Source organism: Chondromyces crocatus (genome assembly GCF_001189295.1).
Lineage (GTDB): Bacteria > Myxococcota_A > Polyangia > Polyangiales > Polyangiaceae > Chondromyces > Chondromyces crocatus.
Window position 1 is genome coordinate 5,296,488 of record NZ_CP012159.1, and the last position, 115,343, is coordinate 5,411,830.

The window sequence follows — 115,343 nt, forward strand, 5'->3', positions numbered from 1 at the left end:
TCTTCTCCACGATCGCCTTGCGCTCCACGGCGTAGGGGATGGAGGTGATGATGATCTGGGGCGCGCCTCGCTTGTCCTCGGGCTCCTCCAGCTGCCACTCGCCGCGAAGCTTCAGCGAGCCCTGGCCGGCCGTGTAGACGGTCTCCAGCTCCTTCTTGGTCGCATGGAGCTGGCCACCCGTGGGGAAATCCGGCCCTTTGATGTTCGTGAGCAGTCGGAAGATGCTCAGATCGGGGGTGTCGATCAGGGCGACGCAGGCGTCGATGACCTCGCCGAGGTTGTGCGGCGGGATGCTGGTCGCCATGCCGACGGCGATCCCCTGGACGCCGTTCACGAGGAGGTTGGGGAACCGCGATGGCAGGACGATGGGCTCGGAGCGGGTCCCGTCGTAGTTCGGGCGCCAGTCGACCGTGCGCTGACCCAGCTCGGAGAGCAGCTCCATCGCCAGAGGTCGAAGCTTGGCCTCCGTGTAGCGCATGGCCGCAGGGGCATCGCCGTCGATGGAGCCGAAGTTGCCGTGTCCTGACACGAGCGGTGCGCGCATCACGAAGTCTTGTGCGAGGCGCACCATGGCCTCGTAGATCGAAGAGTCTCCGTGGGGGTGGTACTTACCCATCACGTCGCCCACGACCGCGGCGCTCTTCCGGAACTTCGCGTCCGGGGTGAGGCGCAGGTCGTGCTGCATGGCGTAGAGGATTCTCCGCTGTACGGGTTTCAGCCCGTCACGCACGTCGGGCAGCGCGCGCGACGTGATGACGCTCAAGGCGTAGTTCAGGTAACGTCGCTGCGCCTCGAGCGCGAGGGGGGTGGTCTCGGCCTCGGGCGGCTCGGGGGGACTGCCGCCAGGCGGGCGGGCACTCCGGCGTCCCCGGCGCGGGGCTTCATCGTCTTCGAGCGGCGGCTGAGTACGTGACACGCGTGGCTCCTTGGCCGCCGGTTGCGATGGTGCACCGGCGTTCAGGTGGAGGTGGCACGTGGGCATTACCCACGGAAGTCTGCCTGGTCAAGGATTGGAGAGGTGCATCTCGTGCGCCTGCAGGAGGAGCTGGTGCTCCTCCGACACGCAGGGTGACACGAGGGACGACGGCGTGACGGCCACGCCTGGCCGCTGGCGTGAGAACGCAGCAGAGGAGGGCGCTCCGCTCCGCGTGATGGCCAGGGAGAGACGGTCACGGCTGTCTTCCGCGCACGGACGCGGACAATGGCGGCATGTTCGGGGCGCTCTGGACCACCAGGACGGCGGATTGGTGCGTTTTTGCGAAGGGTTGAGCGACCGCCCCTTGAGACGGCTCCCGCGCTGGGCTACGCGGGGGCGCCTTGTACGAGACTGGTTTCCGTTCACAGATTCTCCTCCAACGCGCGTCGCGGCTCTTCGGGCTGTGGACCGCGCTGTGGGTCGCGCTGGCCCCGCTCCCCGTGGCGGCGCAGACCCCTGCTCAGCCGAATGCGGATGAGCAGGAAGGGGAGCCTGGTGACGCCGTTCCGCCCGCACAGCCGGCGGCGCCCGGCGCGCCGTCAGCTCCCACGACCAGCGCCCAGGACAGCGACGCGCCTGACCTCGTCCCCACGCTGCCGCCCACGGAAGCAGAGCAAGCGCGTGGTCAACCCGTTGCCAAGATCACAGTAGCCGGCAATCGGCGCATCTCGACCGACGACATCTCGGCGTATCTAGGCCAGACCCGCATCGGAAGGGCGTTCAGTCCCGAGGGGCTCTCACGGGACGTGCGTGAGCTGTGGGACTCGGGGCTGTTCGAGGACATCGAGATGGACCTCACACGCCGGGATGACGGCGTACACCTGCGTCTCCTGGTGCGCGAGCGGCCCAGCATCAAGGCCATCGAGTTCAAGGGGAACAATGAGGTCGACGACGAGGATCTCACCGAAGCGCTGTCTGCGGAGGTGAAGACCGGGACGATCCTGAGCTACGCGGCCATCCGCCGAGGCATCCAGAAGATCCGCGACAAGTATGCGGAGGAAGGCCACTTCCTCGCCGAGGTCGAGAACGAGGTCGTCCCGCAGAAGGACAACCAGGTCACGCTGCGGTTCACGATCAAAGAACACGAAGCGGTCACGGTCCGTCGGATCACGTTCATCGGGAACAACAGCATCCCTGATGCCGAGCTGCGTGAGGTGATGCTCACCGGGCAGGACAGCCTGTTCAACTTCGGGACCGGCGGGCCGTTCCGTCAAGATGCCTTCGAGCGCGACGTCCTCGTGCTCAACGCGCTCTACTACGACCGCGGGTTTCTCTCGGCGCAGATCGCGACCCCACGCGTGATGCTGACCCCCGACCGCACGGGCATCGAGGTCACGCTCTCGATCAACGAAGGTCCTCGGTATCGCATTCGCTCTCTGCGCATCCAGGAGCGTGACGCCGATGGTCGCGACGTCGAACCGCTCGGAGGTCGCAGGCGGATACGAGAGCTCGTGCGGGCCAAGCCGGGCGACTGGTTCAACCGCGCCGAGCTCGCCAAGGATCTCGCCGCGATTCAGACGCTGTACCGCGACGAAGGCTACGCCAACGTCGAGGCCCTCCCCGACACCAACCTGGATCCCGAACAGCGCGAGGTCGACATCGCGGTCGTGATCCGGCGCAACCAGCCCGTGTACTTTGGCCGCATCGAGATTCGCGGCAACACGAAGACCCGGGACAAGGTCATCCGTCGCGAGATGGAGATCTACGAGACCGGGCTGTTCAGCGAGAGCAAGCTGGAGAAGTCCAAGCGCAGGATCACCGCCCTCGGCTACTTCGAGCGCGTGGACATCTCCACCGAGCAAGGTGATGATCCACAGCACGTCAACGTCTACGTGGAGATTGGCGAGAAGCCGACGGGGACGTTCCAGATCGGCGCTGGCTTCTCCAGCATCGAGAACTTCATCGCCACCGCGCAGGTTCAGCAGGCCAACCTGTTCGGAAACGGCCAATCTCTGGCCATCCAGGCGCAGATCTCAGGGCTTCGTCAGCTCGTCGACATCCGCTTCATCGAGCCCTACCTGCTCGATACGAGGTTCTCGGGGTCGGTGAACGTTTACGATCAGCTGCGGATCTACAACCAGTTCTCTCAGACGTCGACGGGCGGCTCGCTCACCCTTGGCTATCCGATCATCGAACCCCATCTCCGGGCATCACTCGCCTACACGCTCGAGAACAACCGTATCTCCACGTCGACGACGTCGACGTTCCTTGGGACGGCGTCGGCTGTCTCCGTATTCCAGCGCCTGCCCCTCGCGAACCTGTTCAACGACGGCATCACGTCGAGCATCCGTCCTGCGATCACCTACGACACCCGAAACAACCAGCTCTTTCCGACGGCTGGCATGTTCCTGCAGGGATCTGCGGAGGTGGCCACGAAGTACCTGGGTAGTGACAACCAGTTCTGGCGCTACCGGACCACAGCGCGCTTCTACTACCCGATCACCGACAGCATCGTCATCAAGCTGAACTCCGAGGCAGGGCTGGTCACGAGTCCGGACCCGGCGGGTGTGCCGATCTTCGCGCGTTTCTTTCTCGGCGGCATCTTCGATGTCCGTGGCTTCTTCCTGCGCACCATCGGCCCGCGTCTGCCCCTCCGGGCCACGCTCGACGACCACGCTCCACCGATCGCCGAAGGCGCCAACATCGGTGGCAACCTGATGTACTACCAGAACCTCGAGTTCGAGTTTCCGATCATCGACGCCGTCCAGATTCGCGGCGTGGTGTTCACCGATCTCGGCAACGCATGGAACCTGGAGCAGCTTTACTGCAACGCGGCGCCAGCCTCTCCGTACGACGTCTCGAATCCCTGCTTCACGTTCAGCCGCCTGCTGAACGTGAGGACGTCTTGGGGTTTCGGAATCCGCTGGTTCTCGCCGCTCGGCCCGCTCCGTTTCGAGTGGGGCTTCCCGTTCTCTCCGCTGCCCTACGAAGAGAGCAGCCGTTTCGAGTTCACCATCGGGAACTTCTTCTGAGAGACACCTCGAGCGACCCCACCGGATACGCGCTGAGCGGCCGGACGAGGAGTTGCCAGAGTGCGTCGCGTCAGTACGCTTGAGACCCATGGACGAGCGAATGACGATGGGCTTTCCGCGACCGGGGAGAGCCCTCATCGGCGTGATGGTGGCCATCACGTGCATCTGGGTGATGTTCGCCGTCGGCCTGAACTTCGGTGACGTGAGCAACGCCGTGCTCGCTCCCTTCGTCGGAGACGTCGACAAAGTCCTGCACGGGCAGGTGTGGCGCCTGCTGACAGCTCCGCTGATCCACGACCCGCGCAACCCCTGGCATCTGCTGACGACGCTGATGGGGCTCTACTTCCTCGGCACACCCCTGGAGCAGCGGTGGGGCGCCAAGCGGACCCTGCTCTTCCTGGTGGGCTCCGCGGCCTTTGCCTATGCCGTTCAGGTGGCTGCCACGGTGCTCGTGCCCAGGGTCGGGCAAGCGGGCTTCTACGGTGGGCTAGGGATGGTCGAAGCAGTCGCGATTGCCTGGGCGCTCGCTTACCGAAATGCGACGGTCCGGCTCTTCTTCGTCCTGCCTGTGAGCGGGACGATGCTGCTCGTCTTCGTGGTCGCGATGTCGGTTCTGAACCTCATCTCCCTGCGTGCACCGCCCGAAGGTCTCATCACGCCCTTCGGCGGCATGCTGGCTGGATGGCTGTTCGGGGAGTTGTCCCCCCTGCGTCGCCTCCTCGTGCGCCTCCGCTTCAGGCAGCTGCAGGGGAAGTCAGATACCCTGCGCCGCATGCGGACATCCTCCCCGCGAAGCCGCTCAGGGCCTCCGCTGCGCGTCCTGCCTGGCGGGCAGAAGTCGAACCCCAAGGACAAGCGCTGGCTCAACTAGCCGCGCCAGCGCCGACCGTTCCTGTGAAAGCTCGAACAGGGAGCAGGGAAGGGGAGCCGCTCACGGTCTGGAGCACTGGTGGATCTGATCCAGTGACCTGGCAGCGAGCAGGCACTCCAGCTCCATCTGGCTGACCCGCTTCCCCGCGAGGTCTCGCTTGCACTCGGTCAACCAGTCGGAACCCAGGCGCTCGCCTTCGCTCAGCAGGACGCCGGACGCCTTCGTGGGCGCCTGTCCTCCTGGAGGTGCGGCCTTGCGGACCTCCTCGATCCACGTTCGCTGGAGGCTCTCGCCCACCCGACGGCAGTCCTCGTCCGTGATCGTCTGACCACAGGCGCACAGAGCAGGGAGGATGAGCAGGAGGGACGTCGCGCTCCGGAGAGAGGTGGAGCGCGACCGGTGGAGGAGCATCCTCACCACACTCAGCTGTCGATGAAGCTCTTGAGCTGCTTCGAGCGGCTCGGGTGACGCAGCTTCCGCAGCGCCTTCGCCTCTATCTGTCGGATACGCTCGCGCGTGACCTCGAAGTCTTGACCCACCTCTTCGAGCGTGTGGTCGCTCTTCTCGCCGATACCGAACCGCATCCGGAGCACCTTCTCCTCGCGCGGTGTGAGCGTCTTCAGCACCTTCCTCGTCTGCTCGGCGAGGTTCATGTTGATGACGGCGTCTGCCGGCGAAATGATGCTCTTGTCTTCGATGAAGTCGCCGAGATGTGAGTCTTCCTCTTCACCGATCGGTGTCTCGAGGGAGATGGGCTCCTTGGCGATCTTGAGGACCTTCCGCACCTTGTCGAGCGGAAGCTCCATCTTCTCTGCGATCTCTTCAGGCGTCGGCTCACGCCCGTATTCCTGCACGAGGTAGCGAGACGTTCGGATCAGCTTGTTGATCGTCTCGATCATGTGGACGGGGATACGGATCGTCCGCGCCTGGTCTGCGATCGCGCGTGTGATTGCTTGCCGGATCCACCAGGTCGCATACGTCGAGAACTTGTAGCCGCGCTTGTACTCGAACTTGTCCACGGCCTTCATCAGGCCGATGTTCCCCTCCTGGATCAGATCCAGGAACTGGAGCCCGCGGTTCGTGTACTTCTTCGCGATCGAGACCACGAGGCGGAGGTTCGCCTCGACCAGCTCGGCCTTCGCCTTCTCGGCCATCCGCTCGCCCTCGCGGATGTTCTCGTAGGTCCGCCGGATGGCCTCGACGTCGATGTTCAGCTCTTCCTCGACCTTCTTGAGACCCTTCTGGGCGTTCTTGATGGTCGCTTCCCACTCGAGGAGGTCCTCGCGTGTGACGTTGAGCTTCCGGGCGAGGCGCGCTTCCGCGATCCTGTTCCCCTTGACCTTCGCCAGCTCACGCTTGATCTCGCCCTTCGAGAGACCCGTGCGCTTCTCCAGCTCGGTGGCGCCCGCTTCCGCCTTCTCCACCTTGGAGATGAGGCCCTTGAGCTTCTGGACGATCTTGTCGATCGTCCGCTTGTTCAAGCGCATCTCTTCGAGCGTCGTGACCAGCTCACCGTTGACCTGAGCCACCTCTGCATCGAGCTGCTTGCGCCGGGTGTCCGTCTTGACACCCTCCTTGCGCTCGTCGATGAGTTCAGCCTTGCGCTTGTCGAGCCGCTTGACCTTGTCGATCAGGCGGATGATGCGGCGGTCGGCCTCCTCCTCGTCGAACTCCTGGTCGTCGTTCTCCGCGTCCTTGATGATCTCCTTGACGCGGATCTTGTGCTTCCGGAGCTTCTCACCGAGATCGATGATCTCGCGGACGGCGATCGGAGAATCGAGGATGGCGGCATTGACCTTCTGCTCGCCTGTCTCGATCCGCTTCGCGATCTCGACCTCGCCCTCGCGCGTGAGGAGCGAGACGCTCCCCATCTTGCGCAGGTACATCCGGACGGGATCGTTCGACTTGGAGTAGTAGTCGACGTCCTCTTCTTCGCGATCCGACGTGAGGAGGAGCTTCTTGTCGGACGCTTCCTCGTCGGCGATTCGCTTGGGAGCAATCTTGACCTGCGTCGCCCCGTCGACGATCTCGATGTCCTCGTCGCCAAGGGCACCGACGACATCGTCGATCTGGTCGGGGGAGACGTCCGCCGGGAGCGCGTCGTTCACCTCGTCGTAGGTGAGGAAGCCCTTGCTCTTGCCGGTCTCGACGAGCTTTTCCAGGGCCTTCCGGTCCTTCTCTGCCCGCTCCGTGCGCAATGCGCCATCGGGCTTGGAACCACTGCGGCCTCCAGAGGACGCCTCGCGCGTCGCTCCACCCTTCGCACCGTTTGCGGTCCCGCCCGCGCCCTTTGCGATGCCGCCCGCCCGACCAGAAGACTGCTTGGCCTTGCTCGCCATTACCTCATGCTCCATTGGTAGCGGCTCGGCCGCCCCACAGGGACTTCAGTTCCACCAGCTCTGAACTAACGAGAACATGGTTGGCGCCATTGGACTGCCCCGGGGTGAGAGGGCCAAGACGCGCGTCAAGAAAGCCCGAGCTTCTCGCGGGCCCTCCGTTGAACTTCACGCAGCATGGATTCCTCGGAAGCGACGTCCCCCATCGCCTCTCCCTTTTCGAGCTGGTGCACCACGGCGGCGTTCGCACGCTTCAACGTCAGCCGCCTCAACTTTCGTGCATTCTCAAGGAGTTCCGTCTTCGCCTCGGCCGCCCCCTCGAACCCCGGTGCGGCAAGACGTCCAGCCGCGAATGAATGGATCGCGCTTGAGATTTGCGCAAGAAATTCGTCGGCGGCAAGTCCCTTTTCGGGAATGAAGTACCGTCGTGCAGCGACGACTGCGAGCGCCACATCCCCCTCGAGGACCTCCAGCGCGGGAACTACCTCGGGATCTGCCAGGATTTCAGGGCAGTCGATGACGGCGCCGAGGATGGCGAGCCGGATCTGGTCTTCGCGCGAGAGATTCCGCCCGTGAGCTGAAGCAGGATCCGGGCCGTAGCTCTCGGGACCCTCCGAAAAGCCCCCTCCGTGGTCAGGGGGTCGGCGGCTGGCGGTCGCGGAACGGCGCGCTCCTGGTCCTTGGGATAGCGCCTCGTCGACGATCCGCTCGAGCTGGAGAAGGTCTGTGGGCGACCTGTCGCCGATGATCAGCTTCGAGGACACGCGATCCGCATAGAGCTTGCTCATCAAGCGGAGGTTGGGATCGTCTTCCTCGGCGAGCAGGGCCGCGACTGCCTTGATGCGTGCCATCTGGTCCGGAAGTGACGCGCCACTGAAGTCGTCCCCGTTGAGGGCGGCGTCGATGAGGTACTCGAGCAGCCCACGGGCATCCTTGACGAGCCGCTGGATGGCTTCAGGGCCCTTCTGGCGCGCGAGGTCGTCGGGGTCGAGCCCGGGCGCGAGCGCAGCGACCCGCGCCGTCAGTCCCGCCTCACGACACGGAACTCGGGCGGCCCGGGTCGCCTTCCGTCCCGCTGCATCTCCGTCGAACAGGAGCACCACGCTCGGGGCGAAGCGCTTGAGCAGACGGGCTTGCGCTGTGGTGTACGCCGTCCCGAGAGGTGCCACGGCATTGGTGATTCCGCGGGCGTGGAGCGCGACCACGTCGAAATTTCCCTCGACGAGGATGGCCTCTCCGCGCTGTCGGATCGTGTGACGCGCCTGGTGGAGTCCGAACAGGTGCTCGCCCTTGGTGTAGATGCGAGACTCGGGGCTGTTGATGTACTTGGCCGGTGCCCCATCCGTAGTGGCCGCCGGACCTGAGAGCCTGTGCGCGGTGAGCTCGGCGGGCGTGGGGTCGGGCAATGCTCTGCCGCTGAACGCGATCACCCTCCCCAGCACATCGGTGACCGCGAACATGAGGCGGTGACGAAAGCGGTCGTAATGCCCACTGCCGGAGGAGCGGGGGACGAGGAGACCCAGGCGCTCGGCTTGAATCGGTGAGATGCCCTGACGCTTCAGGTGTGAAGCCAGCCCATCCCACCCGTAGGGCGCATAGCCCACGCGAAACGCCTGGAGCGCGTCGGCAATGGAATCTGGCGCCTGTCCATCGCTGGACAGCGGAAGTCCGCGTCGAGCGAGTTCCTCGCTGGCGTAATGGGCGAGGGGATGGGCGGGGGTGGAAGGCCCTCCGCGGAGCTGATGCTCGAAGAAGGTCGCCGCGATCCGGTTGACGTCGTAGAGGTCTTCTTTTTCTCTACGGGCGCCCTGCGCTTCGCGTCGCTCTGCATCCGTGAAGGTGTCGACGATCTCGATGCCGGAGCGCTCTGCGAGCGAGCGCACGGCTTCGGCGAACGTCTGGCCTTCGATCTTCATCACGAAGTCGACGGCGCTGCCGCTCTCTTTGCAACCGAAGCAGTGATAGAAGCCGCGCTCTGCGTTGACGTGGAAGCTGGGACTCTTCTCCTTGTGAAAGGGACAGAGGCCGGTGAAGCTTCGACCCCGACGCGTGAGCCGCACCGTCTCGCCGATCAGGGCGACCAGATCGGTCCGCTCCTTGACGAGCGCAATCGTCTCCGGCGAGATCATCGTGGGTTGCGAGTTCTCCAGCGCAAGGCTCTGCGCTCCGTCGCGACATGTAGTCTTCTGCGGCGGAGCCTTACGCGCAAGGGGGGACGCCGAACTTTGGGAGCCCCGGAGGGCTCCCTCGATCCCGGAGCCGGCTACTTGGTGTCAGGGAAGGCGGATCCAGGACTCTTGTGATCGGTCAGGCTCTCATCGGGCTGGGACGAGGCTGCCAGTTCCTCCTCCGGCGGCGGCTCGGCATGGTTGACGAGGAACCGGGTGTCCTCACGGACCATGGGGGGCGGAGGATCACCGATCAGCTCAAGCTCGGTCGCCAGCCACTGCTCTTCCTCGATCAGCTCACGCCGTCGTGGATCCGTCAGCTCTCCGTGCCAGTGATCCAGCTCTTCATCCACCTCCTTGAGGCGCATGCGGGTCTTCACCACGTCCACGTCTTCCGCCCGGGCGAAACGCTCGGTGAGGAGGAGGGCGACATCCGCCGCGACCTCCACGAAGCCATGGTGCACGGCGAGCCGATGCTCACGACCTTCCTTGTGATAGGTCACGAGCCCCGTCCGCAGAGCCGCGAGCAGCGGCAGGTGGCCCGGCAACACGCCGAACTCACCCGCCACGCTCGGTGCGGTGACGTCGGTGACCTGCTCTCGCAGGGCCACGCCCGTCGGGGTCACGATCTCGAGCAAGATCGTCTCGGCCATGGCGCGCTCAGGCCGCCTTCCGTGAGGAACGGGCCTTCACTTCGTCGAGCCCGCCGGCCATGTAGAAATCCTGCTCGGAGATGTGGTCGAGCTTGCCGTCGAGGATCTCCTCGAAGCCCGAGATGGTCTCCTTGAGGGGGACGTACTTGCCGACGCGACCCGTGAACTGTGCTGCCACGAAGAAGGGCTGCGACAGGAACTGCTGGATGCGACGCGCACGGGAGACGACGAGCTTGTCGTCCTCGCTGAGCTCGTCCATGCCCAGGATGGCGATGATGTCCTGGAGGTCCTTGTACTTCTGGAGGGTCTGCTGCACGCGTCGAGCCACGGAGTAGTGGCGATCGCCCACGATCTGCGGGTCGAGCATCGTCGACGACGAGTCGAGCGGGTCGACGGCCGGGTAGATGCCCAGCTCGGAGATGGCGCGCGAGAGCACGGTGGTCGCATCGAGGTGGGCGAACGCCGTGGCCGGAGCGGGGTCGGTGAGGTCGTCTGCGGGCACGTAGATGGCTTGCACGCTCGTGACCGAGCCCTTGGTCGTCGAGGTGATGCGCTCCTGGAGCGCGCCCATCTCGGTCGACAGGGTGGGCTGGTAACCGACGGCGCTCGGGATACGGCCGAGAAGGGCGCTCACCTCGGAGCCGGCCTGGGTGAACCGGAAGATGTTGTCGACGAAGAGCAGCACGTCCTGCCCTTCCTCGTCGCGGAAGTACTCGGCGACGGTGAGCGCCGAGAGCGCCACGCGGGCGCGTGCGCCGGGGGGCTCGTTCATCTGGCCGTAGATGAGCGCCGCCTTCGAGATGACGGGCGCGCCGCTCTCCAGCTTCGACTCGCTCATCTCCAGGAAGAGATCGTTGCCCTCGCGGGTGCGCTCGCCGACGCCGGCGAACACGCTGACGCCGCCGTGCGCCTTGGCCACGTTGTTGATGAGCTCCTGGATGAACACGGTCTTGCCGACGCCGGCGCCGCCGAAGAGGCCGATCTTGCCTCCTTTGCGGTAGGGCGCGAGCAGGTCGATGACCTTGATGCCCGTCTCGAAGATCTCGACCTTCGTGGCCTGATCGACGAATGCCGGGGGATCCCTGTGGATGGGGGCGAATTTCTTCGCGTTGACCGGGCCGGCCTCGTCGACGGGATCGCCGACGACGTTGAGGATGCGCCCCAGGCACTCCTCGCCGATCGGCATCATGATCGGACTTCCCGTGTCCTTGACCTCCATGCCGCGGGTCAGACCCTCGGTGGACTCCATGGCGATGGTGCGCACGGCTGATTCGCCAAGGTGCTGGGCGACCTCGAGCGTCAGGTTGTCGGCCTCAGCGGAGATGCTGGGGTTCGAGACCTTGAGGGCGTTGAGGATCTTCGGGAGCTGACCCGGCGGAAATTCGACATCGACGACCGGGCCGATGACCTGCGTGATCTTACCGACGACCATGGAGCTGGAGCCTCCTGAGGAGATAGCCGCGGAGCGCGCGGCTCCGTACTTGGGGACGCTGAGCGTCGCGCGGGCCACTAGCACGGGCCTGCGCGCATGACTAGGGGGGGATGGTGTCGTCCGGGGACCGCTGCAGCCGGATGCTGTCGAAAGTCTCCTTCGACGCCCTGGTCACCCTGTTGCCCTCACCGATCACGGTAGGCCGCGATCCTGGCGAAGGCCTCGACGTCGAGCGTCTCCCCGCGAGCATCCAGGGAGATCTTCGCGTCCTGTGCATTCCGCTCGAGTTCTTCCAGGGTCCAGCCGTAGAGCCCCCGCCAGGCATTGCGGAGCGTCTTGCGTCGGGCACCGAAAGCTGCCCGAACGGCGAGCCGAAAGGCCTCGGTCTCCTCCGCACGTCGGGGTCGGATGGGGGTGAGGACCACCACCGCCGAGTCCACCTCGGGCCGAGGGTAGAAGGCGCCGGAGCGGGCGGTGAGCAGGCGTTTCACCTCGAAGGCGGCGCGCACGAAGACGGTGAGGGCGCCGTAGGCATGGCTGCCCGGTGAGGCGAGGAGGCGCTCGGCGACCTCGAGCTGCACCATGAACACGGCGCGGTCGATCTGATCGGCGACCTCCGTGGCCCGCTCGAGCAAGCGGCCGGTAATCTGGTAGGGCAGGTTGCCCGCGATGCTCCAGGGGCGGAGTGGCTCGACGCTGGACAGCGTCGCGATCCAGTCGAGCTGCGCCGCGTCGGCCTCGAAGATGGTCAGCCGGCCTTCGTCGATGACCGCAGCGAGTTCCTCGTGGAGGATGGGGACGAGGTCACGATCGCGCTCCACCGCGAGCACCCGGCCAGCGCGGTCCAGGAGCGGCCGCGTGAGCGCACCGAGGCCGGCACCGATCTCGAGCACCGTGCCGCCGGCAGGTGTCGTCGCAGCTTCTGCGATGCGGCGCGATGTCTCGTCGTCGACCAGGAAGTTCTGCCCGAACCGCTTCTTGGGGGCGAGCCCACGAGCGCGCAGGCGCCCCGCCGCCGAATTCTGTCCGCCGCTGGACATCCGTTGCTCCATTACTTGCCCGTGGCGCCATCCGGCGTCGGCTCGGGCGGGATGAGGTGCTCGGCACGCGCGTGCTGCGAGATCGGCCGGATGCGCGAGACGCGCACCCCGAGACGTCGGAGTGCGGCCTCGCGTCGTGCTTGAGCCACGCGCGTCCTCAGCAGGACGGCTTCCGCCGCGATGGGGGCGGCGTCCTGGAATGCATCGCGCGCAGGGACTGCCGTCTCCTGCTCGTCTGGGTCCCAGTCGTGATGGCGCGCTGGCGTCCACGGGGGGGTCAGCGCGGGCTCAGTGTCCGGCGTCGACCAGAACACCATGGCGCCTCGCCGCGTGAGCCTGCGCAGTGCTTCGGGGAGCGGGCCAGTCGTCACCTCCTGAGGAGGCGTGGCCATCACGTGGACGATGCTGGCGCGGGGCTTGGCGCGGGCGATCGTCGTGAACACCTCCCCCAGCATGACGGCGACATCCCGGTGATCCGGCTCGAGTCGGGGAGGGGACTCGATCCCGTAGCTCGCGAGGTAACGTCGGAGTGTGCGGTCCCGGGGCGAGCGCCCAGCAGGCGCTGCGGCCGCGAACGGCGCACGCGTGCGCATCGACTCTGCCCGCGCCGCCAGCCGATCGAGATCGCTGCGTCGGACGTCGGACAACCCTTGCGCGTCGAGCGGACGGAGGTGTTCCAGCACGCGGACGGCGACATCGGCTTCGTCGAGATCGCTGCGCTCGGCATCATAGGTGCTGCATCCGACGAGGAGGGCCTGGGCGAGCTTCTGACCGTGAACCGGCCCGTGATCGGGCGGCAGCAGGGTGCGGATCCCGTTTGCGAAGATGACGAGCCCCACCCGATCTCCGCGCCCCAGATGTCTCGTCGCCACCGTCGCGGCTTCGTCGATGGAGAAGTCGAGCGGAGCTCGTCCGACAGGGCCCGCCCACAACTCGACCGAGGCGTCGAGCACGACCCACACGACGTCTCGCTCTTCCCGTTCGAGTTCTCGAACGAGCAGGACCCCCCGTCGGGAGCTGGCCTTCCAGGCGATCTTGCGAAACGGATCCCCGTGCTGATGCTCGCGCAGCTCGCGCAGCTCATCCCCTTCTCCGCGCGCCCGCCCCGGCCTCCCGACGGCTGCGACGAGATGGCTGCGCCCTCCGCGCGGTTGCATGAGGTACGCCATGAAGGGTCGTGGAAGCACCTCGATCCCGTAAGGATTGGCGAAGGTGAGCGGGACCTCGAAGAGCCCGGGTGCCCCATGCACCTCCAGCGCGAGGCCATGCAAGCCGTGGTGACCGACCCTCGGTGCGCGCACGACCACCTTCACCTTGAGCCGCCCCGATGCCATGACTTCACCCCGATCGGGGTGAATGCTCACGTCGAGCTGGGATGAAGCGACCGCGCGCAGTCTCACGAAGCGCGCGGCGAGGGTGTCACGGTTCCGAACTTCGGCGTCGATCTCCACGACGCCACCCCGTGGTGTGCGGACGAGTCGACGCTGCCCCGTCCAGAGCATCTCGAAGCCCGCGGCACGGATCCGTGCGACGGAGACCAGCGTCACCGCGCGGGCCAGCGCGAGCGCGACGAGGATGGCCCCGCCCCATCCGACGATGGCGGGCTCACGTGCGACGAGCCCCACGCCCACCACCGCCGCTCCGGCGACGGCCAGGTGAGCCGCGGTGCGAGTGGGGTAGAGCTGCATGCGTGGCTCAGGCTGGGCGCACCGCGCGCCGGTAGCCGACACGCTGCACAGCGTCCTCCACGATGGCGTCGCGCGCACGCGGATCGCCCTCGGCCTCGGGTACGAGCACCAGCCGGTGAGCGAGGACGGCGCCCGTCATGCCACGCACGTCGTCCGGCGTGACGAATGGGCGCCCACCCAGCACGGCCGCCGCCTTGGCCGCCTGGATCAGCGCCAGCGAAGCCCTGGGAGACGCCCCCAGCAAGACGCGTGGATGCGTCCGCGTGAACGCCGTGAGGGCGACGGCGTACTCGTAGATGTCGTCCTCGACATGGATGCGCCGAGCGATGTTCTGCAGCGACAGCAGCTCCTGCACGTTCAGCACGGCCCGCCCCTTGGGCGGATCCACGTTGTGGGCGCGGAGCATGGCCACCTCGTCTTTGTGCAGCGGGTAGCCCAGGCTGACGCGGATGAGGAACCGATCGATCTGCGCCTCGGGCAGGGGATAGGTGCCCTCCAGGTCGATCGGGTTCTGGGTCGCCAGCACGATGAAGGGGGCAGGGAGCTCGAAGCGATCTCCTTCGATGGTGACCTGACGCTCCTGCATCGCCTCGAGCAGCGCGGACTGCGTCTTGGCAGGTGCGCGGTTGATCTCGTCGGCGAGCACCACGTTGGCGAAGATGGGCCCCGGTCGGAGCGCGAAGGTACCTTCCTTGGGCGACAGCACGTACGTGCCGGTGATGTCCGCGGGCAGCAGATCCGGGGTGAACTGGATCCTCCGTACGGTGGCTCCCAGTCCGGCGGCGAACGCTTTGACCAGCGTCGTCTTCGCGACGCCGGGCACGCCCTCGAGCAGAACGTGTCCCTGAGCCAGCAGCGCGGTCAGCAGCACATCGAGGGTCCGCGTCGACCCGATGTAGACGCGCAACACCTCTCTCCGGAGGGCATCGAGCCGCTCCTTCGCTGCCGTGATCTCATCGACGGCGACGGCCTGCGTCATGCGGCCCCCTTGCCAGGGGAGCTCTCGACCCCGAGTCGCAGCGTCCCGTCGGCGTGACAGGCGGCGAGGACGTCCCGCACCACCTTCGCCGCGTGAGAGAGCGCTGGACGGGAAACTGCCGTTGGCTTGCCGGCAACCACGGACGCTTCGACTCGCTGCATGTTGGACAATACTTCCTTGAAGTCCGAGAACGTTCGCTCGTCAAGGCCTCCCTCGCGCGCCACGAGCTGCGTCAGCGCGTCGACGGAGGGATCGGCGCCGAGGCCGAAGCGGAGCGCCATGGCCTCGAAGAGCGCGCTTTTGAGTTCGAGGAGCATCAGGCTTCTCGGCGACGTGGGGGCCGCGAGCACCGCGAAGCGCCCAGCGACGCCTCCCTGGGCGACCAGGGGCACGGGTCGAGCGTAACGCGGCAGGGGGCTCCGGTAGGGCCGCGCGGCCGTACGCGCCACCCAGACGGCCACGCCCAGCGCCGCCATCGCTGCGAGCGCGAGGAGCATGGCCGCCGGGAACCCCTCTTGCCGCGCCTCTTCGAGCATGCGCAGCAGCGCGGCGACCTGCGCATCGAGCTCCTTGCGCAAGGTCGTCTCTCCCCCGAACGTCCCTTCCTGGTCGAACCGGTTGGCCACGATGAACAAGCGCCCGCGCTGGGCCTGACTCCCGTCCTCGTCCACCAGGTAACGCACCAACCCGACCCCGAACGCTCGATTGCCCGGATAGCGGAGCATGAGGTTGATGAGGGCGGACGGGTCGCTCATCGCGAAGAGACGACCCTTCTCGACCTGACCTGCCACGGCGATGACCACGTCCGGCTCGTTGATCGCGCGGATGCGCAGCACGGGTGACAGGTTGGGATGACGAAGACCCGTGGGGTGATTGGTCACCAGCTTCTGGACGTTGCTCACCACCGGGTGGGGTCCCACGGCCTGGCCCCCCACAGCGTCGATGACGGGCTCTGCCAGCGCCAGGGCGGCGCGTCCTCGCAGCGACGCCACCGGACGGCTGGGCGTCGCCGTCCGCTCGATCTTGAACCGCTTCAGCGTGTCGTCGCCACGCCCGAAATCGTCGACGATGGCCAGACGTCCGCCGGCCTTCATGAACGCCGTGCTCTCTTCGGGATCGATGGGCTGAACGGGGTGCAGCACGAGCACCCCGTCTTCGGGCTGCACCCGACTCCAGTCGAGCACGGCCACGGCGCTGACCCGCGCGCTGCCGAGCTCTGCACGCGCGATCTCGAGGAACTCGGAGCATCCCTCCCAGGTGTTGTCGTTTACATCAAAGGCACCCGCCAGCGCCGTGAGGGGCGTGGCGAGCACGAGCAACGCCGCCAGCGCGATGCCCACGCTCGGGGATCGCGGCGCGCAGAGCCTTTGAAAACAGCCGTTCAAACACGCGCGAAGTCGATGGAGGACGGCAGAGCTCCTTCGCTGTGTGCGACCCATTCGACTGCCGTGCCGCGTCATGTGCGGTGCGAACATACCACTGTCGGCCAGAGCGATAACCTTGACCCGCCACCCTACATTGCTAGATTCGCTTTTAAGAGCGGGGTGCCTTTTCAAGAGGCCTCGTTCCTCCGACACCGAAGAGAGAACATCACCAGAGGTGGAGGGGCGCCGATGCTTCCCCCGTTCATCATCGAGCAAATAAGGCAACGCGAAGAAGAGAAGAACCGGGCCAGACGGGAAGACAATGAACGGCCCCGTCTCGAGCTACCGCTTGAACGCTATCCGTCCCCACGTCGGGCACCGGAGGACGAAGACGACCCGAATCGAGGCGTCATCATCCTCGACCTGGGCTGAGGCCACATCCGACAGACGCCCCGCAGACGAGGTGCTCATCTCCCCGCGCCTCGTGCTCATCTCTTCTTCAGTCCCCCTCCTCGTCCGAATCCTGTCTGGTCATCTCGCATCCAGCGAAGCTGGGAAAGATGGCCCACGCCGCGTCCCTCTTCCGTCCACAGCCCGAGATCGAACGGGCGCAACCCCTGAAATCCCGGAACGCAGGGTTGACGGACGATGCCGTTACGCCTACTTTGCGCGCCCCGCGCCTGACGTGATATTGCGCCCAGGCATGCACTCCGCCTTCACCTGTACTTCGTTCGAGGGTAGAGAGCAGGGATAGCGCAACCACCAAGGCGCCAGATCTGGGGCGCCTTCTCACTCACGCGCTCGTTCAGGAGAACCCGAGGTTTACCGATGGCCGTTCATATCCGCCTCGCCCGCGCGGGCACCAACAAGATGCCCTTCTACCGCATCGTCGTCGCCGACCAGCGCAGCCCGCGCAACGGCCGGTTCATCGAGCGGGTGGGCACTTACGACCCGCGCCGGCCCGAGATCCGGCTCGATTTGACCCGCGTCAATCACTGGCTCTCGAAGGGCGCCCAGCCCTCGCACACCGTCTCGTTGCTCCTGAAGCGGAGCAACAAGCAGGTCGAGCCGGCGGCTACCGAGAAGTGACCATGGCTTCCGCGTCCCCTCTTGTGGATCTCGTCACGCTCGTCGCCCGACAACTCGTCGATCGCCCCGAGCAGGTGGTGGTCCGTGAAGTGACCGGTGACCGTTTCCCGCGGATCGAACTCAGCGTCGCCCGTGAGGACATCGGCAAGGTGATTGGCAAGGACGGGCGGACGGCACAGTCCATCCGGACGTTGCTGAGCGCCGCCGCGAGCAAATCGGGCCGTCGCGCGCACCTCGACATCCTCGATTGAGAAACGCGGTCTCCCCCGTGGAGCGAAGGTTCGTCCCTGTCGCGGAGATCGCGAGGCCTCACGGCGTGCATGGCGAGATTCGCCTGCGCGTCTTCAATGAGACTTCCGATCTCCTGGTCCGGCGCCTACCCATCCGGCTTCGCTTGTCGGATGGGTCGGAGCGTGACGCCAAGCTGGAAGCGGTCCGTCCCACCAACAAGGCGCTTCTCGTGCGCATCGCAGGCGTCGACGACCGAGACGCGGCGGAAGCGCTGCGTGGCGCGTTCGTCTGCGTCTCTCGCGACCTCTTCCCTCCTGCCGAGGACGGAGAGTTTTACGCATGTGACATCGAGGGCGCAGAGGCCGTGACTGCCGAAGGGCAGGCGGTCGGTCGGGTGACGGGTCTCGTATCCTACCCGAGCTGCGACGTCCTGGTGATCGCCCTGGGTGATCCGCCCGAGGCCGGCAAGAAGCCCAAGGTGGTCGAGGTGCCTCTCATCGACGCCTACGTCTCGTCGGTCGACGTCGCGCGTCAGGTGGTCACCCTCGTCACGCTCGAAGGCTTGCTCTAGAGCGTCCGTCGCCCGACGGCGCTGCATTCTCATGCGTATCGACGTCATCACCCTATTTCCGGAGCTGTTCGAGCGGTTCCTTGCTGTAGGCATGGTCGGTCGGGCCTTCTCGACGGGGGCTGCGCAGGCGCGCCTGCGGAACCCCCGCGACTTTGGCCTCGGTCGTCACCGCAGCGTCGACGACACGCCCTACGGGGGTGGCTCGGGGATGGTGATCCGGGTCGACTGCGTCGTGAATTGCATGGAAGCGCTCGACGCAGAGGCCGTCACGCCTGGCGAGACCCCGGTCCGCGCTCACCGTCTGCTGCTCACCCCGCAGGGGCAGCCATTCACTCAGCAGAAGGCGCTCGACCTGGCGAGCCGGCCTGCCATCGCGCTCCTGTGTGGGCGCTACGAGGGCTTCGACGAGCGCGTCCGCAGCTTCGTGGACGAGGAGATCTCGCTCGGTGACTTCGTGCTGAGCGGAGGCGAGGTGGCCGCGATGGCGGTGATCGATGCCTGTGTCCGGCTCCTACCTGGGGTGCTGGGGAACGCCGGATCCATCGAGCACGAGTCTCACAGCCCCGCGCTGGGAGGGCTCCTCGAGTATCCGCACTACACGCGACCCGTCGAGTTTCGAGGCTTGCGGGTGCCCGAGGTGCTGCAACAAGGCAACCACGCCGCGATCGCGCGATGGCGGGGCCAGCAGGCCGAGATGAGGACCACCGAACGCCGCCCCGATCTCTGGGAGAAGGTGAAGAAGGAGAGATCGTGACGAGGATCGCGCTGGCGCTGGTTCATTACCCCGTTCTGGACAGGGCAGGGGAGCGGGTGACGACGGCCATCACCAACCTGGACCTGCACGACATGGCAAGGAGCGCTCGAACCTATGGTGCCGAGCGGCTCTTCGTCGTGCACCCGGTCGAGGCCCAGCGTGCCCTGGCGACGCGCATCCGAGAGCACTGGATCGAGGGCTCGGGGGGTCGTCGGATCCCCGACCGCGCCGTCGCCCTCGAGGTGCTCCAGGTGGTGCCGACGCTGGAGGACGCCTACCAGGCGCTGGCCACCCCCACGGAAGGACAGCCCGCGCGACGTGGCATCGAACTCTGGACCACTGCCGCTTCGAGCCGCTTCGGCGACGTGACGAGCATGGCGACCGCGAGGGCACGGATCGAGCAGACCGACCGGCCGATCCTCATCGTGTTCGGCACGGGGTGGGGCCTCGCGCCGGAGATCTTGAGTGACGCCGACGTCCGGCTCGAGCCCATCCGCGCCCGCGCGGACACGGGCTTCAACCATCTCAGCGTCCGCGCTGCGTGCGCCATCACGCTCGATCGGCTCCTCGGCTGACCCGAGGGGATGGGGGCGGGCGAGCGGGATGCAGCCGGAGCTCGATCGGCGCGTGAAGGCAGAAGCCCTGGCGCTGGGCTTCGACGTGGTGGGGGTGGCGCGCGCCGACGAACCCCTCGAGACCGAGCACACGCGCTACCGCGAGTTCATCGATCAGGGAATGCACGGCGAGATGACCTACCTCGCGCGCTACGTCGAGGAGCGGAGGCGGCTCGACACCACGGCCATCCTGGAAGGCGCGCGCTCGGTGATCTGTGTCGGGCGCCGCTATGCCCGGCCACGCTCGGACGAGTCGGAAGATCCCTCGCTCGCGCAGGGCGTCGCTCGCTATGCGCGCGGCCGCGACTACCACAACCACCTGAAAAAGAAGCTCCGGCAACTCGCGAAGTTCGTCGCGTCGCTCGCCGAAGGCGCTCGCGCGCGCGCCCTCTGTGACATCGAGCCCGTGCTCGAGCGCGCGTGGGCGGCGCGCTCCGGCATCGGCTTCGTCGGCAAGAATGGCCTGGTGATCACCCCGGGACAGGGCAGCTACCAGATGCTCGGAGAGGTCGTCACCACCCTCGACCTGCTCCCCGACGAGCCGATCCGCGAGCGCTGCGGCTCATGCACCCGCTGCCTCGACGCATGTCCCACCCAGGCGTTCGTCGCCCCGTTCGTGCTCGACCCGCGCCGGTGCGTCGCCTACCTGACCATCGAGCAGCGCACCGCCCCAGAGCCGGCGCTGAGAGAAGGCATGGGCGAGCACCTCTTCGGCTGCGATGTCTGTCAGGAGGTGTGCCCATTCAACCGGACCGCACCACCACCACCTGCGCGCACCGCTCCCTTTCATCCCCTCGCGCGCTGGGAAGGGCGCGCTCTCGACGAGCTCACCACACTCGACCAGGCTTCCTTCGAGGCGCTGACCGAAGGGTCCCCCGTGCGCCGCGCCCGCCGTGAAGGCCTCGCACGCAGTGCCACCATCGTCGCCGCGAACCGCCTTGCTCGCGGCGCCTGCTCCGACGACGAGACCGAGACGGCGCGCAGAGCGCTCCACGCCGCGCTCCAGCACGACGACCCCTCGGTGCGCGAGGTCGCTCGCTGGGGCCTCGAACACGCCCGAAAGGCGCCCACGGAATGAGCCATTCCTCACCTCACCCCCGAGCCGAACACCCGGAGCGCCTCCGAGGTGCACCGCAGAGCGAGCCCACCACGCCCCCTGCTCGGCCGCTGCATGCAGCGATCCCGGCCAGACTGCGCGCCCTGCTCCACGACCTGACCCAGCACGACTCCGTCATCTGGCGTCGCGCCATGCAGACCGGTGTCGAGCACGGCCCAGACGCCCTCGTACGGTACGGCCCCACGCTCTTCGGCGTCGCCTTCGCGGCCACCCTCCCTCGCCACCGCGCCGCGGTCCGCCGCAACCTGCGCCTCGCTCTGGGCCCTCTCGGCCCGATCCAGGAGGCACGCCTCATCGCCGAGGTCTTCTCCAACTTCGCGGCCTCCCTGACCGACGCCTTCGTGGCGGGCAGCGACCGTCGCGATCGACTCATCGGCGCCTGCGTCAACGAAGAGCACTACCAGGCCGCCGTCGCCCGCGGGAACGGCGTGATCTTCGTCACCGCACACACCGGCGGATGGCACGCTGCCGGACCTCTCCTCCAGTCGGTCTACGAAGCCGATGTCCTCCTCGTCATGCAGCAAGAGCGCGACGAACGCGCGCAGGCGATCCAGGACGGCGCCCGCGATCGCATCGGTGTTCGCGTCGTCCGTCCCGAGGACGACCCCCTCGCTGCGCTCCAGCTCGCCTCCCACCTCCGCCGACGCGGCGTCGTCGCCGTGCAGATCGATCGCCTGCCCCCTGGCATGCGGGGCCGCACCGTCGATCTCTTCGGAGCCCCCTGGCAGATGCCCGAGGGCCCCCTCCAGCTCGCCGCCGTGACCGGAGCCCCCATCCTTCCCATCTTCACACGCAGGGTGGGCTACATGAGGTACGAACTCCTCATCTCTCCCCCCATCGAGATCGGCCGCCGTCCCACCGAAGCGGCGCTTTCCGTGGCGGCGCGGCAGATCGCCGCAGAAATGGAGAGCTTCGTGCGCGCCCACCCGACCCAGTGGTTTCATTTTGCCTGACGTCACGCGGGCCGCTGCATCGGAGCCCGAGGTGGGCTAAGAGTCGCGCCGATGGCGCGTGTGCTCGTTGGGCTCCCTGAGTTTCAGGGAAAGATTGAGAAATACAAAGAGCGGTTCGACATGGTCGAGATCCGCCCCGTGGACACCTCCGTCCCGCGTCCACCGACGCTGCGTCGATGGAGGAAGGCTGCTTCACCCACCTTCGTGTTCAGCGTGATCTTGCCTCGCATCGTCGGCAGCCTCGAGACAGGCGAAGCCGTCGACACCGCGCTCGCCGACACGCTCCAGGTGGCATCGACCCTCGAAGCACGCTGCATCGTGCTCCAGACCCCGCCGGACGTCCGCCCCACCGCCGCCAACCGCAAGAAGATCGCCGCGCTCTTCGCGCGCATCCCCCCCGAGGGCGTGGTCCGCTGCTGGGAAGCTTCGGGCGTGTGGGAGCAGGACGACGTCATCGCCACGGCCCGCGCGGCGGGCGTTCTCCCCGTGTTCGACGCAGCCCGTGACGATCTGCCCTCTGGCCCCATCGTGTACACCCGCCTCCGCGCCCTCGGCAAATCGGCCTCCCTCAGCGAGACCTCGCTCCAGCGTGTCGCCGACGCCCTTCGTGGGCGCCGCGAGTCCTTCGTCATCGTCGAAGGCCGAGGTGGCGTCCGCACCCGTCAGGCGTTGCTCACTGCCACGGCGCGCTCCCGCGCCGAGCCGGGCGATGCGGCCACCGTGCGCCCCGTGATCATGCCGATGCCGCTCAAGGCCGAGGACGAAGAGCAGTGATCCGCGGAATCGCCGCCACCGCGAGCGATGGAACCGCGGCGGAGGCTGCGCAGAACGCGCTCACTGCAGGTGGCAGCGCCGCGGACGCGCTGATCGCAGGCTTCCTCGCCGCGGCCGGCGCGCGCCCTGGCGTCCTCCTCGCCCCTGCCATCGCCCTCGTCGCAGGTACCGGCGTCGGCGCGCGCGTATTCGACGGCCGCGCTGCCCAGCCTGGCCTGGGCGCCGCGCGACCCCGCGGCTTCGTCGACGCCGCGAGTGTCCCTCATGCAGCCCGCGTCGCCGCCCCGCGCACCCTCGGCATGCTCAGCCTCCTGCACGGCTACCTCGGCCGCACCCGCATGGGCGAGCTCGCGCGCAACGGCATCCTCGCGGCCACCCACGCTGGCGCCACCGAGCGTGCAGAACTCATCAAGCAGGTCGGCGCCTCCGGCGGCGCCACCCTCCAGCTCCGCGCCGTGAGCCGCGCGCTGCTCGCAGCGGGTGGCGTGATCGCGGGCGGCACGTTGACCGAAGACGACCTCCGCGAGAACCTCCCTGGCAGCGGCGACGCGCTCACCACCGAACTCCCGGGCGACCCCGAAGGCAGCGACCCCATCACCCTCGTGCGCTCACCCTTCCCCGCCGGCGCCGAAGCCAGACCTGCCGAGATCATCGTCGCCTGCGACGGCCGCGGCATGCTCGCCGCCCTCGCGTACGCGCCCGCCCGCCTCGGCGTCATCGTCGCCGAACTCGAGATCGAACTCGGCCACGACGCCGTCCCCGTCCGTCGCGGCGTCCCGCGCACCACCCCGGGCACCGTCCTCCCCATGGCCACCCCGATCGCCGTGCTCCAGCGAGGCCGCTTCGCCGCGGCCGTCGGCCTCGAGCGCCTCCCGGGCATCGACAACCGCACCCTGACCTCCCTCACCGAGCGCCTCACCTTCGAGACCGGCTGGGACGCCTCCTTGGAGACCCGCCTCTCCGAGCTCCGACTCCAGACGAACGCCCGCCGAGCCCTGGCCGCCGTGCGCGACGGCCAGAACGCCAAGGCCCTCATCCAGGGCAAGATCACCGACGACTGAAGAGGGAAGGGGAGGGAGGACGACCTTCCCCGCATCGCTTCCCAGGGAGAAGGATCACCTCCCTGGTGCCGCGTGGGCTCGCTCCAGGGAGGAGGACCCTCTCCCTGGCACCGCGTGGGCTCGCTCTGGCGCGGCGCTGACCCGCTCGTGCGCGATGCCCACACGCTCTGGATGGAAGCGAAAAAGCGGCGACTCCCCGAGGGGAACCGCCGCTCTCTTCAACACGCTCGTGCGCTATCACGCCCGAACGTCACGCACACCCTTCGGTGTACGCCGCGCCCCTCAGAGGGCGACGCCGTAACGCTGGGCGTACGCGAGCAGGCCGATCTTGTCGATCGTGCGGATGTCGCGCGTCGTCACCTTCAGCGTCACGAAGCGGTTCAGCTCAGGCACCCAGAGCCGGCGCGTCTGGATGTTCACGTGCTGCCAGCGCTTCGTCTTGATGTTGGAGTGAGACACGTTCTGCGCCAGCAGCTTGCGCTTCCCGGTGATATCGCTTCTCGCCATGGGGTCCTCGGGGTCCTCTTCGTTGGGGCGCGTCCTCCGCAACCCACGCTCGGGAGCGGCGCAAGGTGAAGGAAACGACCCTGCTTGTCAAGCGTTCATGTGAGCCAGTCGTTGCTCGACGGCTGCGTTGGCTTCTTGGCCTCTCGTGGCGGCCGGTGCAGGTTGATCCGCCGCGCGGCAGGGGCCAGACGCCACGCGAGGATCTGGAAGAGACCTATCGAGGTCAAGGCCGATGTGGCGGCGAACGCCACCCCTGACCCGATCACCGCCCCCACCTCTGCTGCCTGGAGCCCTTCGACCCCGGACAGCCCGTCGAACACCAGGTCTCCGGCGAGCGACAGGTTCACCGCGAGGGCCAGGTACGCCCCGGCGCTCGTCGTTTCCTCCCCCATGAAGCCGAGCAACCCGGCCGTCATCGCCAGGATCACCAGGATCGCTCCTGCCTCGCCGAGCCCGATCTGGTGCGTCGTCAACCGCAGGATCACGGACACCGTGAACGGCAACGCCGCCGCAAACGCTGCCCCCAGCAGCCAGCGAGCGCCCGCATACGCGCGGTAACGCGCCCGGAACGCGAGCGCCGCTGGCAGCGCCGCGGCGGCGATGGCGCGCGCCACCCCCCACGCGAACCCGCCCGCGTCGATGCCCACCGCCGGCCCGGAGCCCACCAGGCCGAGCAGGGTCGACGTCAGCCCGATCCCCAGCATCGCTGCCGCCCGCTGCCGGTACGTGATCCGCGTGAGCGCCAGGACCAGCGTGATGGCGCCCAGCACCACCCCCATGAATCCCGAAGCCACGCCTCCCGGACGGAGCGCCGTGACCTGCAGACCGCCCAGCACCACCAGCGTGAGCCCGACCGCCGCACACCACAACCGCGCCGCATCCCGGGCGGGCTCGATCGGCGCCAGGTCCTCCATCAGTGCCTCGGAGGCGAGCAACGGCGGCCGGTTCAGCGCCTCGCGACCGGCCTCCTCCTCGTCGAACGTCCCCTCGTCCGACGCGCGCTCTCCTGCGCGCTCGGGCGAGCCTGCCTCGTGACCCGCCTCCTTTTCGTCTGCCGTCTCCTCACCCGAAGCTCTCTCGCCCGAAGCGCCTTCGTCCGAAGCTCTCTCGCCCGAAGCGCCTTCGTCCGAAGCCCCTCGCGCGGCAGCAGCCTCGTCCAGCTCTCCCTCGCCCGCCGACCGAACCGCTGCTTCCCCGTCGCCCTCCTCGCCGGTGCCATCCACCGACGCCGCGCCCTTCACCGACGCCGCGCCCTCCCGGAGCAGCGCTCCTGCCGGCGCGGACGGCGGCGCTGACCCGGCGTGCTCCTCGGCCGCTGCGTCCTGCTCGGCCTCCGACGACCGACCATCCTCCCCGAGGCCACCCTCCAGCGGCGTCTCTCGCTCCGTCTCCTGCGCGTCACCCTCCTCGGGCGGCAGGGCCGGGGCAGGGAAGCTGCTCCCGCCGCTCCCTCTCTTCTCGACGTCTCCACTCGGCGTAGGCATGGACGACCGGGGCGGGCTCAGGCGGTCACGTCGAGCTGCCGCAGGCGCTCGAGGAACTCGGGGGACGCGAGACGGGTCACCAGGGTGCGACCGAACTCGCGCATGGCGTCGAAACCTTGAGTATCCAATCCGAGCGATTGCTCGTCCATGTACAGGCGGCGCGCAATCTCGATTTGCACGGCGTGCACCCTCTGATCCGGCCTGCCGTAGTGGGCCGTGCTGAACCCCCCTCGGTAAGGATCGTCGTGCCGCACCGAGAGACCCCTCTCCCGGCAGTGCCGATCCACCTCATCGATGAGCAGCCCAGCCGCACTCGTCCGGCCGCGCGTCCCGGGCACGATGTCCGCCCGCGCCGGGATGGCCCCCGCATGACCGCTGCGCGCCACGCTCGGCATCGAGTGCGCGCAGAGCAGCACCGCCACCCCGAACCGGGCCCGCTTCCGCGCCAGCAGCTCCGCGAGCCGCGCGTGGTAGGGCCGATAGATCCCCGACAGACGCCGCTCCAGCTCTTCCCGCGGCAAGCGCCGCGACAGCACCGCATCCCCGTCCGTGGTCAGCCGCCAGATCAGCCCCCGCGGCCAGTGCTGCATCCCCCCGCCCTCGACCGCCTCGCAGTCGACGTCGCTCTCGCTGCGGTTCAGATCCACCACCAGCCGGCTCGTGCGGGCCACGAGCAACGTCGCCCCGGCCTCTGGCGCATCCGCGAACAGCGCATCCACGTGCAGATCGGCGTCCCGGCCGATGCTCCGCGCTGGCGCCACCGTCCACGCGAGTGACTCCGGATCGAGGTAGAGCCCCGCGTGGGGAACCTCCACCACGACCGGGCTCTCCCGTCGGGGCTCGATCACCTCGAACGCGGACAGCACCTGTGCACTCTTACCCATTCCGAGCCGGACCGGGAGGGGGGTTGGCATCGCGTCCCCCACGCACTCCGCCCATCGCATACCGACAGCACCCCAGGTCTCGCCTTTCTGGCCACCGCCCGAAGCACCGCGCTACCCTGTGACGGTGGATCTTTCTGGCTGGGTCGACGTTTACCTGGACCACCTCCGTGTCGAGCGCGCCCTCGCGCCCTTGACCCTCGATGCGTACGGCCACGACCTCGCCCGCTTCATCGCGCATGCCGAAGCGCACGACGTCACCACGGCCGAGAAGCTCGACGCCACCCTCGTCGGCACCTACCTCGTCGCCGCTGGAAAGGAAGGCCTCGGCGCTCGCTCGGCGGCGCGGCACCTCTCCGCCGTCCGCGGCTTGACCCGCTTCCTCGTCCGCGAGCGCGTCCTCGACGCCGACCCCTGCGCCCTGGTCGAGCGCCCCAAGGTCGGGCGCCGCCTCCCGCGCGTCCTCGGCGTCGACGACATCCTCCTCCTCCTCGAAGCCCCGGACGCCGTGAGCTTCCGCGGCCTGCGCGACCGCGCCATGCTCCAGGTCATGTACGCGACGGGCATGCGCGTCACCGAGGTCGTCCGCCTCAAGCTCGGCGACGTCGACCGGCGCAAAGGCCTCGTCATGGCCCACGGCAAAGGCGACAAGCGCCGCCTCGTCCCCCTCGGAGAACCTGCGCTCGCCGCGCTGGACAGCTACCTCGCCGAGCGCGCCGCCCACCCACGCGCCGCATCCACCTCGGCCCTCTTCCTCTCCCCGCGCGGCGGCCCGCTCACCCGCCAGGCCATCTGGAAGCTGCTCACCGGCTACGCGCGCGCCGTCGGCATCGACAAGCCGAGTTCTCCGCACAAACTCCGGCACTCCTTCGCCACCCACCTCCTCGAAGGTGGCGCCGACATCCGCACCGTCCAGACCCTCCTCGGCCACGCCGACGTCTCCACGACCGAGGTGTACACCCACCTCGCCGACGATCACGTCCGCGCCGCCTACCGCCGCGCCCACCCGCGCGCGTAGCGCATCCGTCGAACGCGTGACGCGCCGCCCACGCGGAGCGCGTCGCCTGCGAAGCACATCAAGCACACCGTGGTCAGCGCATCGCGTCGCCCACGCAGCACACCACGCTCGCCGTGGTCAGCGCGTCGCGTCGCCCGCAGCGCGCCGACCCTCGCCGAGCGAAGGCCTTCGCGCGCCGCGTGCCGCGTTCACTTGCACTTCTTGAGGAACTTCCCGCAGTTCTGTTTGGTGGGCGTGGCGACGGGCGTCTGCGTCGTCGTCGTCGTCTGCCTGGGAGCCGCGGCGAGCGTGATCTCCTTCTCCAACGGCTTGCCCGGCTCGACCACGATCGTCTCCACGTGCGTGACGAAGCCCGCGCGCTTCGCCCCGAGACGGTAGCTCCCGGGGGCGAGCTGGATGTCCCCGCTCTCCACCTTGGTGTTGATCGTGATCGTGTCGCACGCCTCTGGCATGCACGTGATCTTGATCGGCACCTTCGCCGTCGCCGGATCCTCGGCCGGAGGCTCCTCGGGCTTCGCGGCGCTGTCGTCGGGGGGCGTTGGCGGAGGCGTCTCGTTGGTCGCCACCGCCTCCGTCGGTGCGCCGGTCTCGGCCGGCGGCGGAGACTCGGGCGTCGACGTGCTGGCCGTGTTCGTCGCCTCGGGCGTCGCGCCACTGTCGGAGCTTCCGATCAGGTACCAGGCCGTCCCTGCCCCGATCGCCAGCAGCACCGCGGCCACGCCCACCACGATCGGCATCGCCTTCCCGCCAGGAGCGCGCGGCGCGCCGCCCGCTTGACCGGCGCCACCGGGCAGCGGCACGTGCGTCTGCTGCGTCGAAGGCGGCATGTCCGGACCCGGCGGCATGGCCTGCGCCCCGCCTCCGAAACCACCTCCCGCTCGCAGCGCGTCGACCGACGGATACCCACCGGAGAGATCGCTCCCCCTCGGCCCAGGAGGCCCAGGATCCACCGCGTACGCCGACGAGTTGCTCGGGATCGCCAGCGTGTTCGCCTGACCGAGCCCACTCGGGAACCCTCCGAACGACGCCGCGAACTCCGTCATCGAGCGGTAACGCTCCCGCGGATCGAGCGCCAGCGCGCGCGCGAAGATCGGATCCAGCCCGGGATCGAGCGGCGCACCCAGCTCGTTGGCGCGCGCGGACGCCGGCACCCGCGGCGACAGGACCTCCTGCTGCCACGAGCCCAGATCGGGCGCCCCCTGGCACGAGCGCCAGTACGGCCGCCCCACCAGCGCATAGAACGCCACCAGCGCCGCCGAGAACACGTCCGTCGCTGCGCTGGGCGGCACGCCGCCTTGCACCTGCTCCGGCGCCATCCACGGCGCCGCAACGACGTACCCCTCCTGCGTCGGCAGCACGCTCCGCGCCAGGATCGTCCCGAAGTCGGTGACCTTCAGGTTGCCCGGTGAGTGCGCGTCCACGAAGAGGTTCGTCGGCTTGAGCCCCAGGTGGAAGAACTCCCGGCTGTGCGCCGCGTCCAGCACCGCCGCCAGCGTGCGCAGCATCGCGCTCACCTCGTCGGGGGACATCGGCCGACGCGCCACGAGCTGTGCCACCGACGGGTTCGGGATGAACTCCGTGACCGTGAACGGCGCCGCCGTCGCCTGATCGTAGCCAGCCTCCAGGACGTGCGCGGCCAGGTCCGCCGGCAGCGAGTTCGTCGCGGCCACGTACTGCTGGAGCTGCCCCATCAGATCGGGCCGCTGCCCGATCATCGGCGCGTACGCCTTGAGGGCCACCTCCCGCCCATCCGCCGACATGGCACGGAACGTCGCGGACGCGCCTCCGTAGCCGAGCAGCGCCCGCACGGTGAACTTGCCCGCGATGGGCGTACCGGGTGCGAAGTTCGGTGCGCTCACAGCGTCACTTGCCCGCGACGGCGATCGAGTCGATGGACTCCAGGATGGAGGCGTCGGAGCCCGTGCTGTCGTCCTCCGGCACGAACCCGATCCCGAGGAGCACCTTCCCCTCGCCCGTCGGGCCCGCGAAGATCAAGAGCGGCCCCTTCTTGTCGCCGCGCGCCGCGCCATCGATCTGCCAGAGGCCGATCTTCAGGTCGCCGACGGCCTTCTCTTCGAGCGGCTTCTTCCAGGTCACCTTCTTCTTCGGGACCGTCACGCCGATCTGCTTCGCCAGCTCCTCGACGGCCTCGTCGCGCTTCGCAGGCTCCTGCTTCGCGTCCGTGCCCGTCTCCACCTCGGCGATCGCCAGGGCGGCGCCGTCGGCCGAGTGCTGAGAGACCGTCGCGTCCGCACCTTGCGCGTAGGTCCAGCCGTTGATCGGGTGGATCACGTGCGAGCTCTTCGCGATCTTCGCGCGCGTGTCCGCGCCCGACTCACACTTCTCCTCGAGCGCCTCGCAGGGTTTCGGCTTGGGGGGATCCGGCGTCTCCTGCACGGGCTCCGGGATGTCCTGCGACGGACTCTCGGGCGCCGGCGTCGAGCTGCATGCGGAGGACAGCGCCGCAGCGCTGAGCACCAGGAAGGTCCAGGTTCGAAGCTCCATATCGCGATGCGAGCCTCGCAGAAGCCGGCCCGCCGCCGCAAGTAAAGAGATGGGGCTCCCGGGGTGGACCCGAGGCGCCCTGGGGGACGGGTGGAGAGCCGGACCGGGGCAGGGAAGGCGGCGAAAGGAAGCGGGGGCCAGCGGGGCCTGGGGCAGGCCATCGAGGGAGGGCCTGCGGGGGTCGAGGAAGGGCCGCGTCGGGCGGGAGTGAGGCGGTCCCAGCAGAGCCGCCTGACCCAGCAGCAAACAACACGCTTGAAAGTGGGAAGGGATCGCGGGGGGGTAGAGCCCCCCATGCCGACGCGACCCGGCGGCGGAGGCCCACGCGCCGGGGTGAGGAACGAAGCCGCTCGCCGCGGGTTACTTCACGACCGCGCCGAGGTCCTGCTCGACCTGCTCTGCCACGGTCGCGGGCACCTTCCCGGGAAGGCGGAGCCGCTCGGTGACCAGGTAGTACTCGGGCTTCCCGCCCTCGGCTGCCGGCCCCTTCTGCAGCTCCACATACCCCAGCTCGCCAGCGGCGCCGGTGTAGTCCACCCGCACCACCGTCGTGCCGCCCTCGGGCGCGCTGACCACGTACTCGGTCGGGCGGAGCCGATCGAGCTTCGTCATCCAGTTCCCGGCCGTCTCGTCGGCTTGCCCCTCGCTCGCGGGATCGGCCCAGAACTTCTTCCCGTCCGCCCCGCTGCTGCGCGACAGCTCGCGCGACTTGTCCCCGGCCGTCACCTTGGCCCGCGACACGTCGACGTCACGCCACTCGTGCAGATCGCGCTCCATCAGCCGCGACTCCGCCTGATCCACGTCCCGGAAGATGTCGCCCTTGACCGCGTACACCTCACCCGTCGCCGGATCCCGCACGTACCGGTCGGCGCCACCGGGCGTCGCCGCACCGAACTCCAGCTTCCGCTCGGCGCCCTTCAAGGTCACCGTCAGCGTCCCTTCGGGCGCGTCCAGCCCGAACTCCGCCGCGCGCTCCTCGCCGATCTTCCCGATCGCCCGCAGCGCCTTGAGCGGCGAGAGCAGCTCCGCGAGCTTCGTCCCGGCGCCCACCGACAGGAACGTCGTGGACTTGGCCGGCTGCGGCTCGTGATCGTGCGCGTGATCGTGACCGTCTTCCTCGCCCTCGGGGTGCGGCTTCGGTGCAGCCGCCTCCCGCTCGCTCGTCCCGAGGAAGTAGCGCCCGGCCTTGTCCTGCTTCGCTTCCAGGACGACCTTCTTCTTCTTCCCCTCGAAGACCACGCGCGACACGTCGTCTGCCCGCCCTTGCCACACCGTCACGTCGGCCTGGGACAGGGCAGTCGCCTTCTTGTCGCGCGTCCACACCCCGATCGCGCACACCGCCGCCACGACGAGCAGCCCGAGGTGCACGAAGAAACCGCGATCCACCTTCATGCGCTCCTCCCACGCCGACCACGGCGCGTCACGATGAGCCCCAGGCCCAGCACCACGGCCGGCCCGAGCGCGATGGTCCCCCAGAACCAGAGCTGATCCTTCTCCTTCGTGTGCTCGATCCGCGCGTCTTCCGCCGTCGTGATCGTGCCGGCGAAGCTCTCCTCGCCGCCCAGCCACCGGATCGCATCCAGCACCAGCACCACGTTGGGATCGTTGCCGAACGCCGCGTCGCTCAGCGCGTCCGCGTCGGCGACCACGAACGCCCGCAGCTCCTTCTTGTCGTTCCCCTCGCCGCCGATCTCCTTCGAGACCGCTGCCGCCAGGTTGTACGTCGACCGCTTCTCGCCGTCGGCGTCGAACGTGAAGTTCCCGTTCGGATCCTCGAACGTCTCCCCCATCGACTTGATGGTGAAGTCGACCTTCTCGCTCCCGCCCTCGCGCTTGTCGAGCGACGACACCCCGGGGAACAGCGTCGGTGCCCGCGCCGCGTTGCGGCTCAGCGTCGACACCGAAGCGTGCGACGAGTACCGCGTGCTCACCAGGTTCGAGCGGTCCGCGTCGTTGTACCGACGCCGCACGTAGACCTTGTCGTTCGCCAGTGGCGTGGGCTTCCAGGTGAGGCCCACGATCTCCGCCAGCGGATCCAGGTCCACCTTCGCGTCCGGATCGAGCCCCATGAGGAGCTTCCCGCCCTCGTCGGCGAAGCGCTTCAGCGCCGCGACCTCTTCCGGCAGGAGCGCCTTCGCCGGCCCGAGCACGATCACCAGGAACGCGTCCTTCGGGATCTCGCTCCCCAGCCCTTGCCCGAGGCCCAGGTCCTTCACCACGTAGTTCTGCGACTCGAGCAGCTTGCGCAGGTTCTTCGCGCTCCTGCCCTCCTTCGCCTCCGCGCCCGTGGCCTCGTTCAGCTCCCCGTGGCCGACGGTGAAGTACGCCGTCCGCTGCGAGCGCACCACCTTGAGCAGCGCCTTCTGGAAGTCCGCGTCGAGCGTCTTCAGCTTCGCCGCCGCCGTCTTGATGTCGGCGCCGACCGTCACCAGCTCCCGTGCAGGCCCGCGCGTCAGCACGATGACCCCGTCCTGGGTGACCTTCGCTTCCTTGGCCAGGGCCGGCACGACCAGCCGATCCTGCACCTCGACCTCCAGGCTCGGCGCGCCCTTCGCGAGCTCGCGCAGGTAGCCCTCGACCTCCACCCCCACCTCGTTGAGCTGAGGGAAGAACGCCGTCACCTTCACCGGCTCGGTCAGCGACTGCGCCACCTTCAGCGTCGACTCGCTCGCCCGCGACGTGCGGAAGTACGAGAAGTCCGCCTTGATGTCGAGTTCACCCGCCGCGTACACGAACAGCGCCGTGTAGACCGCCGCGAACGACAGCGCCATCGCCGACAACGTCGCCGCGCGGACCCGCCGCCCTTCGAGCTGAGGCGCCCGCCGCATCGGCGCGAGGGCCAGCTCCCCGAAGAACATCGGCAGCGTCGCCACCACGAGCAGCCCGATCCACCCCACCGTGGTCGCCCCGTGGATGCGCGCCCGCGTCTCCGGCGCCGCCTTCGCCACCCCGAGCAGCGCCCGCCCCGTGTCCGTCGTGCTGAAGTACAGCCCGATCGCCACGAGCCCGAGCAGCGACAGGAGCGCCAGCGCGCGCTCGATCGCCGCCCGCTCCCCGCGCTCCCGGAGCGCCGCCACGAAGCGCAGCGCCGTCACCAGCGCCACCAGCGCCACGCCGATCCCGGACAGCGTGTACCGCGCCGCATCGAACGTCGGCACCACCCGCTCCCCGAGGAACAGGAGCAACAGCGCACCCAGGTACGCCGGCACCATCCACGCACCCGGCTGCACCTGGAACGCTGCCGGCGCTGCGTGCGCCTTCACCGGAGCCTTCGTCTCGGCTGCCTTCGCGGAAGCCTTCTCGTCGGCCGCAGCCGACTTCGGATCCTTCTCGTCCTTCACCGCCACCTCCGCGCCTTCAGCGTGTGCGTCGCGGCCAGCAAGAAGAAGTAAGCCACGGCCACGTAGTAGAGGACGTTCTCCAGCCGCAGCACCCCGTTCAGGAACGGCCGCTGCCGCTGCGGGTACAGGTTCAGCGCGAACAGGAAGTCGTTCACCGGCGGCTCCGTCACCCGGGCCACCCAGAACAGGAGCGCCAGCGTCACCAGGATCGCTGCGCCCCCGATCATCGCCACCACCTGGTTCGACGCCAGGGTCGACGCGAAGATCCCGATCGACAGCGCCGCCCCGCCCGCGAGCAGCACGCCCGCGTAGCCGGTCAGAATGTGCCCGATCGACACCTTCCCGTTCACGAAGATCAGGAGCGGCATGTACACCGTCGTCAGCGTCATCAGCCCGATCAGAGCGAACGCCGCCAGGAACTTCCCGGCGATGATCTCCCCGTCACGGATCGGCGCCGTGCGCAGCAGCACCAGCGTCCCGTGCTCCCGCTCTCCGGCGACCAGCCGCATGCTCAAGATCAGCGCCGCCACCATGGTCACCACACAGGTCCCGTCCAGGAACCGGAGCAGCACCTCCGACGACAGCTTCGGCCCCGACCCGAGCCCGTACGCCTGAAAGTAGATCCCCTCGATCAGCAGCGCCCCTGCGGCCACGATGTAGCCGAGCAGCGATCGAAGGTACGCGGAGAGTTCTCTCCGCGCGACGAGCAGCGCCCCTCTCATGTCGACTCTCCCTCGTCCTTGCTGGCGACCACGGCCTTCGCCCCGGCAGCCTTCTTCTTTTTCAGCGGGCTCGCCCCGCCCCCTTCGGCGCCGCCCTCTCCGGACGACAGCCGCAGGAACACCGTCTCCAGCTCCCGCTCGCTCCGGCGCAGCTCCAGGACCCCGAGCCCCTTGCCGACCAGCGTCGACACCAGGCTCGCACGCACGTCCTTGCTCGCCTCGATCCGGAACGCCTGCGCGTCACCCGGCTCGTTCGACGACGTGCTCTCCACGGCCAGCACCCCCTCGATCGACCGAAGGATCTCCGCCGCCGAGCCCCCGCCACTCGCCTCCCCGATCACCGTGATCTCGAAGCGCACGCCCTCCAGGAGCTTCGTCGACAGCTCGTCCGGCGTCCCTTGCGCCCCGATCGCGCCGTCGCGGATCACCAGGATCCGGTCGCACGTCTCGCTGATCTCCGAGAGGATGTGGCTCGACAGGAGGATCGTGTGCTCCCCCTTCAGGTTCCGGAGCAGGCTCCTCATCTCCACGATCTGCACCGGATCGAGACCGCTGATCGGCTCGTCCAGCACGAGCAGCCGCGGCTTGTGGATGATCGCCTGCGCGATGCCCACGCGCTGCTTGTACCCGTGCGAGAGCGAGGTGATCGGATCGTCGGCCACGCGCGACAGCTCCGTCATCTCGAGCACCTCGGGCACCCGCCGCTCGGCGGCCGAGGCCTCCATCCCGCGCAGCCGCGCGGCGAAGGAGAGGAAGGCCCGCACCGTCATCTCGTCGTAGAGCGGCGGCCGATCGGGCAGGTACCCGATGCGCGACCGCACCTCGTGGGGGTGGTCGACGACATCGAGCCCATCGACCAGCACCGTGCCCGACGAGGGCAGGAGGTCACAGGCCAGGATACGAAGGGTGGTGGTCTTGCCGGCGCCGTTGAGCCCCAGGAGACCGACGATCTCGCCGGCCTCGATCGTGAACGAGAGGGGCCCGACAGCCCGGCGGTCGCCGTAGTATTTGTAGAGATCGCGGATCTCGATCACGAGCGCACCGTCCAGGTTGGGGTGGCACTCGGGGGGGCCGCAAACGCTGCCGGCCGCCCGAAGCGCCAGCGGCCCCTTACAACGGAGAGCCCGGGAAATCATTCCCGAGGTCGCTCCCTGGGCCCCGATCCCTGCCTCTCCACCTGGTCCTGCCAGCCCGATTCTGGGGCCTGCCAGAGAACCTCCACCGTCGCCGCAGCATCCTACGGCTCGTGCAAAGACCCCCGAGGCGTCATGGGCGTAGCTCGGAAAGACATGGGCAACCCTCGGCGCTTCGGGACAATGACCCCATGGAGAAGCGCGACGGCGACGCCGTTCCTGTCCCCGGCGCGCTCGATGCGCACCACGAAGGGGCCCCGCAGGACCCAGAGCCCACGCTGGATCGCCGCGGACGTGCCGCCGTGTTCGTCGTCTTCTTCGTCAACGGCGCCCTCATCGCCCACTGGTTCTCCCGCATCCCCGCCGTGAAGGCGAAACTCCAGGCCACCGACGGCGCGTTCGGCCTCGCCCTCCTCGCCACCGCCTTCGGCGCCCTCATCTCCATGCCCCTCGTCGGCGTGTGGACTGCGCGCCTCGGCAGCCGCGTCCTCACCGTGGCCAGCGCCATCGGCCTCTGCCTCTGCAACGCCGCGCTGCCCTTCGCCCCCAGCCTCCCGCTGCTCGCCGTCGCGCTCCTCCTCTGGGGCGCGAGCAACGGCGCCCTCGACGTCTCGATGAACGGCCAGGCGGTGACCGTCGAGAAGACCTACCGCCGCTCCATCATGTCCTCGTTCCACGCGGCCTTCAGCCTCGGAGGCATGGCCGGCGCCTTGCTCGGAGGCCGCATCGCCGCGGCCGACGTGGGCCCATCGCCTCATCTCGTCGGCGTCAGCCTCGTGAGCTTGCTCCTCTTCCTCGCGGCTGCACCTGGCCTGGTCCACGGCGCTGGCAAGGCGCGTGCAGCCGGCCCGGCGTTCTCCTTTCCTGCGCGCTGGTTGCTTTCCCTCGGCGTCATCGGCCTTTGCTCCATGCTTGGCGAGGGCGCCGTCGCCGACTGGTCGGCCGTGTACCTGCGCGAGGTGCTGGGGACGAGCGAGGGCTACGCCGCGATGGGCTACGCCGCCTTCAGCTCGACCATGGCCGTGGGCCGCCTCGCTGGCGATCGCCTCACCGAGCGCCTCGGCGCCGGCACCTTGGTGCGCGCCGGAGGCTGGCTCTCCGCGGTGGGCCTCTGCGTGGCGCTGATCTCCGGCACCCCCGCGATGGGCGTCGTCGGCTTCGCTTGCGTCGGCGCCGGCCTCTCGATCGTCGCGCCCCTCGTGTTCGGCGCCGCCGGCCGCAATGCCAGGAACTCGGGCCAGGCCATCGCCGCCGTGACCACCACCAGCTACCTGGGCTTCTTCCTCGGCCCGCCACTCATCGGCTTGCTCAGCGATGCGCTCACCGTGCGCGGTGGCCTCGGCGTGGTCGTCGTCACCTCGGTCCTGATCGCCGTTCTCGCCAGCGTTCGCTCCACACGCCTGAACGGCACCTCTTCTCCCGAGGGAGAGGAAGGACGCCACGACGACCCGCTGGAAGAGCCGACCTGAAATCCCTCTGGCCTCGTCGTCCCTGTCGCTCCTCGCGTCGCCGCCATCGTCTCGGGAGAGGACCCGCTTCGTCTTGCGCGAGAAAGCGCCTCGTTCGCACGAGAAAGCGCCTCGTTCGCACGAGAAAGCGCCTCGTTCGCACGAGAAAGCGCCTCGTGAGGACGGATGCGGGCGTCGCGCGGGCTCCCTGAAGGACGACGCGGTGTCGTCCCGAGGACGCGATGACGCCGTGAAGTTCGTCGCCTTGTCGTCCCGAGGACGACAAGCCTGACGAGATGACGGAGGAGAATCCGCGATGGTCGTCATGATGTCGTCCAGGATGGCGGATGCGACTCCGCGATGGTCGTCGTGATGTCGTCCCGAGGACGCGACGACGCCGTGAAGTTCGTTGTCCTGTCGTCCCGAGGACGACAAGGCTGACAAGATGGCGGATGGGCTTCCGCGATGGTTGCAGTGCTGTCGTCCCGAGGCTGCGATGGCTCCGTGAAACGCCTCGTGCTGTCGTCCCGAGGACGCGACGACGCCGTGAGTTTTGCTGTCCTGTCGTCCTCGGGACCTCATGGATCCGCGCGGGGACGAGGTCGATGCGTCCCACGAAGGGGTGAACGGAGGCCGATGGCCCGACGTCTCGTTCGAGGACCAACTGCACCCGAGCGCGCGCGGGTCGACCGGCGACGACGGGCGTGTGGAACGTGGAACGTGCGGTGAGGACGGGGGGAAGGGGGACGCGGTGATCCGCCACTTGCGTCCGCTGGGCCAACATCCTTGACTCGCGGCCATGCGCTTCTCGCTTCGCGCTCCGGGTTTCCGGGCAGCGCCGTTCGGCCTCGCCGTTCTCTCGTTCGGTCTCGCGTGCGTGCAAGGGGCCCGCGCGCCTCAGGTGCCGACGCGAGGGACGCTGGCGCCAGGCGACGGGGAAGGGATCGCGGTGGAGGCGGGGGGGCCGTTCCGGGTCGTGTTCGGCTCGCCTTCGGGAGCGACGCAGGAGGCGACGGAGATCAGCCTGGTCTTCAACCGGCCGATGCGTCCGCTGGATCTCGCGGGTGAGGAGAAGGCGGCGCCGGCGAAGCTCACGCCGTCGGTGCCAGGGCGCTGGAACTGGGTGGGGACGAACGCGCTCACCTTCGTTCCCACCGAGCGGCTGCCTCGCGCGACGGAGCTTGCGGTGGAGGTCCCCGCTGGGACGCGCGCGCTGGATGGGTCGGCGCTGGAGAGCCCCTACGTGCTGCGCTTCAGCACGCCACGGCCGCGGCTGGTGGGCACGGAGCCGCTGGAGGGGGCGGACCTCACGCCGACGTCGCGGATCACGCTGCGGTTCAACCAGCCGATCCCGGATGCTTCGATCCAGCAGCACGTCACGCTCTCGGCGGGGCCACCGGGCGCCCAGCGTGGGTTCGGGAAGGGGCAGGCGCTGAAGTTCGAGGTGCGAAGGCCGGATCCGGAGAACCGGATGCTCGCGGAGATCGTGCCGGCGGCGCCGATGCCGCTCGATCGCGAGCTTTCGCTGGTGGTGGGGCAGGGGCTGCGTGGATCGGAGGGGCCGCTGGTCGCGGACAAGGAGGAGCGGATCCGCTTCCGCACGTACGGGCCGCTGCGCGTCGAGACGCTCGACTGCAGCCGCGAGACGCCGCACAAGCAGTGCTCGGCGGAGGGCGGTCTGTCGCTGGACTTCACGAACCGCGTGAAGATGCGTGACCTGAAGCAGGCCTTCGCGACGGAGCCGAAGGTGAAGATCCGCTGGCCGGAGTGGATCGGCGACGACGACCTGGTCCGTTACCTCTCGCTCTACGGGCAGTTCAAGCCCGCCCAGAAGCTGCGGGTGAAGGTCGCGGCCGGCCTGAAGGACGAGCACGGACAGGCGCTCGGTACGGCGTTCTCGCAGGATCTCGTGTTCGATGATCGGTGGCCCGAGGCGCAGATCGGGGTGGTGGGGAGCATCTTCGATCCGTCGTCGCGGCGAGACATCCCGGTGGCGTCGGTGAACGTGAAGTCGCTGGAGCTCGCGACGGGGGCGATGACCGAGGACGCGATCCTCGCGCTGGAGGCCGACAAGCACATGCCCGGGCGCAGCCCGCGCCTGGAGGAGATCGCGGCGCTGCCGAACGGCAAGCGCGTGGTACTGCGGCCTCAGGCGGCGCTGAACAAGCCGGCGACGCACCCGGTGCGGATCGAGGACGTGCTCGGGGGCAAGGACAAGCGGGGGCCGGTGGCGATCGGGATCAGCTACACGTCCCAGCCAGGGACGAACCGGGCGCGTGTGGAGTCGGAGGCGCGTATCGTCCAGGTGACGGATCTCGGGGTGAGCGCCAAGGTGTCGCCGCACGGGACGTTGGTGTGGGTGACGCGGCTGTCGAGTGCGGCGCCGGTGTCGGGCGCCGAGGTGACGATCCGCAGGCCCGACGGGGCACCAGCGACGGCGCGCACGGACGCGAACGGGTTCGCGACGATCCCGGCGAGCGCGTGGACGCCGGATGCGCACCTCCGGGAGCGGTCGGTGCTGTTCGTGCGCTCGGGGGAGGACTGGACCTACCGGCGCGTGGACGACACGGTGAACGGGTGGCGTTACGGGGTGTCGTACGACTTCAACCCGGACAAGCCGTTCGGCCTGGTGTTCTCGGATCGGGGGATCTACCGGCCGGGTGACACGGTGAAGGTGAAGGGGATCTTCCGCGAGGAGGCGGGCCGCAGGACGACGACGCCGGCGGGGCAGATGGTCCTGGTGTCGCTGGACGGGCCGGAGGGCGAGACGCTGCTCCAGGCCGAGCCGACCTTGAGCGCGTTCGGGACCTTCTCGCTGGACATGAAGATCCCGGCGACCGGGAAGCTCGGAACCTACGCGGTGAACGCCTCGGTGGTGGGGAGCGCGCGCGGGTGGCCCGATGCGACGTCGACGGTCGAGGTGGCGGAGTACCGGCCCGCGGAGACGAAGGCGTCGGTGGAGCCGGATCGGCCGAGCTACGTGCGCGGGGACAAGGCGACGTTCGTGGCGCGAGGGGACTACCTGTTCGGCGCGCCGATGGGAGGAGCCGACGTGCGGCTCAGCGTGACGCGCACGCCGACGTCGTTCTCACCGCCAGGGCTCGACGACTTCGTGGTGGATGCGTCGGTGTTCACGTCGGCGCTGCCGGACGCGGAGCCGCGCGGGGAGGAGTTGCAGAGCGCGCGGACGAAGCTCGACGCGAAGGGGGAGGCGCCGATCACGACGTCGCTCGCACTGCCAGGGCAGCGGGGGCCGGAGTCGATCACCTGCGAGGCGGAGGTGATGGACGTGTCGCGTCAGTCGGTGGCTGCGAGCACGACGGCGATCGCGCATCCGGGTGAATTCTATGTCGGGATCAAGTCGCCGCAGCTCTTCGTGAAGGCGGGCGAGACCTTGAAGCCGGAGATCGTGGCGGCGGATCCGAAGGGGAAGCGGGTCACGCAGGCCGCGGTGAAGGTCGACCTGGTGCAGCGGACGTGGACGGTGGCGCGGCAGGTGAGCGGCGGCGGGTACCGGAGCGTGAGCGCGCCGGTGGACAAGGTCGTCGGGAGCTGCTCGGTGACGACGGCGCAGGCGGCGCAGAGCTGCTCGGTGACGGTGCCGTCGGCCGGGTACTTCCTGCTGCACGCGACGGCGAAGGACAAGCGGGGGAACGCGGTGGCGTCGGCCGTGCCGGTCTACGCGACGGGCGAGGGGTCGATCGGGTGGGGAGACAGCGATCGCTCGCGCGTGGAGCTGCTGCCGGATCGAGAGCACTACGAGGTGGGGCAGACGGCGCGGATCCTGGTGAAGTCGCCGTTCACGTCGGCGGACGCGCTGGTGACGGTGGAGCGCGCCGGGGTGTACACGCGGGAGCGGGTGACGCTGACCGGGGCGGCGCCGATGCTGTCGATCCCGATCACCGACGATCTCTTGCCGAACGCGTTCGTGTCGGTGCTCCTGGTGCGCGGGCGCTCGACGCCAGCGGGGGCGAAGGCGACCGGAGGGAAGGCGACGCCGGACATCGGCGCACCGACGTTCCGGCTGGGCTACGCGCGGCTCGCGATCAACCCGACGTCACGGCGGCTCGCGGTCGACGTGCGTCCCGACAAGTCGGAGTACCGGCCCGGGGCGCCGATCACGGTGGACGTCGGTGTGCGTGACAGCGCGGGCAAGCCGGCGCGCGCCGAGGTGACGCTGTACGCGGTGGACGAGGGCGTGCTCTCGCTCATCGGCTACAAGACGCCCGACCCGCTGGAGGTGTTCTCGGGCGCGCGGCGCTTGCAGGTGGCGACGATCGAGTCGCGGGAGGCGCTGGGGCGCGTGCGGAATCCGTTCGCGGATCTCGGCGAGGACAAGGGGCTGTACGGCGGCAGCGGGGCCTCGGGGGGGCTCGGGGTGCGCCGCGATTTCCGGCCGAGCGCGTACTACAACCCGTCGCTGGTGACGGATGCTTCGGGGAAGGTGCGGGCGTCGTTCAAGCTGCCGGATGGCCTGACGACGTACCGGATCATGGCGGTGGTGGCCGCCGAAGACGATCGCTTCGGCTACGACGAGGAGCGGGTGGTGACGAGCCGGCCGCTGATGGCGCGGCCCGCACTGCCGCGGTTCCTGCGCGCAGGGGACGTGATCGACGCGGGCGTGGTGCTCACGTCGAAGGGGATGCCGAAGTCCGAGGTGGAGGTGACGCTGACCGCCGAAGGGCTCTCGCTGGGCAGCGCGGCGAAGCAGTCGGTGACGCTGGAGCCAGGCCTGTCGAAGGAGGTGCGCTTCGCGCTGTCGGCACCGGCGGTGGGCACGGCGAAGCTGCGCTTCGAGGCACGCGGAGGCGGCAACGACGACGCGGTGGAGGTGACGCGGGAGGTGAAGGCGCCGGTGTCGCCCGAGGCGGTGGCGCTCTACGGGGACACGACGACGGCGAGCGCCGAGCAGCTCGGGGATCTGTCGGCGCTGCGCAGCGACGTGGGCGGGCTGGAGGTGAGCCTCGCATCGACGGCGCTGGTGGGCCTGGAGTCGGGGATGGAGCAGCTCCTGGAGTACCCATACGGGTGCACGGAGCAGCTCGTGAGCCGGCTCGTGCCGCTCTTGCCGCTGCGGGATCTGGCGCGCGATTTCAAGCTGCCGTTGCCGAAGGATCTCGACGGGGTGATCACCAAGACCGTCGCGGCGATCGTGGCGAACCAGCGTCACGATGGGGCGTTCGGGTTGTGGGGGGACTCCACGATGTCGAACGACTGGGTGACGGCGTACGCGGCGTGGGGACTCGGAGAGGCGCGTCGGCACAAGGTGAGCGTGCCGAAGTCGTCGATCGAGATGGCGACGCATGCGCTGCGGCAAGTGCTCTCGCGGGACGTCAGCAAGGATACGGTGAGCCGCGCGGCAATCCCGTTCGTGCTCGATGTGCTGGCCGGCCTGGGGAGCCCAGATCCGGGGCGGGCGTCACGGGTGTTCGAGCAGCGGGCCGAGCTGCCCATGTTCTCGAAGGCGCTGCTCCTGCACGCCCTGGTACTCGGCAAGGGCGATCGAGGGCAGATCGACACGCTGGTGCGCGAGCTGGAGAGCACGCTCCGCGTGGACGGGGCGGTGGCGCGCGCGACGGTGAACGCGGGCAATGCGTACGCGGAGCTGATGGACTCGGAGACGCGCAGCTCGGCGCTGGTCCTGCGGGCGCTGCTCGCGGCGCAACCGCAGCACCCGATGGGGGCGCGGCTCGCGGCAGGTCTGCTCGCGGTGCGGCGCGGCGGGACATGGCGGAACACGCAGGAGGCGGCGTGGTCGCTGCTCGCGCTGGATCAGTACCGGAAGGCGCAGGAGAAGACGGCGCCGGACTTCGACGCGCGGGTGTTCCTGGGGCAAGCAGAGATCTTCATGGCGCCGTTCCACGGGCGCGACGTGAGCCAGGCGAGGACGGCGATCGCGGCGGCGCGGCTGGTCGGCGCCGGGGGCGCGCCGCTCGCATTCTCGGTCGAGGGGTCGGGACGGCTCTTCTACCAGGCACGGCTGCGGTACGCGAAGAAGGAGCTGCCCGCGAAGCCGCTGGAGCGCGGGTTCTTCGTGCAGAAGACGCTGCGGCCGGTGACGGCGGAGGAGCTGTCGCGGGCGCTCGGTGAGATGGGAGCGCGCTCGGCGAGCCAGTTCGTGGGCGGTGATCTGGTGCTCGGCGAGGTGGTGGTGGTGACGCCGTCGCCGCGCGACTTCGTGGTGATCGACGATCCGCTGCCGGCCGGGTTCGAGGCGGTGGACGCGCGGCTCGCCACGACGGCGGGGAGCCTCGACGTGGACCGAGGGGACGAGGATCGGTACGACGACGAGGAGGAGGACATGGACGCGCGGGCGATGCGTCGCCGGTACGATCGGAGCGCGTTCATCCGCGAGGTGCGTGACGACCGGGTGCTGTTCTTCGTGGATCACATGAGCGCGGGGATGTTCCGCTACCGCTACCTGGCGCGAGCGACGACGCTCGGGAAGTTCGTGCTGCCGCCGACGCGCGCCGAGGAGATGTACCAGCCCGAGGTGTTCGGTCGGACGGGGGCGGGCAAGATCGAGGTGGCCGCGAAGCGATGAGCGTCGTGGCACGGCGAGGGCGGCGGGCGCTGAAGGTGGCGGTGGTGCTGCTCGTCGCGCCGTGGCTCGTGCTCGCGCTCTGGGCGGTGGTGACGCCGCTGCCGTCGGAACTCACGGAGGGGGCCGAGGGCTACGACGTCTCGGTGGTGTTCCGGGATCGGCACGGGGTGATGCTGCGCGAGCTGCGGGCAGGGGACGGGGCGCGGGCGCGCTGGGTGCCGCTGTCGGCGATGGGAGAGCGGATCCAGCGGGCGTTGCTCGCGGCGGAGGATCGGCGGTTCGCGGTGCACCCGGGGGTGGATCCGCTGGCGATGGCGCGGGCGCTCGGGCAGCTCTGCGTCGAGGGGCGGGTGGTGTCGGGGGCGTCGACGCTGACGCAGCAGCTCGCGCGGACGGTGAGGCCACGGCCGCGTACGGTGCGGGGGAAGCTGTCGGAGATGGCGCTCGCGCTGCGCATCGAGGCGTCGCTGTCGAAGCGCGAGATCCTGGAGCAGTACCTGAACCGGGTGATGTTCGGGCCCGGTGTGCGCGGGGTGGAGGCGGCGAGCCGGTTCTACTTCGACAAGGGGACGGCGGAGCTGTCGCTCGCGGAGGCGGCGGCGCTGTCGGCGTTGCCACGAGGGCCGGCGCTGTACGATCCGCGGCGCGGGACGGAGCGGCTGCTGCGGCGGCGGGATCGGATCCTGGAGCGGATGGAGGCCGGAGGTCTGGCGACGGCCGAGGAGGTGGCGTCGGCGCGCGCGGAGCCGATCGGGATCGCGCGTCGAGGGGGGAGCCTGGGCGCGCCGCATCTGGTGTACGCGGTGCTCTCGGGGGCGGCGGATCCGGTGGTGGGGGCGCTGCGGGATCGTGCGAGCGAGGTGACGCTGTCCATCGAGCGGGGGCTGCAGCGAGAGCTGGAGGTGCTGTCGCAAGAGGTGGTGCAGTCGCTCGCGGCGCGGGAGGTGTCGGCCGCGTCGGTGGTGGTGCTCGACAACGCGACGGGGGAGATCCTGGCGTATGTGGGATCGCCGGACGCGGAGGACGCGCGGCGGCTGGGGCAGAACGATGGGGTGCTGGCGCGGCGGCAGCCCGGGTCTTCGCTGAAGCCGTTCGTGTACGGGCTCGCGATGGAGCGGCTCGGCTACGACGCCGGGACGGTGCTGCCCGATGTGGCGCTGGAGCTGCCGCTGCCGTCGGGGGGGAGCTACGCGCCGCAGAACTACGATGGGCGCTTTCACGGGCCCGTGCGGCTGCGCGAGGCGCTGGCGAACTCGTACAACGTGCCGGCGGTGTGGGCGGCAGCGGCGCTGGGTCCAGAGCGGGTGCTGACGCGGCTGCGGGAGGTGGGGCTGTCGACGCTGGACCGGGAGGCGTCGCACTACGGGGTGGCGATCGCGCTCGGGGATGGAGAGGTGCGGTTGCTGGATCTGGCGGCGGCGTACGCGACGCTCGCGCGCGGGGGGCTGTTCTTGCCGGCGCGGGCGGTGCTCGGTGCGCAGGATCGCGCTGGAGAGGCGCTGGCGCTGCCGGTGTCGCCCGCGCCGGTGCAGGTGCTCGATGCGGTGCGGACGCGGATCATCACCGACATCCTTTCGGATCGGCGCGCGCGGATCGGGGCGTTCGGGGAGGGGAGCGTGCTGGAGCTGCCGTTCGAGGCGGCGGTGAAGACGGGGACGTCGAAGGGGTTCCGGGACAACATCGCGGTGGGCTACACGCCCGCGGTGACGGTGGCGGTGTGGGTCGGTAACTTCGACGGGTCGCCGATGAACGGGGTGAGCGGGGTGACGGGGGCAGGGCCGCTCTTGCACGAGGCGCTGGTGGCAGCGTCGCGGGTCCGGCCCGCCATGCCGTTCGCGGCGCCGGATCCGGAGGCGACGGTCGAGGTGGAGATCTGTGCGCTGTCCGGGCAGCGACCAGCGTCTGTGTGTCCGCACCGGCGGCGCGAGTGGCTGCCGCGCGAAGAGGTCGCGGCGCTTCCGGCGTGCGAGATGCACGAGGTGGTGCGGGTGGATCGGCAGACGGGGCTGCTCGCGGGGCCGCTGTGCCGGGGGGACGAGGTGGAAGAGCGGGTGGTGGAGCGGTTCGACGCGCGGCTGTCGACGTGGGCGCGCGCGGCGGGGCGGCCGCTCGCGCCGGAGGGGGTGTCGCCTCGGTGCGGTGAGCTGCCGGTGCGCGAGGGGGCGGCGTCGCGGGGGTTGGCGCTCCTGTTTCCGGCGGATGGGGCGCGGTTCGTGATCGATGCGGCGGTGGGATCGGTGCAGGCGATCCGGCTGCGGGCGGCCATCCCTGCCGGGGCGCGGAATGCGCGCTTCGTGATCGGGGGGAGGGTGATCGCGGCGCCGCTGGGGTGGGCGGACTTTCAGCTCGTGCGCGGGGTACACCGGGTGCGCGCCGAGGCGGACGGCGTCGCGCCGAGCGAGGTGATGGAGTTCTCGGTGGAGTGAGCGGAGCGGACGCCCGACCGGCCGCGCAGGACATGCGCCGCGCGCTTCCGGTCGAAAATCTCGCTGAGGGGGGAGGAGTGAGGGGCCGCGCGAGGAGCGCTCAGCCGAAGAACGGCAGCGACTCGCTGGTGTCGGTGAGCTCGAACTCGCGGGCGATCTCGGTCGTGTCGATGCCGGCGAGCTTGCGGAGCGCCTTGTGGACGTGGCCAGGCGTCATGCGGATGCCGCTGTCGGAGGTCTCGAGCGTCTGCGGGTTGACGTTGTGCGCCGCGTGGCGGTCGTCGGTGGTGCCGATGACGCGGTTCCCCACGATGCCGGGCCCCATCATCATCATGCTGGTGATGTTCCAGTGGTCCTTGCCGTTGCCGCTGTTGTAGCCAGGGGTGCGGCCGAAGTCGGAGCCGATGACGACGTAGACCTTGTCGGCGATGCCCGAGGCCTCGGCGAATTCCATGAGCTGGTCCACGCCCGTCCAGATGCGGCTCAAGGCGGGGATGTGGTCGTTGTCATGGTTGCCGTGGGTGTCGAAGCCGCCGGTGCTCAGGTTGGCCGTGACGCAGATGCCCGCCTTGTACGCGGCGATCGCGACCTGGGCCTGCCGGGCGATGCCGTTCTGGTAGTAGGTCTCGGGCAGGTACTGGATGAGCTGCTTCAGCTCGTTCTGGCCGAGGCGTGAGGTGTAGAGCGTGCTCATCGACTGCCGCAGACGGGGCAGGCGCTGCTGGTTGAGCTTCACCTGGTGACGCTCGGCGCGCGCCGTGGCGATGCGATCCATCGTCGCCTCGGTGTGGTAGAAGCGCGTGTTCTCGTCACCCGGCTCGATCCGGTTCGGGTAGGCGACGCGCCCCAGCGTGCTGGTGTCGGGAACGCGGGTGACCGGCACGAGGCTGGCGGTGAAGTCGTAGCCGCCGTTCGAGATGAACGACATGGCCTGCGTGGGGGCGTGGACGCCAGCGAGCATCGCCGCGAGCGAGGGGCGGCCTTCGCTGAGGGTGCCGCTCCAGGTGGTGCGGACGCCGGCTTCGTGGCTGTTCGTGCCGGTGTCGATGCCGTTGATGACGAGGAGCCGGTTGCCCCACTTGGTGAAGAACTCCGCGTTCGTCCCGACGGGCGCGTACTTGATCGCACCGGCGGTCTCGATCTCGGACGTGAGGTAGTTGTTCATCCGGTCGGGGTCGTCGAGCGACTTCGCCCCCTTGGGATCGCAGAAGCTGGTCGGATCCCAGCCGCCGCCCGCGTGGACGAAGAGCCAGAGCGGGCCGGTGTAGGGATCGGCCGCCCTCGCTTCTCCGGAGAACTGGCTCCCAACGGCGACGCCGAGGCCAGCCATCGATGTCAACTTGAGGAAATCTCGACGGTCCATGGCTGCTCCTGTCACTGATAAAGGAAGCGGTAATCCGACAGCAGGTACGTCATGACGCTCATCCAGGCGCGGACGGTGTACGTCTCGTCGCCAGCGACGTGCATCGCTTCGGGGAGGGGCTTGGCGCTCCAGAACTCGTCCCTGACGTGGCACTGGCCCGGCAGATCGCGCGGGATGCGATCGGGATCGCCCTCGGGCTTGGCCATGCCGGCGGTGCCCTCTTGCCAGGTGCCGAGGAAGAGCTGGTAGGTGCGCTCGATCTCGGGGTGGCTGAGGTCGAGCACCTCGCCCAGCACCCGCTTGTGGAGGTACTGGATGTTCTTCTTGATCGCCTCGATGGCGGGCTCGACGTCGAAGCCGTTCCTGTCCTTCGGCTCGAAGGTGACGTCGACATAGGGGAACAGGAGGCGCTCCTCCTGCGGGATCGAGAAGTCACGCGGCACGGCGCGGCACGACATCTCGTTCGCCATGCGGTCGGAGACGTTCGCCATGATGCCGTTCGGCTCGCCGATGCGCTGGAGGACGTCGAAGTGGTCGACGCCGCCGTAGAGCAGCTTGTAGCGGTTGCCGCTGAGCAGGTAGTCGGTGCCGAAGCGGCCTTCGCGCCAGGGGTAGCCGCTCACCGCCCAGATCTTGCGGTGGAGCGCCTCGGGCGTGAGGAAGCGGGAGCTGGCGAGCTGCAACAGCTCGAACTGGCGCGCTCCGCTGAGGTCGCCGCCGTAGTTCCGCGCGCGGAAGTAGGGGCTCTTGATGATCGACTTGAACACCACGCGGATGTCGTAGTTGCTCGCCTCGAACTCCTCCGCGAACTGGTTGAACATGTAGTACTGCGCGAGGTACGCGCGGAACTTGTCGCTGAAGTTCTCCTCGCCGCTCATCGGGGAGAGGAGCGGCTTCTGGCCGGTGAGGCCGGTGAGCACGTTGTAGATCTGCGAGAGCGCGAAGCGCGGGTCCTTGGCGAGCCGCCCGGCACCCCACACGTTGGCTTCGGCGAACTCGCCATAGGGCATGTTGTCGCGGTTGAAGCCAGGCGGGATGAGCGTCTCGGGCCAGTTGCGGTCGACGCGGTAGGCGCCGAGGTCGCCGAACTTCTGGAACCAGCCGGCCACGGGGTCGATGTTGTTGTGACACACCGTGCAGTTGGGGTTGTTGAGCGTCGGGTTGAAGTCGGTCACCGCCGAGGTGTCGATGCGGCGCTCGGCCAGCTTGAGGACGTCGGTGCCCAGGAAGACCTGGTAGACCATGCGCGCGCGGTGCCGGTTCAGGTTCGTCGCCGAGGTGGGGTGCCGGGCGAGCCACATGGGGGAGCTGAGCACGCCGCTGTGGGGGTAGCCGTCGCGCTTCACCTCGACGAACTCCGCGGGATCGGCGTCGTTCTCGAAGGTGGGGGCGAGGCCCCAGGACCTGGCCGAGAACGGGTTCACCATCATGTAGTCGGCGGTGACGACCTCGGTGAAAGGCCGGTTCTCACGGACGACGTGGGCAATGAGCTCGAGGGGCTCGCGGGCGACGCCCTGGACCGTGAAGCGGCGCAGCTTGTTGATGAGATCGTTCCAGCTCGTCGCGCCGTACTTCTCGATGAGGTCCGGCTGGTAGGCGACGTCTTCGTACCAGCGCGGGTTGTACTCCTCGCTGGAGAGGAGGTTCACCGCGTCCTCGCCGTTGAGGTAGCGATCGGTGTGGAAGATGTCCCCGTAGATCTCCTTGAGCCGGGTGTAGAACATCTCGTCGTGCATGTACTGGTCGAGGAGGACGTCGAGCGCGCCCATGCCGCCTTCCTCGACGGCTTCTTCCTCCTCGGGGGTGGGGAGGCGGCCGAGGAGTTCGAGCGCGGCCATGCGCAGCGTGTCGGGCGCGGACGCGAGCTGGACGCCGTGGAAGAACGCGGTGGTGTGCGTCTCGCACGCCGACGGCTCCTTGTAGCGCTGCACCATCTCGGCGAGGATCTCGTACTCGCGGCTGCCTTCCTCGATCACCTTGCCGCCGCCGTGGGAAACCTTCTCGGTCGGCTTGAGCAGCGCGAGTGACTCGCCGCCCTGCTCCAGGGTGGCGACGTGCCGGAAGATGTCCATGTTGGTGCTGAGGAAGCCGGCCTCGCTGGAGTTCTTCAGCACGAGGCTGGTGTTGCCAGCGAGGCCTTGCGGGTTGTGGCAGCCGATGCAGCTCGCGGTGAGCACCTGGGCCCAGGTCTGCTCGGCGAAGAACATCTCGTCGGAGACGCAGGCCTCCTCGCTCTCGCCGCTGCTGCAGCCGCTCCCTGCGACGGCGCCTGTCGCGGCGAGCGTCGCGAGGCCGAGGGCCCCAAGATAACTGTGAAGTCTTCGTCCTCTAGGCATGTCGGCCTCGTCGGATGCCGGGAGCGGCGCTCCGGGTGAAAGGATCAACGAGCAAGCTCACGTCCGCGTGTTCGACTCGTGACCGGAGCAACGCGGCGCGCTCGGAGAGAGACGCGACCGTGTTGCGCTTCGGCGAGATGCGGAACGCTCCGCAAGTCGCCCGGGTCGTTCACGTGTCGAGCACGAAGCGTACCGTCCCGTGACGCGAGGTTTCCAGCAGCAAATCACGGCTGCGAGCGCCTGATCAGGTCGATCGCCCTGGACCTTTTCTGGTCCAGGGGACGTGTCGGTGTCCCCGGTGCGGGCGGTGTGGGGGCTCGCGTGCGCTGGTGTCGCGCGGTGCGTCGCGCGTGCGCCGCGTGTGGTGGTGGGTGTCGATGTCCGGGCGTGGTGGAAGGATGCAGCGGTGTGGCCGTGTCCGCTCGAGTCGCGCTACCGTGGCTTCATGAGCGCGTTGAGCGACGCCACCCGCGCCCGTGCGGTGCAATGGTTCGTCCGTGGGGGGAACCTCGTTTTGCCAGGGCGAGAGGCGATCCGGATCGGGGTGTCGCCGGTCGTGATCGGGCGTGATCCGAGCTGTGCGGTGGTGCTGGACGATCGCGAGGTGAGCGCGACGCACTGCGAGCTTCGCGCGGAAGGGCCTGGGGTGCTGCTGCGCGATCTTGGCAGCCGTAACGGCACGTTCGTGGGCGGGGTGCGGGTGAAGGAGGGGATCCTCACGGCGCCGTGCTCGATTCACGTGGGGGGGAGCGTGCTGGGGTTCGAGCCGCTCGAGAAGGAGCGGGTGGAGGTGGGGTTCGACGAGAACTTCGGTCCGCTGGTGGGATCGTCGCCGCGGATGCGGCACCTGTTCAGGCTGCTGCGGGAGGTCGCGCCCACGGATCTTTCCATCCTGGTGACGGGGGAGACGGGGACGGGGAAAGAGCTGGTGGCGCAAGCGGTGCACGAGCACTCGACCCGGCGCGCTGGGCCGTTCGTGGTGCTCGACTGCGCGTCCATCCCGGGTCCGCTGGCGGAGAGCTTGCTCTTCGGGCACGAGCGGGGTGCGTTCACCGGGGCGATCGAGCGGCGGAGCGGGGCGTTCCAGGACGCACACAAGGGCACGATCTTCCTCGATGAGCTGGGAGAGCTGCCGCCGGAGCTGCAGCCGAAGCTCTTGCGGGCGCTGGCGGAGCGGAAGGTGAAGCGGGTCGGCGCGAGCGCGTACGAGGCGGTGGACGTGCGGGTGGTGGCGGCGACGCGGCGTGATCTCGGGAAGTCGATGAACACGGGGCAGTTCCGCAGCGATCTGTTCTTCCGGATCGCGCAGATGCGGATCGAGCTGCCGCCGCTGCGGGAGCGGCGCGAGGACATCCCGCCGCTCGTGCAGCGGGTCTGCGAGCGGATGGGTCGACTGGAGCGGGCAGAGGACGTGGTCGAGCTGATCGCGAGCATGCTTTCGCAGCACGACTTCCCGGGGAACGTGCGTGAGCTGGTGAACGTGGCGAGCGTGGCGGCGAGCTTGCCGCCAGGCGCAGAGGCGGTGGCGTCGTTGCTGCCGCTGGAGGGAGGGGGCGAGGTAGCGCCGGCGCTGAGCGCGTTCAGCGAGGCGAAGCGGGCGGCCGTGGGGGCGTTCGAGCAGCGCTACTTCAGCGATCTGCTCCGGGCCACGGATGGGAACGTGAGCGAGATGGCGCGCCGGGCAGGGATGGAGCGGCACCACGTGCGCGCGTTCTTGAAGAAGTACGGGCTGTCGGCGCGGTAGAGGTCAGAGGGGTTCGGCGCGCGGGATCGGGCGCTGGGGCCGAGCAGCACCTGACCTCGTCGATGCAGGTCGAGGCGCCGCCCGTCTCGTGGATGCAGGGCGAGGTGACGGCCGTCTCGTGGATGCAGGGCGAGGTGACGGCCGTCTCGTGGACGCAGGATCAAGCGCCGCCGTCACCGCCTGCACCGCCAGCGCCGCCGTCACCGCCGGTGCCGCCCGCGCCGCCGGTGCCGCTGGTGGTCGTGGTGGTGGTCGTCGAGGGATCGTCGCAGTCGCCGCAGCCCGCGCCTTCGTTGGGCTCGCAGGTGCCGTTGTTGTTGCAGTCGGCGAGCGGGGGGCAGCGGGGGTGGCTGCCGTAGCAGTCGTCGCAGGTGCAGTCTTCGTCGCTGGGGTTGTCGGGATCGTAGGTGCAGACACCGTCGTTGTTGCAGGTCTGCTGGCAGCGGGCGGTGAGCGTGCAGTCGGAGCATTCACAGGGCTCCGGATTGCCTCCGCGGGCGTTGCAGTAGCCGTCGGCTCTTCCGCCGTTGCACACGAAGCGGGTGTCGGTGCTGCCACCGACGGAGACGGAGACGGTGGCGTCGGCGTTGAGGTCGTCGCCGCCCGTGCAGCCGCCTGCGGCCGTGATGGAGACGAAGAGACAGGAAGCGAGCAAAGCTAGCCAGGAGCGCATGGGGTCCGAGCATCTCTCGCCGCCGCGCAGATCGTCAAGCGACGACGGAAGGTCTGCCGCGTCAGCGGAAAGCGATGCTCTTGTCCGATGTGTGCTCCTCGATGGCGGTGCGTTCGCGAGCGAGGAATGCCCGGACGGCGGCGTCGAGGCGAGGGTGCGCGAGGTGATGGGCGCTGTGGGTGATGGTCGGGAGGAAGCCGCGGACGAGTTTGTGCTCGCCGCCGGCGCCGGGCTCGAAGCGGTCGAGGCCGCGCAGGATGCAGTCTTCGACGGGGTGGTAGTAGCAGACGTTGAAGTGGAGGAAGGGGCGCTCCTCGGAGGCGCCCCAGTAGCGTCCGAAGAGGGCGCGGGGGCCGGCGAGGTTGAAGGCGCCGGCGATGGGGCGCTGGCCGTCGCGGGCGAGGACGATCTCGATGGCGCCGGAGAGGCGGGTGGTGATCTCTTCGAAGAAGGCGCGGTTGAGGTACTGGCGGCCCCAGGAGAACTTCTCGACGGTGGAGACGTAGTAGCCAAACATCAGGTCGACGATCTCGGGGGTGACGTCGGCACCGCGGAGGGTGGTGAGGGTGATGCCTTGCTGCTGGATCTCGCGTCGTTCGCGGCGGATCTGGTGGCGGCGCTTGGCGTTGAAGCGGGCGAGGTAGTCGTCGAAGCCCTGGTAGCCGTCGTTGGTGAAGTGGAACTGGAGGCCGTAGCGGTGCGCCATGCCGGCGTCGCCGAGGGCGGTGGCTTCGTCCTGCTGAGGGAAGAGGACGTGGGCGCTGGAGATGTCGAGCGCGGCGACGATCTGGCGGAGGGCCTGCGCGAGGACGGGGAGGAGCGTGGGGCGATCGTCGGGGCGCTGGACGAGGAGGCGGCGGGCGGTCGCCGGGGTGAAGGGGACGCCGACGACGAGCTTGGGGTAGTAGGGGGCGCCGATCTGGTGGGAGGCGGAGGCCCAGGCGAAGTCGAAGACGAACTCGCCTTCGCTGTTGGTCTTCACGTAGGCCGGGGCCGCGCCGAGGAGCTGGTCGTCGCGCCACAGGGTGAGGTGGTGGGAGATCCAGCCGGCTTCTTCGCTGACGCAGCCGGTCTGTTCGAGGGTGTCGAGCCACTCCCAGGAGAGGAAGGGGGCTTCGGCCACGCCGTCGAGCGCGTTCCAGGTGGCCGAGGGGATGTCGCGCATGGAGCCGGCGACGCGGATCTCGATGGGTCGCCCTTCTCGCTGCGGCACGTCGGTGGGAGCGTATCGCGGGGCGGGCCGAATGCCAGGGGGCTCAGGGGGAGGGGAGGGCGGCGCCGCGGAGCTCGGCGATGGAGCGCACGCCCGCCTCGGCGACCTTCGCAGAGAGGTCGCGGAGGAGGGTGGCTGGCAAGCCAGGGCCGCCGTAGATGAAGCCAGTGTAGAGCTGGATGAGGTCGGCGCCGGCGCGGATCAGGTCGAGCGCGTGATCGGCGGTCTCGACGCCACCGACGCCGATGATGGTGGCGTGAGGGCCCAGGCGGGCGCGGGCTCGGGTCACCAGGGTGAGCGCGCGGTGGCGGAGGGGTGGGCCGCTCAGGCCGCCAGCGCCGATGGCGTCGACGGCCTCGGGGGGCGTACTCAGGGGCGAGCGGTGGGTGGTGGTGTTGGTGGCGACCACGCCGTCGAAGGCGCTGGCCTCGACGACGGTGAGCAGCTCGTCCAGGGCTTGGTCGTCCAGGTCGGGGGCGATCTTGAGGAGCAAGGGGCGGCGGGGGCCGCGCCGGGTGTTCTCTTCGGCGATGGCGCCGAGGAGGGCGCGGGCCATGGTCGTGTCCTGGAGGGTGCGGAGGCCCTGGGTGTTGGGGGAAGAGACGTTGACGACGACGAAGTCGGCGACGCGCTGCGCGGCGCGGAAGCTGACGAGGTAGTCGTCGATGACGGGGGTGAGCTGGTCGACGGGAACCGTGCGGGACTTGCCGATGGAGACGCCCACAGGGACGCCGGTCGTCTTCGGAAGCTCGCGGGCGAGGATGCGGTCGGTGACGCGCGTGGCGCCCTGGTTCGGGAAGCCGAGGCGGTTGATGAGGGCGCGGTCGGCCGGGAGGCGGAAGAGGTTGGGGGGCGGGTTGGGTGCTTGAGGCGTCGCGGTGATGGTGCCGAGCTCGAGGAAGCCGAAGCCGAGTGCAGCGAGGGCGCGCGCGCGCTCCGCGTTCTTGTCGAAGCCTCCGGCGATGCCGAGGGGGGAGGGGAAGGAGAGGCCCATGGCGCGGGTGGCGAGGTGGGGATCGGGAGGGGAGGTGCGTGCGCGGACGATCGTGCGGAGCCACGCGCTGTGCTCCAGCGGGGCGAGCGCGAGCATCCCGAGCTGGTGCGAGGTGTGGGGCGGGAGCGCGAAGAGCAGCGGTCGGAGCCGTCGGTACATGCGTGCTCGATCGGTAGCACACCGGTCCCGCCGCCGAGGGGCGAGCGCTCTGCTATGCTCCGCGACCCCATGGAAACGAAGGAGACACGCGAGTCCAACGCGGGCGAAGGTCAGAGCAATCCGTCGACGCAGCTCGGGGAGCGGTTCCCGAAGTCGACCGAGGAGCTGGGGCGGCTGCGCGCTCTCGGGGTGGAGGCGGCGCGCGATCTGTGCGGGTTCGTCGATCGGTCGCCCACGCCCTGGCACGCGACGGCCGAGGTGGCAGCGCGTCTTCGAGCGGCTGGATTCACGGAGCTGAGCGAGCGGGATGCGTGGGCGCTCGCGCCGGGGGATCGGCGGTTCGTGATCCGCGGTGGGTCGTCGATCGTGGCGTTCGTGGCAGGGCAAGAGCACCCGGCGGTCGGCGGGTTCCGTCTCGTCGGGGCCCACACGGACTCACCCAATCTGCGGGTCAAGCCGAACGGGGATTACTCGAAGAGCGGCTACCAGCAGGTGGGCATCGAGGTGTACGGCGGGGTGCTGTACTCGACCTGGCTCGACAGGGACCTGAGCATCGCTGGGCGGGTGATGCTGCGGCGCAAGGACGGGACGCTGGAGGCGCGGCTGTTGAACCTGCTCCGGCCCGTGGCGCGTGTGCCCAACCTGGCCATCCACCTGAACCGAGGGGTGAACAGCGAGGGGCTGGTATTGAATGCGCAGAAGCATCTCGCGCCGATCCTGGGCCTCGGGAAGGAGTCGGAGCTGAGTGCACTCGTCGCGCGTGAGCTGGATGTTCCGTCGGATGCGATCGCGGGGTTCGATTTGTGCCTCTACGATGTCGCGCCGTCGACGATCGGCGGGGTCCGAGACGAGCTGATCTTCGCGCCGCGGCTCGACAACCTGGCGAGCTGTCACACGGCGACCCAGGCGCTGCTCGCCGTAGCCGGGCAGCCGGCGTCGGCGACCCGTGGGATCGTGCTCTACGATCATGAGGAGGTCGGGAGCCGCAGCGCGGTCGGCGCGGTGGGGCCGCTGCTCCGGGATACGTTGACCCGGATCGTCGAGGCGTGGACGGGCCGCGAAGAGGTACAGGGGCTTCGCAGGGCGCTGGCCGGGTCGCTGCTGGTCTCGGCAGACATGGCCCACGCGGTGCACCCCAACTACGCGGATCAGCACGAGCCCCGTCATGCGCCGCAGCTGAACCGGGGGCTGGTCATCAAGTCGAATGCCAACCAGGCCTACGCGACGGACGGCGCGACGGCGGCGAGCTTCGTGGGATTCTGCGGGGATGTCGGCTTCGCGCCCCAGCGGTTCGTGGTCCGCAGCGATCTGCCGTGCGGAAGCACCATCGGGCCGATCACCGCAGCGGAGCTGGGGATCGCGACGGTGGACGTCGGCGCTCCGATGCTGAGCATGCACTCGTGCCGCGAGATGGCCGGGACGCTGGACGTCCACCTCGCGATCGAGACCTACCGCCGAGCGCTGGGCTGAAGCGGGCTGCAGCGCGTACGCCCGCGCTCACGGGAGAAGGCGCTCGCGGAGATGCGCAGGGGGGACCTGCTCAGCGGCGGGTGACTCCAGCCGTCATCTTCGGGGCGCGTGCGCCGCCCGAGCCGCCCTGAGAGAGTCTGGTGAGGCCGATGAGCTTGTAGAGGAGGCGTGCGCCGACGTTGGCGTCCCACTCGTCCTGATGCGCTCCGTTCGAGCCATCGTTCTTCTGGAACGAGGGCCCAGGAGCGACCTCGTTCAGATCGAAGCCCACGACGCGGCGACCGCTGTGGCGGAGGCGCGAGAGCAAGGCCGTCACCTGGCGGAACGAGAGCCCTCCAGGGACGGGGGTGCCCGTGTGGGGACCCTGGGAAGGATCGAGGCCGTCGATGTCGAAGCTCACGTAGACGTCCTGCGGGAGCGCGTTGATCACCTCATCGGCGATCGCGTTGAAGGGTTCGCCATCGCAGAGGCGCTCGCCGATGACGGTGTCGTAGAAGGGGATCACGCGTCCTCGCGAGTTCTCGATGAAGCTCACCTCTTCCTCGCACACGTCGCGCAGGCCCACCTGGACGAGGGGACCGACCGAGGGCAGCCGAGTGAGCACGTTGTAGAAGATCGAGGCGTGCGAATCGGTGAAGCCCTCGAAGGCGTTGCGCAGGTCGGCGTGGGCGTCGATGTGCAGGATGCCCATTCCGGGATAGCGCTCCGCGTAGGCGGCGATGGCCCCGTACGGGCAGGAGTGATCGCCGCCCACGATGCCGACGATCCTGCCTCGCTCCAGCCAGGCGCGGGTGAGCGCTCCCACCCGGTCATTGAGCTGCGCGGACAGGACGTTGACCCGGTCGACCCGCGCTTGAAGCTCGGGGTCTCCCTCGACGTCGCCACCCACCGCAATCACCGGCTCCGAGGCCGCACAGGCCTCGGCATTCCAGCGGACGATGTCGGGATCGACGTCGAGCATGGCGATGCCTTCCTCCCAGGCGCGGCCGTACTGGAGGTCGAACAGGTCCACCTGCTGGCTCGCACGGAAGATCGCGGATGGCCCGCGGGCAGTGCCGCGCCCGTAGGACGTGGTGGGCTCCCAGGGGACGGGGATGAGGATGAATCTCGCCTCTTCCGGCGTGAAAGGGAGACCATAGATACCGTCTCCCCGGCGGATGGAGCTGAGTTGAGAAGTGCTCACGGCAACTAACGTTGGCCGCCCAGGTGAGCGACGTCAAGCGCACGGCAAGCGAACGATCATCGCCTTGTGGTGACATGCGTATCGTCCGGGCTGCGAACCGTGACACGCACTGGCGCGAGGATGGGTGCGCGGAGGGAATCGCGCCAACGGCCGTACATTGCCGCGCACGACCGGAGCAAATGCGGTACGTAGGGGGCGTCCCCATCCGTCGGGACCGGCATCGCCTGCCCGACTCTGCGCCGAGGAATCTTCCCATGCTTCGCTACCGCGCCGACGTGAAGACGCTCGTGTTCGTGGCGACCTATTTCGTGCTCGTCGCCGTGCAGTGGATCTACGCGCCGAAGGCGCTGTGGCTGGCCATTCCGCTGCTCATTCTCACTTGCTGGTTCTCCTTCTTCGGGGCGGTGGCCACCCACAACACCGTGCATTCTCCCGTGTTTCGGCAGCGCTGGCTGAACCGGGTGTTCCAGATCGTGCTCACGTTGACGTACGGCCACCCCGTGAGCGCCTACGTGCCTGGCCACAACCTGAGCCATCACAAGCACACGCAGACGCGTCGTGACGTGATGCGGACGACGAAGACGCGCTTCCGGTGGAACCTGCTCAATGGGCTGCTGTTCATGCCCACCGTGGGCAAGGACATCCTGAACGCCGACATGCGCTACTTCTTCGCGATGTTCGGCAGGAACCGGCCCTGGTTCTGGCAGATGACGCTGGAATGGGTGGTCTTCCTCGGAGCGATGGGCGTCCTTCTCGCGCTCGACTGGCAGAAGTTCCTGATCTACGTGCTGATCCCCCATCAGTACGCCGCATGGGGCATCGTCACCATGAACCTGCTCCAGCACGACGGCTGCGATCAGGACAGCGAGTACAATCACTCACGCAACTTCGTGGGCAAGCTCGTCAACTGGTGGACGTACAACAACGGCTACCACACCATCCATCACATGGAGCCGGGCCTGCACTGGAGCCTCCTCCCCGAGGCGCACGCGCAGCGCGTCGCTCCGCACATCCACCCCAACCTCGATCAGCCTTCGCTGCTCGCCTACCTGTTCCGGACCTTCCTCTGGCCCGGGAAGCGGCTCCGCTACGATGGAACGCCGCTGGTGCTCCCGAGCGAAGGGCCGGACGAGGAGTGGATCCCGCGGCCCAACGAGACCCAGGGCGACCTGGGTGCAGTTCCCGGCTGATCGGTCCAGCGCGCGATCTCGGACAGGGTAGACTGGGAGCGCCATGGCGTTCTCGGTCCGTGTCGTCGGCGTAGGCGACGCCTTCACTGCCAAGTACCACAACGCCTGCCTGCTGCTGGAGGCAGGCGGCGCCAGGGTCCTCGTCGATGCCCCACCGGCGCTGGCGCGTGCGCTGGCGGATGTGGCGCGTGCCACGGGGGACTCGGTCGGCCTCGACTCGATCGATCACGTGATCATCACGCATCTGCATGGTGATCACATGGGCGGACTCGAACAGCTCCTCTTCTACCAACGCTTCGTGACGGGGCGGAAGATCGTCTTGCACGCCATCCCCGAGGTGCTGGCAGGGCTATGGGACACGCGCCTTCGCGGCGGCATGGAGCAGCTGATCGAGGCGGCACCAGCCGGGGGAGCGCTCCCCTACCTCGAGCGCAAGCTCACGCTCGAAGATTACGCGCAGGTCTTGCCGCTGGAGCCTGGCGTCAATGCCCTGGGGCCCTTCCAGGTCGAGTGGCGTCCGACGGTGCATCACATCCCCACGTCGGCTCTGAGGTTCTCACGCGAGGGCCGAACCCTCGGCTACAGCGCAGACACGGCCTTCGATCCATCGCTCATTGCGTGGTTGAACCGCAGTGATCTCTTCTTCCACGAGACCAACCTGGGCGTGCATACGCCGCTCGCCTCCCTCGTGGCCTTGCCCGAGGCACAGCGAGAGCGAATGCGTCTCATCCACTATCCTGACGCTCACGACGTGAGCAATTCACCCATCCCCTGTGCCAGGGAGGGTGAGCGTCACGATCTGTAGGGGACTTGCAAGTAGCTGGAGCGTGGAGCGGGGGAGGATTTGGTGCTGCGCACGCGCGCGCGGGCGTCATTGCTTTCGCCCGTGCGCGCGCGCCCGGCACGCCTCGCCTGCCCTGGGGACTCCAGCGCGCTCGAATCGGCAGCCGGCTTTCCGACTTACGGATTCTGACTCAGGCGACTGGTCGGAATCGAAGATTCCCCCCTGGGGGAAGCGCTGAGAGCTCAGCGCTCCTCCCCGTCGGGCCCGTCGGGCGGCGCCGGCGGTTGCGACTTCGAGCCGCCACGGGACTCGCCACCCTTCCGGCCGATTTCCGCCATGTGCTGCCGGTCACCACTGACGGCCTCGCCACCCTTCCGACCGATGTGCGCCATGTGCTCTCGGTCCTGGCTGACGCGCTCTCCGCCCTTCCGGCCGATGTCCGCCATGTGTTTGCGGTTCTGGCTCACGGCCTCACCGCCCTTCTTGCCGGCAGCGCGAGCCTCCTCGCGGGTGAACTCGTGCGCCGTGCCCTTCTCGTGGGCCGCCCTGCCGCCTTTGCTGGCGATTTCTCGCTGCCGGGCGATGTCCATCGCCGCGAACCCCCGAAGCTTTTTCGTAGGGGCAGCGGGCGGCGGCGTCGCAGGCCTTTCGGCCGTGGCCGAAGAAGACTCGTTGTTCGACTCGTTCACCGGAAGCATTCCGCGATCATCCATATCTGGCCATCCTCTCTTTATCGGTTCCTGTTGGTTGAAACATGCGCACGACGAAGGCTGCTGTGTCCTTCTGCAGAGCGCTTTGTGCCGTGTGAAACAACGTCAAGCGGGCTCGGGGCTACTATCGTTGAAATCGTACGCCAGGCAGGGTGATTCCCTGGAGAACAGGGGGAGCCTGGCTTCTCTTCCCCCGATGAGGGGAAATCGAGCGTCAAGCCCTGGCCACGAAGGCCTTCATGAACTCCACGAGCCGCTCCACGGAGGTCACCTCGATCGCGTTGTAGATTGAAACGCGAATACCTCCCGTGGAGCGATGCCCTGCCAGTCCGACCATTCCTTCTCGGGCTGCCTCCGTCACGAATCGCTTCTCCAGCTCCTCGGTCGGGAGCCGGAACACTACATTCATGAAAGAGCGGCTTTCGTTTTCGACAGGTGCCAGGAAGAAATCCGGGCGCTCGTCGATAGCGCCGTACAACAACCCGGCTTTATGCCGGTTTCGCCGCTCCATCTCGTCAAGACCGCCAGTCTCGACGGTGTAGGCAAGCACGTTCCGGACCAGGTAGATTGCGAAGGTCGGAGGCGTGTTGTAAAGCGAGTTACTGGCGGCATGGGTGGCATAGCGGAAGATGACGGGTACGTCCTTCCGGCCCCCATCGATCAGATCTTTCCGCGCGAGCACGACTGTGACCCCGCTTGGGCCAATGTTTTTCTGCGCACCAGCGTAGATCAGTCCGAAGCGGCGGACGTCGATCCGCCTCCATAGAAAGTCGGATGACATGTCCGCCACGAGCGGCACATTTCCCGTGTCTGGTAGCCAGTGCCACTGGGTTCCAAACAGGGTGTTGTTCGTGGTCATGTGCAGATATGCGGCGCTTGGATCGAGCTGGAGCTCCTCCTGCCGCGGGATGCGCGTATACCGTTTGTCCACCTCCGTGGACGCTGCGATGCGCACCGTTCCGACACGGCCAGCCTCCTGATACGCCTTCTCGGACCAGCCTCCCGTGAGGATGTAGTCGGCGCTTTTTCCTGGAGGCAGAAGGTTCAGGGGGACCATCGCGAACTGGTGGCTCGCTCCGCCTTGCAGGAAGAGGACGTGGTAGTCGTCCGGCACATCGAGGAGCTGTCGGACCAGCGAGATGGCCTCGTCATGCACCGCCTCGAAGGCCTTCCCCCGGTGGCTGTGCTCCATGATCGACATGCCGGTGCTGTCGTAGTCGAGCAGCTCGCGCTGGGCGCGCTCCAGGGCAGGCAGGGGTAGCGCAGCAGGGCCGGCATTGAAGTTGTGGACGCGGGTCATCTGCAGGTTCTCCTGTAGGGCGGACGAGCCGGTTCGGGAAGTCCGGGGCGGCGCTATAGCACGGGTCGTCAGGTCGTCGCGGTGCCCAGCCTGTACAAAGGCGGAAGAACCGTACAGACGCGGCAGGAATTCCCCAGGCCTAACAAAAAAGAGCCCTTCGGCGGAAACAGCCGTGGGAAGCGGAACTGGAGTGTGGTGGGAACTACTTGATCTTGAGACTATCGATGAATTTATCGAAGTCTGCCTTGGCGGCCGTCACGGTCTTCTCGGGGCCAGTGAGCTTGAAGAACCAGCTCTCTCCCGCGACCGGCGTCTCGACGATGGCGCCAAGGAGTGCCCAGTCGGGCTTCGGGACGGTGGGGCCCATGCCCGGCATCCCGGACTTGTACGTCCCCCGCGCTTCGACGACGGTGACCTTGAGGTCTCCAATCGAGCGCTGATGGCGCGGATTCTCGGCGCCCGGCTTCTGTTCGAACTGTCCTACCCACCGCTGAAGGTTCTGCTCGACCGAGCCACCCGCCTGGCTCACGCTGAGTTCGGCGTCCTCGGGATCTCCGTCCACCTTCTTGACCTTGAAGGTGGCCTTCCTCATGGCGCTGGGGTTGGGGGCCGACTCCCAGCCGCTCGGCACCTCCCAGCCGAGCTCCGTTCCCCCCTGGGCGGGCCTCGTGGCCGCCGGGTGGCCGCCGGTGGGGGCAAGCGCTCCTGGAGGAGCTGCAGGCGCGTCGGGTTGGGTGGAAGCCGGCGGCTCAGGGGTCTTGGAGCACGCCGTGGTGGCAGCAGCCAGGGCAACCGTCAGTGCGGCGGCCCAGGAAACGCGGGGTCGCAGAGGGCTCATCAGGGGTTCCTCGTGAAAGAGGCCGGGACTCTAGCAGCCTCGCCCGCTCTGCAAGTAGCCCTCCGTCTCGGATCCGCTAGTAGCCCTCCGTCTTGGAGATGATCTCGTTCATGATCTCCCGCGTTCCTCCGCCGATGGGGTAGAGCCGCGCGTCCCGGAAAAGGCGCTCGACCACGTACTCGCGCATGTACCCGTAACCACCGTGAATCTGAACCGCCTGGTCGCAGACGGCGGAGCACATGTCCGTGGCGGCGTTCTTGGCCATGGCCGCGAGCCCCGTGACCATCTCGCCTCGCAGGTAGCGCATCAGGGTTTCGTGGGTCAGTGCACGGGCCGCTGCGATCCGGGTGGCCATGTCGGCCAGCTTGTGACGGGTGACCTGGAACCCGCTCACCGAGCGCCCGAAGGCCTGCCTCTCTCGCGCATAGGAGACGGACTCGCGGTAGGCGAGTTCGGCGATCGATACGCAGTTGCTCGCGAGCAGCAGGCGCTCGACCGCGAAGTTCGCCATGATCGGCACGAACCCCTGGTTCTCTTCGCCAAGCAGGTTCTCGGCCGGCACGCGGCAGCCATCGAACGCGATCTCCGCCGTATCGGAAGCCCACCAGCCCATTTTTGCCAGCTTCCGGCTGACGGTGAAGCCCTGCTCCCGTTCGATGGCGAGCAGCGAGATGCCACCGTGTCCCTTGTCCCCCGTGCGCACCGCCGTGACCAGAAGATCGGCGCGGCAACCCGAGGTGATGAACATTTTTGCGCCGGTCACCACGTAGTGATCGCCGTCGCGCACAGCGCGCGTCGTGAGTGCGGCGACGTCACTCCCGCCACCAGGCTCGGTGATGGCGAGGGCCGCAATGCGCTCCCCACGCAGCACAGGCGGGAGGAAGCGCGCCTTTTGAGCGTCCGTGCCGACGGCCAGGATGGGTGGGAGCGCGATGCGGTGGCTGCCGAGGCCTGCCGCGACGCCCACGCTCTTCCCTTCGAGGATCAGCTCGTCGGCCTCCGCCAGCACGTGGGACAGGTCGCCCCCCACTCCCCCGAGGGGCTCCGGGTAGCCGACCCCCAGCAGACCGGCAGCTGCGGCGCTGGTGTACAGCGCGCGCGGGAACTCTCCTCGTTCTTCCCACTCGTACGCGTGGGGCGCGATCTCGGTCCGAGCCCAGCGCCTCGCCGCACTGCGCAGCGCGGCGTGGGTTTCATCTTCGAACAGGGGAGGAAGAAGCGGCATATCGAGTCGTCTCCGCGCCCATGCTATGGGGGAACCCCATGGATCCGTACTTCCGGCGGGCATTCAATCAGGTTTTCCGGCCCGAGCTGTACCAGGAGTACATGCGCCGCCTCGAGCAGCGGCTCCAGACGTCCATCGCCTTTCGCGTGGCCGAGACACCGCTCTTCATCCCCCCTTCTTTGAGGGATCGCCTCGCGCGTCACGCCACCGAGATCGTGCGTCAGATCTCGGAGCCGAGCCTGGTGGAGAAATTGAAGAGAGCCATCCCCCCTCATCTCGACGCGCCTGGGATGGATCCGCTTCCCAACTGCGTTCAGGTGGACTTTGCCATCGTCCGCGGTCCCGACGGCGAGCTGGATGGCCGGGTGGTGGAACTCCAGGCCTTCCCTTCACTGTATGCGCTCATGGTCGTGCAGTCCGAGATCCTCGCCGACGTGCTGCGTCCCTATCCCGAGCTGGATCGGAGCTGGTCCGTCTACTTCAATGGACTCTCCCGCGATGGCTTCGTCGAACACCTGCGCCGTACGGTGCTCGGGGGTGAAGCGCCGGAGAATGTCGTGCTTCTCGACCTCAATCCACCCACGCAGAAAACGTTCCCCGACTTCACCGCCACGAAGATGCTGCTCGACGTGGACTCCGTCTGCCCGACCTCCCTCCTCCGGGAAGGACGACGCCTGTTCCGCAAGGTCGACGGGAAGCTCGTCCAGGTCCGGCGCATCTACAACCGGGTCGTCTTCGATGAGCTCCAGCGCACCCGAGCCGAGCTGCCGTTCCGCTACACGGACGAGCTCGATGTGAGCTGGTGCTCGCACCCGAACTGGTACTGGACCTGGTCGAAGACCACGCTCCCCCATATCGATCACGTCGCCGTCCCTCGCTCGTGGTTCGTCAGCGAGCTTCTGGAGCCCCCTCACGACCTCGAGAACTTCGTCCTCAAGCCGCTGTTCTCCTTCGCTGGCGCAGGTGTGAAGCTGGACGTCACGCTGGAGGATCTCGCCGCCATCCCGCCCGAAGAGCGGTCCGGCTGGCTCCTCCAGGAGAAGATCACCTACGAACCAGGTCTCGTCATGCCTGACGGCAACCGGGTGAAGGCGGAGATCCGCATGATGTTCCTGCGCGCCCCGGGCGAGGCCGAGCCGAAACTCACGCTCAACCTCGTCAGGCTTTCGCGAGGCAAGATGCTCGGCGTCGATCAGAACAAGGATCTGACCTGGGTCGGAGGCACGGTGGGCATGTGGCCCACCGAGAGCTGAGTCAACGAGCCCACGCGAGCTGCCAGGAGCCGACCACCACACCGGCAGCCAGAGCGCCGAGCAGCGGCTGCATCCAGCGCCGTCGTGACGTCGCCCGTCCACGCAACCCGAGCGCAGCGACGAGCCCGATCACCCCACCCATCAGCAACCCGAACAGGTGCGCCCCCAGATCGGCCCGAGGGCTCGCACCGAGCGCACCGAGGAGGGCGAGACCCCCCACGGCGGGCGCAGCGATCTGCCAGATCGTCCTCTTGCTACCGGCTGCTTGAGCGCGGTCGAGCAGGAGCTGCGTTCCAGCGAGCAGACCGATCGCGCCGAAGACGGCCGTCGAAGCACCGATCGATGCATGCCCCTGGCCCAGCACACCGCGGTGCCACAGCGCATTGGCAAAGTTCCCCAGCGTCCCCGAGGCGACGACTGCCAAGGCCGCGCCCCCCGGACCGAGCCGCCGCTGCACGGCGGAGCCGAAGATCGTCCCCGAGATCACGTTCCCCAGCATGTGCGCCGTGTCCGCGTGCAAGGTCAGGGCAGTGACCGCGCGCCACGGTTCGGCGTGCAACACGAGATCGGCGACCGCCGAACCTCGACGGAACCACTGGCTTCCACCCATGACAGGGCCGGTCACCGAGAAAAACAGCGCGAGAGCCGCGAACATCACCACCGCCACGGCCGACTGCGGATGGCGCGGTCGCTCGCGCTGCGGGCGAGGCGGCCAGTCACGGTTCTCCGCCTCGTAGCGATCGATGGAGCCCGACGCGCGCACATAATCCTCGTCCCGGACGAGCAGCACCCAGCCAGCCCGGGTGTGCTGGACCAGATGCCAGATCTCGCTCGACTGGAGGACCAGCGCCCACTCGCGCGCTTTGCGTTCCCCGTACACGGGGCCCAGCGCCGTCAGCCCGAAGCCAGGCCCCGTCTCGTCTCCCCCGTCTCCTGTCCCTCCTGGAGCAGGCAGGGCCGGCGCGCCAATCCAGCGGGGAGCTGGTGACACCGGGCTGTGAAACAGGAGGCGGGGCAGGGGGCTCGGGCTGTTGCGATCGCTCACGGTGGTCGCCAGAACGTGCGGACGACCTCTCTTGCTGTCAATCACGCCCCCTTCGATCGGGCACGTTCGAGGGGCCTCCACAGACGGGCCCATGCCGCTTCCGCTCGCCCCTTGTGCGCGCGTCCTGACAATGGCACGTCCTTGGGCGTGTCGACCGCCATCACGCAGGGCATCCGGGTCACCGTCTCCACGGCGTACGTCCCGGCGCAGTCCTCACCTGCCGAGAAGCGCTACGTGTTCTCCTACACCGTGCGTATTGCGAACGAAGGCTCCGAGCCTGCCCAGCTCCGGACCCGCCACTGGATCATCATTCATGGCAACGGCAGGACGGAGGAGGTGCGCGGTCCCGGTGTGGTGGGGGAGAAACCGCTGCTCCGACCAGGCCAGCACTTCGAGTACACCAGCGGCTGCGTCCTGGAGACACCCCGCGGCACGATGCGCGGGACGTACCAGATGTACCGATCTGATGGGACGACGTTCGACGCGGAAATCTCGCCGTTCGAACTGGCGATGCCTTACTCCCTGAACTGACCGGACACATCGGCCGCGTCGGCTCCAATCGATTGGCCAGACGCGAGCCAGCCGGGAGCAGGAAACGAGAGCACACTGGAGGGGTTGCCTCCGCGTGCTCTCGTCCCTCGCGATGGGGCCATCACCGCGCCAGCCGCGAGCGCAGCTGGCGGAGGCGCGGTCCTCCCGAGAGGCCTCTCAAGCGATGGCCGTCGGCTCGGCGCGCGGCACCGCCGCCTCTTCTGCCCGCCTTCGGGTGAACGTGAAGGTGAACGCCTTCCCATCGTGATCCACCGTCACCGTGCCGCCGTCCTCCAGCTCTCCGAAGAGCAGCTCGTCACCCAGCCGACGCTTGATCTCCTGATCGATCACCCGCCCCAGCGGACGCGCGCCGTTCTGCGGATCGTAGCCCTGCTTGCCGAGTTCTTCTCGGGCGCGCGGGCTCACCTCGATCGTGACGGACTGATCGGCGAGCTGCGCGCCCAGCTCGAGGATGAACTTGTCCACGATGCTGCCCATCACGGCAGGGTCGAGCGGCCCGAACATGATCCGGGCATCCAGGCGGTTGCGGAACTCGGGGCTGAACGTGTTCTTGTAGGCTCGATCGTCGTCGCCGGACACGCCGCGCTGGCCGAACCCCACACGCACCTGCGCCAGCTCTCGCGCGCCCACGTTGCTGGTCATGATCAGGACCATGTGCCTGAAGTCGCTCTTCTTGCCGTTGTTGTCGGTGAGCGTCCCGTGGTCCATGACCTGCAACAGCACCTGGAACACATCCGGATGCGCCTTCTCGATCTCGTCGAGCAACAGCACGGCGTGCGGCGTCTTCGCGGCGGCTTCCGTCAGCAGGCCGCCGCGATCGAATCCCACATAGCCAGGTGGCGCCCCGATGAGGCGAGAGACTGTGTGGCGCTCCTGGTACTCGCTCATGTCGAAGCGCAGGAACGAGATACCGAGCTGTTTGGCGAGCTGCTTCGCCAGCTCCGTCTTCCCCACGCCCGTGGGGCCGGTGAACAGGAAGCTACCGATCGGCTTCTCGGGAGCGCGTAGACCGGCGCGTGACAGCTTGATCGCCGTGGCGAGCTGCTTCACCGCGTCGTCCTGTCCGAAGATCACGGACTGCAGGCTCTTCTCCAGATCCTTCAGCTGCCGCTTGTCGGACACCGACACCTGTCGCGGCGGGATCTGCGCCATCTTCGCCACCACCTGCTCGATGTCGCCCACCTCGATCACGTGGCCCTCGCCGTGCGCGAGCCGCGCCGCAGCGCCGGCCTCGTCGAGCAGATCGATCGCCTTGTCCGGCAGGCGCCGATCCTGGAGGTAACGAGAGGACAGCTTCGCTGCCGCCTCGATGGCCTCGGGGGTGAACGTCACCGTGTGGAACTCCTCGTACCGCTTCTGCAGCCCGCGCAGGATCTGCACCGTCTCGTCCACGGAGGGCTCGAGCACCTCGATCCGCTGGAAGCGTCGCGCCAGCGCGCTGTCGCGTTCCAGGTGCCCACGGTACTCCTGGAACGTGGTGGCGCCGATGCAGCGCAGCCTCCCCGTGGCGAGCGCGGGCTTGAGCAGATTCGAGGCGTCCATCGTGCCCCCGCTCGCCGCCCCCGCGCCGATGATCGTGTGGATCTCGTCGATGAACAGCACGGCCCCGGGCTGCTTCTCCAGCGCCCGCACCACGGCCTTGAGCCGGTTCTCGAAGTCGCCCCGGTACTTCGTGCCGGCGAGTAGCGCGCCCATGTCCAGCGCGTAGACCGTCGCGTTCTTGAGCGGCCCTGGCACCTCACCCTGCACGATCCGCTGGGCCAGCCCCTCCACGATCGCCGTCTTGCCGACGCCCGCGTCCCCGATGAGCAGGGGGTTGTTCTTGCGGCGTCGCGCCAGCACCTGGATCGTCCGCGCGAGCTCGTTCTGGCGCCCGACCAGCGGATCGATCCGACCCTCCGACGCCTCCTTGTTCAGGTTCATCGTGAAGGCGCCCAGCGGGTCCTTGACGGGCTGGGGTGCCCCCTGCTCCCCGTCCGTTCCTTCCGCGCTGTCCTCGCGCAGCGGATCGTCTTCTCCCGTCTTGGAGATGCCGTGGGAGATGAAGTTCACCACGTCGAAGCGCGTGACGCCTTGCTCCTTGAGCAACGTCACGGCCTGGCAGTCCTGCTCGTTGAAGATCGCGACGAGCACGTTCGAGCCCTTCAGCTCCTTCTTCCCGGAGGACTGGACATGCATCGCCGCACGCCCCACGACCCGCTGGAAGCCGAGCGAGAGCGTGGGGGTGGACTCTCCCTCGTCGGGCATTTTCTCGAGCTCCTCTTCGAGGAACTTCTCGAGGTTCTTCTTGAGCTGAGCCCCGTCCCCTCCCGCATTGCGGATCACCTCTGCCGTCTCCTTGTCGAAGAGCAGCGCATACAGGAGGTGCTCGATGGTGACGAACTCGTGCCGACGACGCGCGGCCTCGCGCGTGGCCAGGGAGAAAGCGATCTCGACTTCGGGGCTGATACGCATATCACTCACTCCGGCTCGGCCGTGAGGCGTAGGGGCATCCCGTGCTGCTTTGCGTGATCCGTCACGCGGGCGACCTTCGTCTCGGCGACATCTTTGGTGTACACGCCAGCGACGCCGTGACCACGGTGGTGGACGCTGAGCATGATGTGGGTGGCTTCCGTCTCGGTCCTGTTGAAGAACTTGATAAGCACGAACACGACGAAGTCCATCGTCGTGTAGTCATCGTTGTGCAAGACGACCTGATAGCGTCGCGGTTTCTCGACCTTGCGATCGGCCTCTGTCGCAAGATCCCCCTGGCGCTCTTCGCGGTCTTCTCGCTCCTCAGCGTTCTTACTCATAGAGACGGACGAAAGGATAGCAAGAGGCAGAGCCCGTCCCAACCCCTGCGCCGGACGATGCGTCTCGACGTCACCGCAGGCGAACCCGTAAGCCCCCGTCGGGGTTGCCCGCAACGACGTGACCCAGCACAGGTCGCCGTCACGCGTCTCGTCGTGAGCATGCGCGCCAGGCGAGAGCGACCCACTCATGCCTGCACGAGGGACCCGTCCAGGTCGTGCGTCGGATGCCAGGCAGAGAAGCGGACGCCGGGACGCTACGGCAACCGCGCGGTCAGACCTTGCGTATCCAGCCGTCCGACGACCGCATGCCGTTCGGACTGGGGGTGGTACTCGGAGCTGATCATGCTCCAGGCGTGGCCTGTGATCCGATCTTGGACGTCGGTGTAGAACCGCATGACGCCAGTCCCCACCCCTTTCTGGGTGAGGCTTCCCGTCACGCGGCTGTCGTCGTTGCCGTGCTTCGTGCTCGTGGAGTCGAGGACGTGCACCTCGTACTCCGTCACACCCCGGTCTGCCTGTGGCACCCCCTGCCGCGGGATGGGCGCCCTCTGCACGATGGCGATGTGGCCGGTCGACGTAGGATGACTGGTGTACCGGATCGCGAGGACGTCACCCGCCCGGATCTGCGAGACCCTGGGAATGATGGTCCAGCCGTCCTCGGCCTCGATCAAGTCGTGATACCGATGCGCCGTGGGGCTCCGTTGCTCCGTCCACGCCAGCATGTCGCTCTCGTCGAGCCCATACGCTTGCCTCAGCAGATGGGTGAGCAAGCTGTTGCACTGCGTATTGTTCTCGTAGCGCGTATATCCGTCGATGCCTGCCCAGCGGATGTAGTGGGAGCTGCCGTCACCGTACCGGTTGTCCTGGGGCAGGATGTTGTCGACGAGCAGCTTGCCCCACGCCAGGTGGGCTGGCAGCGACTGCGGCATGGCGGGGGGCGCGTAAACGAGGAACGCCAGACAGAATGCTAAGAAGCGCAGGATCCAGACGAGATCACGGCGGATGAGCATGAATCGGTCTTCTCCTCAGGGCTGGTGCCCGGAACACCGGGCAGCGCTCGTCCGCAACGCGCAGCGCATGCGTCACGCCGTGCGCGGCGCGCATGCAGCACAGGCGTCGCGCAGGCGAGCCGAGCCATTGAGATGATCGACCGCTCGTCTCTCGCGGCAGGTTCGAGCTGATAAATCGTGGAGATGTACCGCAGGTTCGCTGCCCGGGGCGGGGGTTACTCCGCGTTCCTCGGGACGTGCAGAGGGGGTCTCGCGGCGCGTTTTCCGGACGAATTGTGTCGTGTCGAAGCGCGCGCCGCCCAGAGTCGCCGGCTCAGATGCGCGATTGTGGCCCGTCGAGAACTATCGCGACCGGCTCCACCTTCCAGATCTCCTGACCGTACTCGCGGATCGTGCGGTCCGACGAGAACATGCCCATCCTCGCGATGTTCAGCGCGGCCTTGCGGGACCACCCGGTACGATCGGCGTGAGCCACCTCCACCTCCTTCTGGCACACAGCATAGGCGCTGAAGTCGCCCAGCGTGAGATACGGGTCGATACCCATCAGCGCGCTGAGGAGTGGCTGGAACAGCGTCCGATCCTCGGGAGAGAAGAAGCCGGAGGCAATGAGGTCGATCACCTCCCGCAGCAGCGGATCGGACGCATAGGCCGTGCTCCCCTTGTATCCAGCGCGCCGCTTGGCCTCCACCTCGTCGGCGTCCAGCCCGAACAGGAAGAAGTTCTCGGGCCCGACAGCCTCGCGGATCTCGATGTTCGCCCCGTCGAGTGTCCCCACCGTGAGCGCACCGTTCATCGCGAGCTTCATGTTGCCCGTCCCCGATGCCTCCATCCCTGCGGTCGAGATCTGCTCCGACACGTCGGCCGCCGGGATGATCCGCTCTGCCAGCGACACACGGTAGTTGGGCATGAAGGCGACCCGGAGCGCCTCCTGCCGCCGGTCCGCGTTCACCACCTCCGCGACGGCGTGGATGAACTGGATGATGAGCTTCGCCATCCGGTAACCCGGCGCGGCTTTCGCACCGAAGACGAACGTGCGCGGCGTCACCGCCTCACCGTGCTTGGACCGCAGGTACAAGGCGACGATGTGGAGCGCGTTGAGGAGCTGGCGCTTGTACTCGTGGAGACGCTTGATCTGCACGTCGTAGATGGACGCAGGATCCACCGTGATCGACAGCTCGTCCTGGATCAGGCGCGCGAGATCGCGCTTGTTCTCGAGCTTCACCGTGGCCAGCCGATCGAGGAAGTCCGGATCGTCGGCGTGCTGCTCCAGCTCGAGGAGCCGGTCCAGATCGGTCACCCAGCCCGCTCCCACCTTCTCCGTGATCAGCGCCGCCAGGGCCGGGTTGCACGCGCTCAGCCATCGCCTCGGCGTGACCCCGTTCGTCTTGTTGTTGAACCGCTCGGGCCACAGCTCGTTGAAGTCCCGGAGCAGCCGCGTCCGGACCAGCTCCGAGTGCAGCCGCGCCACCCCGTTCACCGAGTGCGACCCGACCACCGCGAGGTGCGCCATCCTCACCCGCCGCTCGGGCCCCTCCTCGATCAGCGACATCCGCTGGACCCGCGCCTCGTCGTGGGGGAACGCGCTCCTCACCTCGCGCAGCACCCGCCGGTTGATCTCGTAGATGATCTCCAGGTGACGCGGGAGCAAGCGCTCGAAGAGCGCCACGGGCCAGCGCTCGAGGGCCTCGGGGAGCAACGTGTGGTTCGTGTACCCGAACGACCCCACCGTCTGCTCCCAGGCCAGCTCCCAGGGAAGCAGGTGATCGTCCATGAGCACCCGCATCAGCTCCGCGATGGCGATCGCTGGGTGCGTGTCGTTGAGCTGGATCGCCACCTTGTCCTTCAGTCGCCTGAAATCGGCGTGCGTCCTGTTGAAGCGCCCGATGATGTCGGCAATCGAGCACGCCACGAAGAAGTACTCCTGCCGCAGCCGGAGCTCCTTGCCCGCGTCGAAATTGTCGTTTGGATACAGGACCTTGGAGATCACCTCCGTCTGGTTCTTCTGCTCCACGGCGCGCACGTAGTCGCCGGCGTTGAACAGCCCGAAATCGAACTCCTGACCGGCGCGCGACGACCACAGCCGCAAGGAGTTCACCGTGTCCGACCCGTAGCCTGCGACGGGCGTATCGAAGGGCACCCCCAGCACCTGCTGCTCGGGCCGCCAGATCACGCGGAAGCCCCCGTGCTTGCTGGGGACGCGCTCCGTCACCCCCCCGAACGACACCGGCACCACGTGCTCCGGCCGCTCGATCTCCCAGGGGTTTCCGAACCGGAGCCACTCGTCGGCCAGCTCCACCTGGCAGCCGTCGCGGATGACCTGCTCGAAGATCCCGAACTCGTAGCGGATGCCATACCCCGTCACGGGCAGCGCCAGCGTGGCCGCCGAGTCCAGGAAACAGGCCGCGAGCCGCCCCAGACCCCCGTTGCCCAGTCCCGCGTCGGGCTCCACCCCCACCAGATCGTCGAGATTGACGCCGAGATCCCGGAGCACCGCCCGGTAGGTGTCCTGGATCCCCAGCGCTTGCAGGTTGCTCCACAGCGCCCGGCCGAGCAGGTACTCGGCCGAGAGGTAATACGCCCGCTTCACATCGCGCTCGTAGTAAGTGCGCTGCGTCTTGGCCCACCGCTCGACCAGCCGGTCGCGCACCGCGTGCGCCAGGGCCACGTAACGATCGTACGGCGTCGCCTCGGTCAGCTCGTGGGCGCGCGTGAGGTGCAGGTGATCGGCAAAGGCCCGGCGCAGTGCGCGGGGATGGAGCCCGGTGCGGGCGTCGTGCAGGATGGCATCTTGGCGGCGAGCGGCCTCCATCAGCGGGGAGGTGGCTGCGTCACGCGCCGGAGGCGTCGAGGAATCCGAAGTGTCGGCCATGGAGCCGACAGCTTACGGGGGGTCACCCAGCCTTGGTAGAGGCGCGGAGGGGCGTCGAGCCCTCCGCAGGTGGGTCAGCCACACTGCCCATCTTGCCCGCAGCGCTGTCCGAAGTTGCAGAGCATCCCGTCGCACATGCAGCGGCCCATCATGCAGACGGCGCTGCCCGGCGTGTCGTTGTCGCACGACGCATCCGTGGAGCAGCGGCATTGCCCCTGCGAGCAGGTGAACGCCATCGGACATACGTTGCCGCACGATCCACAGTTCTGGGTCGTCGTGATGCTGGTCTCGCATCCGTCGTCCTGGCCCGAGGTGGGCCGAGTGCAGTTCGCGAACCCCGGCGTGCAGGTCGAGTTGCAGACCCTGTTCGCGCAGCTCCGCGCCGCCACGCGGAGATCGGAGCATCGGCGCCCACATTCGCCGCAGTTGTCCACGTCGCTGGCCGTCCGGGTCTCGCACCCGTCATCTTCCTCGTCCAGCCCCGGCTGGTGGCAGTCGTCGTAGCCGAAATCGCACTCCGGGACGCACTCCCCCGCCACGCACGCCACGTCGTCGGCATGCTCGCGGGAGCACGCCCGATCGCAGGCACCACAGTGCTGTGTGACACCGATGGATTGCTCGCAGCCGTTGGACGCATCCTCGTCGCAGTCGGCCCTCCCCTCCGGACAGGTCACCGCGCCGCAGACCCCGGCCTCGCACTCCGCGACGCCGCAGTCGTTCCCGCAAGCCCCACAGTTGCGCGCCGACAGCAGCGACGTCTCACAGCCGTTCGCGTCGTCGTTGTCGCAGTCGGCGAAGCCGCTCTCGCACAGCCGGACGATGCACGCGCCCTCCGGGGAGCAGGTCGCGTCCGCGTTGGCCAGATCGCACGGGGAGCAGCCCTCGCCACACCCGTACCTCACGTCCAGCTTCGCCACGCACCCGCCCCCGCAGCGCTTCTCCGTCGCGCCGCAGACCTGCTCTGGATCGGAATCGAACCGACTGAAGTCCTGGGTGCAACCCGAGGGGAGGACAACCACGGCAGCGGCGGTGATCACCGCGACCGAGATCCACGAACTGACCCGCATCGAAACGCCTCCGCGCCCCTCTGCGCAGAGGGGCGCCACCAGGCTACCACAGGCTGCCCGCCGCGGATCAGGCCGTCGCGCCCTGGGTCATCTCGACCTTCTTCCGGGCCACCGGCCGCTCGCTGACGTCGTTCAGAACGACCCCCAGAAGCCGACGATCCCCGAGCTGCGCGATCGCTCGCGTCAGGCTCTGCCCGCGGGTCATCGAGGCGCGTGCCACGAGGACGATGCCGTCAGCAGCATCTTCCAGCACGTTCGCATCGCCCGAGCCCAGCACGGCCGGCCCATCGATGATCACGTAGTCGAAGCAGCGCCGCAGCGACTGGAGCGCCGCCCCGAAGTGAGGCGAGTTCACCACATCCGGGTACGTCTCCCCGAGTGCGGGCTCCGCCAGCACCCACAGGGACGGCCCGATCCGCACCACCCCGAGGGGCGCGAGCCCGTTTCCGCGCCCCTCGTCGCCCGTGGGCGACCGCCGATGCCCCAGCATCCGCTGCCGGATCTGGTACGAAAGCCCCGCGTACCCAGGCAGCTTCAGCCCGAGCGTCGAGGCCACCCGCGGCCGCGCCAGGTTTCCGTCCACCAGGATCACCCGCGCGCGCTCCGCCTCCGCCAGGGTCATCGCCAGCCGCGCGGCCAGCGTCGTCTTTCCCTCGCCAGGCCCGGGGCTCAGCACGGACACGATCATCCGGCCTTCCCCGCGGTAGCGCTCCATCCGGTGCCGGAGCACACGGAGCGACGCCAGCGCGTGCTGAGGCACATCGCGGAGGAGCCGCAGCGCGTCCTCGCCCTCCTCCGCAGGATCGTCACCGATCTCCTGTACCTCGGGATCGTTCAGCGTCTCCCGACCGCCGCCGAACGGCGCCACCACCCGCGCCAGCGGATCGGGTGCCACCCGTGCGAGCGGCGCCTGCATCTGCGCGACCTGAGCCGCCTGAGCCGCCGCTTGTGCCGCCCGCGCTTGCGCGTCCTCCGCGATCTGGGCGGCTTGCGCCCGTGCCGCGGCCACCTGCGCTGCCGCTTCCCGCCGCATCTCTTCCATCTCCAGCGGGCTACCCCAGCGCAGCGTTTGCGTGTGCAGCCGCTGATCCCGCGGGGGCGGCGGCGGCGTCACCACCTGCGTGTCGGCGTCCTCGTAGTCGTAGTCCTCGTACTCGTCCATGGACGCCGCCGTGGGTGGCTCTTGCACCGGCACCATCGCCCTCACCCGAGGCGGCTCCACCGCAGGGATCGCAGGCATCGCCGCCAGCACCGGCAGCCCCCCGAGCGCGCCCACGTCGGCCTCGTCGTAGATCGTGTCGTTCAGGAGCACACGCGCCCCGGCCAGGCCGAGCGCGAACATCAACGAGAGCGCCACCCCCACGAAGAACACCCGCCCGCGCCCCTTGTCGGGTCGTGACGGCAGGTAGGCGGGATCGAGGATCGCCATCTCCGTCTCGCCCTTGCTCTCCACGGCCTCGGCCACCATGTTGGCGGCCCGCTCGTTCGCCTGCGACGTCTTCAGGTAATCCCGCGCCCGATCCAGGTTGAGCCGCAGCCTGTGCCACTCGGTCTCGAGCTGCACCACCTCGGGCACCACCGGCTCTTGCGTTCCCTCGGCGGCGGCGGCCGCGGGCTTCGCTGGCGTCTTTGCCGGAGCCGCAGCGGTCCCCTGACGGTCTGCCTGCAGGCGGTTGCGGCGCGCCGCGATCTGCTGGAACAGCGACGCCCGCTCACGCTCCAGCGGCGCCCGCTCCTCGGCGCTCAGCGAAGACGGCGCGTCCGAGGGCGGCCGCACCCCACCGCGCGCGGCCCGCAGCGCGCTCTCCGCGTGCGCGAGCTCCCTGCGCGCCGTCTCCAGACGACCCTTCGCCAGCACCGCGTCCGGGTGCAGCTCGGTCACCACCCGCAGCTTGTCGGCGAGCCCCGCCTCGGCGGCGCTCACCGCGGCGGCTGCGGCGTCACGCATCTTCTGCGCCTCGGCGACGTTCGCCGGCGGCGCGGCCTCACCGGCAGGCGCAGCCTGCGGCGGGTTCAGCTTGGCGTCCACCTGGGCCATCCGCCGCTCGAGCGACAGAAGCTCCGGATCGACGATCCTCGGCACCGCGGGCGCCTGAGGCCGCGCTACGGGCGCGTGGACCGGCCCCCCTTGCGCCTGCGGCGTCGGCGCGTACGGCGAGTCGCCGAGCCCCCACTGGAACTGCGGATGATCGGCGAGGAACGTCGCCAGGAGCCGGCTGGCCTCCTCGACCTGCTTGCTCGCGCCCTCCAGCTCACGCTTCCTGAAGTCGAGCGTCATCTTCGCCGACGTCATGTTCTCGCGCTGGTAGTCCTCGATGATCAGATCGGCCAGCCGCGCGGTCACCTGCTGCGCCACCATCGGATCGTGGTGAGAGAAGGAGATCACATACGAGTCGCTGTCGCGGCTGCGGAACCCGAGGTTCGTCTGCATCTCGCCGACCGCCTCCACCATCGAGCGCGCCGTCTTCTCCGGGTAGAGTCCGAACTCCTCGATGACGCTGGAAAGCTTGGGCCGCGCGTAGATCATGTCCTTCAGCTTCGGCCCGAGCCGCGCCGTCCGGGTGCCCGCCGGTTGCCCGGTCTGGATGGTCTCCCGGTAGAGCAGGGTGGTCTCGCTTCTCCAGACCCGCTTCGTGGTGAGGGCGAACACCAGGGAAACCGTCACCCCGAGGGCAACGATGATCGCTGTGGATCGCCAGTACATTCGCACCCGCCGCAGCAGGCTGAGGAGCCGCGAGAGTCGTTCGCGGGGTGTGCTGTCCGTGCTCAGGAATGCCATGGATCCTCGCGCTGGGACGTTCTCGGTGTTTTTTCCGCGCGCCTGGCGCGGCCTGCTTCGCTACAGGGCAAAGGCCGTGCTCAGCGCACCAGCGGACGCGTGTACCCGCATGGACGGTCCGCGCCCTGCGCTGACCCGAGGCCTGGCGACGGCTTGCTGCTCGGCGCTTGCCGACGCGCCGTGCCGCCCCGCACTGGCCCGCCCTACCGAGCGTGGACCCCTCCGGCGACGCTGGCGCTCCAGCGCTCAGCGGAAGACGCGGAGGCCCACGTAGATCGCGACCAGCAGGGCCATCATCCCGCCGCAGACCAGGACGACCTCCAGGAGGGAGATCCGCACCGAGACCCGCTCGTCCTGCGCCTTGGCGGCCCCGTACAGCGCCGCCGAGGCGCCGATGGCCATGTACAGAACGTCCTTGTAGCTCCAGGACAGGAAGAAGATCCCGGCGAAACCCCCGCACAAGCTCACGAACACCGCGGGCGCGAAGCGCTCCACCACGGAGTCGACCTCGTAGTCGCCGAACCAGATCACCAGCGGCACCTTCACCGCCGAGTACAGCGTGAGCCCGAACAGGCAGGCCCCCACCAGCCCCACCTCCGCTGCTGCGAGCAGGTACGCGTTGTGCGCCGTGAGCCCGATCGTCGTCTCGTACCCGAACTGCCCGGCCCCCACCCCGATCCCCTTGGTGTGCCGGATCATCTCCAGCCCCTCGCGGAGCAGCTCCATCCGCTCCCCGGAGCTCTCCTCGGCCTCCGAACCGCTGCGCCCCCCGAGCAGCAGCATCGGCGGCCCCACCAGCAGCCCGAGCACCACCCCCCAGGCGCCGGCCCGCTTCACGAAGTAGAGGCCCAGCACCACCAGGAACACGATGACCCCGGTGCGTGACTTGGTCATCACCACCATCACCGCGATCGCGATCAGCAGCGCGATCACCGGCAACGCGCGCAGCCCCGTCCCCACCCGGTGGAGCAACCGATCCGTCAGCAAGAGCGGCAGCGGCACGGCCGCGCCCATCATCACCCCGCCGCCGCTCCCGGGCTCACTCCACCGAGGGCGACTGGCGCGCCCCTCGACCTCCGACCCCGTCCCTGGCGACGACGCCCTCGTCACCTGCGCCTCGTCGGCCGCGCCCGTCTTCAGCGCTTCCGCATCGTTTCCTTGCGAAGCGTCGCCCGGGGAGCCCTCCTGCGGCGGTGGCGCCTCCTCGAGGACCCCGTCCTCCCGCGCGCGTCGCCTCCGCCCACGATCGGCGAGCGCGAACGCGAACGGGATGGTCATCCCCACCATCAACGCCAGCTCGTTCGGATCGGCCAGCGACCCCCGGTAGCGCACCCGACCGCGGACCGTCGAGGTCCCGAGGGGTCCTTGCCGCTCGCAGCGGTAGCTCGCCTCCGGGTTCGGCGCCCGCTCGTAGCAGTCGTCGTCGACCGCACACGACCGCCCATCCGACCGCAGCTCGCCGGTCCCCATCCAGTCCTCGTCGTCCACGGGCGTCATGCACTGCAGCGGCCCTCGCCCCTGCACCAGCGCCACCCCCGTCACCAGGACCCCGCAGGCCAGGAACGTCACGGCGAACGCCTTCAACCCCATCGACGACGCGCTGCCGATCCCCACCGCCAGCAGCACACCGACCCCCGTGACGAAGAACGCCACCCGCTCCGACAGCGTGTCCGGCACCTTGATCGCCGTGGTCAAGAGCGCCCACGCGAAGAACGCGAGCGCGAACGGGATCTGAGGCGACAGCGCCGGCCTCACCCGACGCCAGCACACATCGAAGACGACCAGGACCGCGGCCGCCGCGAATGCGATGTAGAGGAGAGGCAACCCGGCCAGCGCCGGGATGAACTCCTGCGGCTTCAAGATGACGAGCGCACAGAGCGCGCAGACGACCCACGCAGCCATCCATCCACCACCCGACCGAGAACCCTCGGCCGCCCTTCTGGTTTCGTTGCCGGAGGGGCGTTTCGCGTTGCTGAAGTCAGACAAAGCGCGCGCCCTCGCGCCCCAGCAGCATCCAAGCAAGGTAGAGCGGGCGTGGGCGGAACCACCGACGCCCACCTCGAGCTTTCGGAGGAAACAGAGGCCATGACCCGTGCATCGACCCGACCCGTCCCCACGCCCCCGCCCCCGAACGGCGGCCCGGGAAGGACGACCCCTACCGCGCCCGGGAGGCGCTGGTCGACGCGCCTCGTGATCGCGCTGCTCGCCGGGGCGGCGCTGGCCGGCTGCGGCGGATCCATGCCCAAGTTCGACTACGACGCCGAGCGCAAGGCGACGAGCAAGTACAGCATCGGCCCGGGCGACATCCTCGAGGTGCGCGCCTGGAACAACGATGCGCTCAGCGCACGGGCCACGGTCCGACCGGACGGGTACATCACCGTACCGCTCGTCGGGGAAGTCCTGGCCGCTGGACGGACCGCCATCGACATCGCCAACGAGGTCGCGAACCGCGCCGAGAAATACTACACGCAGAAACCCGTGGTCAGCGTCGAGGTGGCCGAGCTGCACAGCTACCGCGTCTACGTCGTGGGGGAGGTCGCGCGACCCGGCGAGTTCACCCCCACCGCCCAGGTCACCGTACTCCAGGCCATCGCCCTCGCGGGGGGCTTCAGCCGGTTCGCCGATCCGGACGACATCGTCATCGTGCGCCGCGACTCCTTCGGAGAGCGACGCATCCCGTTCCCTTACAGCCGCGTCGTCGAAGACGGCCAGCTCCGCGCGAACCTACCGCTCCAGTCGAACGACACCGTCGTCGTCCCCTGAGGTGTGGTGGGGAGCCTCTCCGTCTCCTCGGGCCCGTGCCGACTCCTCGGGCCCGTGCCGAGCGCCGGCCTCTTCTTCCCACGATAACCCAGTTCCCGATCACGCCCCGCCTCGACTACGCTCTCCACCGATGCGGGCCATCGCGGCGGGGCTGTCGGACATCGGCAGGGCGCGGCTGCACAACGAGGACCGCTTTCTGCTCCTCCCGGAGTACAGCGTCTTCCTCGTTGCAGACGGCATGGGAGGTCATCGCTCGGGCGAGGTGGCGAGTCGCATCGCCGCCAGCACGGTTGCCAGCTACTTCCGCGGCAACCACGCCCCACCGGACGAAAGGCCGGGCGCTCGCCTCACCGCCGCCGTCGTCGAGGCCAACGCCCGCATCTTCGCCCGCGCTGGCGACTCGCGCGCCCACCGCGGCATGGGGACCACCGTCGTCGCTGCCGCCTTCGCCCCCGAAGAGCAGACCCTGCACGTGGTCCACGCCGGCGACAGCCGCTGCTACCTCCTCCGCCAGCACCACCTGAAGCAGCTCACCCGCGACCACTCCCTCCTCGAAGACGCCCTCCGCGAGCGCCCCGACCTGTCGCCGCGCGATCTCGCCTACCTCCCTCGCAACGTCATCACCCGCGCCCTCGGCATCTCGGCCACCGTCGACGCCGACGCCTGCGCCGAACCCACGAGGCCCGGCGACGTGTTCGTCCTCTGTTCCGACGGCCTCCACGGCTTCATCGACGAGACCGACATCACGCGCATCCTCGACGACCAGCCCGTGCTGACCGAAGCCTGCGCCCACCTCGTCGCCCTCGCCAACGAGCGCGGCGGCCGCGACAACATCACCGTCGTGCTCATCCGCATCGAGGACGGCGGCGCCCCCTGGACCCCAGCCGCCCCTTGACCAGGCGCTACAGAATCCCGGCCGAGGCCCGATCGAGCAGCGTGTCGAGCTCGCCGAGGAGCGCTCGGTTGCCATCCTGCGCGTAGCTCGCGAGCTTCTCTTCACACCCCGGGAGCGCCGCCAGAAACCGCTGGATCACCGCCGGATCGTCCAGCGCCATCGCGTACTGCCCGAACCCCTCGCGCTCCAGATAGCGTGCGTTGAGCACCTGCTCGAACTGTCGCCCGAGCGGCACCGCCAGCATCGGCTTGTGCAGGTACACCGCCTCGCCCATCAGCGTGAACCCACCGCCCGCGATCACCCCTCGGCACGACGCGAGATCATCGATGAACCCCTCCTCGCTGAACGGCCGGAACCGCAGGTTCCCCTCCACCTGCTCCTCCGTGAGCCCGCGCCGCATCCCGTAGATCCGGCACTCCACCCCCGACTGCGCCAGCGTCTCCAGCAGCCGCCCGTATCCCTCGGCCGTCTGGTACACGAGCAGGTGCTCCCCCGCGCGCCGACGCGCCGACAGGATCTCCGGGCGCAGGATCGGCGGCACCAGCGTCGTCCGGTCCTTGCGCACCGGCGGGTAGAAGAACGTCGAGATCAGGTAGTGGTCGCAGAACGGCAGCTTCCCCTTCACGAACGCCTTCGTCACCTTGAAGTCGCTCTGGTGGCCCTCGATCACCGCTGGATCGTGCGAGCAGCGGTTGATGATCTGCATGTTGTCGATCGAGACGATGGGCAGCCGGTGCGCCTTCGCATACAGGTACGTCCACGACTCGAAGTCGCTGATCACCACCTCCGGCTTGTAGTCCTTGATGAGCTCGAAATAGGCGGCGATGTTCTTGGGCAACCCCGACGTGCCGGCCAGCGCGTTGGACCACAGCGTCTTTCCTCGCCGGACCCGGTTCTCCTCGTAGATCATGTGCAGCCCGTGGATCCGGTTCACCCCCTCGAAGCGCTTCGACAGGAACTCCGTCGCCCGCCCCGAGGCCATGATCTCGATCTCGTGCCCCTCGCCGAGCAAGTGCTCCAGCACCACGCGCGAGCGCATCGCGTGCCCCATGCCCTCGCCGACGACGCCGTACAGGATCTTCATGCACCGAAAGCCTAGCGCGGTGTCGCACGCGGGACCTCACCCATGAACAGACGCCGCATCTGGAGCGAGCTGCTCCCCCTTGCCGAGGTGGGCTCCCCCCCCGTCCTCCGCCTCCTCGCGCGGTACGGCCTCGACCTCGCCATCGCCGTTCGTCCCGACACCTTGCCCGAGCTACCCGCCCTCTGCCGCGCCGCGGCGAGCGCCGGCGTCCCCGTCGCCGTCTGGCCGATGCTCGACGACGCTGCGGGGCGCTGGGCCAGCGGCGCGACCATCACCCCCTACCGCGCCTTCATCGAAGAACTCCTGGCCACGCTCACCCGGGAAGACCTCACCCCCGCCGAGATCATCGTCGACCTGGAACCTCCGATCGGCCATGTCCAGCGCGCCCTCGACGACCCCCGCGGCCTCTGGTCCCTGCTGCGCAGCAGGGCAGGGGACGACGGGACCTCGGCCGTCGCTGCCTTCCGCGCCCTCGTCGAGACCCTCGACGCGCGCGGCATCGTCGCCTCGGCGGCCATCGTCCCCTTCCTTCTCCGCGACGGCTCCTGGGAGCGCACCCTCGGCACCCCCGTCACGGGCGTCGGCTTCCGCGGCATCCACGCCATGCTCTATACCTCGATGATCGAAGGCTGGTCGCGCGGCCTCCTCCGCCGCGCCGACGTCCTTGCGCTCCTCGCCCTCCTCTGCCGCGCTGCCCGCCTTCGCTTCGGCGACGCCGTGGGCGCCTCTCTCGGCGTGGTCGGCGTCGGCGCGCTCGGCGACGAGCCCACCTACCGGGATCCCGAAGAGCTGCGCCAGGACGCGGCCATCGCCCGCGCTGCAGGCATCGACGATCTCGCCCTCTTCGACCTCGCCGGCGTCCTCTCGCGCCCTCCGCCCGAAGCCTGGCTCGACGCCTTCGTCGACGCCTCGCCTCACGCCACGCCTGCCCCGACGCTCCGAGCCCACGGCGCCCTCGCCGCCCTGGATTGCCTCCAGCTCCTCTCGCGACTCCGGCCCTTCTCGCGGACGCGTTGACGTCGCCGCCCGCGCCCGCGGTGACGGCTCATCTCGCGGTCATGCCCGACCGGTACGGCTCAGAAGCGCCGGCCCTGCTGCACCAGGACGTAGCCCGACGTCGGCATGTAGCTCCGACGACGGCTCGTCCCCACCGACGGCGGCCTCAGCAAATAGTTCATCGCCAGCCGCTCATCGTCGAACACCTCGGCGTCCACGTGGTCCTCGCGAACGTGCCGCTTCACTTGCAGTGCGCCCACCGCCGTCTTCACCACCAGCGCGATGCGCGACGCATGGCGGAACATCCGATCGCGCAACCTGGCGCTCGCCGCCTCGAAGGCCGGATCGTTGCGCAGCGGCACCGAGCGCAGGTCCACGAGCAGTCGCCACTGCCCCTTGACCCCGTCGAGCACCGTACCGATCACCGCGATCTCCCCGTCCAGCTCCTCGATCGTCCGGTAAGGCACCGCGTTCCGCGTGAGCCGGACCAGGGACCTGGAAAGATCGTGTTCGATCGTGCAGTACGCAGTCGCAAGCAGTTGCATGCGGGACGCTCCCACCGCTGCGCCCATGCAAGAACCGTAGCCGGGCGAGAGTGCGGAAAACGCCCAGGTCTCAACGCCGCTCACGGGTGGTGCGCCTGACCCTGGCGGCCCCCCCGACTGGCGGACCAGGCGGACCCTGACAGGGGACGGGCAGCGGCCGCGCACCGCTCCCGTTGGGAACAGTCACGGTCCTTCACGCTGCGTACGGGAAGCATCAGGAGCCCCGCGCGCTGCGTACAGGGGGCATCAGGGGTTCGACGCAGCCCATCGGGAGCTTCCCCATCGCCCGCTCGGCCCGTGGTAGCATCGCCTGGCTCGACGTTCAGAGCGGGAGAGCGGAGCGCGATGGCTGCGAGGGGTGCGAGGATTCAGAGCATGCCGGGACGGAGCAGATCAGTCGGAATCGGGATCGCAACGTTCGCCCTCGGCGTCACCCTCGGGGCGTCCCCGGCGTCGGCCCAGACGCAGGAAGAGCTGGACCGCGCTCGCGTCGAGTTCCGGCAAGGCGTCGCCTTGATGGCCGCGAACAACTGCGCCGCAGCGCTGGCGAAGTTCCAGGAAGTCGCCCGCGTCAAGCGCACCCCGCAGGTGCTCTTCAACATCGGCGAGTGCGAAGAGCGCGTCGGCAAGCTCGTCTCGTCCCTGGGCAACTACCGCCTCGCCGCGGCCGCCGCCGAGGGCGACAAGAAGGCGCAGGACGTCACGAACCGCGTCGGCGATCGCATCGCCGCGCTGGAAGAGCGCATCCCCAAGCTCAACGTCCGGCGAGGCACGGGCGCGGAGACCGCGGCCATCTACCTCGACGGCGTCGAGATCGGCCAGAGCGAGTCCACCGCCGAGATCCCCGTCGACCCCGGCACCCACGTCGTGGCCGCGCGCGTCGGCGACAAGGAAGCCTTCCGCGAGACGGTCTCCATGGAAGAGCGCAGCGCGAAGACCGTCGACGTCACGATCGAAGTCCCCGAGCCCGAGCCCGCCGCCGTCGAGCCCGAGCCCGTCAAGCCGCCGCCGCCGCCGCCTCCGCCGAAGGGCTCCAAGGTGCCCGGCATCGTCGTCCTGAGCGCTGGCGTCGCGAGCACCGTCGTGGGCGCCGTGTTCCTCGGCCTCCGCGGCGGCGCCCTCAGCGACCTCGACAAGGTCTGCAACAGCGACAACGCTTGCCCCCCCTCGGCCGAGTCGACCGCGGACAGCGGCCGCCTCTACACCGGCCTCGCGCAGGTGACCCTCCCGCTCGGCGTGGTGGGCATCGCCGCCGGCATCGTGATGCTCGTGACCAGCGGCAAGGGCGGTGACGCTGCACCGTCCGAGGAGACCACGTCCGGCGAAGCCTCCAGCGAAGCCAGGCGCCGTGGCCCTCGCCGCGCCGCCTACAGCACCTGGTCTCCGTCGCTCGTGCCCGCCGCTTCGGGCGCCAATGTCGGCGGCCTCAGCGTGCGCATGCAGTTCTGACCCTCGCCAGCGAGCGCGTGCAGCCTGACCTCGTCACGCACCGGACGGGCACGCGCTCCATGCGCATCGACGGGAGGCCGAAGCGCATGGCCGAGGGCGCAACGAAGCGCCTGACGCTTCTCGGTCAGGCCTCTCGTCCGGATCTGGGGTCGCTCAGGGGATGCAGCAGAACGTGGTCGGGTTGATCGGCTGGGCCGTCCCGGTGGGCGTCCCGCCCGTCGACGTGCACGAGCCGCCCGTGGGAGCGCCGGGCGCGGAGACCGTGCGCCCACGGATCGCGGGATTGTTCGCCACGTTCATGCAGGTCCCTGCCGTGAAGCTCGCGACGACCGTGGAGCAAACCCCGAGCGTCTGATCCGAATAGATCGACACGGTCGCCGGGCAGGTGCCATTGGCCCCAGGACCGCATGCGCAGTCGTCCGCGCAGCCGCGGGTGTCCTCGACCGAGCCGTAGAACACGTGCTTCTGGGTGAACGCACCCGGTGGGCAGGCGACGTTCCCCTCTTGCGAGATGCACAGCCCGCTCTCGTACGGCGCTTCGGGCCGCGGCATGCAGGCCTGTCCGATGTTGCACCCGGCGCCCGTGACCGGCGCGTCTCCGCAAGCGCGGCCGAGCCGATCCCAGAGGGGATCGGGGCGATTGACCGGCGCAAGCTGTGGCTGGCACGTGCCGCTCCCGGTCGCCGCGATCGCCGTCGCGCGCACCGAGACCGAGCAAGGATCCCCGGTGGCCATGCTGCACGTCTGGTTGGTGTTGGGACCGCACGTGAGCTGCCCGCCGGAGAAACCCGTCTCGTTGAAACAGGTCCCGTTCCAGCCCGGGGGCACGGTCACCGCGCCGATGCAGTAGGCCTCGTCGGCGCAGGGGGCGTCGCCCGTGGAGATGGTGATGGTCTCGAGCGCGGCGCACCCCGGGGTCCACGACGGCGCGGAGCAGGAGCACTGGCAGACCGCCGCTGGCGCCGTGATCCCGTCCGTCCCCACGTACGCCTGCCCCGGGAAGTTCGACGGGCAGCCCGGATCCCCCGCTGGCGCGCCATCGTACAGCGCGACGTAGCCCGTCCAGCCCGTGGGCACCGTGGGCACGCAGCTCACCTCGACGCACTTGGGATCGGCGCAGTCCGCCAGCCCATCGTTGTCGTCGTCGACGCCGTTCGTGCAGTCCTCCGAGTGGCTCCCCGTCGTCGGGTTGGTGCCCCCGCCCGACGCGCCGGTGCCGCCCGAAGGCTCGGGGAGATCGAACGAGTAGTCGGGGAAGAGGCAGCCAGCGGGCGCGACGAGCGCAGCGGCAGCGCCGAGCCCCATCAGGACGACGAAGCGGGCGCGATGGGTGCGAAGAAGCACGCTCACAGAGAACCTCGCGGACCAGGCCTGCGCATTGCAGACGCGATGGCCTTGCCAGAATAACGCGGTGTGAGGTGGGACATCAACGTCCACGCACCTCCAGCGCTTCCGAGGAGTGCGGCGTCCTCGAGGGGAAAGCCGCCTGCGCTCTCCTTTGCCGCCCGCAGCCGCCCGCATGCCGCCCGCAGCCGCCCGCATGCCTCCTGCGTGCCCCCGTATCCCTTCTGCTGTCTGCTCTCTCTCGGCGGTCCGGGCCGTGCGCCATGCCGAGCGAGGGGGGACCGATGGGTCGGTGGTGTTCCCGAGCGAGGTGGTGGGGGCGGGGGGCTGGGAACGTGGGTCCTTCCCTTTGGGTGCGCGCTGGAGGCTGGCTCTTTACCGTGAACCTCGGCGGAGCGCTGCTCACCGACTCGTCGCTTCTGAACGCCATCGGCGTCGCCCCGGAGCGGCGAAGGACAGCCTGCCGGCGGCGAAGAAGTCGACGTGATGTCGTCCTCGGGACGCGAAGGCAGCGAAGATGACGGATGAGGCACCGTGAAAGACGACGCGATGTCGTCCTCGGGACGCCAGGCGTCCGTGAAAGACGACGCGATGTCGTCCTCGGGACGCGAAGGCAGCGAAGATGACGGATGAGGCGTCCGTGAAAGACGACGCGATGTCGTCCTCGGGACGCCAGGCATCCGCGAAAGACGACGCGATGTCGTCCTCGGGACGCCAGGCATCCGCGAAAGACGACGTGATGTCGTCCCCGGGACGCCAGGCATCCGCGAAAGACGACGTGATGTCGTCCCCGGGACGCGAAGGCAGCGAAGATGGCGGATGAGGCACCGTGAAAGACGACGCGATGTCGTCCCTGGGATGCCATGAAGCCGCGCACGTCGACGTGGCGAGAGCCCGCGGTGCCAGCGTGGGCACCGGCCGAGCATCAGGGCTCGAACGACGACGGGAAATCGGTCGGGTCAGGGCAGGCCTGGAGCAGCAGCGAGGCGCTGGTCGTGCACCGGAAGGTCGAGGAGTGGTCCTCGTACCCGAACGTGTACACGTACGGGCACTCGCCCTTCACGGCCGGGCTGTAGTCGGTCCCCGCTTGCACGCCGAGCGCGGTGCAGCCCGCGCTGTCGTAGCGGTAGGTCGCGCCGTTGTAGGTGTGCGTCGAATCGGGGCAGCAATACTTGAGGCAGGCATTGTCGCCGGCCGACACATTCTGGCTGACGGTGCAGAGGTCGCAGCCGCCGAGGCAGGTGTTCGCCTGGCCTGCCGCCGCCGCCGTGCAGCCGCCGGGACCGCAGTCGTAGCGCCGGTTCGCGTGGACGCCCTCGTCGTGGCCGAAGGTGCGCGCGAACTCGGGGCTGCCGGTCCATGTCCACTCGTTACCGCCGATGTTGTTGGCGTTGAACACGGTGCCGGTGGGGATGCGGTTCGCCGAGGCGCCGTCGGGGCAGGTGCCGCACGAGCCGACGATCACCTGCTTGCCGTTCACCACCATGGTCGGGCAGGTGCCGCAGCCCGCGGGGGCCGGGTCGAACGCGGCGGTGCCGTCGGGGCACTGGTCGTTCACGTCGAAGCGGCAGCCGGTGCCGCGGCACCAGAACACGTTGTCCGGGTCGGGATCGCTGCCGCCGCCGCAGCTCTTCATGCCGATCGCGCTCGCGGTGGTCCAGGCATTGACCGCGCTGATGTCGTACCAGAGCGTGCCCTGGCCCGGCGGGTCGTAGGTGAACTCGAAGGTGCTGTTCTTCGCGGCGTCGTTGCCGAGCGTGCAGCCGTCTCCGAAGGCGTTGCAGCCGGTCGCGAGCCAGCCCGTGCCGCTCGCGAACGGAGCCGATGCGGGCATGTCGATGGTGTGCTCCTCGCCAGGTGCGATCTCGAAGTAGGGGTTGCACGCGCACGCGCCCTGCGCGCCGACGCCGGTTGCCTTGCAGTACACCGGGCCCGGGTTGACGCCGCCGCTCATGCCCTGCGCGATGGCCGAGCACTGGCCGACGCCTTCGAGATCGGTGCAGGCCGCGCCGTTCCAGGGGCAGTCCGTCGGCCGCGCCCAGGTCGGGGTGGTGCGGCCATCGAGCTTGAACCAGCGCGCCGAGGTGCAGTTGTTGACGAGCTTGATGCGCCGGGTGCCGTCCTCGGGAGGGCAGTCTGCGGTGCCTGCCTCGTAGGCCGGGCCGCGCGAGCCGCTGTTGCCGCCACTGCCCCCATCGCCGCCGGTGCCACCGATGCCGCCGGTGCCGGGCGCCGTGGTGGCCATGCTGCCGCCGATGCCGCTCGATGCGCCCGAGCCGCCTGCGCCGGCGGTGCTGGGGTCGTCCCCGGAGCAGCCAGCGGAAAGGAGGACGGCGAAGCCCGCGGTGGAGACTGCGGCGAAGACTGCGGGGAGGAGTCGCATGCGCGCACCCTACCATCGCTCGCGCAGGCGCAGATCCGTCGTCGCAGCCTGGATCGCGCTCGGGCTCGTCCCGCGCTGAGAGTTCGTGGCTTCAGCAGATCCAGGGCTGCAAAAGTGCACCATGCGCAGCCGGTGATCTCGCCTCGGTTGCCCGCCGATCTCGACCCCTTCGTGCAGGGCGACGCCCCGAGAGGGACGAGCTGGAGGCGCGCGAAGGTCACGCTGCGGCCGTGCCACGACGTGCTTCCGCCCGCGTCCGGGGGAGACTGAAGGGAAGGCGAGGCGGTGTGCGACCGTCCAGGGGCGACCGGCATCGCATCGGGGGGACGGGTCCGGGGGTCGGGCTGGGCGGCGCTGGCCTTCGCTCCCCGCGAGAGGTGGGACGTCATGGGTGAGCAGAAGATCGCTGAGGGCACGGACGAGCAGCAGCAGCAGGTGTTCGTCAAGGCGCTCCTGTCGGACATCCTGGCCCTGGAGCAGATGCTCGAAGGGGACCGGATCGAGGCGAACGTGCGACGGATCGGCGCCGAGCAGGAGATGTTCCTGGTCGATCGCTCGTTCGGGCCTGCGCCGATCGCGGAGGCGTTGCTGGAGCGGGTGGAGGATCCGCGGCTAACCACCGAGATCGGGCGCTTCAACCTGGAGGCGAACCTCAGTCCGCTGGCCTTCCGGGGCGACTGCTTCCGTCGCCTCGAAGCCGAGATGAAGGAGCTGTGCGGCCTGGCATCGAAGGCGGCGCACGAGCTGGAGGCCGAGGTGCTGCTCACCGGCATCCTGCCCACGCTGCGCATCGGGGATCTCGGGATCGAGAACCTGACGCAGCGGCCTCGCTACCAGGCGCTGAACAGCGCGCTGTGCAAGCTGCGTGGCAGCGACTTCCACCTGCGCATCGAGGGCCTCGACGAGCTGGAGGCCACGCACGACAACGTGATGTTCGAGTCGTGCAACACGAGCTTCCAGGTCCACCTGCAGGTGGGGGCGAAGGAGTTCGCGCCGCTCTACAACCTGGCGCAGGCCGTGACGGGTCCGGTGCTCGCCGCGGCGGTGAACTCTCCGGTGCTGCTCGGCCGCAGGCTGTGGCACGAGACGCGGATCGCGCTGTTCGCGCGGTCGATCGATCTCCGGCCGGCAGAGCAAGCGCAGCGGGCGCAGCAGCCGCGGGCGCAGTTCGGTGAGCGGTGGGTCGACGAGAGCGTGCTGGAGATCTTCCGGGAAGACATCGCGCGCTTCCGGGTGGTGGTGATCTCGGACGCGGAGGAGGATCCCCGGGAGGTGCTCGCCCGTGGAGAGGCGCCGGCGCTGCGGGCGCTGCGCATCCACAACGGGACGGTGTACCGCTGGAACCGGCCTTGTTACGGCGTGGGGGACGGGGTGCCGCACCTGCGCATCGAGAACCGGGTGCTGCCTTCGGGGCCGACGCTGCTGGACGAGGTGGCGAATGCGGCGTTCTTCCTGGGCCTCATGGCCGGGCTGTCGCGCGAGTTCCCGCGCGTGGATCGGCGGATGGCGTTCGCGGACGCGAAGATGAACTTCTTCGCGGCGGCGCGGCACGGGCTGAAGGCGCAGTTCACCTGGATGGACGGGAAGTCGTTCACCGCGCCCGCGCTGATCCTGGAAGAGCTTCTGCCGCGGGCGAGAGAGGGGCTCCGCGCGGAGGGCGTGGACGCGGCCGATGTCGACCACTACCTCGGGGTGCTGGAAGAGCGCGTGCGCAGCGGGCAGACCGGCGCGCAGTGGGCGCTGTCGTCCTTGGCGGCCATGGAGCGGGAGGGCAAGGGGATGCAGGACGCGCAGGATCGGGCGCTCTGCGCAGCGATGCTGGAGCAGCAGCAGCGCGGCGCGCCGGTGCATGACTGGCCGCTGGCACGGGTGCCCGACGATCCGGTGGCGCTCGTCGAGAGCTACCGGACGGTGGCGCAGATCATGACGACCGACCTGTTCACCCTGCGGCCGGACGACATCGTGGACCTCGCGGCGAGCGTGATGGACTGGCGGCACATGCGGCACGTGCCGGTGGAGGAGGACGGGCGGCTCGTGGGCGTGGTGTCGTACCGGGATCTGGTGCGCCTCGTGGCGAGCGGTCTTCCGGATCGCGCCGAGAAGGCCGCGGAGGTGGGCGCGCCGAGCTCGACGCCGAAGCCGGTCACGGTCGCGTCGATCATGCATGTGGAGCCGGTCCACGCGACGCCGGAGATGCCGACGCTCTCGGCCATGCAGCTCATGCGGGAGCATGGGATCGGGTGCTTGCCCGTGGTCGATGGCGGGCGGCTGGTGGGCATCGTCACGGAGGCGGATCTCCTCGACGTCGCCTCGCGGTTGCTGGAGCGCGCGCTGAAGGAGGCGTCGTCGTCCTTGGAGCGTTCTTCGCGTCCTTGAGGTGGGCAGCAGGAGCGCGGAGGTGGGCAGCAGGAGCGCGAGGGCAGTCGGATGTGAGCTGGCCTTCCGATCCGTTGACACGATCCTGAAGGCTCGGTCTGCTGCCTCGCATGAGGTGTTCGCTGCTGGGTTCGCTGCTCGTGCTCCACCTGGCCTCCTGTGCGGCGCCCTCGGGGACATCGACGCCTGCGCCGCACGCAGCAGAAGGGGTCGGGCTCCCTCCAGTCACGCGCAGCGACGCGGACGAGGGCGCGATCGTGCCCGAGGTGCCGCCCGTGACGGTGCCGCCGTCCGGGCCCCTGGACGCGCGCGTGGAGCGGCTCGCGCGGCTGGCGAAGGTATGGGGTGAGGTCCGGTACCTGCACCCGTTCCTGGTCGAGCGGGACATCGACTGGGACGCGGCGTTGCTGAAGGCGATCCCGAAGGTGTCGGCAGCGACGACGGGGGAGGACGAGGATGCGGCGGTCGAGGAGATGCTGAAGGCGCTCGGCGATCCAGCGACGCGGCTCGATCGGGACGGGGCCTGGGCGACGTCGCCGGACGCGGTGGCGCCAGCCTTCGAGGCGCGGTTCCGCTGGGAAGGGAAGGGCAAGAACGTGCTCTGGATCGACCTGGGGAGCGTGGCGGACGACGCCACGATGGTCGCGTTCGCGCTGCGCGCGCAGGACGAGATCGCGAAGGCCAGGGCGGTGATCGCGGACATGCGGCCACCGGCAGGGCAAGGGTACTCGTTCGACGGGAACGAGCTGTTCGAGGGACTCGTGGGGTCGCTGGCGTCACGAGAAGGCGCGGCTCCCGCCCTGCGGGAGGTCGAGCACCACGGGTATGCGTCGCAGCGGGGCAACATGACGCCCTACCAGACGTCCCTGGTGACGCGGTTGCCGGCGCTGTACCCGTTCACGTCCGGGCCGCGGCCTTCGCGGATCGTGGTGCTCGTCGACAAGCACTCGTCTTTGCCTGCTGGAGCGGTCGCGCTGCAGAGCCTGGGGGACGCGGAGATCGTGTCGGATGGCGTCCTGCAGGACGAGGCGATCGTGAGCCAGATCTCGATCGAGCGGGGTGATCGTCCGCCCGTCCTGCTGCGGATCTCGTCCCTGGAGGCGCCGCTCCGGGCCGATGTGGCGCTTCCCGAGGGGCAAGGGGCGCGGCCCGCGAAGGCCGGCGCGAAGGACGCGATGATCGAGAAGGCGCTCGCGATGATCGCTTCCGGCAAGTCCGCTTCCGGGGGCGGGCGCGTGAAGGGGGCGACGCAGGAGGCGAAGCGCCAGGTGACCCCTGCGCGGTCCATCGGGTGGCGGAGGGACGCGGTGTACGAGGATCAGCCGTACCCGTCCCGGGAGCTGCGCTTGCTCGGGCTGTTCCGGCTGTGGAACGTGTTCGAGCGGTTCTTCGCGTACCGGTCGCTCATGGGCGACGCATGGGAGCGAGCGCTCGTGGAGTTCATCCCGCGCTTCGAGGCGGCGGAGGACGCGCGCGCCTACACGCTGACGATCGCCGAGATGGCGGCGCGTGTCCCGGATGGGCACGTGTGGATGGTGGGGAGGCCCTCGGCAGAGCTGTTCGGCGTGAGCCTGAACGCCGGGATCGATGTGCTGCGGATCGAGGGGCGGCCGGTGGTGGTCCGGCTGTCGGGGCGGGTGGCGCGGGGCTCCGGGCTCGCGGTGGGGGACGTGATCGTGTCGGTCGATGGCGAGGACATCGATGCGCGTGCGCAGCGGGCCAGGCGCTACGAGGCCGCGTCGAACCCGTGGGCGCACGCTCACTACGCGGACAGGCAAGCGTTGCGGGGAGCGCCCGGCTCGGTGGCGACGCTGGGGGTCGAGGGAGAAGGGGGGCGGCGCAAGGAGGTGAAGGTGCCGCGCTACAGCGTCGACGACGCGCTGGTCAAGCCAGGGCCGGACAGTGACGCGCTGCCGTACCGGCTGCTCGATGGAGGCATCGGCTACGTCGACCTGACGTGGCTGGAGGGGAACCAGGTGGACGCGATGTTCACGGCGCTGGCGAGCGCGAAGGGGATCGTGTTCGACATGCGTGGTTATCCCCACCAGACCGGGTGGGCCCTCGGGGCGGGGATGAACGTGAAGAAGGCACCCACGGCGCTGTTCGAGCGGCCCGTCGTGAGCGCGCAAGCGGGTCGAGGGCGCTTCCTGTTCGAGCAGCGGCTCCCTCCTGCGCCACTTCGTTTCCAGGGACCGAGCGTGATGCTGGTGGACGAGCGGACGCAGAGCCAGGCGGAGCACATCGGGCTCCTTTTCTCGGCGGCGAACGGGACGCGCTTCGTGGGCAGCCCGACGGCGGGAGCGAACGGCGACATCACGGACATGTGCATGCCCGGCGGGACGTGCGTGACGTTCTCGGGGCAGGGCATCCGGTTCGGTGACGGGCGGCAGCTCCAGCGCATCGGGCTGTCGCCGCTGGTGCCGGTGCGGCCGACGATCGCCGGGCTGCGGGCGGGGAAGGACGAGGTGCTGGCGCGAGGGGTCGAGGTGCTGCGGCGGGAGATCGCCGCACGCGCGCTTCAGCCGGCCACGCGATGAGACCGGTCCGTGCGACGCAGCGAGGGAGGTCGGCTCAGGGCTTCTTGGGGGCGGGGGCTGCGGGCGCCGCGGGCTTCGCAGGCGCCTTGGGGGCCGCCGGAGGGGTCGCGCCGGGCTTGGCCGGGGCGGCGTCGCCAGCAGCGCCGGCGTTGTACATCTGGATGACGCGGTCGGTGATCTCGAGGTCGGCGCGGTAGTAGGGGACGGCCGACTTCTCCATGATCATCTCGTAGCCCTCTTGCGAGGCGAGGCGGCGAACGACACCCAGGACCTTCTGGAGGATGGGGGTGGTCAGCTCGTTCTCTTTGCGCTGCATCTCGCGCTGGGCCTCGACGTAGACGGCCTGGAATTCGGCCGCCTGGCGCTGGAGGTTCTCGCGGCGACGGGCCAGCTGGTCCTTCGGGGTCTTGCCGGCGCGGTCCTCTTTCTCGATCTTCTCCTGCTCCTCGGAAAGGGAGCGCTGCTTGCCGTCGAGTTCGACCTGGCGGCTGTCGAAGATCTTGCGGAGCGTGGCCTGGACGCGCAGGCCCTCCTCGGTCTCGAGCATCGCGCGGCGGACGTCGATGACGGCGCTCTTGCCCTGCGCTGCTGCGCTCTCGGGCGCGAGGAGCGTGGCGGCGCCGAGGCCGAGCGCGACGGCGAGGGCGGCGGTGCGGCCCCGGCCGAAGAGGCGCGTGGTGAGGGAGTCGGTGGACCGAGTTGCCGGGGAATGCATTGGGGTCGCCTTAGCTACCCCACGATCCAACGTCAAGGACGGGGCGCACTCCGGGCGGGGGGCAGGTGAGGTCGGAAGGGGCGGCGTCAGGTGGTGGTGCCAGGCCCCATGGTGGGGGTGCGGTGGTCGTTCACGGGGTCGAGGGGGGGAAGGACGCGGCCGAGGCGCTCGCGGGCGAGCTGCAAGAGCCTGTCGACCTCGTCGTTGCGACGGAGGAAAGCGCTGCGCTGGTAGGGGTTGTGGATGCGCTGGGCGCGATCGAGGAGGGAACGGAAGGCCTCGTCGAGGACGGCGTCGGCTTCGGTGGTGAGGCCGACGGCGAGGAGGGACTCGACGAGGGTGAGGCGGGTGTACTCTTCCCATTCCTCGACGGGGCCGGCTGCGAGGCGCTGGTAAGCCTCGCGGGCGGCGGGGAGGGCCGCTTCGTAGGCCTGTCGGGCGAGCTGCACGCGGGCGAGGGCGAACCAGGAGCCGAGCTGGAGGGCCGGGTGGCGGCTGGTCTCTTCCTGGAGGCGGCCCGAGAGGGCGAGGGCGGTGGCCAGGTCTCCCGGGGCGCTGCGCCAGATGAGGAAGATGATCTCGTAAGTGCGGGTGTGGATGCGCAGGCGGGCGGCGTGGCACTCGTCGGCGATGAGGCCGGCCTGGCGCTCGTACTCGACGCCGCTGTCCATCTTGCCGACGCGGGCGTGGGACATGCCGAGGTTGTGCAAGGCGGCGGCTTCGAGGATGCGCATGCGCCGGTCGCGGGCGTCGCCGAGGGCGTGCATGAGCATGGCCTGGGCGTCCTCGAAGAGGCCGACCTGGTTGAGCATGGAGGCGGTGTTGAGGCGGGCGCGGGTGGCGATGGCGGTGTCGCCGGCGGCCTCGGCGGCCTGGATGAGGGAGTGGCCGGTGGCGATGGCGTCGGAGACCTCGCCCGCGGGCATGGCGAAGAGGAGGGCGTCGAGGGCGCGGGTGACGGCGACGGGGGCGCCGGAGGCGCGGGCGATGTCGACGGCGTGGCGCGCGACGTCGAGGGCTTCGCGGGGGCGGTCGAGATCGTAGAGGCTGCGGACGCGCACGGCGAGGAGGGAGGCGCGGAGGGCGGGGGAGAGGGACGGGGCGATGTCGGGGCGCGCTGCCCAGGTGGCGATGGCGTCGCCTTCGGCGCTCCGGCCCGCCTCGATGAGGGTGCTGGCGGCGAGGCGGTGGGCTTCGCCCCAGAGTTCGGAGTCGGGGGGAGCGAGGTGCGCGGCTTCCTGGGCGGCCTGGATGCCCTCGGAGAGCTGGCCCATGCCGGCGTGGGCGTGGGCTTTGTCGAGGAGGAGCTGGGTGCGCAGCACGCCCTCGGCGCCACAGGCGAGGCCGCGGTGGGCGAGTTCGAGGGCGGTGACCAGCTCGGCGCCGTGGAGGAGGGCGTGGTGGGTGGCCTGCGCGTAGAGGGCCGCGGCGCGCTGGAGATCGCCGCCTGCGTCGGCGTGGCGGGCGATGAGGGCGGCGTCGACGTCACCGGCGGCTTCGAGCCAGGTGCCGGCGGCGAGGTGGAGGGCGGCGCGATCCTCGTCGAGGAGGGAGGCGTAGACGACGTCGCGCACCAGGGTCTGGCTGAACATCCACTCGACCTGGCCGGCGATCCGGGCGTGGGGCTGGCGGGTGATGATCTCGCTGGCCTCCAGGGCGGAGAGTTCGGTGTCGATGGGGCGTGCGAGAAGGGCTTCGACGCCCGAGGTCCAGAAGGCGTGGCCGAAGACGGAGGCGGCGCGCAGGACCTCGCGTGCGTCGGTGGGGAGGCGATCCAGGCGGAGCTGCACGAGGGCCTGCACGGTCATGGGGATCTCGTCGCGGCCCTCGGCGACGCTGCGGACGAGTTCTTCGAGGAAGAGGGCGTTGCCGCCAGCGCGCTGGACGATGGCGGCGCGAGCGGCGCGGACGGCGGGCGTGCTGCCGGTGAGCACGGCGGCGACGAGGCGGTCGGCGGCGTGGGGAGAGAGCGGGGGGAGGGCGAGGCGGGTGACGTTGCGCCGTTCCCACAGGTGGGGGTGGCGGGCCTCGCTCTCGGGGCGGCCGAAGGCGAAGACGACGAAGGGCAGCTCGGTGCAGCCGAGGAGCCAGTCGACGAGGTCGAGGGTGGTGTCGTCGATCCAGTGGAGGTCGTCGATCACGGCGAGGAGCGGGGCGCGCTCGGCCTGGGAGCGGACGTACGCCTCCAGGGCCATGCGCATGCGCGACTGCATGATCTGGGCGCTGGCGCGCGCGGCGCGGAGCGGCTCGTCGCCGTCGTCGGGGAAGGGGACGCCGACGATCTCGCCGAGGAACGCGGAGAGGAACCTGAGGGGGCGCGGCAGGCGGGTGGAGACGTGGTAGGTGACCTTCTGCACCTGCACGTCGTGGCTCTCGCCGTCGTGGATGCCCATCATCGCGCGCAGGGCGCGGCCGAAGCCGGAGAGGCTCGCGCTGCGGCTCATGGGGTCGCCGCGGGAGAGCATGACGAGCGGGGGCTGGGCCGACGCCTCGAGGCGCTGGATGATGTCGGAGCAGACGCGGCTCTTGCCGATGCCCGCGGCACCCGTGACGAGGACGGCGCGCGGGGTGCGGTCGGCGAGGACGTCGCTGTAGATGCCCTGGAGGAGCGTGATCTCGTGATCGCGGCCGACGGTGGGGGAGGGGCGGCCGAGCAAGCGGCGGCCTCCGACGCCGAGGGGATCTTCCTGGAGGAGGACGCCACCTTGCGTGTCTTCCTGGATGACGAAGCGGCCTTCGAGCGCAGTGCGCGCGGAGGCGTCGAGGCGGACGGTGCCAGGTGAGGTGGCTTCGAGCTGGCGTGCGGCGCGATCGAGGGCTTCGCCGGCGAGGCTCTGGCGACCGCGGGTGGCGCGACCCATGGCCACGGCGATGCGGGCAGAAGGGAGCGCTCGGGCGACGGTGAGGCCGGCGCGCGCAGCCCGCATGGCCTCGTCACCGCGGGAGCGCTCCGTCCCGAGGAGGGTGACGACCTGGCCGCTCGCGAGGGTCTCGATGCGGGCGTCGTCGCCGAGGAGGTCGCGGAGGGAGGCGTCGAGATCGGGAGAGATGGTGGCGCCGCCGAGATCGTAGAGGACGCAGGCGACGACGCGGCGCTCGCTGGAGCCAGGGCGGGAGGGCGTCCCGACGTCGCTGGTGGAGGAGAGGGGCTTGGACTCGGGGACCTGCGTGGCCTTGCGGACGGCGGAGGCCGAGCGATCCGTGGCGGGGGGGTCGTTGTCGACGACGTGGGCGGCGACCCGGGCGAGGGCGCGGGAGAGTTCGCCGCCGTCCTCGAAGCGCTCGTTGCGATCGCGGGCGATGCACCGGGCGATCAGGTCGTCGAGGGCCTCGGGGACGTCGAAGCGGACGTGCTGGGCGCGCGGGGGATCTTCGAGGACGAGCCGACCGAGGAGGGCGATCACGTGCTCGGTCTCGAAGACGTTGCGACCGGTGATCAGGCGGAAGAGGACGGAGCCGAGCGAGTAGACGTCGGCGCGGGCGTCGATGGGCTCTCCGCGGGCTTGCTCGGGCGCCATGAAATGAGGGGTCCCGATGATGGTGCCGCGCTCGGTGGGGTACTCGTCGGGGACCTGGGGCTTGACCACGCCGAAGTCGATGAGCTTGACGGCGGTGCCGCGGCCGCGAAGGAGGAAGATGTTGGACAGCTTCAGGTCGCGGTGGACGACGCCGCGCGCATGGATGGCGGCCATGGCCGCGGCGCTGCGTCGGACGACCTCCACGGCATCGCGCATGCCGAGAGGGGCCCGCCGCTGGCGCTGGCCGAGGTCTTCTCCGTCGAGCCACTCCATGGCGAAGAAGAGGCGGCCGTCGTGCCAGGTGCCGTGCGCGATGTACTGGACGATGTTGGGGTGGCGAAGCTCCGCGAGGACGGCGACCTCGCGGGCGAAGCGGGCGCGTTCCTGATCCGACGCGATGGGGCGGAGGAGCTTGATCGCGACCGGGGTGCCCGTCTCCCGGTCGACGCCTTTGTAGATGTCCCCCATCCCGCCACTGCCGGCGCGTGCATCGATCACGAAGCGATCGCTCGGCTCGAACTCGGGGAGCACTATCTCGCGAGACTACGCGAAATCTCTTCTCGCGGGCCAGAATCAAGGACGTCGCAGTGACGGACCATCGCCCGATGGTGCGCGTGGCCTGACACGATGGTTTCAGAACCGTGTCATCAAGGCACCGCCGAGCCCGCCGGACAGGGGCGTATTGCGCCACTCGTCCCGGTCGAGTCGAAGCGGTCCCGGGGCGACGCTCGTCGCGACGTCGGCGCGGAGCTGAAGCAGAAAGCGTTCGGAAAGGAAGAGTTCGACGCCTGCGCGGAGGCCGACGCTCACGGCGGCATAGCGGCCTCCTTGTTCGAGCCGTTCCGGGTTGTGCAGGTGGAGGAGGCCAAACTCTCCGGCGGTGCAGGCGAAGAAGAGCGACTCGTGGACGCACGCGGAGACGGCGAGCCCTTCGGATCTCAGCTCGAGGGGGGTCCCGCGGTCACCGTAGGTTGCCGCGGGGGGACGAAAGCGCCCCTCGAGGGAGAGGGAGTGCGCGGGCCAGCGGAGCTGGACGTGGAACAACGCGGCGAGTGTCGGGTCCGTGGCGTACCCGAGGGAGAGCTGGCCGCCGACTCCCAGCCGCAGCTCGGTACGTCGCGCGGGCCCGGGCGGGGCAGCTTCGGTCGTTCCCGGGGGGGTCCGCGAGAGATCGTCGTCTCCGAAGGGGGTGAGGGTGAACGCGATGGCGACCGCGAGGTACTCGAGGAGGGTGAAGCAACCACGGGGATCGTCAGGGACCACGAACTCACGCGCTTCGAGTGGTCGATCGGCGTCCAGGTAGACGACCCTCCCCGTGAGGTCGTGGTCACGACGGGCGATGGTGACGATGACCGCTGTCCGGGCGGCGTCATCGAAGGGCGAGTGGCCGAGGCGGACGCTGATTTCCTCGCGGAGGCGTTTTTCTCCGGGGCACTGGAGCACGTCGGGTGAGGTGCGGAGCTCCAGGCGGACCGGGACGAGCGCGGCGCTCGGCTCGACGCGCTCGGTCCTTGCGGCGGCGTTCTGGGCGACGGCAGGAGCGGTGGTACAGAGAAGGGAAAGGCCGCAAAGGAAGGTCGCAGCGCGTCGCACCGCGGCGCATTCAGTCGACCGCTCGGTGGCCTGTCAAGCGCAGTGCAAGCGAGGTGTCGACACCGAACCAGACGTTGCCGAATTGGTGTTCGTGGTGAGAAACCTGCGTCGAACTCAGGAAGACGAGGGAGCCAGCGTACGCACCCGGGCGTGCGTCAGCTGGCGCGCTTGACGATCTGGGCGAGGTCCTTGGGATCGCTGACGCGGACCAGGATGACGGTGATGTTGTCACGCCCGCCACCCTCGTTTGCGCGGTCGATCAAGGCAGCCGCCGCCTTCTCGGGATCGGGTTGTGCGACGAGGACGTCCTGGATGGCGTCGTCGGTGGCCATCTTGGAGAGGCCGTCGGAGCAGAGCAGGTAGACGTCTCCGGGACGCGGGCGCGCGATCACCAGATCGATCTTCACCGCAGAGGCCACGCCGAGCGCGCGGCTCAGGTGGTTCGCGAGCGGACCCGTGATGCCCGCAGCGCCCATGGTGTGATCGGTCGTGAGCTGGCGCAGCTCACCATCGCGCAGGCGATAGCACCGGCTATCACCGACGTGGCCCACGTAGAGGCGCTGCTTGTTGGGTGAGAAGCGAGCGCTGATCAGCGTGGTCCCCATGCCCATGAGGGAGCGGTCCACCTGAGAAGCGTCGTACACCGTCTTGTTGGCGCGCTGGATGGCCGTGGCGAGTTCACTGCCGCGTCGGGGGACATCCGGGTACGGCGCCTCCTCCGTCCAGTTCGCTTCCTCGAAGGCCTTCTGGATGGTCTCGACGGCGAGGCGGCTCGCCACGTCGCCCCCCTTGTGACCACCCATGCCATCGGCGACGGCGAACAGGTGGTAGTCATCCATGCAGAGGTAGCAGTCCTCGTTCTTGCGGCGCTTCTGACCCAGGTGGGTCTGCCCGACGGCGCTGATGAGGACGAGCGGGGAGGAGCTGGTGGGCTCGTCGATGGCCGCGTCATCGTCGTAGATGATCGGCACCGCCGAGGGCTGCTCGATCTCACGCTCCTCGCGGGCTTCCTCTTCTTCGTCCCCGTAGGAGGGCGAGCTGGGGCGCGAGATGGGCGAGTTGATGACCTCGGGCGGGGTGAGGGTGATCAAGGTGAGGTCGTCGTCCTCGTCCTTGTGATCGATTTCTTCTTCGTCTTCGTAGTCGGGTCCGCTGCGCCGTCGCGGGGCGGTCACCCCTCGACTGGTGGAAGCGGGTCCCGAACTCAGGGGTGCGGCGCTCTCTTTGGGAAGAGAATCACTCCGCGTGCCCGAATCCTTGGCTTCGCTAGGGGGTGGGGTTGGCTGGGCTCCGGCCGCGGCATTACGACGGCTTCGGTCCTTCATATAGAAGTACCAGAAGACCAATCCAATGAGTGAGGAGCCCAGGAGGAGGGCGGCTGCAAGTTCGGCCATCGTCCCGGTGACCACCGTAGCAAAGGCCAGGCGTCTCTCCGAGAGTTACGTGCAGGGGGGCTGCCGAATGCGTCCGAGAGGCGTTTCGAATCGACGCGCACGGTGTGGGTGAGCGACGCCAGCGCTCCCGCTTCAGGGCTCACCGAGCTGCGTGAATGGCGCAGAATCGCAGGGTAGAGCGCGTGTCGGGGGATGCGCCGTGGCGAGGTGCTGGGCGCATGGTCGCGGGTGCGAGGCGCGCACGAGAGGACCTGTCGGGCCGGCGTCAAGTACTATCAGCCCTGCGGACGAGAGAAGCTGGAGGGTCCGTGACGCGTCGGCTCCAGCGGCAGCGAGCACCGCGCTGCGTGGCAAGGGCGCCGGGGCAGAGGCGACGAGCGCGAGGAGCTTTCGCGCTTCGACAGGGAGCGCTTCGATGCGGGTCGCGATGACCTCCTGGAGGAGCGGGCGGCCTCCGTGACGGGCATGCGATGCCAGCGCCTCCAGCCAGCGCGGGCAGCCGCCCGATTCCAGGGCGATGCGCTCCGCCTGTGCGACCGCGGCGGGGCAGCCTTGGTCTCCCTCCACCCTGCGGTCCTCGTGAAGAAGCGCCTGGGCGAGCTGTCGGGACTCGTGGCGGGAGAGGGCGCCGAGCTCGATGACCGTGGTGACGGCGAGCGTGGCGGCGAGCGCGGTACAAGCGGGGGGCTCGGTGTCGCGTGGGTCTCGCCGGAGCCCCGTGCGGTGCGCAGTGATGAGGAGGAGGGTGGGGGCGCCTGGCGGACGGAGGATCTCTCGGAGCATCTCGGCGCTCTGGGGGTCGCCCCATTGCAGATCGTCCAGGAGAAGGAGGAGGGGGGCGCGGGAGGTGAGGGCGCAGAGCAGCGATCGGAGGGCGGTGGTCGCCTTTCTCTTCAGAGAGGCTCCCTGGAGGTCGGCGAGGGGACCTCGGGGGAACACGGCGGATGCTGCGGCGCCTGCCCTCTCCAGCAAGGGCGCGACGTGGGCGAGGACAGGGAAGACCCTCAGGAGGGCGCAAGCTTCCGCAGGCTGGAGTGCAGTGCAGGCGCGTGCGGCGTCGAGGGCGCGCTCCTGGTGTGCGGCGTCGGGCGAGAGAGCCGCAGTTCCAGGTCCGCCGAAAAGCTGGCTCAGCGCATCGACGATGCCGTCGAGGAGCTTGAAGGGGAAGTCTTCGCGGTCGTGGCAGCGGCTGCTGAGGACCACCGGGCCTTTCTCCGGAGGCGAGGCGGGGCCGCTCGGATCGCGCCAGCCGCGGGGAGCCCAGCTCGCAGCGCAGGGCTCACGTCGGACCGTGCGTACCGTCATGGGGGGGGCGTCCTCGAGTGAAGCGAGCGTCGGGTCGGTGCGCTCCGGTGAAAGCGCGCGAGGCGCGGGGGGAGCCGGGGGAATGGAGGGGAGCGGAGGGGAAGAAGGAGGGTCGAGCGGGGAGGCTTCGCATCGGACCCGATGTGTGAAGGCTCGAAGGAGCGTCGTCTTGCCGATGCCCGCCGGGCCACGCACGTGGATCCAGGCAGGCTTGCCCGGTTCGAGAGTGCGGTAGGTGTCGATGAGTTCGTCCAGCGCTCGGGCGCGCCCGATGAGGAGGCCATCGGGGGGCTCGGTCAGCGTGTCCTGAGAAGCTGCGGGATCGATGCACGGAGCCCAGTGCGTGATGCAGGGAGTCCGGGAGGTGGGCGCGCTGCCGTGGGCCAGGAGGGCGTGCAGGAGCTCGGGCGCGGTGGGGCGCTCGGCAGGGACGCGGCGAAGAAGGGAGACGCACAGGGCGTCGAGATCAGGGGGAACGCCCTGGGTGATCGCCGAAGGGGGCCGCGGTTCCCCTGCGAGCTTGGCGCTCAGGATGTCGAGCGCGGAGCCAGCGAAAGGGAGCTGGCCCGTGAGTGCGTGGTAGAGCACGCCTCCGACGGCGTACCAGTCGCTCGCGGGGCTCGCGGTCGCGTCATGGGCCTGCTCCGGCGCCATGTACCCAGGGGTCCCTTCCCCGTTGCGCCCGTCTCGCTCTCCTGTGGCGCTGGTCAGGCCGAAGTCGAGCACCACGAGGCGCCCGCCAGGGGTGATCAGCAAGTTGGCCGGCTTGATGTCTCGATGGACCTTCCCTGCGCGGTGGAGTGCATCGATGGCGCACACGAGCTGGAGGAGCGCTGCGCGGAGCGCGTCGAGCCGCGACGCTGGGCCGCGGGGGCGAGGAGACTGCTGGAGGTTGGTGTCCGATGCAGGGTCGACCGGCCGGACAAGGCCGTTCCGCGCGCGAACGCCGCGAACGCCTGGTGATGAGAAGAGGGCTCGCAGGCGCCCGCTCTGCCATGTGCGATGGACGTCGGGTGGCCCGCCGTTGCGTCGCGCCGAGGGGGCGCGGCGCGTGGCGTCGGAGCGGTGCGCTGCGAGGTGTTCGAGGAAGTTCTCTCCTTCCACGAGTTCCATCGTGAAAAACCAGATCCCCTGGTCGCAGACCAGCTCGTGGAGGGCGACGAGGTTGGGGTGAGAGAGGTCCGCCGCCACACGGAACTCGTGCTTCAGGCGGTAGAGACCGGCCGGGTCCAGGCGCTCCAGCGTCTTGAGGGCGACCCGGTGTCCGTTCCGGCGATCGATGGCCTCGTGGACGACCCCCATGGTGCCCGCGCCGAGGCGCCGACCGAGCTGGTACGCGCCCAGGACAGGGGGCATGGAGAGGGTGGGGGTGGAGCGCGCGGCGCTGGACGGGGGGGCCATGTCCTGGCGAGCACCGATTGCCCGCTCGGGGGGGATGGGTCGGACCGAGGAGATGCCGCAGCGCATGGCACCTGGGCCATGCAAGAGGCGGGACCAACCCCGTCACGCGCCAGCTGATGCCGGACCACCCGAGCGGGTTGCCTCGCTGAGGGCTGCTGACTAGGCTCCGCGCCCGCATGATTCTTAGCCGCGCAACCCTCCGCTGGCCGCGCGCGATGAGCGCCGGAGCTGCGGTCGCTCTCGTCGTCGGGACTGCGGCTGCGGGGTGCTTCACCGTCGACGCAGGGAACGCACCGCCGCGCGACAGCTTCTACTTTCCCACCGGGCTCGCGATCTCGCCCGGCGGGCAGGCCCTTTTCGTCGCGAACTCCGACTTCGACCTCCGGTACAACGGTGGCACCGTGCAGGCGCTCGCGCTGGCGAACGAGGGCGGCCTGAGAGAGCGCGCGCTCTGTATCCAGGGCGCTCTGTCGAAGTTCTCGCCGCTGCCAGGGGAGAGCGAAGAGGCCGCGGCGAGCTTCCGGTCGTCGTGCGAGGCGCTGCTTCAAGCGGGAGGGGCGAGGCCTCTCCCGTGCGGCAACCTGGGCAAGAACCCGAACCCGGTGCTCTACCCGGGGCCTTGCGCTCCGCTGGGGGTCGAGCCCTTCATCACGCGCTCCGCCATCATCGGCGCTTTTGCTTCGGGAGCGGTCCTGGTGCATCCCCCGGAAGGACAAGGGGAGGGGGCGCGTCTGTTCATTCCGGTGCGAGGCGACCCGTCGGTCTCGTTCTTCGACATCGAAGACGATCGGTCGTGCGCCGCAGAACCAGGCGCTTGTGATCGCCCGGTCCGCCTCGACTGTGGAGCGGACGGCGAAGGGCGATGCGGCGCCGATTTCCGGGTCGGCGAGAACCCGTATGAGAGCCCGCGCGCCCTGCGGTTGCCGCTGGAGCCCGTGGGCCTGGCCGCAGGCGCCACGGGGAACGCGATCGTCACGGCGCATCAGACGCAGACGGCGGCCAGCCTGATCCTGAACTCGTGGACCTCCAAGCCCGTGCTCACGTACGTGCTCTCGGGTCTTGCGGACGGCCCGACCGAGGTGGCTGCCCTGCCGACGCCAGGGTTGGCGGCGGCATGCGGGGACGCGATCAGCTACCAGCCCGGGTTTCTGATGACGTACCGCGCCGCCCCGGTCCTCGACCTGCTCCGCTACGAAGCCGACGCAGGTTCCGCGCCGCCCCGCGGCTACCTCACGCGGGCATCACGGCTCAACATCAGCGTGAACACGAACGGGACCGACTCGCGCGGGATCGCCGTCGACGACAGCGAGCGGCGTACGTGCGAGGTGGCGTGCGATGCGCAGTGGCAAGCGTGTGAGCCGGGTTGTTCCGGGGAGCGCCTCTCCTGCCTGGCGGCCTGCACGGAGATCCCTGTCCGGTTCTTCGTGGCGAATCGCTCTCCCGCCTCGCTGCTCGTCGGTCAGGTGCGGACGGTCCCCGTCACCTTCGAGGGCGCTCCGGGTGAGAGCGATCGGGTGTGCGGGCCGCAGCGCTTCACGAGCGCGTACGAGATCATGGAGCTGCAAGACTCGGTGGCGCTGTCCTATGGCGCCTCGCGGGTCTCGCTCGGGCACATCATCGGGAAAGACGGAACACCCCAGCTCAGGGTGTTCGCCGTGGCGTTCGATTCGAGGTTCATCTTCTCGTACGATCCGGCGGCCCGGCGCGTCGATGCCATCATCCGTACGGGGCGAGGGCCTCACTCGATCGCCTTCGACACCTTCGCGCCAACGGGCGAGGCCGGCAGCGGATCGCAGAGGCGGGCTCATTCCTTCATGTATGTCGCGCACTTCACGGACTCGTACATCGGGGTGGTCGATCTCGATGCGCGCCGTCCAGAATCCTTTGGATCCATGGTTCTGACGCTGGGCAACCCGCAGTCGCCTCAGGAGTCGCAATGATCCGGCGCGCGCTCGCGTTGGCCATCCCCATCGTCGCCGTCGGAGCCGCCCTCGGGCCAGGCTGCGCGCAGCGCTCCGTCAACGTCAACGTGCGCTCGCTGGAGCGCTCGGGGCGGGCCTCCTTCGTCTGCCTGGCGGCCCCTGGAGAATCTCCGGCGCTACCGCTGACCGCTTGCTCGCGGCGCGTGGCTGCCGATCTGGATGACTTCGGCGTCGATGAGGCGGGGAACACCACGCTGCCGCATCTTTACGCCCTGGTGACGCAGACGACCCGCGGCGAGATCGCGGTCATCGATCTGACCACCAACGCCAACCCGGTGCTGGATCAGGATCCACGGGTGCCCGGGGCCAACTTCCTCCACGTGGGCGCGCAGCCGGTCGACATCGTGTCGACGACGGGGGGGTCGGCGACGTTCGTGGCGACGGCCGAGATCGGGCGTGAAGGGATCTTCGTGCTGCCCTCGACGATGATCCGGCCTTCGGCGGAGCGGCCCTCTCAGGGGCTGAACTCGTGGCCTGGATGTTCGTTGCCCTCTGCGCCAGGGGAGATGCTGCTCGCCATCGATCCGGCGGGGCCCGAGGGAGAGCGTGGGTCGTGTGACGTGCCTTATGGGTCGCCCTACCTCTCCGAGGAAGGGGAGCCGGTCGTTCCCTTCCAGCACGGTGATCTCGGACCCGAGGGGATGGGTCGACAGAAGCTGGTGGTGACCTTGCCCGACATGGGCGGGTTCGTCGTCATCGATGCTCAGCGCCTCCTCGATCGCACCGCGGGTTCCTACGCGGCCTGTCCGGTGGAGCGCTGGGTGCCGCTCAAGGCCGAGCTGCCCCCGCCAGGGGATCCGCCGAGCCCTCCACCGATGGTGGCCTGCGTGAACCCTGAGCCGGTCACGCCGTCGACGCTTCCGCTCGGCGCACCACGCCCCTCCGGGATCGCGCTCAGCGGAGAGCGCCTCTTCCTGGGCGACCTCGAGCAGCCCCTGATCCACACGGTGGATCTGCGGACGCCTTGTGCGCCCGTGGAGCGCCCCCCGCTGTTGACGAGCTCCCTGGTGGAGCCGCGCCGGATCGTGACGACGACGCGCCTCGGCGTGAGCGAGGCGGCCACGGTGGACTTCCGTCGCTACCTCTATGCGGTCGATGCGGACGAAGGCAGTCTCATGATCTTCGACGTCAGCGATGGCGCGACGCAGCGGACGCCGCTGGTTCGTCCGCACGCGGAGTGGAACCCGTTCGCCCCTCCCGATCGCATCCAGTTCAACGCGCCAGTGCGTGACGTGCTTCTCGCCAGCCGTGATCTGCCGGTGGTCGATCCCGAGACGGGCGTCGCCCTCGCGGGCATGCGCTGCGATTCGGATCCGCGCCTGGTGGTGTGCAGGGACGCTTCGGATGCGGGCTGCGATCTGGAGACGCTGTACCGGACCTCGTCGACGTTCGACACGGGGGCGAGCCCCACGAAGCTGCGTGGAACGTTTGCGCTCGCGCTGCTCACCAATGCGCAGATCAGCGTGATCGATGTCGACGACCTCGACGCAGGGTGCCGTGGTCCGAAGTTCTTCAGCCGCACGCTCGGGTGCTCGGCGATCGGTCCCTCGGGGTTCGGTCCGCCGGAGAATGCGCCTCCAGGGGACATGGACGCCGATGGCGTGCCCGACGGGGAGGACAACTGTCCCTTCCACTACAACCCCGACCAGGCCGATACCTTCGAGAGCGAGGCGGGAGGGACACCCGACGGGATCGGGGATCGTTGCGATGGTCCGAACAGCGGGCTGGCCAGCACCAACGAGGCCTCCTGCAACACCGTCGTGCGGAACACACCCCGCAGCCTGAACTACCTCTACACGAGCGAGGAGACGGGGCTTCGCGGGGAACCAGGTCTGCAGCTCTTGCCGCTGCTGTATGACCGGGCAGGTACGGCTCAGCCGGATGGTGATGAGCAGCCGCAGATGCGCGCTCCCGTCCCGGCGGACGGGACCACGGCGCTCGCCCTGGCGGTCGGGAACCAGCGGCTCTCCATCAACACGTACCTTCAGAACGCGGACGGCAGCCCGGCGACGTACCCGAGGGCAGGGCAGATCGACGGCCGCAATGCGCTGCTGATGAACCTCGAAGATCCCCGTGCGCAGGTGGCAAACCAGGCCTGGGCGGTGAGCTACGAGGGGACGCTCCCTGGCTTTGGAGGCAACGTCGGCGCGGTCCGATGCGCAGCGGGCTGCGAGGGGGATGCGTCGGGAAAGCGGTGGGATCTCTACGACTCGGCAGGCCTGTTCTGCGGGCGTGGGGTGGAGAGCGCGGAGAGCGTGCGCGAGCAACTGGAGGCTGCCGGGGAGAGCGCGTCGGATGCAGAGGTGCGCGGCCTCGCGGACTTCATGGAGATCGCCTCCGATCTGCCGGATGAGTCCAACGCGCACTGGACCGACCCGAGTCGAGGCGTGTGCACGTACGACAGCTGCCGCGCCGAGTTCGGTCTCGCGGCGTCTCCCACGCCGCGTCGTGAGTTCACCATCCGGGAAGCCTACGAGGATCACCTCGTCCTCGACCGGCCTCAGCTCAACGACCCCAGCTCGGATCTCAACTGCTGCTTCCCGGGCTCGATGACGTATCGGGTGCGGGCGCGTGGGCAGTGGATCGCCTCGTCGCAGGTCACGGGCTTCCTGCACCACGTCATCGCGGATCCCGAGACGAGCGTCTGCCGGAACTCGTGTGATCCGACGCTGGCGCGGATGAACGGTCGTGTGCGTTCGGCGACATCCTCCACGCCCGGATGCCCGCTGGCCGAGGCGCGTCCTGGTGACGTCGTCGTCTGCGAGGGGGATCCGAGGCTCCTCGTGAACCCGATGTTCCAGCTGGCGATCACGGAAGGGCGGCGTGCCTGCGGGGGTGACAGCGAGTGCCCTGGCACGCCGTGCGAGCAAGGGAGCTGCAGGGTGCCACCTCAGCGTGACATGCAGTTCCGCTTCTCGACGCAAGGTGCCTTCATCCCCGTCCAGGTGAACCTCGCGTCGAGCACCTCGGACATGCAGCCGCAGTCGCTGCGGTTCCTCCCCGCGACCGGAGAGCTCGCAGTGACCGATGGGTCGCTGGAGGGTCTGCTGCTGATCAACTTCGGTTCTCTCTCGATTTCTCGCCAGTTCTACTGAGCGAAAGCGACTTCGAGCGGCATCCATTCCGGGATGCATCCTCGTTCTTCCACGACAAGCGACAAGAGCGTGCAAGTGGACCTCTCCGCTGCTCGCGGCTAAGCACAGGGCGATGTCTGCGCCCGTCTCGTCTCCCGCTCGCAAGAAGCTGACCCCCGTGATGCGTCAGTACGAGGACGCGAAGGCGGTTCATCCCGACGCGATCCTGTTCTTCCGGCTGGGCGACTTCTACGAGATGTTCAACGAGGACGCGGTGCTCGTCTCTCGGACGCTCAACCTCACGTTGACCAGCCGCAACAAGGGTGAGCCCGGTGAGTACCCGATGGCTGGCGTCCCGTACCACGCGGCCCATGGCTACGTGGCGAGGCTGATCGCGCTGGGTCACAAGGTGGCGATCTGCGAGCAGATCGGAGATCCTTCGAAGATCAAAGGCCTGGTGCCACGCCAGGTGGTCCGGGTCATCACCCCGGGGCTGGTCACGGAGAGCGAGCAGCTCGACGCTCGGGCCAACCACTACCTGGCCGCCGTCGATGGGATGAGCACAGCGTCCGGGGCTGCGATGGCAGGGCAAGGCTATGGGCTGGCCCTGCTGGATTTCTCGACGGGTGAGCTCTCGGCAGCCATCCTGCCCGACGCTGCGACCTTGCTCGCGGAGCTTGCTCGTTCAGAACCGCGAGAGGTCCTGTTCGGGGGAGGGCTGGAGGAGCTGCGCGCCGCAGCGGCAGCCGTGATCCCTCACGCAGCGCAGCGAGCCGACGAGGACCTGGAGACCGCGCACGTGGGGCCGACGCTGGACGAGGCTGCTGCCGAGCCGATCGCCGAGCAAGCCCTGGCCGAGCATCCCCTCATCGCCTGCAGGGCAGCGGCGCGTGTCCTGCGGTTCGCTCGGCGCTGCTCGCCTGGGGCTCGGGTGCCTGTCCGTCGCATCGCCCCCTATGACGCCTCGGGGACGCTGCGGATCGACGAGACGGCACAGATCCATCTGGAGCTGGTCAAGGCCTCGGATGGAGGCCGTCGTGGGTCGCTGCTCGACGTGATCGACGCGAGCGTCACGCCCGCAGGGGCCAGGTTGCTCCGTCGTCGTGTCCTGACACCGCTCACGGATGTCGCTGCCATTCGCCGTCGGCTCGATGCGGTCGATCTGTTCGTGAACCACCCGCGCGCACGGGCCGAGCTCCGAGAGGCGCTGGGAGGGGTGGGGGATCTGGAGCGGCTCGCGGTGCGGGCGCTGCTCGGCGAGGCGACCCCACGGGATCTCGGTGGGCTCCGTGATGGACTCTCCTCGGCCCCCGCGGCGATCGCTGCGGTGCGATCGATCCCCGACGTCGAGGGGGGGCTGGTCGAGAGGCCGGCTGCAGAGAGGACACCGGCCACCGCGGCTTCTGGAGACGCGCGGGATGAGCCGCTCGGTGCGGATGTCGATCCCGTCTCGGAGCTGCTGACGGAGCTCGCCGCGGCGCTCGTGGAGCGCCCGCCGCCGCACGGTCGCGAAGGCGGGATCTTCCGGGAGGGCTACGATGTGGAGCTGGATGAAGCCCGGGCGCTGGAGAAGAGTGGCACCGAGCACATCATGGCGCTCGAGGCCAAGCTGCGGGGGCAGACGGGGGCGCCGTCCCTCAGGATCCGGTACACGCGGGTCTTCGGCTGGTACATCGAGGTCACCAAGGCGCACCTGTCCAAGGTGCCGGAGACGTTCCGGCGCAAGCAGACCGTGGCCACGGGGGAGCGGTACACGAGCGACGAGCTGGACGACCTGGCGGATCGGATCGAGCACGCCGGGGCGCGGGCGCTCGAGCGAGAGGCCTCCCTGTTCGAGCGGCTGGTCCGCAATGTGGCGATGGCCTCGGATCGGGTCCGCGTTCTGGCGCGCCGCTTCGCCGAGTGGGATGTCGCCGCTGCGCTCGCAGATGTGGCGCACCGCCACGACTATGCACGGCCTCATGTCACGGCAGGAGAGGCGCTGGACATCCAGGCGGGGCGGCACCCGGTGGTGGAGCGCTACGCCGCGGCGGGGAACTTCGTACCCAACGATACGAAGCTGGATCTCGCGGAGGAGCGCCTGTGGCTGATCACGGGCCCGAACATGGCCGGTAAGTCCACGCTGATGCGGCAGGTGGCCCTGATCGTGGTGCTCGCGCAGATGGGCAGCTACGTGCCAGCGCGCGCCGCCGAGATCGGCGTCGTCGATCGCATCCTCTCGCGCGTGGGAGCGAGCGACAACGTGGCCCGGGGCGAGAGCACCTTCATGGTCGAGATGCGGGAGACCGCGACCATCTTGCGTGAGGCGACACGTCGCTCGCTGGTCATCCTCGACGAGATCGGGCGCGGGACGAGCACGTACGATGGCCTGGCGATCGCCTGGGCCGTCGCAGAGCACCTCCACGAGGTCGTGGGCTGTCGGGCCATGTTCGCGACGCACTACCATGAACTGACGGAACTCGCGCGGCGTGGCTCGGGGATCGCCAACCACTCGGTTTCGGCTCGCGAGCACGGTGACGACGTCATCTTCCTTCACAAGCTCGAGGCCGGTCCTGCGAGCAGGAGCTATGGCGTCGCGGTGGCCCGGCTTGCGGGGGTCCCCGAAGGTGTGCTGGCCAGAGCCCGCGCCATCCTCGGTACGCTGGAAGGAGGAGCGGCCTTGCCCGGCGGCAAGCATGCCTCCCTCCGCGGTCGATCGCGCTCCGGGGCGGTACAGCTCGACCTCTTCGCGGAGGCTCGGCCCGTCGTCTCCGCAGAGCAAAGCGCCGTGATGGACACGCTGCGCGCCGTCGACATCGAGCGCCTCACCCCGCTCGACGCCCTCCAGCTCGTCGTGAAGTTGAAGGGGCTCCTGGGCGCCTCGTAGCCGCAACTGGCGTCGCGTGACGTCGAGCGTCGAGCCCCCTCCCTGCTGTCGCGGGTTCACGGAGTCGCTCGTCTCTCATCCTCCTCCAAGAGACCGCGGGGGGTGTGCTGCACCTCACCACCGATCGAGGAAAGTTCCCACCACGGCTACTCAGGGAACACCTTAGGGTAGAGCCTTCGCCGCCCTGAGCGGACCGGGGGCGTCCTCCGAAAAAACACTGAGGAATCCGGACGTAAGCTACACAGGGAAACCCCTGAAGACCCTCATCCAGAGCCCCCAAAAGGCTTGCGTGGACCCCCCGAAGATTGGACACTCATCAGGTATCCCCTGACGATGGTCTACCTGTGGAACCCGCACACCAAATACAGGGAGCGCTGATTCCCTCCGAGACCGCCCTGGGCAGGTCCTTGGCTGCGGTCGAGCGTTCTGGCTCACCAAATGGGGAGCATGTCCCAGGGCATCTGACCGGAATCGTCCGTTCTGGTGTGGTGCGCCACGGCACGCAGGGACGCGCCGTCGACTTCAACCATCCCTACGAGGGGCTGATTGGTACAGCCGTCGGAGGGATCTTCGTCGAGCGCCTGCTGGCCGAAGGCGGCATGGGGGCCGTCTATGCCGCCCGTGACGTCGAGACGGACGCGCCGGTCGCCCTGAAGGTCCTTCACCGCGAGCATGCCGGGGATCGGGGGATCCGGAACCGCTTTGCTCGTGAAGTGCGCTTCGCTCGTCGCATCGACCATCCGAACGTCTGTCCGGCGCTTGCGGATGGACATCTGGACGACGGCAGGCCGTTCTACCTCATGCCCCTCTACCAAGGGGTCACCCTCGGGGAGGAAGTTCGCCGTCATGGGCCGATGTCCCTCGAGCGAATGTTCGCCGTGGCGGATCAGATCCTTGCAGGCCTCGCGGCGATGCACGCCGCGAACGTCGTTCATCGCGATCTTCAGCCCGATAATGTCCTGCTCGTGCAGGCAGAGGGAGGCCTGTCGATCAAGCTGATCGACCTGGGCTTTGCTCATGAACCCGGCGTCGACACGGGCGACGGGCATATGCCCGACAGCCCTGGTGATCTCGTGGGCACGTTGCGGTTCATGTCGCCTGAGCAAGCGCTGCGCAGCCGAGCGATCACCGAGCGCAGCGATCTCTTCGCTGTCGGTCTGCTCCTCTGGTTCGCCCTCACGGGGGATCTCCCGTTTCGCGGTTCGACGGATGTCGACATGCTCGTGTCGATCGTCCGCTCGTCGCCCATTCCTTTGCGGCGGCGACGTCCGGATGCGTCGCGCGAACTCGAAGCCATCCTCGCTCGTGCCCTCGCCAAGCATCCAGACGCTCGCTTCGAAAGCGCGACGGAGATGCGCTCCGCCCTGGCAGATGTCGCTGAGCGCGCACGCGCCACTCACTCGCGATCGGCCTGCCGCTTGCAACGACCTCACGCTCGCCGGACGCTGCGTACTCCCTAGCTCACGGGGGGAGCAGTGCAGCGGAGTGGTCGAGTTGCAGGGGAGTGGGGCTGGACGGCCGCCGCTCCAGGGGGAGGGATCCGATGGACGCACTTGATCTTCTGGAGCAGCAGCACCTCGACATCGGCGGGCTCATCGATCGCATCGCCGCGGAGGCCAGCCCGGGACGGCGGACCATGCTGCTCACTCAGCTCTTTCGCCTGGTAGAGGCCCACGTCCGGATCGAGGAGACCTACCTCTATCCGGTCTGTGGCGACCGCATGAAGGGCGACCGCAGCCAGCTCCACGAGGCTTACGAGAAGCACGCGCTCATGCGTTTTGCTGCCGACAATTTGCTTCGTACGCGCGCAACGGACGTCCGCTTCGAGGCACGCTTGAAGCTGCTCAAGGGGCTCTTCGAGCAGCACGCGATCGACGAGGAGAGCTGGATGTTTCAGAAGGTGAAGCGCGATCTCACCGACGAGCAGCTCGATGTGCTCGGGGGGCACCTGGAGCGCGCGTATGATCTTCTCCTGCATCTCGACACGCCCGCGCCGGTGCGCGCACCCATGTCCCGACTTCGCCGTACGACGCGGAAGGGGGTCGCGCCGGAGCGCAACCGGGCTGCAGCCGAGCGCGCTGCGGTGTCGAACCGGCTGGCTCGTATCCGCGTGTGACCCGCCTGCGGGGGCGAAGACCCGCCCCTCTGCTCACTCACACGGGGACGGGGCCTCCGAAGGCGCCGAAGAACCGAGCCACCCACACGATGATGCCGAGGGCACCGAGCACGACGGCGATGGCCGTAGCGCCACGCCCTTGCAGTGATTCTGCAGCCGCGACCCGGCCATCTTTGACGTAGGCCAGGAGGTTGTAGCCGAGGACGAGGGCGACGACGGGGACCAGCACGAGGGAGAGAGGATGCAAGTGCATCGCCGCGCCCACGTGACCTTGTGCAAGCTCGAGCGAGGCGCGGGTCAGTCCACAACCCGGGCAGGGATGTCGGGTGACGATGGCGAAGGGGCAGAGCGGGATCCGGAGGGCGACCGCTCCTCCGAGCACGGCGAGTCCACAGGCGACCTGTGCGGCACGCCTCAAGCGGCTGCTGCTGCGGTGCGAGCCGAGCGTGGAGGGACCACGCTCAGCCTCGGGCGACGGTGCCCAGGAAGCACTCACACGGCGTTGGGATCCCAGACCTCGTTGAGGTCTTTCGCCAGCACGTACATCGGCAGGAAGATGTAGAGGACGATGCCTGCTGCCTGCGGATTGCGGGAGCCCGCCATCTGCTTGGCGCGGGTCACCTGCTCGGGGACCTTCACCCACAGGAAGTAGTAGTTCAGCAGCGGGACGAACATGTACCAGGGCTTGAACTCTTCATCCCGCGTGTACTGCTGAAGCTCGTTCAGCATCGTCCACATCTGGTAGAGGCCGTACAGGCAGCACACCATGCCGATGACGAGCACCATGACGGGATTGCGCGTCTCGCCCCGGAAGCCGCCCGGCTGCATGGCGCCCGGAGGGCCGCCCATGGGAGCCGCCCCGAACTGCCCTGGCGCGGCGAGGGGCGCTGGGGCCCCCGGAACTCCATAGGCTCCTCCGGGGGGCGCGCCGTACCCAGGCTGGTGGCCCATGCCACCCTGATCCACACCCGGTCCACCGAAAGCGCCTGGGGGAGCAGAGGCTCCCGGTCCACCGTAGCCCCCGGGCGGAGCGCCGTAGCCACCCGGAGCACCTCCGGGCGGAGCACCGTAGCCCCCAGGCGGAGCGCCGTAGCCACCCGGAGCACCTCCGGGCGGAGCGCCATAGCCCCCGGGCGCCCCTGGCGGCGGCCCACCAAATCCACCCCCCGGGTCACCGCCGGGAGGAGCCCCATAGCCACCTGCGCCCGGAGGGGCGCCGTAGCCTCCGGGAGGCTGGCCGCCGGGAGGGGGGAACGAACCTGCTGAGCCTCCTCCCGGGGGAGCACTCCCCGAGCCGAAGGGCGACATCTGGTCGATGGCCAGGGTTCCTCCCAGCGGATTCATTCCGCCGGCACCCTGACCATAGTCGGGCGGAGCACCGGGCGGTCCAGCTGCCGCGCCGGCAAATGCTGGCCCCGCTCCCGGGCCGGGGGGGGGACCCGCGGGAGGACCAGGAGGAGCGCCGTAGCCACCAGGCGGAGCGCCGTAGCCACCAGGAGGAGCGCCGTAGCCACCAGGCGGAGCGCCGTAGCCGCCAGCATCAGGAGGAGGAGGAGCGGGAGGAGGGCCGGCAGACATGCCGAGGCCCGCAGGGGGCACGCCGACGACCGTGCCTGCCAGTCCCTGGTTCAGCGGGGCAGGAGCCCCGGGCAACGGCGCGGCAGGTGAGTGGACAGGGGGCCCTGCCATGGGTGCGCCCGGCGGGCGGGGAGGACCGGCCGGAGGCTGCTGATTCATCAGCATGGTCCCCTTGAACTTCGGGGCGGCAGCTCCCTTGAGGTTGAAGCCGCACTTCATGCACGTGGACGCCGTTTCTGAATTCTGCGTTCCACAGTTAGGACAAAACACGCACCACCTCCGGCGAGGAGTTCGCTGCTGCTCGCGCCCTGCGCGCGTTGCGAAGTGGCGCGGAGGGTACTGGAAGGGACGCCCAGGGCTCAAGTGGAAGAAAAGGAGAGTGCCTGGGCGGTGCTCGGCCCTTCACTTGGTGACGGCCGGATGTCGACCCAGGCCGTGGCGCGGGGGCTCTTGCGTTTCGTCCGCGCCCGCGGCATTACGCTGCGCGCCTTGACACAACCTGGCGTCGCTCACTAGCGTGCGCGCGCTTCGGGAGTGGCTCCGCAAACGGCAAGCAAAGCAGCCGACGTGGCGCGGATCTCCAGCTTCAGCTGGTTTCGCACGCGAAGGCTGGTCAATGAGGAGTACGTCCCCTAGCGGGGGCGTAACCCCATCGCCGACCTCCAGGTGGTGCCTTTGCTGTTCATGAAAGGGCCACCGCGAACCCGAGTCGGCCTCGTGCCGCCTCCTGCGACCCGAGGCAGTAGGGAGCCAGCGACCGTGCCAGCAGCCGACATGACCTCTTTCGCCCTGAGCCCCGAGCGAGAGCTCGAGTTCGAAAAGATCCTCGCGCGCTACCCGAACCGCCAGGCCGCTTGCATCCCTGTGTTGCATCTGTGCCAGGAGCAGAACGGGTGGGTCTCCGAGGACGTAATCAAGTGGGTGGCAGAGCGGCTCGACCTCTCTGCTGCCCATGTCCAGGGCGTGGTGACCTTCTACACGCTCTTCAACCAGCAGCCGGTGGGCAAGCACCAGGTCTGGGTCTGCCAGACGTTGAGCTGCGCGCTCGCGGGGGCCGATCGGATCCTCCACCACTGCGAGAAACGCCTCGGCATCCACGCGGGTGAGACCACGAAAGACGGCAAGGTCACGCTCCGCACTGCGGAGTGCCTCGCCTCGTGCGGCACCGCCCCGATGATCCAGGTCGACAAGGACTACCACGAGAATCTCACGACCGAGCAGGTCGACG

General features: G+C 69.0%; 80 protein-coding genes and 1 pseudogene (2 of these 81 cut by a window edge). 33 read left to right on the forward strand and 48 right to left on the reverse strand.

Annotation, left to right across the window (positions count from 1 at the left end):
- Positions 1-916, reverse strand: partial view of a DNA gyrase/topoisomerase IV subunit A gene (locus CMC5_RS19485; protein ID WP_050436002.1) — the beginning only. It extends 1,493 nt beyond the left edge of the window; 916 of the gene's 2,409 nt are visible here — the first part of the coding sequence; its start codon is at positions 914-916; its stop codon lies off the left edge, out of view.
- A gap of 401 nt (positions 917-1,317) precedes the next feature.
- Here CMC5_RS19485 and bamA point away from each other — a divergent pair, with 401 nt between their 5' ends.
- Positions 1,318-3,948 carry an outer membrane protein assembly factor BamA gene (gene bamA / locus CMC5_RS19490; RefSeq protein ID WP_082362620.1) on the forward strand — a complete coding sequence of 877 codons (2,631 nt, stop codon included), beginning with the start codon at positions 1,318-1,320 and terminating at the stop codon, positions 3,946-3,948.
- Between the two features lie 88 nt (positions 3,949-4,036).
- Positions 4,037-4,819, forward strand: coding sequence for a rhomboid family intramembrane serine protease (locus CMC5_RS19495; RefSeq protein ID WP_245678523.1), 783 nt, complete (start codon positions 4,037-4,039; stop codon positions 4,817-4,819).
- A gap of 60 nt (positions 4,820-4,879) precedes the next feature.
- Here CMC5_RS19495 and CMC5_RS19500 read toward each other — a convergent pair whose 3' ends face one another.
- From CMC5_RS19500 to CMC5_RS19540, 9 genes are all read right to left on the reverse strand, one after another.
- Complete coding sequence (locus CMC5_RS19500) at positions 4,880-5,230, reverse strand: hypothetical protein (RefSeq protein ID WP_156338734.1); 351 nt, start codon at positions 5,228-5,230, stop codon at positions 4,880-4,882.
- A gap of 11 nt (positions 5,231-5,241) precedes the next feature.
- Entirely contained in the window at positions 5,242-7,158 is a 1,917-nt protein-coding gene (gene rpoD, locus CMC5_RS19505) for an RNA polymerase sigma factor RpoD (protein ID WP_050431833.1), read from the reverse strand.
- A 125-nt stretch (positions 7,159-7,283) separates the two neighbouring features.
- The gene (locus CMC5_RS19510; RefSeq protein ID WP_050431834.1) at positions 7,284-9,284 is read right to left on the reverse strand and encodes a DNA primase; all 2,001 of its coding nucleotides are present in this window, start codon (positions 9,282-9,284) and stop codon (positions 7,284-7,286) included.
- A gap of 134 nt (positions 9,285-9,418) precedes the next feature.
- Complete coding sequence (gene atpC / locus CMC5_RS19515) at positions 9,419-9,976, reverse strand: ATP synthase F1 subunit epsilon (protein ID WP_050431835.1); 558 nt, start codon at positions 9,974-9,976, stop codon at positions 9,419-9,421.
- Between the two features lie 7 nt (positions 9,977-9,983).
- Complete coding sequence (gene atpD, locus CMC5_RS19520) at positions 9,984-11,408, reverse strand: F0F1 ATP synthase subunit beta (RefSeq protein ID WP_050431836.1); 1,425 nt, start codon at positions 11,406-11,408, stop codon at positions 9,984-9,986.
- Between the two features lie 185 nt (positions 11,409-11,593).
- A complete protein-coding gene (gene rsmA, locus CMC5_RS19525; protein WP_050431837.1) occupies positions 11,594-12,448 on the reverse strand; it encodes a 16S rRNA (adenine(1518)-N(6)/adenine(1519)-N(6))-dimethyltransferase RsmA in 855 nt (284 codons plus the stop codon).
- Between the two features lie 11 nt (positions 12,449-12,459).
- Complete coding sequence (locus tag CMC5_RS19530; protein ID WP_050436005.1) at positions 12,460-14,136, reverse strand: DUF58 domain-containing protein; 1,677 nt, start codon at positions 14,134-14,136, stop codon at positions 12,460-12,462.
- Between the two features lie 7 nt (positions 14,137-14,143).
- Complete coding sequence (locus CMC5_RS19535; RefSeq protein ID WP_050431838.1) at positions 14,144-15,115, reverse strand: AAA family ATPase; 972 nt, start codon at positions 15,113-15,115, stop codon at positions 14,144-14,146.
- Entirely contained in the window at positions 15,112-16,455 is a 1,344-nt protein-coding gene (locus CMC5_RS19540; protein WP_245678524.1) for a DUF4350 domain-containing protein, read from the reverse strand. The genes CMC5_RS19535 and CMC5_RS19540 overlap by 4 nt, the downstream gene beginning before the upstream one ends.
- A gap of 852 nt (positions 16,456-17,307) precedes the next feature.
- Here CMC5_RS19540 and rpsP point away from each other — a divergent pair.
- The 9 genes from rpsP to CMC5_RS19585 all read left to right on the forward strand — a co-directional run bounded on the left by rpsP (position 17,308) and on the right by CMC5_RS19585 (position 23,643).
- Complete coding sequence (gene rpsP / locus CMC5_RS19545) at positions 17,308-17,568, forward strand: 30S ribosomal protein S16 (RefSeq protein WP_050431839.1); 261 nt, start codon at positions 17,308-17,310, stop codon at positions 17,566-17,568.
- 2 nt (positions 17,569-17,570) lie between these two features.
- A complete protein-coding gene (locus tag CMC5_RS19550) occupies positions 17,571-17,819 on the forward strand; it encodes a KH domain-containing protein (protein ID WP_050431840.1) in 249 nt (82 codons plus the stop codon).
- A gap of 17 nt (positions 17,820-17,836) precedes the next feature.
- Positions 17,837-18,370, forward strand: coding sequence for a ribosome maturation factor RimM (gene rimM, locus CMC5_RS19555; RefSeq protein ID WP_050431841.1), 534 nt, complete (start codon positions 17,837-17,839; stop codon positions 18,368-18,370).
- Positions 18,371-18,401: 31 nt separating this feature from the next.
- Positions 18,402-19,124, forward strand: a complete 723-nt coding sequence (gene trmD, locus CMC5_RS19560; RefSeq protein WP_050431842.1) for a tRNA (guanosine(37)-N1)-methyltransferase TrmD — start codon at positions 18,402-18,404, stop codon at positions 19,122-19,124.
- Positions 19,121-19,699 carry an RNA methyltransferase gene (locus CMC5_RS19565; protein WP_245678526.1) on the forward strand — a complete coding sequence of 193 codons (579 nt, stop codon included), beginning with the start codon at positions 19,121-19,123 and terminating at the stop codon, positions 19,697-19,699. The genes trmD and CMC5_RS19565 overlap by 4 nt, the downstream gene beginning before the upstream one ends.
- A 28-nt stretch (positions 19,700-19,727) precedes the next feature.
- Positions 19,728-20,816: a tRNA epoxyqueuosine(34) reductase QueG gene (queG, locus tag CMC5_RS19570; RefSeq protein WP_050431843.1), complete on the forward strand. Its 1,089-nt coding sequence runs from the start codon at positions 19,728-19,730 to the stop codon at positions 20,814-20,816.
- Positions 20,813-21,808: a lysophospholipid acyltransferase family protein gene (locus tag CMC5_RS19575; RefSeq protein ID WP_082362622.1), complete on the forward strand. Its 996-nt coding sequence runs from the start codon at positions 20,813-20,815 to the stop codon at positions 21,806-21,808. Before queG ends, CMC5_RS19575 begins: the two co-directional genes overlap by 4 nt.
- Before the next feature lie 120 nt (positions 21,809-21,928).
- Positions 21,929-22,582: a DUF72 domain-containing protein gene (locus CMC5_RS19580; protein WP_245678527.1), complete on the forward strand. Its 654-nt coding sequence runs from the start codon at positions 21,929-21,931 to the stop codon at positions 22,580-22,582.
- A complete protein-coding gene (locus CMC5_RS19585) occupies positions 22,579-23,643 on the forward strand; it encodes a hypothetical protein (RefSeq protein ID WP_050431845.1) in 1,065 nt (354 codons plus the stop codon). Before CMC5_RS19580 ends, CMC5_RS19585 begins: the two co-directional genes overlap by 4 nt.
- A gap of 282 nt (positions 23,644-23,925) precedes the next feature.
- Here the strand turns inward: CMC5_RS19585 and rpmB are convergent, their stop codons facing one another.
- The 3 genes from rpmB to CMC5_RS19600 all read right to left on the reverse strand — a co-directional run bounded on the left by rpmB (position 23,926) and on the right by CMC5_RS19600 (position 26,500).
- Positions 23,926-24,150, reverse strand: coding sequence for a 50S ribosomal protein L28 (gene rpmB, locus CMC5_RS19590; RefSeq protein WP_050431846.1), 225 nt, complete (start codon positions 24,148-24,150; stop codon positions 23,926-23,928).
- A 95-nt stretch (positions 24,151-24,245) separates the two neighbouring features.
- Positions 24,246-25,634, reverse strand: a complete 1,389-nt coding sequence (locus CMC5_RS19595; RefSeq protein ID WP_050431847.1) for an ICP22 family protein — start codon at positions 25,632-25,634, stop codon at positions 24,246-24,248.
- A gap of 17 nt (positions 25,635-25,651) precedes the next feature.
- The gene (locus CMC5_RS19600; RefSeq protein ID WP_245678528.1) at positions 25,652-26,500 is read right to left on the reverse strand and encodes an N-formylglutamate amidohydrolase; all 849 of its coding nucleotides are present in this window, start codon (positions 26,498-26,500) and stop codon (positions 25,652-25,654) included.
- A gap of 142 nt (positions 26,501-26,642) precedes the next feature.
- Between CMC5_RS19600 and CMC5_RS19605 the strand changes: the two genes are divergently transcribed.
- Positions 26,643-27,533 (forward strand): site-specific tyrosine recombinase, encoded by an 891-nt coding sequence (locus tag CMC5_RS19605; protein WP_050436008.1) that lies wholly within the window; start codon positions 26,643-26,645, stop codon positions 27,531-27,533.
- Positions 27,534-27,721: 188 nt separating this feature from the next.
- Here CMC5_RS19605 and CMC5_RS19610 read toward each other — a convergent pair whose 3' ends face one another.
- The 6 genes from CMC5_RS19610 to CMC5_RS19635 all read right to left on the reverse strand — a co-directional run bounded on the left by CMC5_RS19610 (position 27,722) and on the right by CMC5_RS19635 (position 35,135).
- Positions 27,722-29,392, reverse strand: coding sequence for a serine/threonine protein kinase (locus CMC5_RS19610; protein ID WP_050431849.1), 1,671 nt, complete (start codon positions 29,390-29,392; stop codon positions 27,722-27,724).
- Positions 29,393-29,396: 4 nt separating this feature from the next.
- On the reverse strand, positions 29,397-30,038 hold the full coding sequence (locus tag CMC5_RS19615; protein WP_050431850.1) for a hypothetical protein: 642 nt from the start codon (positions 30,036-30,038) through the stop codon (positions 29,397-29,399).
- A 360-nt stretch (positions 30,039-30,398) separates the two neighbouring features.
- Entirely contained in the window at positions 30,399-31,430 is a 1,032-nt protein-coding gene (locus tag CMC5_RS19620; RefSeq protein WP_050431851.1) for a DUF4340 domain-containing protein, read from the reverse strand.
- Positions 31,427-33,379, reverse strand: coding sequence for a Gldg family protein (locus tag CMC5_RS19625; protein WP_245678529.1), 1,953 nt, complete (start codon positions 33,377-33,379; stop codon positions 31,427-31,429). Before CMC5_RS19625 ends, CMC5_RS19620 begins: the two co-directional genes overlap by 4 nt.
- Positions 33,376-34,101 carry an ABC transporter permease gene (locus CMC5_RS19630; RefSeq protein WP_050431852.1) on the reverse strand — a complete coding sequence of 242 codons (726 nt, stop codon included), beginning with the start codon at positions 34,099-34,101 and terminating at the stop codon, positions 33,376-33,378. The genes CMC5_RS19625 and CMC5_RS19630 overlap by 4 nt, the downstream gene beginning before the upstream one ends.
- Positions 34,098-35,135, reverse strand: a complete 1,038-nt coding sequence (locus CMC5_RS19635; protein ID WP_050431853.1) for an ABC transporter ATP-binding protein — start codon at positions 35,133-35,135, stop codon at positions 34,098-34,100. The genes CMC5_RS19630 and CMC5_RS19635 overlap by 4 nt, the downstream gene beginning before the upstream one ends.
- A 290-nt stretch (positions 35,136-35,425) precedes the next feature.
- Here CMC5_RS19635 and CMC5_RS19640 point away from each other — a divergent pair, with 290 nt between their 5' ends.
- From CMC5_RS19640 to pbpC, 3 genes are all read left to right on the forward strand, one after another.
- Positions 35,426-36,703, forward strand: coding sequence for an MFS transporter (locus CMC5_RS19640; protein WP_082362625.1), 1,278 nt, complete (start codon positions 35,426-35,428; stop codon positions 36,701-36,703).
- 778 nt (positions 36,704-37,481) lie between these two features.
- Positions 37,482-43,226, forward strand: coding sequence for an Ig-like domain-containing alpha-2-macroglobulin family protein (locus CMC5_RS19650; RefSeq protein ID WP_050431855.1), 5,745 nt, complete (start codon positions 37,482-37,484; stop codon positions 43,224-43,226).
- A complete protein-coding gene (pbpC, locus tag CMC5_RS19655) occupies positions 43,223-45,652 on the forward strand; it encodes a penicillin-binding protein 1C (RefSeq protein ID WP_050431856.1) in 2,430 nt (809 codons plus the stop codon). The genes CMC5_RS19650 and pbpC overlap by 4 nt, the downstream gene beginning before the upstream one ends.
- A gap of 247 nt (positions 45,653-45,899) precedes the next feature.
- On the opposite strand, the pseudogene CMC5_RS19660 reads toward pbpC, so the two are convergent.
- Both CMC5_RS19660 and CMC5_RS19665 read right to left on the reverse strand, forming a co-directional pair.
- Positions 45,900-47,015, reverse strand: a pseudogene (locus CMC5_RS19660) (DUF1501 domain-containing protein); the annotation flags it as partial.
- An 11-nt stretch (positions 47,016-47,026) separates the two neighbouring features.
- Positions 47,027-49,351, reverse strand: coding sequence for a DUF1588 domain-containing protein (locus tag CMC5_RS19665; protein WP_050431858.1), 2,325 nt, complete (start codon positions 49,349-49,351; stop codon positions 47,027-47,029).
- A gap of 406 nt (positions 49,352-49,757) precedes the next feature.
- On the opposite strand from CMC5_RS19665, the gene CMC5_RS19670 reads away from it, so the two are divergent.
- Positions 49,758-51,095: an FHA and sigma-54 interaction domain-containing protein gene (locus CMC5_RS19670; RefSeq protein ID WP_245678530.1), complete on the forward strand. Its 1,338-nt coding sequence runs from the start codon at positions 49,758-49,760 to the stop codon at positions 51,093-51,095.
- Between the two features lie 160 nt (positions 51,096-51,255).
- Here CMC5_RS19670 and CMC5_RS19675 read toward each other — a convergent pair whose 3' ends face one another.
- From CMC5_RS19675 to CMC5_RS19685, 3 genes are all read right to left on the reverse strand, one after another.
- Positions 51,256-51,768, reverse strand: coding sequence for a hypothetical protein (locus CMC5_RS19675; protein ID WP_156338735.1), 513 nt, complete (start codon positions 51,766-51,768; stop codon positions 51,256-51,258).
- A 61-nt stretch (positions 51,769-51,829) separates the two neighbouring features.
- A complete protein-coding gene (locus tag CMC5_RS19680) occupies positions 51,830-52,981 on the reverse strand; it encodes a GNAT family N-acetyltransferase (protein ID WP_245678531.1) in 1,152 nt (383 codons plus the stop codon).
- A gap of 43 nt (positions 52,982-53,024) precedes the next feature.
- On the reverse strand, positions 53,025-54,134 hold the full coding sequence (locus tag CMC5_RS19685; protein WP_050431860.1) for a quinone-dependent dihydroorotate dehydrogenase: 1,110 nt from the start codon (positions 54,132-54,134) through the stop codon (positions 53,025-53,027).
- Between the two features lie 69 nt (positions 54,135-54,203).
- Between CMC5_RS19685 and CMC5_RS19690 the strand changes: the two genes are divergently transcribed.
- Entirely contained in the window at positions 54,204-55,604 is a 1,401-nt protein-coding gene (locus tag CMC5_RS19690) for a M18 family aminopeptidase (protein ID WP_082363478.1), read from the forward strand.
- A 70-nt stretch (positions 55,605-55,674) separates the two neighbouring features.
- Here CMC5_RS19690 and CMC5_RS19695 read toward each other — a convergent pair whose 3' ends face one another.
- Positions 55,675-56,787, reverse strand: coding sequence for an agmatinase family protein (locus CMC5_RS19695; protein ID WP_063796311.1), 1,113 nt, complete (start codon positions 56,785-56,787; stop codon positions 55,675-55,677).
- A 254-nt stretch (positions 56,788-57,041) separates the two neighbouring features.
- Between CMC5_RS19695 and CMC5_RS19700 the strand changes: the two genes are divergently transcribed.
- Both CMC5_RS19700 and CMC5_RS19705 read left to right on the forward strand, forming a co-directional pair.
- A complete protein-coding gene (locus CMC5_RS19700; protein WP_050431861.1) occupies positions 57,042-57,977 on the forward strand; it encodes a fatty acid desaturase family protein in 936 nt (311 codons plus the stop codon).
- 43 nt (positions 57,978-58,020) lie between these two features.
- A complete protein-coding gene (locus CMC5_RS19705; RefSeq protein ID WP_050431862.1) occupies positions 58,021-58,782 on the forward strand; it encodes an MBL fold metallo-hydrolase in 762 nt (253 codons plus the stop codon).
- A gap of 221 nt (positions 58,783-59,003) precedes the next feature.
- Here the strand turns inward: CMC5_RS19705 and CMC5_RS19710 are convergent, their stop codons facing one another.
- The 4 genes from CMC5_RS19710 to CMC5_RS19725 form a co-directional block, all read right to left on the reverse strand.
- Positions 59,004-59,351 (reverse strand): KGG domain-containing protein, encoded by a 348-nt coding sequence (locus tag CMC5_RS19710; RefSeq protein ID WP_050436013.1) that lies wholly within the window; start codon positions 59,349-59,351, stop codon positions 59,004-59,006.
- Between the two features lie 334 nt (positions 59,352-59,685).
- A complete protein-coding gene (gene serC, locus CMC5_RS19715; RefSeq protein ID WP_050431863.1) occupies positions 59,686-60,771 on the reverse strand; it encodes a 3-phosphoserine/phosphohydroxythreonine transaminase in 1,086 nt (361 codons plus the stop codon).
- A gap of 202 nt (positions 60,772-60,973) precedes the next feature.
- Entirely contained in the window at positions 60,974-61,609 is a 636-nt protein-coding gene (locus CMC5_RS19720) for a hypothetical protein (RefSeq protein ID WP_050431864.1), read from the reverse strand.
- A 76-nt stretch (positions 61,610-61,685) separates the two neighbouring features.
- Positions 61,686-62,834 (reverse strand): acyl-CoA dehydrogenase family protein, encoded by a 1,149-nt coding sequence (locus tag CMC5_RS19725; protein ID WP_050431865.1) that lies wholly within the window; start codon positions 62,832-62,834, stop codon positions 61,686-61,688.
- Between the two features lie 38 nt (positions 62,835-62,872).
- On the opposite strand from CMC5_RS19725, the gene CMC5_RS19730 reads away from it, so the two are divergent.
- Positions 62,873-64,087 carry a hypothetical protein gene (locus tag CMC5_RS19730; protein WP_050436014.1) on the forward strand — a complete coding sequence of 405 codons (1,215 nt, stop codon included), beginning with the start codon at positions 62,873-62,875 and terminating at the stop codon, positions 64,085-64,087.
- Between the two features lies 1 nt (position 64,088).
- Here the strand turns inward: CMC5_RS19730 and CMC5_RS19735 are convergent, their stop codons facing one another.
- Positions 64,089-65,132, reverse strand: a complete 1,044-nt coding sequence (locus tag CMC5_RS19735) for a rhomboid family intramembrane serine protease (RefSeq protein ID WP_245678533.1) — start codon at positions 65,130-65,132, stop codon at positions 64,089-64,091.
- 147 nt (positions 65,133-65,279) lie between these two features.
- Here CMC5_RS19735 and apaG point away from each other — a divergent pair, with 147 nt between their 5' ends.
- A complete protein-coding gene (gene apaG / locus CMC5_RS19740; RefSeq protein WP_050431866.1) occupies positions 65,280-65,663 on the forward strand; it encodes a Co2+/Mg2+ efflux protein ApaG in 384 nt (127 codons plus the stop codon).
- Positions 65,664-65,840: 177 nt separating this feature from the next.
- Here apaG and clpA read toward each other — a convergent pair whose 3' ends face one another.
- From clpA to CMC5_RS19775, 7 genes are all read right to left on the reverse strand, one after another.
- Positions 65,841-68,138, reverse strand: coding sequence for an ATP-dependent Clp protease ATP-binding subunit ClpA (gene clpA / locus CMC5_RS19745; protein ID WP_050431867.1), 2,298 nt, complete (start codon positions 68,136-68,138; stop codon positions 65,841-65,843).
- A 5-nt stretch (positions 68,139-68,143) separates the two neighbouring features.
- On the reverse strand, positions 68,144-68,476 hold the full coding sequence (gene clpS, locus CMC5_RS19750) for an ATP-dependent Clp protease adapter ClpS (RefSeq protein WP_050431868.1): 333 nt from the start codon (positions 68,474-68,476) through the stop codon (positions 68,144-68,146).
- Between the two features lie 254 nt (positions 68,477-68,730).
- The gene (locus CMC5_RS19755; RefSeq protein ID WP_063796603.1) at positions 68,731-69,405 is read right to left on the reverse strand and encodes a hypothetical protein; all 675 of its coding nucleotides are present in this window, start codon (positions 69,403-69,405) and stop codon (positions 68,731-68,733) included.
- A 394-nt stretch (positions 69,406-69,799) separates the two neighbouring features.
- On the reverse strand, positions 69,800-72,295 hold the full coding sequence (locus tag CMC5_RS19760; RefSeq protein ID WP_050431870.1) for a glycogen/starch/alpha-glucan phosphorylase: 2,496 nt from the start codon (positions 72,293-72,295) through the stop codon (positions 69,800-69,802).
- A gap of 134 nt (positions 72,296-72,429) precedes the next feature.
- Entirely contained in the window at positions 72,430-73,422 is a 993-nt protein-coding gene (locus CMC5_RS19765; RefSeq protein ID WP_050431871.1) for a hypothetical protein, read from the reverse strand.
- Positions 73,423-73,489: 67 nt separating this feature from the next.
- On the reverse strand, positions 73,490-76,201 hold the full coding sequence (locus tag CMC5_RS19770; protein WP_050431872.1) for an exopolysaccharide transport family protein: 2,712 nt from the start codon (positions 76,199-76,201) through the stop codon (positions 73,490-73,492).
- Between the two features lie 246 nt (positions 76,202-76,447).
- Positions 76,448-78,103, reverse strand: coding sequence for an O-antigen ligase family protein (locus CMC5_RS19775; RefSeq protein WP_050431873.1), 1,656 nt, complete (start codon positions 78,101-78,103; stop codon positions 76,448-76,450).
- Positions 78,104-78,286: 183 nt separating this feature from the next.
- Here CMC5_RS19775 and CMC5_RS19780 point away from each other — a divergent pair, with 183 nt between their 5' ends.
- Both CMC5_RS19780 and CMC5_RS19785 read left to right on the forward strand, forming a co-directional pair.
- Complete coding sequence (locus CMC5_RS19780; protein WP_082362628.1) at positions 78,287-78,964, forward strand: polysaccharide biosynthesis/export family protein; 678 nt, start codon at positions 78,287-78,289, stop codon at positions 78,962-78,964.
- A gap of 130 nt (positions 78,965-79,094) precedes the next feature.
- Entirely contained in the window at positions 79,095-79,859 is a 765-nt protein-coding gene (locus tag CMC5_RS19785) for a PP2C family protein-serine/threonine phosphatase (RefSeq protein ID WP_050431875.1), read from the forward strand.
- A 7-nt stretch (positions 79,860-79,866) separates the two neighbouring features.
- Here CMC5_RS19785 and CMC5_RS19790 read toward each other — a convergent pair whose 3' ends face one another.
- Positions 79,867-80,943, reverse strand: coding sequence for an MJ1255/VC2487 family glycosyltransferase (locus CMC5_RS19790; protein ID WP_050431876.1), 1,077 nt, complete (start codon positions 80,941-80,943; stop codon positions 79,867-79,869).
- A gap of 42 nt (positions 80,944-80,985) precedes the next feature.
- On the opposite strand from CMC5_RS19790, the gene CMC5_RS19795 reads away from it, so the two are divergent.
- Positions 80,986-81,960, forward strand: coding sequence for a hypothetical protein (locus CMC5_RS19795; RefSeq protein WP_050431877.1), 975 nt, complete (start codon positions 80,986-80,988; stop codon positions 81,958-81,960).
- Between the two features lie 59 nt (positions 81,961-82,019).
- On the opposite strand, the gene CMC5_RS19800 is transcribed toward CMC5_RS19795, so the two are convergent.
- Positions 82,020-82,484 (reverse strand): hypothetical protein, encoded by a 465-nt coding sequence (locus CMC5_RS19800; RefSeq protein WP_050431878.1) that lies wholly within the window; start codon positions 82,482-82,484, stop codon positions 82,020-82,022.
- A gap of 375 nt (positions 82,485-82,859) precedes the next feature.
- Between CMC5_RS19800 and CMC5_RS19805 the strand changes: the two genes are divergently transcribed.
- On the forward strand, positions 82,860-83,933 hold the full coding sequence (locus CMC5_RS19805; RefSeq protein ID WP_156338736.1) for a hypothetical protein: 1,074 nt from the start codon (positions 82,860-82,862) through the stop codon (positions 83,931-83,933).
- A gap of 153 nt (positions 83,934-84,086) precedes the next feature.
- Here CMC5_RS19805 and CMC5_RS19810 read toward each other — a convergent pair whose 3' ends face one another.
- Both CMC5_RS19810 and CMC5_RS44695 read right to left on the reverse strand, forming a co-directional pair.
- Positions 84,087-85,283, reverse strand: coding sequence for a hypothetical protein (locus CMC5_RS19810; protein ID WP_050431880.1), 1,197 nt, complete (start codon positions 85,281-85,283; stop codon positions 84,087-84,089).
- Positions 85,284-86,202: 919 nt separating this feature from the next.
- Positions 86,203-87,660, reverse strand: a complete 1,458-nt coding sequence (locus tag CMC5_RS44695) for a glycoside hydrolase 64/thaumatin family protein (protein WP_050431882.1) — start codon at positions 87,658-87,660, stop codon at positions 86,203-86,205.
- Between the two features lie 387 nt (positions 87,661-88,047).
- Here CMC5_RS44695 and CMC5_RS19825 point away from each other — a divergent pair, with 387 nt between their 5' ends.
- Together CMC5_RS19825 and CMC5_RS46545 are read left to right on the forward strand one after the other, a co-directional pair.
- Positions 88,048-90,036, forward strand: coding sequence for a CBS domain-containing protein (locus tag CMC5_RS19825; RefSeq protein WP_050431883.1), 1,989 nt, complete (start codon positions 88,048-88,050; stop codon positions 90,034-90,036).
- A gap of 110 nt (positions 90,037-90,146) precedes the next feature.
- On the forward strand, positions 90,147-92,573 hold the full coding sequence (locus tag CMC5_RS46545; protein WP_050431884.1) for a S41 family peptidase: 2,427 nt from the start codon (positions 90,147-90,149) through the stop codon (positions 92,571-92,573).
- A 34-nt stretch (positions 92,574-92,607) separates the two neighbouring features.
- Here CMC5_RS46545 and CMC5_RS19835 read toward each other — a convergent pair whose 3' ends face one another.
- From CMC5_RS19835 to CMC5_RS19855, 5 genes are all read right to left on the reverse strand, one after another.
- The gene (locus CMC5_RS19835; protein WP_082362631.1) at positions 92,608-93,288 is read right to left on the reverse strand and encodes an OmpH/Skp family outer membrane protein; all 681 of its coding nucleotides are present in this window, start codon (positions 93,286-93,288) and stop codon (positions 92,608-92,610) included.
- 86 nt (positions 93,289-93,374) lie between these two features.
- Positions 93,375-97,304, reverse strand: a complete 3,930-nt coding sequence (locus CMC5_RS48575) for a serine/threonine-protein kinase (protein ID WP_281180878.1) — start codon at positions 97,302-97,304, stop codon at positions 93,375-93,377.
- A gap of 135 nt (positions 97,305-97,439) precedes the next feature.
- Positions 97,440-98,399, reverse strand: coding sequence for a hypothetical protein (locus tag CMC5_RS19845; protein WP_050431886.1), 960 nt, complete (start codon positions 98,397-98,399; stop codon positions 97,440-97,442).
- A gap of 155 nt (positions 98,400-98,554) precedes the next feature.
- Complete coding sequence (locus CMC5_RS42740; RefSeq protein ID WP_245678534.1) at positions 98,555-99,574, reverse strand: PP2C family protein-serine/threonine phosphatase; 1,020 nt, start codon at positions 99,572-99,574, stop codon at positions 98,555-98,557.
- A 351-nt stretch (positions 99,575-99,925) separates the two neighbouring features.
- Positions 99,926-102,454 (reverse strand): serine/threonine-protein kinase, encoded by a 2,529-nt coding sequence (locus CMC5_RS19855; RefSeq protein WP_169796598.1) that lies wholly within the window; start codon positions 102,452-102,454, stop codon positions 99,926-99,928.
- A 221-nt stretch (positions 102,455-102,675) separates the two neighbouring features.
- Between CMC5_RS19855 and CMC5_RS19860 the strand changes: the two genes are divergently transcribed.
- The 5 genes from CMC5_RS19860 to CMC5_RS19880 all read left to right on the forward strand — a co-directional run bounded on the left by CMC5_RS19860 (position 102,676) and on the right by CMC5_RS19880 (position 112,537).
- Positions 102,676-104,439 (forward strand): YncE family protein, encoded by a 1,764-nt coding sequence (locus CMC5_RS19860; protein ID WP_245678535.1) that lies wholly within the window; start codon positions 102,676-102,678, stop codon positions 104,437-104,439.
- Complete coding sequence (locus CMC5_RS19865; protein WP_050431889.1) at positions 104,436-107,576, forward strand: hypothetical protein; 3,141 nt, start codon at positions 104,436-104,438, stop codon at positions 107,574-107,576. The genes CMC5_RS19860 and CMC5_RS19865 overlap by 4 nt, the downstream gene beginning before the upstream one ends.
- 112 nt (positions 107,577-107,688) lie before the next feature.
- Positions 107,689-110,421, forward strand: coding sequence for a DNA mismatch repair protein MutS (mutS, locus tag CMC5_RS19870; protein ID WP_050431890.1), 2,733 nt, complete (start codon positions 107,689-107,691; stop codon positions 110,419-110,421).
- A gap of 599 nt (positions 110,422-111,020) precedes the next feature.
- A complete protein-coding gene (locus CMC5_RS42745) occupies positions 111,021-111,881 on the forward strand; it encodes a serine/threonine-protein kinase (protein ID WP_156339328.1) in 861 nt (286 codons plus the stop codon).
- An 83-nt stretch (positions 111,882-111,964) separates the two neighbouring features.
- Complete coding sequence (locus CMC5_RS19880) at positions 111,965-112,537, forward strand: hemerythrin domain-containing protein (protein WP_050431891.1); 573 nt, start codon at positions 111,965-111,967, stop codon at positions 112,535-112,537.
- 37 nt (positions 112,538-112,574) lie between these two features.
- Here CMC5_RS19880 and CMC5_RS19885 read toward each other — a convergent pair whose 3' ends face one another.
- Positions 112,575-112,955 (reverse strand): DUF2752 domain-containing protein, encoded by a 381-nt coding sequence (locus CMC5_RS19885; RefSeq protein ID WP_050436017.1) that lies wholly within the window; start codon positions 112,953-112,955, stop codon positions 112,575-112,577.
- Between the two features lie 74 nt (positions 112,956-113,029).
- Positions 113,030-114,385 (reverse strand): zinc ribbon domain-containing protein, encoded by a 1,356-nt coding sequence (locus tag CMC5_RS42750; protein ID WP_169796599.1) that lies wholly within the window; start codon positions 114,383-114,385, stop codon positions 113,030-113,032.
- Positions 114,386-114,889: 504 nt separating this feature from the next.
- Here CMC5_RS42750 and nuoE point away from each other — a divergent pair.
- On the forward strand, positions 114,890-115,343 hold the 5' portion of the coding sequence (gene nuoE / locus CMC5_RS19900) for an NADH-quinone oxidoreductase subunit NuoE (protein ID WP_050431894.1). Its footprint extends 26 nt past the window's final position; the window shows 454 of its 480 coding nt (coding positions 1-454); its start codon is at positions 114,890-114,892; its stop codon lies beyond the right edge, outside the window.

Coding starts and splice junctions, on each gene's coding strand:
- CMC5_RS19495 (WP_245678523.1), top strand. CDS start 4,037: ATGGACGAGCGAATGACGATGGGCTTTCCGCGACCGGGGAGAGCCCTC.
- CMC5_RS19500 (WP_156338734.1), bottom strand. CDS start 5,230: ATGCTCCTCCACCGGTCGCGCTCCACCTCTCTCCGGAGCGCGACGTCC.
- rpoD (WP_050431833.1), bottom strand. CDS start 7,158: ATGGCGAGCAAGGCCAAGCAGTCTTCTGGTCGGGCGGGCGGCATCGCA.
- CMC5_RS19510 (WP_050431834.1), bottom strand. CDS start 9,284: ATGATCTCGCCGGAGACGATTGCGCTCGTCAAGGAGCGGACCGATCTG.
- atpC (WP_050431835.1), bottom strand. CDS start 9,976: ATGGCCGAGACGATCTTGCTCGAGATCGTGACCCCGACGGGCGTGGCC.
- atpD (WP_050431836.1), bottom strand. CDS start 11,408: ATGGTCGTCGGTAAGATCACGCAGGTCATCGGCCCGGTCGTCGATGTC.
- rsmA (WP_050431837.1), bottom strand. CDS start 12,448: ATGTCCAGCGGCGGACAGAATTCGGCGGCGGGGCGCCTGCGCGCTCGT.
- CMC5_RS19530 (WP_050436005.1), bottom strand. CDS start 14,136: ATGCAGCTCTACCCCACTCGCACCGCGGCTCACCTGGCCGTCGCCGGA.
- CMC5_RS19535 (WP_050431838.1), bottom strand. CDS start 15,115: ATGACGCAGGCCGTCGCCGTCGATGAGATCACGGCAGCGAAGGAGCGG.
- rpsP (WP_050431839.1), top strand. CDS start 17,308: ATGGCCGTTCATATCCGCCTCGCCCGCGCGGGCACCAACAAGATGCCC.
- CMC5_RS19550 (WP_050431840.1), top strand. CDS start 17,571: ATGGCTTCCGCGTCCCCTCTTGTGGATCTCGTCACGCTCGTCGCCCGA.
- trmD (WP_050431842.1), top strand. CDS start 18,402: ATGCGTATCGACGTCATCACCCTATTTCCGGAGCTGTTCGAGCGGTTC.
- queG (WP_050431843.1), top strand. CDS start 19,728: ATGCAGCCGGAGCTCGATCGGCGCGTGAAGGCAGAAGCCCTGGCGCTG.
- CMC5_RS19575 (WP_082362622.1), top strand. CDS start 20,813: ATGAGCCATTCCTCACCTCACCCCCGAGCCGAACACCCGGAGCGCCTC.
- CMC5_RS19580 (WP_245678527.1), top strand. CDS start 21,929: ATGGTCGAGATCCGCCCCGTGGACACCTCCGTCCCGCGTCCACCGACG.
- rpmB (WP_050431846.1), bottom strand. CDS start 24,150: ATGGCGAGAAGCGATATCACCGGGAAGCGCAAGCTGCTGGCGCAGAAC.
- CMC5_RS19595 (WP_050431847.1), bottom strand. CDS start 25,634: ATGCCTACGCCGAGTGGAGACGTCGAGAAGAGAGGGAGCGGCGGGAGC.
- CMC5_RS19615 (WP_050431850.1), bottom strand. CDS start 30,038: ATGGAGCTTCGAACCTGGACCTTCCTGGTGCTCAGCGCTGCGGCGCTG.
- CMC5_RS19620 (WP_050431851.1), bottom strand. CDS start 31,430: ATGAAGGTGGATCGCGGTTTCTTCGTGCACCTCGGGCTGCTCGTCGTG.
- CMC5_RS19630 (WP_050431852.1), bottom strand. CDS start 34,101: ATGAGAGGGGCGCTGCTCGTCGCGCGGAGAGAACTCTCCGCGTACCTT.
- CMC5_RS19640 (WP_082362625.1), top strand. CDS start 35,426: ATGGAGAAGCGCGACGGCGACGCCGTTCCTGTCCCCGGCGCGCTCGAT.
- CMC5_RS19650 (WP_050431855.1), top strand. CDS start 37,482: ATGCGCTTCTCGCTTCGCGCTCCGGGTTTCCGGGCAGCGCCGTTCGGC.
- pbpC (WP_050431856.1), top strand. CDS start 43,223: ATGAGCGTCGTGGCACGGCGAGGGCGGCGGGCGCTGAAGGTGGCGGTG.
- CMC5_RS19665 (WP_050431858.1), bottom strand. CDS start 49,351: ATGCCTAGAGGACGAAGACTTCACAGTTATCTTGGGGCCCTCGGCCTC.
- CMC5_RS19675 (WP_156338735.1), bottom strand. CDS start 51,768: ATGCGCTCCTGGCTAGCTTTGCTCGCTTCCTGTCTCTTCGTCTCCATC.
- CMC5_RS19685 (WP_050431860.1), bottom strand. CDS start 54,134: ATGTACCGACGGCTCCGACCGCTGCTCTTCGCGCTCCCGCCCCACACC.
- CMC5_RS19690 (WP_082363478.1), top strand. CDS start 54,204: ATGGAAACGAAGGAGACACGCGAGTCCAACGCGGGCGAAGGTCAGAGC.
- CMC5_RS19700 (WP_050431861.1), top strand. CDS start 57,042: ATGCTTCGCTACCGCGCCGACGTGAAGACGCTCGTGTTCGTGGCGACC.
- CMC5_RS19705 (WP_050431862.1), top strand. CDS start 58,021: ATGGCGTTCTCGGTCCGTGTCGTCGGCGTAGGCGACGCCTTCACTGCC.
- CMC5_RS19710 (WP_050436013.1), bottom strand. CDS start 59,351: ATGGACATCGCCCGGCAGCGAGAAATCGCCAGCAAAGGCGGCAGGGCG.
- serC (WP_050431863.1), bottom strand. CDS start 60,771: ATGACCCGCGTCCACAACTTCAATGCCGGCCCTGCTGCGCTACCCCTG.
- CMC5_RS19720 (WP_050431864.1), bottom strand. CDS start 61,609: ATGAGCCCTCTGCGACCCCGCGTTTCCTGGGCCGCCGCACTGACGGTT.
- CMC5_RS19725 (WP_050431865.1), bottom strand. CDS start 62,834: ATGCCGCTTCTTCCTCCCCTGTTCGAAGATGAAACCCACGCCGCGCTG.
- CMC5_RS19730 (WP_050436014.1), top strand. CDS start 62,873: ATGGATCCGTACTTCCGGCGGGCATTCAATCAGGTTTTCCGGCCCGAG.
- clpA (WP_050431867.1), bottom strand. CDS start 68,138: ATGCGTATCAGCCCCGAAGTCGAGATCGCTTTCTCCCTGGCCACGCGC.
- clpS (WP_050431868.1), bottom strand. CDS start 68,476: ATGAGTAAGAACGCTGAGGAGCGAGAAGACCGCGAAGAGCGCCAGGGG.
- CMC5_RS19755 (WP_063796603.1), bottom strand. CDS start 69,405: ATGCCGCAGTCGCTGCCAGCCCACCTGGCGTGGGGCAAGCTGCTCGTC.
- CMC5_RS19760 (WP_050431870.1), bottom strand. CDS start 72,295: ATGGAGGCCGCTCGCCGCCAAGATGCCATCCTGCACGACGCCCGCACC.
- CMC5_RS19765 (WP_050431871.1), bottom strand. CDS start 73,422: ATGCGGGTCAGTTCGTGGATCTCGGTCGCGGTGATCACCGCCGCTGCC.
- CMC5_RS19770 (WP_050431872.1), bottom strand. CDS start 76,201: ATGGCATTCCTGAGCACGGACAGCACACCCCGCGAACGACTCTCGCGG.
- CMC5_RS19775 (WP_050431873.1), bottom strand. CDS start 78,103: ATGGCTGCGTGGGTCGTCTGCGCGCTCTGTGCGCTCGTCATCTTGAAG.
- CMC5_RS19780 (WP_082362628.1), top strand. CDS start 78,287: ATGACCCGTGCATCGACCCGACCCGTCCCCACGCCCCCGCCCCCGAAC.
- CMC5_RS19785 (WP_050431875.1), top strand. CDS start 79,095: ATGCGGGCCATCGCGGCGGGGCTGTCGGACATCGGCAGGGCGCGGCTG.
- CMC5_RS19790 (WP_050431876.1), bottom strand. CDS start 80,943: ATGAAGATCCTGTACGGCGTCGTCGGCGAGGGCATGGGGCACGCGATG.
- CMC5_RS19795 (WP_050431877.1), top strand. CDS start 80,986: ATGAACAGACGCCGCATCTGGAGCGAGCTGCTCCCCCTTGCCGAGGTG.
- CMC5_RS19800 (WP_050431878.1), bottom strand. CDS start 82,484: ATGCAACTGCTTGCGACTGCGTACTGCACGATCGAACACGATCTTTCC.
- CMC5_RS19805 (WP_156338736.1), top strand. CDS start 82,860: ATGCCGGGACGGAGCAGATCAGTCGGAATCGGGATCGCAACGTTCGCC.
- CMC5_RS44695 (WP_050431882.1), bottom strand. CDS start 87,660: ATGCGACTCCTCCCCGCAGTCTTCGCCGCAGTCTCCACCGCGGGCTTC.
- CMC5_RS19825 (WP_050431883.1), top strand. CDS start 88,048: ATGGGTGAGCAGAAGATCGCTGAGGGCACGGACGAGCAGCAGCAGCAG.
- CMC5_RS46545 (WP_050431884.1), top strand. CDS start 90,147: ATGAGGTGTTCGCTGCTGGGTTCGCTGCTCGTGCTCCACCTGGCCTCC.
- CMC5_RS19835 (WP_082362631.1), bottom strand. CDS start 93,288: ATGCATTCCCCGGCAACTCGGTCCACCGACTCCCTCACCACGCGCCTC.
- CMC5_RS19855 (WP_169796598.1), bottom strand. CDS start 102,454: ATGCCCCCTGTCCTGGGCGCGTACCAGCTCGGTCGGCGCCTCGGCGCG.
- CMC5_RS19860 (WP_245678535.1), top strand. CDS start 102,676: ATGATTCTTAGCCGCGCAACCCTCCGCTGGCCGCGCGCGATGAGCGCC.
- CMC5_RS19865 (WP_050431889.1), top strand. CDS start 104,436: ATGATCCGGCGCGCGCTCGCGTTGGCCATCCCCATCGTCGCCGTCGGA.
- mutS (WP_050431890.1), top strand. CDS start 107,689: ATGTCTGCGCCCGTCTCGTCTCCCGCTCGCAAGAAGCTGACCCCCGTG.
- CMC5_RS42745 (WP_156339328.1), top strand. CDS start 111,021: ATGGGGGCCGTCTATGCCGCCCGTGACGTCGAGACGGACGCGCCGGTC.
- CMC5_RS19880 (WP_050431891.1), top strand. CDS start 111,965: ATGGACGCACTTGATCTTCTGGAGCAGCAGCACCTCGACATCGGCGGG.